Origin of the sequence: Candidatus Defluviibacterium haderslevense (genome assembly GCA_016712225.1) — a bacterium.
GTDB lineage: Bacteria > Bacteroidota > Bacteroidia > Chitinophagales > Saprospiraceae > Vicinibacter > Vicinibacter haderslevensis.
Genome location: JADJRL010000003.1, coordinates 916,371 through 1,031,713, shown reverse-complemented (window position 1 = coordinate 1,031,713; position 115,343 = coordinate 916,371). Strand labels below are relative to the sequence as shown.

The following is a 115,343-nucleotide window of genomic DNA, read 5'->3' as shown; positions in this document are numbered from 1 at the left end:
TATCGCTTCACCATGCGATTTAAAGAATAATCGCAATTCTCTCTCATTAAACGTAGGATTATATTGAAACTCAGCTTCGGTGGGGGTAAATTTTGAATTGGTCATAATTTAGATATTTGCCACTAAACTAAATGAATTTCACGAATAATCCATATAAAAATAATAAACAAATGATTACCAGGGTTTTAAATAATACTGTTCAATTTGTGGTTAGTCTTTATATTTAATTCTTGAACAAAAATACATCTCAACATCTTTAACGACAAAATATACATTGCAACCTTTCATTCCTCTAGTTATTAAAACTCTTATCAATCATTGCACAAATGGTTATACGGTAAAATCAGCACTTTTTGTATAACCATCTGTACTGTGAAAGCAAAAGTGAGATTTGCACATATATAAATTTGTACAAAGTTGACCTGCGGTTAGCTTTTGCACAAATCGCACTTTGTACAAATCTCATGGGACAAACTACTTTTTCAATTTACCAAGTATGCTTAAAATTTTTAGCTTCTCTTCATCTGTACATACATTAAATGCAAAAAACTTTTCTAAACCTTCTTGTTGGTAAAATAAATTTTGAGATGGCTTTTTTACCCATTTGAAAATGACTGGATCATGCTTGGTATCAATATTAACTCCGAGTGACTGATCTGTAAATTTAAAAATAAAACATAAGTAAGCATCATCTGTATTCATCACTTCATTCAAACCGATATGAATTGTACCTCGGGGAGTCAAATGTGTTCTATTTAGGACATTATCTTTTACTAGTCGTATAGTAGTGTTAAAAGTATCTTTACTGACCAACTTGAAATTTTTGTCAAAAGAGTAAGATAAAACTTGTCTTAAAACAGCTGGCCTTATTCCACGATTGATAACCTTGTACTTTAACACCAAACTGTCTTCTTCATTTAAGAAATGATCATATCCAGGGTCTTGTAACTTGTCTATATGAAATCCCAAGTTCAAAATATCAAGTATTGGAGCTTCAGACATTTCAGTATTCCGTACACTTCGCTCAAGTGCATGAGCTTGTTGATTAAGAGCAACTATTTGTTGTCCAGACAATTCTAAAAACCTTGCATTCCTAATGGAGTCTCGTATACTATTTAAGCTATCTCTAACCTCCGATTCAGCAATAGTTTTGAGTGTAGCTTGATTCATAAGACGTGAATTATCGAAAGCAAAAAAGGTTATTAAAAGTATCCCGCCTTGGATCAAAGTATCCCATTTAAATGGGGATTTATCTTGCTTAGGAATTTCTTTTTTAACGGATTCTTTATCTATTTCCATAACTGTTTTTTAGGTATGAAATAAAAATGAATCGGGTGTACATCATAATCTCACCACATGCACCCAATTCAATTTCTTGGATTAAGTAAGATCCTCGATTGGAGCATTTGGAGCATCTCGTTTTACAGCGTTAATGCCATTGTCTCGTGACTGTGCAGTAGTGTACATCTCACTTATACCAAGAGTTTCTCCATTCCTGGCGTGAAGAGTAAAGTAATACTGAACACCTGAAGTGCTACGTCTGTACCGATCATCTATCGGGGAGTTCTCCTTAACTGAAGTAATACAGACTAGACAACCTTGTTTAGTTTTATAGCCTTCACTGCTTCTAAGGATAGGCTCTCCATTAATGGCCCGTAACAGAAAACGGAACTCATTTGCTGAGTCCTTCGAAATTGTAAATTTCGGATTGTTCATAAAAAAATATTTAAAGGATTAAAAATAATATATAACACATATGAAACATTGATATATATAAATTCGTTCTATACCTTCCAATATTTATATTTATATATGTGTAAAGCATTGTATAATAATACTTTACGCAACTGAGATTAACAATTCATTTACATCTTGCTTTTCCTATTTAATTCTCTATAGGGTTGGTATTCATCCAACTGTATTTCTTCTTCGACTTTTATAATAACAAAGCAATCCTAAAATTAAATTTATTGCTAAACTAAAATATAATATGAAGTATTGCTTTTTGGAAATGCAAGGTTGACAGTCTTGTTTATCTAAGCAAGGTTCACACAAAGGCTGATAATGCATACATAAGAGAAACAAGACCAAATCTACAATTAGTAACCATTGGAAGCATTTTAGTTTATTCATTCCAATTCTATTTATTTGGGGTCTATTAATATTGTATTTATTTATAGCAAACTAAAATTTATTACTAAGCCACTTTCTGCCCATATAAATACTGTTGAAATTCAACAAATAATTTACTGATTTCAGACACATTGCCCAAAACCTCTTTCGCATCTTCTAATGATTGATATTTATTGGTCAATAAAATCGGTAGTTTATCTTGGTCCAGTTCTTCTACTCCAGATTCAATGTATTTACTCAATACAAATTCTATAAATTCCTTTTGTTTGTCATTGAGTATGGCGAAAATGGTTGCTTGTGATGCTGCAACTCGTTGTTCTCTGGTTAAAGAGTTGTAGTTACCATTAAAAACATACTCTAGTACGTCAAAAAGGTCGCTTTTTTCCATATTTACTAATTGCTGTACAATCACTAAATCGCTCTTAGGAAACCCAACTTCTTCCAATTTATCCAATAACACTTTTCTTGTCATTGGATTGCTCCATAGTGTTCTTAATTCTTCTTCGCTTTTGAATAGATTGGGTAATACGCCAAATAAATTATTTAAAAACTCCTCTGCTGAAATAGGTTTACCATCAGCACTCCAAAACGATGTTGCAATCATGGATTGAATTTCACGTTCTTTGCCATCACGCAATTTTATCTTAATTCGCTTGCGTTTTTCTTTTTCACCGCCTTCTTCTTCGTTTTGCTTTGGTTCTTTTGGTTTGTATTCACCTTTAGCTTCAATAACTGTGTTTGTTTCAGGCTCTATAGGTTCACCATCCCATTCTGGGTCGGCAAAGTGATGGAAAGCATCTACATAATCATAAATGGTAAAAAACTCCTTTCCATCAAATAAACGAGTTCCACGACCTACTATTTGCTTAAACTCTATCATGGAGTTTACTGGACGCATTAAAACAATATTCCGAATGTTTCTTGCATCAACACCAGTAGATAATTTTTGTGAAGTCGTAAGGATTGTTGGTATCGTTTTTTCGTTGTCTTGAAATTCACGTAAAAACTGTTCTCCTATTTCGCCGTCATTGGCGGTAACACGCACACAATAATTGGGGTCTGTACTTGTTTTGTATTGGTTTACTAAATCACGAACAGCGGCAGCATGATCTTGTGTGGCACAAAAAATGATCGCTTTTTCTTTTTGATTGGCTTCGTTCATATAAATTTGAACTCGTTTTGCTTCTCTTGCCTTTATTTCAATAATGCGGTTAAAATCGCTTTCTGTATAAGTTTTACCTTCTTCAATTTCTCCTTCTATTATTTGGTCATCGCTTGTATAGATATAATCATCCAATGTTGTCTTAATACGTTTTACTTTAAATGGAGTAAGGAAACCATCGTTAATACCTTCTTTTAAAGAATAAATATATACTGGTTCGCCAAAGTATTTGTAGGTATCAACATTATCTTTCCGTTTAGGGGTAGCCGTTAATCCCAACTGAACTGCTGGTGCAAAATAATTCATAATGGCTCTCCAATTACCTTCGTCATTTGCGCCACCTCTATGACACTCATCTATAATGATAAAGTCAAAGTAATCTGGGGGATAAGCGCCAAAGTAAGGAGCTGGTTTGCCATCTTTATCAGTGCCACTCATAAAGGTTTGGAAAATCGTAAAGAAGATACTTCCATTAGTTGGTATGTTTCCTTTTTTCTTTATTTCACTAGGTTTAATACGTATTAACGCATCTTCGGGAAATGCAGAAAATGAATTATAAGCTTGGTCAGCTAGTATGTTTCTATCTGCTAAAAATAAAATGCGTGGTCTACGACTGCCATCGCGTTTTAAATTCCAACGGGTTTGAAATAATTTCCAAGCAATTTGAAAGGCAATAGCCGTTTTTCCAGTTCCTGTTGCTAAGGTTAATAATATTCTATCCTTTTTATTAGCAACAGCTTCTAAAGTTTTTAAAACAGCTATTTCCTGATAGTAACGCAATTGCCAAGTACCACTTTTATCTTCGAAAGGAACAGCTGCAAATTTCTCTCTCCACTGGTTTTGAACGGCAAATGTTTTGTGCCATAATTCATCAGGAGTTAAAAAACTGGCAACCAAACCCTCAGCACCTGTTTTCATACAAATGCTATAAATCTCTTTACCGTTAGTTGAATAGGTAGTTTCTAATTTTAATTTATCGGCATATTGCTTGGCTTGTGCCACACCTTCACCTACACCTAAATCATCACTTTTGGCTTCTATCACTGCCAGTTTAATGCCTTTGTAAACTAATATATAATCAGCAATAATTTTTTTTGACCGCGTACCACCCGTTTGTATTTTACCAGCTGTAATGTTGTATTCACGAAGGATTTTTGAGTCTTCAATAACCCCCCACCCACAAGCTTTTAACATAGGGTCTATGAGTTCTGCTCTGGTTTCTGCTTCATTCATACTAATTATTTTTCTGTTTTTAACTCACCGCTAAAGGCTCTTTGTAAAACTGATTTTTTAAGTTCTTCTAAATCATTTATTTTTTGATTATAGATTGCTTCTAATTTTTTAGTTTCGGTTGAAAATGCATGAACTTTTTGAACTATGTTTCTTTGATCAGAAATATCAGGTAATGGAATCTCAATACTTTTAAGAATTGCTACTGATGCAACATTTTGTATAGCTGCACCACCTGCATATTCTTTTATACTATTTTGAAAACTTTCGCTTTGCATCCATAATTTCAAAAATACATTGGATACCTTTTTTGATGGACTTAATTTTAATAAAGCTTGGTTGATAATACCTTTCTTAATGTTTTCGGGAACAATTGCAATCTTCCCCATTGTTCCTGAACAACTCATAATCAAGTCACCTGAATTAAGTTCAAATCTTTTCATTTCATTGAACTTTTTTTCATCTATGAAATATCTCAAATCATCAAACTGGTCATAAATAGCGTGTTGTTGCTCATATACAGCATAGCCATCAGGTTTGAAAATATTTTTTTTCAAACTACCTCCAAATGGTCCTCTAACAAAACCACAAACGTCACCCAATTTATGTTTAGCCCAATTATTGTCAGGATTCTCAAACACTCCTTGCAAATAACTTTCAAAAAGTTCTTTAGCATTTTTTAGATTTTGTTCGGCATTGGCTTTTGCCTTTAATATGGAGGCAAAGACTTCATCTAATATGGCTACGATGCGTTGTTGCTCGGGAAGCGGCGGAATGGGAATTTCTAATTCATTTAATTGAGTTAATGATAAATTTTGTTGTGCTGCACCACCACGTAGTTTTTCAATTTCAACAGCAATAAGATTTGAGTTAAAATATTTAGCAAGATAATTCACTAAAACATTTGAGTCATTTTTAAGTCTAATGATTGCTAATGCTTGATTAGTGTTTGCAGGAACGATTTCATGCCTAACAATTCCAATTCTTCCCAAGGCCCCTGCAATTGAAAAAAGAATATCATTTACTTTTAGCTGTGACCTTTTTAATGCTTTGTGACATTCTTCATCTATGTATGCAACCTTATTTTGGATTATTTCGCCTGATTCTGTCAGTGATTCAACTTTGATAAAATTTATTCCTTCATCAGTGAATTTATATCCTATGCTTGTTGGTGTTGTTCCCTTAGTAATTAAATCACACAAATCACTCAATTTCTTTTTCTCCCAATTTTTCATATCAATTCCAAAATTGAGTTTAAAATATCGGCACTTTCCTCGTCTAATGCTTTCATTTCTTCTAAAATTTCTTGGGGTTCACGTAAAGTGGATTCTTCTTTTTTGTTGGGGTTTTTGGCACTAAGGTCAAAGGTGTTTTGGTCAATATCTTTTATATTAATGATCCAAGAGTTTTCACTCTCCTTTTTTGTTTTTTGTAATTCAACAAAGTCATTTAAATCCTTTTCGTTTAGTGCATTTGTCTTGCCTAAGTTTCTATCTAAATTTAGTTGGTAAAACCATACCTTTTTGGTAGCACTTCCTTTCTCAAAAAACAAAACCACTGTTTTTACCCCAGCACCAGTAAAAGTACCACCAGGTAAGTCTAATACTGTATGTAGGTTGCAACTTTCTAAGAGTTGTTTACGCAATGCCACTGAAGCATTATCAGTATTGCTTAAAAAAGTATTTTTAATAACTATACCAGCCTTACCACCAGCCTTGAGTATTTTAATAAAATGTTGTAAAAATAAGGAAGCCGTTTCGCCCGTTTTAATAGGGAAGTTTTGTTGTACTTCGGCACGCTCCTTACCTCCAAATGGAGGATTTGCCAATACAATATCGTAACGGTCTTTCTCTTGTATATCGGCTAAGTTTTCGGCAAGAGTATTGGTATGAATTATGTTTGGTGCTTCAATACCGTGAAAAATCATATTCATGGTACCAATAATGTACGCCAATGATTTTTTTTCTTTACCGTAAAAGGTTTTTTTCTGTAAGGTATTTACATCCGATGTAGTTAATTTTTTGCTCTTTTGTAAGTAAGCAAATGCTTCACACAAGAAACCAGCACTGCCCACAGCACCATCATATATTTTATTGCCTATTTGCGGTGCAACTACTTTTACGATGGTTGTAATCAAAGGTCGAGGTGTATAATACTCGCCACCATTGCGCCCTGCATTACCCATATTTTGTATTTTAGATTCATACAAATGGCTCATTTCGTGCTTTTCAGCGTGTGTGCGAAAGCGAAGTTCATCAATACGGTTAATTACCTCACGCAAGTTATATCCGCTTTGAATGCGGTTTTTTAGTTCACTAAATATCTCACCAATCTTATATTCAATAGTGTCTGCACTTTCTGCATCAGTCTTAAACTTTTTGAGGTAAGGGAACAGTTTAATGTTTACAAAATCTGCAAGGTCATCACCAGTTAATGCTTTGTGGTGGTCCAGTATACCCTTTTTATCTTTAGGTGCAGCCCAGACTGTCCACTGGAATTTCTTCTCAATCATGGGGGTATAGGTTTTTCCAGTAAGTTCAGCAGCAGTGGCCTTATCCTTTTCTAAATCATCCAAATACTTCAGAAACAACACCCAAGAGGTTTGCTCTACATAGTCTAGTTCGCTACCACAACCAGCATCTTTATGTAGAATATCGTCAATGTTTTTAAAAGTTTGTTCGAACATGATGTATGTATATTATCTTAAATTGCCAAAGATAATACAGTTAATAAAATTTGTCAAAAAATTCGAAAATCTTGGGTTGACATAAAAATGCTTTTTTGTATAATATGAATAATACAATATTACTAGAACCTGACTGATCACAAATCAAATATTATAAATTGTCAGTATCTTTAAAATTAGAATTAAGGTTTCAACTGTTTCTTTAATTTACTTTTAGCAGCACCCATTTTAATATCATCTTCCTTTATTATTTTGCTTAAAGCCATTTTACCACAATGCCACAGAAATTTATCTATTTCAAAATTGAAAAACTTACCTAAATTAAATTCTGCTTTGAATTTATTAAATAATTGAAAAAATTCGCTATAATCAGCAGGTTTAGCAAATGAAAGATTTAAATTTTTATATTGATTAAAATAACCAACCATAATTATCCACATATAACTATCATAAATTGGCATCTTTCTTTTACTTAGAAAATGAACGTACTTGGAGGCAAATGATAAATTTATTCTGGAATATTCTTCATTTATTGATTCGTTTTTCCAGCTAACAATTGCTATATTGTCGATAAATTTAACAAAATCATTTTCATCATTTTTACTAATATCATTGGGAATTATTTCAACAATTTTAGCGACCACTGGTTTAATATAATTAATAGCTGTTGCATAAATTGTATTTAACGCTGCCACTTTTATTGTTACTTCACAAACACTTTTATTATCTCCCATGAATTCGAAAAGACTTAGTAATTTTTTGTCTATTTCATTTCCTCCTCCTTCACTATGCTCGTATAGTACTTTATTAATAAGTGTTTCAGAAATATCTGGTAATTGAATATGGTTAAAATTTTGCTTCATATTTTTATATTAAATTGAAAATTAGTAATGAATATTAATTGATGAAATTTTTGATTTTAAATATGACCATGTGTCTTTATGTGGTGCAGATAAATTCCAAATTTCATTTACAAAGTTATTAACACAAATATATATTAATCCTTTGAACTAATGAAATTAATATTTTATTCATTGGTTCAATCATAAGTTAATAATATTTAGATTATCAATATAAATTAAATATCGAAATTGATCAATTAATACTAAGCTAATTTATGGGACGCAAGGAGGGATGGCAAAATAAAGCATAGGGCGGGCGGCTAATTAAATCGTTTCTATTAGGCATGCCTCTGTTTCTATATAGTGACTTACCCCTTTCATAACTCGTGGACTAAAATTTTGGTAAATGAAAAAATCACTTTAAAGTAAAATCTATTAGATATATTGTGGGATGTGTAAATATGGATTAAATTCACCTAGCAAAATAATCTTCAAAATACTTATTAGCTTCCCATATCGCAAGTTCAGTAAATCCATCAGCAACCATCAATTTCTGAGCATTATTAATAATTGAATTATATCTAAAAATGGCATTGAACTCTTCAAGTAGCTCCATTTCATCACTTCAATTATTGCATAGGATGAATTCCGTATCTTAGGAATTATTGATTTTTGGATAATCCGATACTTTGGATTGATTGTGGTAAGAAATTTTAACCTCAGCAACTTGTCAAGATTGCTTTGTTGGACTAAATTCTTTCTGATTTTGCATTTTAAACTGGTTTTGATTGTTAAAGAATATTTCTAAACCTAGCTTAAATGAAAGTTAATTCAAAGCCAAGACGGTAAGAATTGACAAAATAAAATTAATAGTATTTGTTAATATCAAATATTAAAACAATAATCATAACAAAAAGTATTTTTGTATTTAATTTTGTTTAATTAATTTTTCAATATAAGAATCCAATCCCATATTTATTTTTATAAAATAAACGCCAGATGTTAAATGGGCAGTTGGGATATTCATTTGAAGATCTCTTGTTGAAGAAAATAATTTCCTTGTATATATACTTCTACCAACAATATCAAATAATTCAATAGAAATAGGTAATTTAGTTTCTTTAGCAGTACATTGAATCTTAATTTCGCTTGTAAATGGGTTTTCCATCACATTACATGAATTTGTACCAATATTTCGTACTATTGGGTTAGATATTGGAGATATTGGACATATTGGGGTATTTGTTGGGCAAGGAATAGTACTTAATTTTTTAACAACTAAATTTGGATACTCAAAAATTAGAATATTATCTTCACCATATGAATCTGTATTATCAAAATGATGTCCACCTACATCAAAGATACAATGAGTAAATTCAAAGCAATCTGTACCAATTCTACAAAAATAACTGCCTATATTTTGCCCTATGATCTTAGTAAAATAACCATTAGGACACTTGTAAATTGCAATACATGGATTCAAAGCATCATCAGAAGTCTGATTTGTCCAATTGTTTTCATCCTTATTCCAAAGAATAAGTCTATTAACTACTTCTTCTTTAGATAGCTGCACTTCAGGATTTGGATTACAACACGGCACCGAGGTGTAATTAGGATATCTCTTTACGAAGGCGTATTGAAAAAAACCACTTTGATCCCATCTACTTGTAAATTCTGGATTTTTACTTACATCGTAAATTTTATGATTTTCGCTATGATTATATTCATTCCATATACAATATTCATAATAAAAACAATTTCCAGGCATGTTTTTATCTGTACCCATTAATTCTCCTTTAACTCTATTCCCATATCTTAATGGAGAATCTTTATTTGGACCACAAGATGTTTCCGCAATACAATTATCACCATCAATAATAGTAAATATTTTATTATATTCAAATTCAGGTGTCCCTCCATCACATTTCACACTGTAGGAGCAATCTCCCAGATTAGTTACTTCCATAGTATTTTTTACTTCATAACTTTCTATAGATATGCAACCATTTCCATCAATAAAAATTAAGTTAAAAGTTTTTGAAATAGGAATGTCTTCATCAATCAATCTTTCAATATGTAAAATTTTTCTATTTAAATCAACTGATTTATTAAGTACATGTTGATCTGACCAATAAACATTTTTTAATCTATAATCGTAAATTTGCAATCCTTGGAGAGGATTGTAACTAAATTTCCTAGTCAAATCAATATCTAGAATAATGCTCTGATTTGATTTGATAGTTTTGCGATTACCGTCAGGTAAATCTTTATAGCATACAGTTGGAACACTCTTATTAATATAATTAACCGATTTCTTACTTTCACTATTATCACAAGGATCATACTTAACACAAATTTTGGAGGTTTCTCCACAAGGACAATGAGCAACTACACAAATGTCCTCTCCCGCATATTCTAATTTAGAAATATCAGATGCATAAATTGTATTACTAGTGGTATAAATTCTATAATAATCATTTACAAACCAAGAATAGGTACAGAGTCCTCCACTATTAATAACATTTGCTTTTATATATGCATCTGGTTTCCAACGTGGCAATTGAAAGTCAACAGTCATTTTTACTGGAAGTCCCGGTTCACCACATGTTTCAATTTTTTGACACAATTGAGTAATTATACATCTTTTTGCATCAAGAATGTCAAAACAATAATCACCAACACCTAAATTACTTATATTTGCTAGTCTATTGAAAAGTCCTAAAGTCGGGCCATAACTATTCCCATTCTTAAATATATTTACATAAAAATTACTTCCAATAAATTTAACATCTTTTAATAATATAATTACTTCACCTTTATTATTATTATTTACATCGTGTTTGATACTATGAAAAATAGGATATTCCCAGTAAGTAAAATTTGTACTAAATGTAGATAAATAAGTTTTAACACTTGTGCAATTTGTTATTAAATCAGTTACCGTTACTGTATTATTTACATTATTATTAACATATCTCATATATATATCTGAACCATCAGAATTCATTCCATCTGACCAAGAATAATTGAAACGTCGATTTTTTGCATCTTTAATTTGGATAGTAATCTTATTTTGAGTAAAACAAAAATATTCCTGTTTTTCCATTTGATAATTCAACACAAAACTCTTTACTTCAAAATCTTTTCTGAATTCACAACCAATTGCATCAGTAATTACAATATAATAAAATCCAGCTTCTAATTTTTGAACTGAACCAAATGGATAAATATCTATTCTTAAATTATTCTTGTACCATTTAAAATCATATGGTTGGATACCACCAGAAGGAATAGCAGTTACTGTAGCCTTTTGTCCATTACACACAAATGGGATCTGTAAAGTTGTTGAAATTGAATTACAATTTTTAATTTCACCTTTTAAAATTGAACGACACTCATCTGCACTATATGCTTCAATTTCGTACATATCAGCTGGTAAAGAATAATGTGTTCTTGTAAAAGGTTGATTGGGACCTAATGCTCCATAAATAACGGTATTAGTTGTCATGCCTTTTATTGTATATTCGTATGGCGAGCAGCCAGAAACTGTAATTGTAATTTGTCCAGTTGTAGGGTCATTATTATTTTTATCAACAAATGTTGCAGTAATGTTTGCTAATCCAAACTGAAAATGAAAAATAAAACAAATAATAATTAGTTTTTTCATGATTTATCTTTTAATAGAAAACAAATATTAGATAAAAATAATAGCCATTATGATTAATCTATAAGCTTATATCGTTGTAATGCAGGAATAACATAGTCAATGCACCATCGATTTGAATCTTCTAATGTTCTAAACGGCCTTCTAGGTGGAATTGCATATCCTATATTTTCAATATATTTGAAATTATAAATGTACATTAATGGGTGGATGTATCGAAAAGCTAAATCATGGTTTCCTGCCAATTCGTAAGTATCAGCACGTCGTATCATTTCAAGTAATAATGATTCTGTACAATGAAAATCAACAGCTACCGAAAAATCCTGATTTAAATTTTCATTATTAATTATCGGCCAATCAATATATTTAAATTCAGCAAGATTCCACAATCGTTGAATTTGTAATGTTGCTTCTTCGTGCATACAAGAAATAGTATCTTGCTTAATATATTCAACATAAATATCAATGATTTGACCTAGTTGAATCATTTGGGATGAGTTAGGCATTATTCCTTGGAATATATATCGATCTCCAATGAGTTGGAATATTTTCCTTAAATGTATTATTGTAGGACTAGAGTTTAAATCTAAATAGCTATTTACAGTGTCGTAAACATCAGAAACATTAATTTGTGTGAGCCAATAGAACAATTCATCATTATTTAATGTATCAAATCTCATTCCATCTTCACCAACCCATACAGGAACTTGACCATTATCTTCCCATAACGTTGTATCTTGATAAGCTAAATATGCTTCTGGGACTTTAAACTTTAATAATTCTGAACTAAGTGAATCACGGACTCTCATGGCAGAATCTAATTTAATAGCCTCCTTCTCGAAAAATATATTTTTACTAATTTCATTTAACAACCTTATACTGTCTTTTTGTTCAATATCCACTAAATCTTGAAATCTTGGACCATCTCTAAAATAATGATTAAAAACAATTAAATTAATGTTAATATTAGTATCAAAAAATTGAATATAAATTGACTCAGAATTAGAAGCCAATGGATATGGCTTATGATCCTGGAAGGAATTTACTAAAGTTGCCATAAAAATATTCGAGTCAACTTGAAAGTTATTCAAATTTTCATTATAGAACAAATTGAATTGGGTTGAATCCAATAAATCATACAATCTTTGATATGAATACCAAATTTGATTTTCATTTATTGCATTTCGAAACAAATTTGCAACAAAATGAGTATCAGTAGATACTTGGTGATAGTTTAGAAGGTCTAAATTTGTATTTTCAGAAATAATACTATCTGGAATAATAGAGTATGGAAGAATTGTAAATTTTTGAAAATAAATATAATTTTGGACATCTGTCAAAAATTTCTGCTCATTACCACTTGCAAAAATTACACTGTTTAAATCGTCAAAAAGGTTCGATCGAAAATTCAAATATGATTTAAATCGCATTTCTAAAAATGAATCCTTGATAAAGAAAATTGACAATAGTATAGAATCCATAATCATTAGTTCTTCTTTTTCATCTATGGTTGAAATCAGTGAGTCCTTATAAAGGCTATCAAGTTTTGCATTAAAATACTCTGAATTACTTTGTTGGCAATTTATATTAATAGAATAAATTAAAAACATTGAAATTAATATTTGCTTCATTTTAATTTTTTTTATTTATTATTATTTCCATTGTTTACTATTGTAAAAACCTTTCCTATCAAATGACCAATCTAAATATTTTGTATCACCTTCCATTTTATCTTTTGCGTTATATTCTGCCGTAAAACCAATTGTTTCCTCATACTTGTAACCCACCGATAATATTTTTTGGTCAGGATTTTTAAATTGCTTAAATAAAAGTTCATGCTTATAATAATCATCATATTTTTTGGAAAATTTATAATCAGGACTACGATTTTTAGTTTCCCAAATATCATTATAATAATCACCAATATTCAGTGTAGTAATATCCAAATCTTCAGTCTGGTTAAATCCATTTGGCCATATTTCTTCATTCATTAATCGAGCGTGTTCAAGTTCATGAGACAGAAAGATATAGAATGCTTCTATACCATATGCATATGCTATGCTTGTCCACATTTTATTCCTTATTTTTGCTTTTTCAGAAGTTATCTGTTTGACAACTATTCTATTTTCCAATGTCGTAACAACTTGACTAATATCTCTTCTTGGGAGTCCAAAATATGCGGGAGGTTCATCGTTACCTTCTTCAAATTTAATGAATTTTACATACTTTGGATAGGGTGTTTTAATACATTGACGCCAATAATATAACCATTGTGGTATGGTTAAAGGATTTCTTGGTGTATTTCCTTCAAATTCTACAATTCTATCATCTTTATGAAAAAACACTCTCGCTTTTTTATTATTATCCATGTACCGCCAATTCTCATATTTATCCCCATTTTTAGAAGAAATTTTCTTAGATGATATATCAGATGATGAAACTCTATATAGATTTCCAATTGGGTCTTTAGCTACAAGTAAAATTTCTCCTGTGTTAGTTCCAAAATAATCATTCAAATCAGGCATTTTTCCATTTGCAGGAAGAAAATTCAAATTATCTAAAATCTTTGAGCTGGATTTGTTATTAGTAAATTCCCAAAGGTCGGACCACGGAAGCCATTCAAATTCTGTAATAATACTTGTGGCTTGGGCTAAGCAATGAACTTTCGAATCATTGGGTTGAGAATTATTTACTACAACATTCCACATAGGCTTATCATTACTGTTCATATTATTAAATTCCTCGATCCATAACCTATATACATTAATATCAACTGTATTACTTATACAATCCCCAAAAATTGCTCTGTTTTTTAATATGTAACTTTTCCCTTTGCCTGGAGTAATTTGTGGAACTTTAAATGGTGTTTTCATTTTAAATTTTCCATATGTGATTGCTACTTTCTCAGATGGAAGAGGAATTGATTGGTCCGGAATAAATTGAGCTTCAATAGAAATTACATCCATCTCCATTGTGGATACTTCATTATAGTCAACACAATTAACTTGCCCTATAATTTTAATTTGACTAAATTCATCCATACATTCAGTCTTACCATCAGATTCCATTATAGAAATTGAAGTAGCGACATAAACTTTTATATACCATGATTTTATGGGACCAGTACTATTACAATCCATCAAATCTACCCTATACCAACTGGTTATATTAGGATGTTCACTAATTTCATATGTTTTTTTGTTATAATCAATAAAAATACCATTTGTATTTTTTTTGTACCAACGATAACATTTACCACTTACCTCTGCTTCAAGCGGTTTTAGTTGAATATCATCATTTTGGCAAATTAACCATCTAGAATAGAGTTTCGTTTCTAAAATCAAATCAGTTAATTGAATTGGATTTGCAGACAATAAATTAATTATGCAAAATAAACAAAGGAAAATTCTTTTTAATTTCACCAGCATTTCAATAGAATTAATATTATTAAATATAAAAATATGTTTGATATAATAGTGCGTTCAAATATAGTCACATTTTAATCAAATGCCATTTTAATATTTTGTACATTTGAAAAATATCAACATTAAATTAATTTATCTATTTTATATGTTTTTAGATCAACCACTTATATATGGTATTTATAATATATGCAAATTAATTAATATAATAAATACTTAAATACTGGTATATTCGTAAAATATTTTATTTTTTAACACTTAATTAGAAGTATATAAAATAATTTAGTCATATCATATTATTAAAATTAAAAATATGTAATTATTTAAATATCAATAATATGATTTAATATTTAACCAATTATTATATTTAAAAATAAATTTTATAGATTAAGCAAGAAGCAATATTATTGTTAATAATTGTTTTCAAAAAAGAAAAATCAATAAAATTTACTACCTTAGTGATTAATTAAATTATATAAATAATATTGGATTAATTTTGAATGTTTATTAATTTGTGTGCCAATTAAACCCAAAAAATGAAAAATAAGAGTATAATATTCGGAATAATTTGTCTTGTTTCTTTTTTCAGCTGCTCTAAGGAACCTCTACCATCGGACATAATTATTCCTGAAAATTCAGTTTCATGTAAAATTGATGGCATTGAATTTAATTCTTCGGGATATTTATTATTATGTGGAGCAGGTTGCATTGGGTTTAGTCTGACCGCTGAATCAATTGTTGATCCAAGAACTTTACAAATTGTGCTTGGGTTTGGTGCAAATGGAAAAGTAAATGTTGGACCGAAGAGTCCTAACCCAGAAATTTTTTTTAGTAGATATTTGCCATTTGGTTTGTCATATTATGATGTAGTTTATGAATCTTTGAAATCGGATAATAATGATCAGAATATTGTTAATATTATTAAGAATGATGGTCGAAATGCAATCGGAATTTTTAATTTAACCCTTTCTGATGGAAATAAAAAAGTAAGAGTAAGTGAAGGTAAATTTAATATTTATTATAGAAATTAAATACTTTTATTGAATTCATTAACTTTCTATTAATTCATGCCATTTACAACTAAAGTATATCCACTATAAGGCCGACTAGGCCTACCATCAATTATTAATTTCAAATATATCTTGTAATTAGGAAGATTAATGAAATCCTGAACATCAAATTCGGGAAACATTTCTTCTGCCGTATGCTTTGCATCTTCGGTTCCAATCCTAAAAGAAATAACTGTCCCGATATTCCCTAGTACAGCTTGTCTAATATCTTCATCAAGTTGATGCAGGTATTGGTGAGCTAGAACCAGCCCTTCCTTAAACTTTCGCAATTCAGATAGCATATTTACTAAAGACAAGGTTGTGAAATTATGAAATTCATCCATGTAAACCATAAACGGAACTCTGTTTTCTTTAACAGCAACACCAATTCCAGCATTCAGGTTTACTTGTTAATTGCTCTGAAAAACCCAGCCGCAAGCATTGAGTTGCTATATTGTCTCTAGCTATTTGTTCGGGGTTTTGATTTATCATTAAATACAAATATGTCATAAAATTGCTTCTTCATGGCGAAACTAATCAGAATCTTTAAAGTTTGTTTATTTGAATATTGACACAATTGAATTATATGGATTGAGGTTATTGCCAACCCATAAACTGGATAATTTAAAGGCTGGTGGCGGTTGTGGCAAAAAAGGTGGCGGGCCAGGCACCTAATATATGCGTATCTATAAGCCATGCCTATGTTCCTAAATGGTGACTTAGCCCTCGAATATCTCGTGGACCAAAATTTTGCAAAGTAAAAAACTTTCTTCCATAATAACCTAACTTTATCCATCAAAATCATACCAAACTTAAACAGCTATTATCACTCTTCGAATAGTTTTAATGGTCTGTGTAGGCAAGTAAACTTATCCCTATGTATAGATCGCGAATTAAATAAAATTTCATCAAGTGTCTTACTAGCTTGAATTTCATCAATAATGATCTCAACTAATCGTTTCATTTCATTTTTAGCCGCTGTTACTGTTTTCCAAGACAACATAAAATCAAAATGTTGTCCATGACGAAACAATCTGCCGGGTAATGGATAATGCTCCCTATCCCCAATTAATATCCCGTAACGTAAGTATGGATGGACATATTTATGTGTCTGCGCTTTTTGACTATAAGTTATGGCATCATGAGTAGACACACCTCCAAGTTTTGTTTCTATAACTACTCTTGGCTTCCATGTCGCCTCATCTAGTTGTTCATAAATTAAGATATCCGTTTCATATCCAATGGATTTTTGATTTGAAGGCTGATTATCCAATCCATAAGTAAGTATTTCATTGGCATAGGAAAGTCGATGCCCATCAACTACATGTATACTAGAATCAGATTTTTTAAGCAGTTTATCAATCTGGGGGATGATTGACTTTACCCATTCTTTTTCTGTCATTTGGTTATATTTTGGTAATTGTTGATTAAAGAAAGTTTTTGCTTTGATAAACCTAATAAAGTGATCCGTGTTACAAAGTATACAAAGTTTTCATATAATTAGACAAGTGACCTCCACATACAACAATTTCCTCATGCTATTTGACGAAGAATTCTTAACTTATTATAGGATGGCAAGATGAATGAAATTTAATGTAATTACTCACCTATAACCACCACAAACTGGACCTATTCCCTTTCTTATTGAAAATGGATCTGTTAAAGTTCTTCCACATACACTGCATTCTCCCGATTCTAAACCATAATTTAGGATGTATGATTTAAAATCAGCAACATTTCTTATAAAAAATGATAAAGTTGGAATGATTTCATTAATATTTTCCTTAGGAATTATATGTCCAGTTCTCGAAATATTAAACACTGCTTGCTTTGTTTTCTTATCAAGAACAGTTATTATTTCGTTTGATATAAAATTCTTAGAATAATCTTCATGAAATTTCAAAATGTACTTTTTTCCCCTAATTAATATCCTAAATACGGGTCGCTTAGTAACTTCATTTCTCCTATCCATTTCAGAAAATAATTGTTTGGCATCAAAAGCTCGAAAAGGCAAGGGTGGCAAAGAAAATATCAATGATATATATTCTTCTTTATATTTTTGCAAAGCCCTCATACTTGAATTATGAGCAAGAATTAAATTTTTGTCTGAAATAATACCTTTAAAGTATTCTCTAGAAATTTTTCGCAAAATTGCCTCTTCAGTTCCAAGACAAATCGAAAAAGCCTCAAAATCAGTAAATTTTGTTTCAATAAATTCACCACCAATTAATCTATTTTCTGGAATCCTGTTTTCAAAATCAATTCCATTGTGAATAATGTCTATTACAAATGCTTCATAAGGATTTTCTAAATCGAACTTATCTTCAATTTCAATTGGAATAATTTCTTCAATTTCAGTTGGCTCAATTTCTTCAACTTCTGACGAGTTGATTTTTTCAAATTTTATTGAGTTATTTTTTTCAATAATAGTTTTATCTTCAATAATAGTATTTTTTAAAGGAATTAATGTTGTTTGGATCGACTGATTTTTTGGTCTACTAGAACTGTTAAATTCTCTTAGAAGTTCAAAGTACATTTCATCAGTGATTTTAGAGGTCGGCCGATTCTCAATTTCAAATCCCTTACTTATAAGATACTCCACTATAGCTGTTAACCCTATATTAAATTCCGTTGCAACTTTAATTAACATTTTATCCATAATAAATTAATCTATTTGTCATAAGAAATAAATAGTTTGCCTAAATAGTTAGACACTTACACTCAAACAATATAACCCTAAAGTTAAGTAAACGAAGCATAATGCATACCTATGCATCAAAGTTAATAAAAATGACAGAAATTTAACTTGATGCGAAGTAAATCGCTTCATTTAACCACTGAACCACCAATTTATTGCAGGTGCAATTAGAATTAGGTGTTTTTAATTAGTTTCCATTGTTACCCATTTTTTATTATGTCTTTAAGTTCGTCAATTGTCAAGGGTGGATTTTGTTTATGCAACATTGAATGGCAGTTAGGGCAAACAGGTCGTAAGTCTTGAATCGGATCTACTTGATATTCTCGTTTGATTGTGGCTACCTGATTCAGATGATGAACATGAATAAATTTGTATCCTAAACTGCCATAAAATTTTTCAAAATTGAAGTCGCAAACTGAACAAGAATAACCGTAATGTTTTAAGCATTCTTTTCTTGCATAAATATTCCGTTCATATCTTGTCTGTGTAACTTGAGTCGCTGAACCTTCAATAAATGTAATTGTAGTGTTAGTTGTTTCCAAAAATGGATTGTAACGAATGTTTTGTGTTCTCAAAAACTCAAACCATTCTTCTTCAAGCTCCTCAACAGTTTCGGGTCTTATTGAAATTCCTGATGATTGAGGTGTCCAAGTTTGTTTGGCTAAATTCCCTTTTTCTAGATGGTCCAAGGTAAGAATAGGCTCTTTGTCGGGATTAAGCAATGTGTCAAATTCAATTAACACTCTTGGAACATCTTTGTCTTCACCGTTCCAATGTTGTGAAAGAAAAGGTTCGGAAACAACTTTACCAGATGCAAAAATTCCTCTAGGTGCAGAACCAACTCTTGCTATAAATGCTCTATCGCCTGGTCTAATACTCTTGTGGCTTCTGCAACTCCACATTAAAGTTACTTTACCTGTATTTTTTAGTTCTTCAATATTTTTCTCAATGTATGGCTCATTGTTCGGGTCTGTCCATTGGCTCCACTTATGAGGATTCCAAACAAAAAGATAAGAATTTTGAATTGAAATTGAATTTATATTTTCTGTCAAACCACATTCTTCCAATGCTTCTTTTAATTCGGGTTTGAGTTGGTAAATGAAAAATGTTCCTTTGTAATAACCTGTAAAAAAGAAGTCCCAAAGTTTTCTAGTTCCGTCTTCACGTTCTGTTTGTTTTATGTTGTATTTTTTCAGGATACGTTTTCCAAGTCCCACAATTCTGCCAATGACTCCATTTTTGTCTGACCAACCTATAACCCTAGCAAGGTCAGTTGCCGATGCTTCTTGCTTGTCAAGTGAATACAAAGTTTGAAAAATAAGTAGATCGTTAGCTTGAAATAGGTCTTTGTCTTGTAGAATTTCTACAAAAATTTCCTTGCTTATATGTGGTGTCATTTTTGTCATTTACACTTATTTCTAACACAAAGGAAAGTTGATGCCGACCACTAAAACCAAGCACTTGGAAAATGGATTCGCAGGCATCAACTTTTCAAGTTGAACGAAGCCGGTACTTGGAACTGGTATATAGGGAAAGGCTTTCATTTATTATTTTCAATTGATTGTTATTTTTAAAGTAATATTCTCTGGAAAGCCTAAAATTAATACTTAGGTAGTTAAATTTTCAATATTTAAATGTAAAAATACTGTTGGTAACTATTTTTTAAGCCATTAGGGGATAAAAGGGATGATTCCGGACAATACATTGACATGAACCGATTGTACAGTATGAGATGAAATGTGGGGATATGGAGCTGATTGTGGTGGAGACTTAAGGCTGCAAGGAGATATAAACTTTAATATGTAATTATAATCTGGTTTAAAATCTTCATTTACAAATTCTAATGAACCACATAGCTCACACTTTAGGGAATCTAATTGAAGCAGGTGTGTAACAATTTCAAATATGGTTCTGATTGTTATACCATTTCGCTTCAATTTTAATGGTATCTGTTTTTGTATTTTGGTACTTGAATTATGAAGACCGTAACATCTTGATTTTTGAAAGTACATGGGAAGTGTATGCTGTAATATTTGATATATAGCTTCCAATGGTTTTAAGTACTTAATTTGTTTTGGTGCAGCTTCTCCTGACTTTTGATTTTTATAGTCATTATAAATTACATTTACTTCACATTTTTCTTTAACATAATGTAATCGATTTGGACTTATTGCTATTCTATTGATATATCTCGCTAAATATTTTTCAATCACTTCGCTATTCATTGTTGGTCTAGTGCTGTGAACTACCCATCTTAATTTTTCAACGGTTTCTATTAATTCTTCGATGGATGTATGATACTTAATTTGTTTTTTATTGATTAATATCTTAAGTTCATCTAGGTAGATTCTTTTATATATTGAACATATTTTTCTATACTTTTCAATTTTATTTTTTTCCTTTGGATATTTCCATTCACCTGCTTTTGTCAGACCGCCAAATGTAACTAATGAATGTACATGTATATGATAATTCATGTCTGATCCGAATGTATGCAACACACTTGTCATACCTGGATTAAATTCTTGTTCGGCCCCTATTTGTTTTATAGTTTTCCAAGCTGCTTTCATGATCAAACTATACATTACCATTTGATTCTGTCGACATAAATTATTTAGTTCGTGTGGCAATGTAAATACACAATGTAGATAAGGAACCTCTAATAAGCTCTTACGAAGTTTATCATTCCATTGTTCCCGTTTTATCGATTGACAAATCATGCATCGTGAATTACCGCAACTTTTATAAATGAAATGTTTATGTTGGCATTTAAGACAGGTATAAACATGTCCACCGAGAGCTGGTGTTTTACATATTCTAATAGATCGGATAAGTTTAATTTGTTCTTTGTATGGATTGCATTTTAGTATATATTCTTCTCCATAATCTCGAAACAATTCACCAATACTATTTATTTTCGATATTGGATTTGCATCGATTCGATCGGATGATTTATGTATCGTTGCCTCTCTACACACAAGCCTATATAACGAATGGTGGTTCGCAAATTTTTATGCCCCATTTGCTCTTGTAGAAAAACCAAATCCGTGCCACTTTCTAAATGATGAGTCGCATAACAATTTCGCAAGGTATGTATAGAACCCTTTTTTGTAATTCGTGCCAGTCTCTTAGCTTGTTGCAAAGTATATTGCAAAGTCCTTGGAGCATATGGAACACCTTTTGTAGCTCCATTAAATAAATAGATCTCTGGTTTTATTTTTTTATAATATTCTCTTAACGTCTGTATAAATTGTGCTGGAACAAGAATAAGTCTGTCCTTTGCACCCTTGCCTCCGTTAATTCTTATCTGGCATCGACTGCCATCAATGTCATCAATTTTAAGAAATACAGCTTCACTTAATCTTGCACCTGTTACATAGATGAATGTTAATAAAATTTGCTGCTTAAAAGTTGTTGCTGATTCAATAATTTTTACTATATCTTCCTTAGAAAATATTGTTGGTAATGGTTTTTCCTTTCTTGGTCTAGGCAACTTCTTTAAACTCCATTCAAGAAACACAACATTTTTATAAAACTTTTGGATTGCCGAATAATCTGAGTTTACAGTCTGCCAACAACATCCAGCGTCAAACCTATGCAATAAATACTTTCTAACTAAATCATCATTCATCACCTCATTTGGAAAGTGCAATTCACAATACCGAAAAAAATAATCTAAAATTGAAACATAAGTTTTAATAGTTCGCGGACTAAAATTTTTAAGAACCATGAAAGATCTGTAATCTTCCAATAACTTGTTCCTTGTTAACTCGAAACTCTCTTTTGAATTCATAAACATCTATTTTTGGAATGAAATAATATTCCAAAAATAAAATACTTTCATTAATGAATTTTAATGTTTAGCTATTTTGTTTTTGTGAAATGATTAGGGTTTGTTCAACGGATTTGGCATACACGCAGTCTTGCCATGTGCCGGTAGCCAAAAGTAAGAAATAGTTTTATCATTGTAAGCCAAGAGTGAAAATAACAGCCTGTTGGCGGCATGATCGCAAGTACAATTTTATGAGCGGTTTTAAAATTGTAAATCATAGTTAAATGTCTTTTGATTTAGATTCGATCTATCATACTTGTAAAAATAATTTTCTATGTCATAGCATCTTCCCTTATGCTCAAAAAATATATATCTAGGATTGTAACTATTTGTAATAAGTTCAATTTTCTCTTTGGATAATATATCTTCATGCATTGCGGTAGGACAAGGGAACTCATAAACAATTATAATAAAATATTCACCATTTAGGTTGGTTTTTATCTTTTCTACATAACTACCAAATTCTACTTCTATATATTTATTTCTAACTAGTTCTAATTTGTTTATGTATGCTTTGCCTCTAATATAGTATTCACCTTTGAATCCTTTGAAAGGTTCAATAATTGCAATGAGTATATAAGTAGCCGCAAAAACTAGTTTCATTCTTTATTTAGTTAATCGATCATAACGGTTTGCAGCTAAAAGAAGTTGGCGATTTCGAAGACGAAAACTGTCTGCCACTGCGGAACTTGATACGATGAACAACGCTTCACTTAACCACTGAACCGCCAATTATTTTAGCTGCTATGGGCTGGGCTTCTTTTTCCACTTCTAATTTGTTTCATATTCAAGTCCTTGGAATTTGTTAATAAATTTATTTATAAGTTTGTGAATATTTCCAATTCCCCAATTTCTTGCAACATAAAATTCTTCACCGTTGTAAATTAGTTCAGGTGGGTCATTGGTTTTATATTTTCTATATTTGATTTCAGTTTCTGTAAAGTCTTCTTTTTTTTTGATTAAAAGAAAACTACAACTTTTATCTTCTTTAAGATAATTGATAGTGTTGTGGTCAATTAAACCTTTTGCATTTAACAAGTTTATTGTCTGAAGTCCTATGTCAGATTTTTTAAAGTTTCGCTTAAATACTTCACCATTAAATTTTATATTATAAGTGCTTCGGTCTTTATCAGAAGATAAACTGTCAAGAGCTTCTCTTATACTATCTCTTGTGTCCTTTTCCTGTTCAGGGTCAGAACTTATTGCATAAAGTGATGCTAAAATTAGTTTTTGATTTTTATCCCAAAAACTTGCCAATAGTTTTCTTTCTTCGTTTCCAAGTGCCATAATTAATTCTTGTTTATGTCCGTCCGCTTCTTCGTCAATAGAAGGTTGGCTTAAAGATTTTAAATATTCAGTTAGTATATTTTGTGTTCGTGTAGAAATGTTTTGATTTAATGCAGGTTCAATCAAGTAGTCAACAATTGATTGGTAGTTAATTTGGATGAACTCTTTACAGTTGCATTCTGGCTCGGTCAATTCTATGAGTTCAAGTGTTGAAATTGGTGACAAGTAAACATAGATTATAATGTTGTCGTCATTTTCTGTTGGGTTAAAGAAATTAAAGTAGCTGTTTGTTTGGTCGTTGTTTTCACTGCTTTCAACTTTATTTTCAATTACTAACTTGATGTTCTTTGTTTTTCCTGTAATTAAAAGTGTCAATTCGATATAAATGTCGAGTCTGCCAACATTTTTAATTGCGTATTCAGACTTAATGAATAGTCTTTCAATTAAGTAATCTTCTGTAACAAATGAATTAAAAAGATCACTGTGTTTAGTTTTTAATTTGTAATTACTGAATTTTAAAATAATGTCTAAAAATTTTTTGATTGGAAATTCACCTAAATTATGACTTTCCAAATTCCCAAGTAACCACGCAAGGAAACCGCTATGACTTATTTCTCGTCTGCTTACTCCCAAAATTTCAGAGAATGATTTTGAATAATAAAAGTTCTCCAACTTTTGAAAGTCAGGATCATTTTTAAATTTTATTATTTCATCTCTTATTTGGTCTATTGTAAAATTGTCTGTCATTGTCGTTGTTGGTTTTTAGCCTTACCCAAAACGTTAAGCACAGTAGATGTAAGACCATTAGGGAGTCGTTTCGTCCAGTGCATTGTTATGCCTCGTTTTTTATTTTTTCATAATATTTTCTTCTGAAGATGGAATGAAACTCTTCTATAAGGGCAATGTGCTCACTGCGATATTTTATTAAAGTCTCGTTATAAACTCTATCAACTTCTTTTTGCTGTTCCAATTCAACTTCTTTATCTGCTAATGGCAAAGTATTAAATGTTGAAAGCCATAACCTCTTTTTCAACAGGTAGTTTTTTGTATGATGAAATGGACCATCTAATAAGGAGAGTATTAATTTATCAATACATGAATAAAGTTCATCATCATCCAAGTACAATTTTAACTTCGTAAGTTTAAATTTTGAAGTAGTAAATAAATTATTCAAGAATGCGACTCTAATTCTTATTTCTTCTCCATCCCACATATTAATTCCTCCTTGAGAAGAGTTTGAAGAGTCCTGTATGAGGCTCACAAAAGAATCATAAACTTCCTTCATCATAATAAGCGTTTCTGTATGAAAGGCTAGTTCCTTTTGAGCTGTTGTGTTAAGATATGATTTTAGTACAGCAATTTCTTTATTAACATCTGTTAATTTTTCAACCACTGTAAGTGCCAATTCAGTATTTAATTCACTTTTATACTTTTCTAATTCTTTTTTAAGGGTTTCCTTGCCCCAATAACTTACATAAGATTTAAGATAGTAATAAAGACAAAACATTAGAATAGTAATAATAATTATAAGCACTAAACCTCCATAACCTGAATACCTTTGAATATCTTCAAGTTTATTGTAAATTTTATCTATCTGATCCATATATTATCATTTAAAATGAGGCATAACATATTAGCATTGTATCCGAAAGTTGGACAAACGAAGCATTATGCCAAGCATCAGAATCAAAGGTAATAAAAATGACAGAAATTTAACTTACTGATTTAAGCACAATTTTCTGATCCAATGTGTTGAACGAAGCCATTTTGATAGCATCTATGGCATTTTGAATTTGCAATGGTTCTGTTTTAGAAGCATTACAGCCTATGTTTCTCGATGGAGATATATTAAATTATAGAACTTGTACTCTCTCTCTTGTTTTGATAGAACTTTAATTAGATCAATTAATTGCTCTTATGTATCTAAATTGTCCCATTCATCTCCAAGGACCCACCTAAGAGCAGATAATTTTCCATTCAACATCCCCCAATCATAATCATCTTTGTAGTAATTTAGCACTGCACTTTTGCCTCCATATTTCTTTTCAACACACTTCATTGCTTTTTTAATTGTCCTCATCATTTCTGGAGACAATTTTTCAGTCAATCCTTCTTTAATATCGGCAAACATTACAATTTTTCTATCGTACCAAATTCTATCAAAAAACTCATCCATCTTTTCTTGTATTTCTAGAAAAGATCTTTGTTCATCAAACAATTCCTCATCGCTTAATTCATCAGAAGTATTGGATTTTTCTAATTTTTTAAGATTCTGTTTCATATTTGTTCTTTATTTAAATTAAAATTATTATTGATTAGTTCGAGTAATTCCTGCCTGAGAAAGTAATACTTATTACTTATGAAATAAACTTTCAATTTTTTCTCCTTAATTAGTTTTGTCAGAGTCGGTAGTGAAACATCCAGAATTTCTGCTGCTTTAATTCTTGTGACGTATTCATTCAGATATGAATATTCTTTTTCTGTTATTTTCTCCATAATCTTTAGAATCCTATCTATAAGCAGATCCATCTCAAACCTGATCTCACAAAGTATTTTATTTTTTAAATTTTCTGGTCCCATTTGATTGCATTGTTCCTTTGTTTATTATATATATTGTTTATTTTGATTAAAAATCATCCAAATTGACAATTATTAATAAATATAAATTATGACTATGTGTTATGCAATGATTTATAGGCATATATATTATAATCTTGCATTAAAAAATAAATATTTAAATCCGCTCTCTAGCCAATATAATGGACATTCATAAAATTAAAAACTTACAAATAAATACCCAGTTCATGAATTTTTAATATTTTGAAAATAATTTCCAAAAAAGACTCATTATCTGAATTCTATAACTTTCTCAACACTACTTATAGAAAAAAGGAGATAATTATGAATACCAAAGTGATGAATTTACAAAGTTTAGCTGAAATGTTGTGCTGTTCAAAATCTACAATTTACAGGTATGTAAAAGAACGCAAAATCACCTATATAAAGCGCGGCAGGATTCTACTATTCAGTGAAAAAGATGTTGAGGAATTCCTCAACAGACACAAAGTAATTGGAAAAGAAGATTAATTGATTCAAACTGTAGACCAAATACGATTAAATTTAGATGACTAGGAATCTGAAGTAAAGCCAGAATCTTGTCCAGAATCAAATATAATTGAATCACTGAATGAGTTTAATTTGATCCAGTTAAATCGACCAATCTAGAACAATATTCCTTTTTAGTCTGAAGTATATTTCAAATAACAGCAGGTAAGAATAATTTACCGTTTGATAGTCCAAAACTACCTTTTGATAGTCAAAATATCACAAATGAAAAAATAATTGAAAATAATTTAGACAAAATTGATTCATATAACTTTCAAATTACTAAGTATAGGTAGTTGAGAGAACTAATGATTCATCTTGCGGTGTATCCAATGGCGGAATCAACAAATAATTACAAATAAGAATGTGCCAAAATCTTAGATATGAGAACTATTAAACCAGACAATGATCATTAATCCCATAAACACTATACAAATTTCAAATTGTAGATCAAGATACTTGCCAATTCCTCTTTCGCTGAGAAATTCCCTTAGTATGATTTACCAAGTTTATCACATAACATTTTAATAACAATAAATAATTTAACAATGAATACAAATTTACAAACATCCATGGATCCTTTTGAATGTGAGGTCAAAATAACTTACATTCTAAGACAGTACCAAAATGAAGGAATCCACAAAATTACTAAAAAATGGGATGAAGGAATCCGAAGTATACTCTTTCAATCACCATCAGGAACTGGTAAAACAGTCTTGTTCTCTGAAATTGCAAGACAATGTTACACCAATGATCGGAAAATATTGATTGTAGTCCACAGAAAGGAATTAGTTGAACAAGCTAAAGATAAATTATTAAACAATGGCGTCGATGCAGGTATTATCATGGCAGGTGTTCTTCCAGATTATACCAAATCTGTCCAAATAGCAAGTATTCAAACACTAATGAATAGAGAGCATCCAGAAGCCGAATTCATTATTATAGATGAAGCACATCACGCAAAAGCAACTACTTATAGAAAACTATGGGATATGTATCCAAATGCAAAATTCTTAGGTGTAACGGCTACTCCTATCAGATTGAATGGAGAAGGTTTTGAAGACATATTTGATGAATTAATAGTTAGTGATTCAATTCAGAAATTTATTTCAGGTGGATATTTAGTTCCAGTTGATCATTATGTGGGTTCAATCCCCGAATTGTCAAAAATAAAACTAAGAGGTGGGGATTATGAAAATTTCCCACTTTCTATACAAATGATGAAAAAGAACATTATGGATGACCTTGTTTCAACCTACAAGGATAAATGCCATGGAAAGTCGGCAATAGTATTTGCTGTAAATATCGAACACAGTAAACAAATTGTAGCTTCATATAAAAGAAATGGGATCTCAGCTGCACACATTGATGCGACAACTTCAACTAAAGAACGAGAACGAATTATATTAGATTTTAAGAATAAAAAAATTCAAGTTGTATGTAATGTTGAAATTATTACCGAAGGCTTTGACTTTCCAGAGTGTGAGGTTGTCCAATTAGCTAGACCAACTAAATCACTATCATTGTACCTACAAATGGTGGGGAGAGTTTTAAGGCCATCAGAGAGTAAATCAAGGGGACTTGTCTTAGATCATGCCAATTTATGGCTGGAACAGGGTCTTTCAATCATTGATAGAAATTGGAGTCTGATAGGTCTTGGAAAGCAAAAGAAAGTAGAAATTGAAATCAAAGTATGTGCAATGAAAGAAAATGGGGATCTAAAAAAGGTATACCTAGATAACCTCCCAGAATTAAAAGGTTTGAAGTTAGTTCCACTTACAGACGAATATCGAAGATTACTTATATTCCAAGGAAAATTATGGTTTGCAATCAGAACAAATTTAAAACTATTGCATGCATATAACTTTTACAAAGATTACTTAAAGGATAATTGCTTGACAATTACATATCGTGAATTTGAGTATATTAAAAAACGACTCAATCAATATAACGGATTAGTAAAAATAGAAAATAGATTCAATGTTGGATTTTGGTTTTATGAAGGCATGAAATTAGGATTTACAAATACGGAGAGGAAAGAACCAATTATTGAACTGTCAGTTGCCAGTAAAAATTTGCATTTTGTCAATTAATGACAAATATTTTGAAAATAATAAATGGATCAATTAGTTTCGTATTTTGGAAATTATTGACTACATAAAATCCCTTAAAACATCAATTTTGTAGTGGGTCAATATTTGTCCGCAGAGCATATTGTCCCACCCAACGAATACTTAGCTGTTAGCGGTAGTCCTTATTTTCTATTAATTTAATCAATTCTTTATAAAAGTACTTTGTAATTAACTTCACACTCCAATCGATTAGTTCTTGTACTGATCTTTTGTTTTTTGATTTTATTCCTCCATCTAACCAATTCTTCCATTTGCTATAATTTAGACCAATTTGTGAAGCGATATACTTTTTTGGATCTGGTTCTCTACTTCTATATATAAATGATTCTGGAAGACCCCAACAAATGAAAATGTTTTCATCATCACGATGTATAGTATTGCTCAGTATTGAATCAAATAGATTATTTGAGATTGATTTTTCGAACAAATTCACATAAAAGGTTTTCGCAACATCTATTGCTGTTCTATTTTTAATGTTCCACAATGTTCCAATATAACTGCTCGCGCCAGTTGATAAAAATCTTTCAGCAATATTCATCCAAGACCAGCAAGTATTGTTGAATACAAACGGAAATGTATGATTGCCTGCAATGTGAGAAATCATAGCTTGATAATTTCCATCATAGCATTTAATAGTCGAGGAATCATCTACTGGATCAATTGGTGTTCTTTTAGCTGTCTTTGAAGGGCCAACTCCATTTAATACATCTGCATATGTTTCATGCGAATAACCCTTCTCTTTCAATTCTGAACTATGCCATTCCAAGCCATTAAACTTTCTCCAAATAAATTTACTTGTGACATTAATTTTATCATTTGCAGTTTCATCACCTTTGATTTTTACACTAACTACTTCGTCATATTCTATTTCATGATAGTCTCCAAACCTGTCTTTTAGAGTATCTTGTACTTTGTATCCTGCGACCTCCCCGCCATGACTACATATATGCAAAATATCAAATGGAAATTCTAAAATGGTATTATCAGTATTATATACGGTTGCTTCTTCTCCAATTAGTGGCTGAACATATAGATTGCTTTTGTTTAGTGTTGAAATAAGAAACTCTGTTTCTTCTTCATCAAATTCTTTTGGTGAGAAAATTACTGCTGAATTGTGGTATTTATTTATCTGATTAATTACGGAATTGAACACAAAATTATCGGGTAAAAATGTTGTGTTTACCATTGTCATTGAAATTATATTATTTAGAATTAATGGATAAGGAACACCATGAGTGAAGAATGTAGCTACGGAATATTTGGTAAAATCAATTTCCTCTACCGATGGGAATATTGAAGCTGATAGAGTATTAAAGAAATTTTGATTTCCTGTTTTTTTCCATTGATAAATCAAATTTTGAATTTCTTTTATTTTGATTGTTGGTTTAGTAACTAATTCTATATCTGATTCTATGTAACTGGCATAATTTATTGCAGTTATTGGAGCACAGCTTTCGTATTTTTCAATTACTATTAATTTTTCGCTTTGATTGGTTAAGTCAATTGATTCCGCTTCTTCATTTATTTCAATATTTGAGTTTGTTAAGATAGCTTTATAAACCCCTTTGATTAATTCATCAGATCTACATTTTAAACTTGTGGTTTTTTGTGACATTGATTGAAGTATAAACTCAATATCAGTTGTATCATCAATGTTGATCACATTGAATTTGTCGAAATAATCTAAGTAAGATTTCTGTGCTTCATTTAGACCTATGAATACAATATTTTCTATCGAATTAAGCATTTGATGTTTATTCGATATTTGGTTCACAAAGGTCAAGGCTCTTTGTTGCGACATAAAATGAACATCCCCTTCTTCTGCAATACTTTCAGTGCCTATAGAAGTTTTTGGGAAAACAAATAGCGGTAAAAATTTTCCTCTGATTATTAATGAGGGAAGACTCAACAATCCAAGTTCTGGTTCTTCAATATTTAGAATACAAAAATAGTTATTGTTGATTTTCATCTTTAATTTTTGGATTGGTACTACGTTCAGAGATTGATGCAGGCAGAGCAAGTGCGATGACTGCCAAGAGCAAAGATCTCAAGCCAAATATACAACATCTTCTGGAATGAAACCTTAATCACTCAGCTTGCATCAATCTCATATTAACAGTCGATATTTTTGCTCTTTATTTTTGCATATGTATTTATTGTATTCAACAAAGAGTAAAAAATCCATTCTAATTGTTCTGGAATTTCCAGTTTTTTTGTATATTCTTTATTATGTCTTACATCAAAATTATTAACTATTTCGAAAAAAGCGTTAATATCTTTCATGCTAAAAATTGTTTCGCACTCCTTTCTTAAAGGTTCAAGTACATAACTCAATGTTTCACAAGCAGAACGCATTTTATCCATTGTTTGAGGCTCTTCTAAAAACATTTGCCTTGCATGATTAATTTTAATATCAATCTCATTATTACCTGTTGATATAGTTTGAACTACAAGTCCAATCATTGGCATTTTGGGCAAGCTCTTTTCAGCTTCCTTAATACCTAATTTTGTTAATCTTACGTCTTTGTAAGTATTGATATTAGAAGCAATCTTAATTTTGGGCTTTGAGCTGATATAATTGTATTCTAATAAATATAAAATAGTTTTATCAAATTCTTTCGCATCTATTGAGTCAGCTAATTTATAATCCTTATTAGAAATAAAATCAAATTCCTTATAATCAACTCCTCCGTTTTTATAAAGATATTTTAAAAAATTTATAGCTTTTTGTACAAAGGATTCCGAGTAATTCATCCCATATTAATTATAAATAGTTTTTTCGAAATAAAATCAGATATAATAATTACAGTTAACGGTCAAACATTGATTCCGCACCGCCAACAACTTGAAGCCAAAAATAAAAAATGTTTTTCAATTGAAAGCCAAATTTAAAGAAATAATGTTAATGGCAGTATGGAGTCAATGCGTTTTTATGCGCCTTTAGTTTTTTATGCATATTAAAATTGAAATAAATTTCAAAATATCTAGTTCAATTTTCCATTCATGTCCATTAAAATCTCCATATAAATATATTTGTGGGTTCATATAATCATATTCTTTTATTGAGTTTGGGTTTAACAAGTCAAAGTTTATATGCTTAGCATGAATAATTTTGTTACACGATTCTCTAAAAGACAAATCTATTGTCCTGCATGAAGCACTCTGGTAGTTAATTGTTAACTTTCCAGTACTAGAATTTGGATTATATTTTCTTCCTTCAAATGTCGAACAATCCAAATCAATTTGATTTCTAATTTGAACAGCAATTTCTATTAAAATTCTTGATACCTCTGACATTTCATATTCTTTTATTAGAAGGGTATTCAAGTCTTCAATAGAATTTGAAGTCTTAGAGGCGTTTATAATTGAAATTAAATGAAATGCTTTTAATTCTAATAGGGAATATGATTCATGTATAGGATACCCAATGATCCACGGATTATTATTAGTTATAAATTCCATTTTTCAAATTTTTGCGCATAACATATTAGCATTGTATCCGAAAGTTGGATAAACGAAGCAATATGCCAAGCATCAGAATCAAAGGTAATAAAAATGAAATAAATTTAACTTACTGATTATTGCCCAATTTTTTGAAACAATGATTTAGCAACAATAGCCCAGTTTAAATTAAAACCCCTTCAATTAGAGTGTGTCCAGTTACTAGACTGGATTTAGCAGATTTATACTGCTCAATGCTGCATGAAGGCTCACGTTTGTAATGCGATAAACATGATCATCACGACTCATTTTGATTAGTAATAACACTTCTTATTTTCTGTTTTAACAAGAGTTCACCCATCGGCGAATGTCGAAAGGCGTTCGGGTTTTTTGATAAAATAGAAAATAATTGATATAATTTTAAGTTAATTAAGTTTAGATTCCATTAATTCAACCACATAGATTTAATTTTAAACAGGACAAACACCTTGTCTAGTATATTTAATTATGTACAGATTCTGAATAATAATAATAATAATAGGAACTGCTCAGAAAAATTATATTTCTGAGCAGTTCTATAAATAGATTGTATAACAATATTTATTTAATAATAATTAACCTTTGAGCTTTTCTTATCGCACCATTTTTGACAAGTGAAACAAAATATAATCCTGATGGGTAATTAGTAATTGTCATATCTAAAAATGAAGAATTCCGATTGCATGCTAATTCTTCAATCAGATTTCCTTTGAAATCTAGAATTCTAAACTTGTATTCTGCTAATTGATCAGTTAAGTAATAATTAATCCTAAAGAAGTCTTTAGCAGGATTTGGAACGACACTTAAAATTTCTACTGATTCATTTAGAATTGAATTGTTTAAAGTAAACAAAGGATCCGTTTTCTCAAATTTGTTTTTGCCGACACTTTTTAAATGTGAAGAATTACAATTTGGTAGACTGTAAGTTGTATCAATGGCTAAAGTTGCATTTGGATAATCAGGAAATCTAATCATGAATCTAGTATTAATAGTAGTGACAGTAGAATCAGCAGAAAAACTACCGCTGCAATCTCCTTCATTACAATAATGCTGAGTGCTTTCATTGTTGAAAATATAAACACTATCCATGAATATACCATATTGATTGTCATCATATGAGGCATCAAACGTATAATTTATAATCCCATTCATTGTGGTACCATCACAATCTATATCCATATTTGTACCATTAGATCCACCACTAGATTTCAGTTGGCTGGACCCATTGCAAACGTCAGGTATATCACATGATGATAGACAATTATTTTGATTAGAACACAAACTGACTCTTAGACAATAACAATTTCTAAGGCTATCATTTGGAACATCAAAATATACATTAAACTTGTTGAAATCTGTTTTTTGAACAAATTTTTGTTCAATTTGCTGTTGACAATCTTCTTTTAACAATACAACTTTTATATAATTGTAAGTTGATCCACAATTAGCTGTATTGTCAATGTAGCCATACGCTTGAATTCTAGTCGTTGACATGGTCTGTGGTGTAGTTACTACTGATAGTAACCCACAAGTATTGTTAAAACATTCTAAGTCATAATGCTCTAATAGTTTTCTGCATTCAGATCCATTTTTACAAAGTCGCACATAAATATCGATGAGGCCAGTACAAGAATCGACATGCATTTTTAATACTCCACCTTCAATCCGAATAATATTTCCTGTTCGCGTTAGTGTTGGTTGAACTACCCATATAAAATTTTTAATGTCCAATGGATTTGGAGTACAAAGATCATAATCTCCACCTACAACTATCTCTCCATTGACTTCATAATAACCCATCATATTAGTACAGTCAAAAGAATCCTTAGTAAAGGCTAAATGAGGGCATGTCATAGTAAATGTATCACAATCAACGGCGGGTAGGCATTCTAATATGGTTAAACATAATAAATCAGATGAATCTATGCATCCATTATAATCTTCAGCAACTAAGTACATTTTTCCTTCGTGTCTTTGTTGCAGTAGAAAACTATCTACTTTACTATCTGTGCCTTGTTTTATAATATTATTGCTATCTGCATGAACATATTTCCATGATTTATAAATTCTATTGTCATCTAACATAGGAATATAAACGTGCCCTTTCTCCAAAACAGTATCACAAACATCATAGCATCCACTTATAAAAGTTCGAAGATCTAATTGTTCTTCTAAAAGGATAGTGTCAGATTCTGTACAACCATTTTCATTGGAATATATTCCAACAAATGCACCACCACTTTTAACATTGATATTTGAGCCTTTACCAATAGTGAATAACTCTGAATCAATAAGATTATACCAATCAATTTGCTTGTCTGTATTCTCTTTTAGAAGATACAAAAATGGTCTGCAAGAGTAAAATGAATCTACTATCTCTGGTTTCTGCACTCCAAATATTTCTAAATTTTGAACTATGCTATCACAAATGGTTTGTGAATTTTTATTTTTTGCTTTGATGGTGAGTTTATAGGTTCCAGATTTATTTGTTAGGTTAATTATAAATTTATAGAGATCATTAGTGCCACTTAATGTGCGAGTTGTGTCAGAGCCATTGGGTAGTAATTTTTCAGTTAATGTATAATCATACAATGAAGTATTGCCAATGAAGGAGAAGCTAGGATTAATATCATTGGCACAGATAGATTGTGGACCTGCAAGTTCTCCTAAAAAAGATTCTGTGAGTTCAATCGATTTTTTTATTTCTATATTACACCCATATGGATCAGTGACAATTATTTGATAGTCGCCACTCTTATTTACATATATATCTTGGATGGTGTCATTGGTATTCCATAAATAGCTAAGAGGTTCTCGACCTGTTAACTTTACAAATGACAAATGCTTCTGTGATGCACAAGGCATGGAATCAACGGTTATTGTTCCTGTTAGATTATTCGCTACAAAAAAGATTGAATCAATAACTGAATTTGAACATCCCCATCTATTCGTTACAAATAATTGAACTTTATATTGTCTTATCCCATTAAAACTTTTTTGAGGTCTACGTATTCTTGAAGTATCAGTATTGTCAAATATCCACAAATAATCTACAATGTCATTCGTAAAATCAGCATCTTCAATATCGAATTCTATCAAGGTATTAACACATAATGTATCTGAGGTTTTTATTGTTGGAGCTAATAGTTCTGCTGGTGGAGTAATCGTAATACATTTAGAACAGACTGTTGCACTATCATATGTAACCTCAAGGCATATGTCCTGTGTGCCTTCGTGAATTGGTAATTCTTCGATTCCATTGGTGCTTATATATTCCACACCATCGATTATGTATTTAAATTGTGTAGGACTCATATTATCTTGATAACTTATTAATGATTTAAGCATAATATGATATCCTGAGTCAGAGCATGTGAAAGTATGGATGAAGTCTATTGTGTAAGGAATATAAACAACTCTAGTATCTGTCTGACGACATATTTTGGTAGTGTCGGATTGATCTCGTGCATTACCTACTAAATCAATGTTCCAATAACCAGCTCCTTTATAATTGTGAGGACGATCAATTAAATGTGGTTTAATAAGTATATCAAACCTTTCATTCGTTTTATCTTGAAACATCCAGTATCCTTTTCTTATTTTGGTGGTAAATTGACCATTTCCTTTTGGTATTTTTACAGTATCATTTATAAATTCATCATATTCTTGTAGAAATTCACCGCTCACATTTCTTTGAGTACAATCGATTGTATCTACTTCAGTAATTTGAACTATGTCTATTGCAGTGCATCCCATTATGGGTGTACAGATAGGTAGTAGCAAGGATGCAGTATCAGAACATATCAATCCATCTATATATAGCTTCACTTTCGATGTCCGGAAGTCATAATTTGTGGGATGAGTTCTGATGAGTGTTTTGGTTGTATCATTGGTTTGTTCTATTTCATTAATGAACCATCGATACTTGAGATTGGGTTGGTTGATTACATTTGCTTCAAAACGTATGACCACATTCGTATCCGTTAAGCAGTTTATAAATCCACCTGTAGCACTGTCGAATGCATGAAAGTGTGGTTGGATAGTAGGTAAAACTTCAATTAATTTTCTTGCAAAATTTCCAATGACACACACCATTGGGTCAATAAGTTTTACACTAATATTGTAATATCCCTTACTTTCAAATCTATATTTTACTACGTTAGTATCCGTTTGTATAGTATCATTTTCATCTCCAAAATCCCAGATGTATTTCATTGCCTTAGCATTCACACTGAATTCTATAAATTGTTCAGCGCAAACGGCACCATTGGATATGCCTAGAGGGTTCTTTTTCTTTACTTTAATGGGATATTCGTAGATATGTAATCCACAACTGCTATCTCTATATTGAAGTATTACAATGGTATCTACTAAAATATTTGGCCAATATATTATTGTGCCTTCCCTGAACGATGCCAATATATTTCCTATAGGGGGAGTAATTAACCATTGGAATTTTTTTCCTTCAGCAAGACCAGATATAGAATAGAGTTCTTCACTATCATCACAAGGAGTTGGATTACCTGAAATAATTGCAACATCTGAATCATAATCACTTACTATAATTGTATCCCAAGGTGAATAACAATCGTTAATTTTGTTTCTTACCATTAAATATTTATTATTCTTACCCGATAAAGTCCATTTAACATTTACTTTGAAAGTATTAGATGATATATTCAAAATGGTTCCACCAATAATATTCCATTCTCTTATACCTATAGTTGTTGGGACATTGTAAGAATAAATAGAATCTAAGCACACTAAAATTGGACCTTTAGGTTTATCAACAAACACAAGGTTTAAAACTTTTATGTTAACAGAAGTCGTGCAGCTATCTCCGTTAGCAAACTTAACGGTAACCTCTAATTTTTTATTTCCAGGGCTCAATGTACTACCGCTTGGGATAGTAACTTGATTGGAATTATAAATATTGGTTTTATAAAAGTTAAATGACCATCTTGCAGAAACGAAGGATTCTCCATGAGAATTGAATTCAAATTGAGGACTGGTTCCTGGACAAATTGTATCACTCTCAAGACTAATGTAGTGAACATAAATAGTATCTTCTATTTCAAAGCTACAATCCGCTAAGGGGTGTTCTACCTTAACTTTAAGAATAAAACTTCCAGTGAATCCATCGCGTTCGATGAATACTCTATTGGAATGTTCACCTTGCTTGATAAATAAATCAGGATTATTAGATGGGCTGATAGACCATGTATAAGAAGCTCCTGGCCACATAGGCACAGAATGAGGACTCACTCCTTTGTTAGTACACATTGATCTATCCCCATTTATTGTAGTAATAGTAGGAAGTATAGGCACTTCTACAATGGTTTCACCATCACATACTTGTGCATTACAACCAGTTGTTTTCAATTTAATCTTACCAAAACCTCCTGTGGGATATGTACCCCATTTAACCCAAAGTTTATTTCCACTAGCTCTGTAATCACTGCTTCCAATTACGGTCCAATGGTAATTACTACAAGAGTCGATGGCTTCATATAATACTTCTTTAATAGAATCTTGACAAACAACTGATGGACAGAAGATATTTACTATAGGTAGATCATTAACTATTACAAAAAAGTTTGTAGTAGCGGAGCATCCCCAGCATGATCTTGCCGTCAATCTTACAGAAAAATTACCTTGTGAATGAAATAAATAATAAAAATCTTCAGGTGTACTCATCTCTAAAGAATAGATATTCACATTATTAGAATCAAAGATTTCCCAAGTATATATATTATCATCTTTGGGAACAGTCTTATTAAGAAATCTTAACTTTTGATCCCTGCAAATATTAATACTGTCATTAGAATTATTAGATGAATCCACTTCAATCTTTGGTATAGGAGGGTCATAAACCCTTATATTAAATTCTTTGGTAAATGAACATCCATTAATTGAATCTTCAGCAATTAATTTTAGAATATGAAGACCTGATGTATTGAATTGGATCAATTCTGTTTGATGTATAATGCTGGATAGCATTGAATTGTCTACATACCATTTATAAATATATCCAGACATTGAATCAGTATAAAAGAAAAGCATATCATTTATGCAATATTCGAAATTCTCTTTTGATTGTTGCTTGCAAATTCTAATTAAAGATGTAAAAACTTCAAATTCATGAGGAGAATGGACCATGATAGTCTTTTCGCAAGTAAAAGTATCCCCAAGGCTTGTAATGAATCTTACTTGGAGTAGGGTACTCCCATCTGAATTCCAAGAAATGAGGACTTTGTTTTTTGATGCAATAGTAATCGTGCCGAGGGTAGGAATTAAGGTCCATGATGAGGACACTAATGTATCCCCAGTCCCAGAATTGTAATTAAGCATATAAATGGTTTCGCCGCCTTTACAAGGAGATGATGGACCTTCTATCATACACTGTGATTGCACAGAATTAGAGAAATAAAATAGAGAAACAAGTAGAAAAATGAACCGAAACATATTAAGGATATTTAATAAGTGAACAATAGTGAGAAGTGACCTGCTTATTAAATAAATCCACTGTATTTAAACAGTTGATTTTGTAAAGCTAAAAAACATTCTCTTTATTCGCTAAAATAATTTAACTTTGGCGATACACTTTCCATACTCAAAGGGTCATATTAATAAATTCAAATGTTTAAATAACTAAATTACAGATCTTTCCGTGAGTTAAATTATGAATTAATGTGAATAAAAAAATTGATAGAATTCTTTTGTTAAAACCGAATACAATAATTGCCGATGGAATAGCTATACTATGGACACTCTTATGCATTATGTATTTATTTGATATTCCAGCTCATTTTTATATTAAACAGAATTCAACAGAGGTTAATCCAGCAGAATCACAAAGACTTTTTATAGATTATGGAAATGATTCTATCCTCGATTCAATTTATCCTATTCCTAATAGTACATTAACAAGAGTATCTGTTGTTGATGATCGAAAGAATAGTGTTAAATCAAATGATAATTATTGTCTTTCTGGTCATGAAGCAGATATATGGTATCTAGGTAGAAACGGAATTAAATGGATTAATGACACCCCTATTGTCTTTACAGGATTCGCAGATAATACTTCAGAAGTTAATGCAAGCATTTGTGATAAGGCTGGTGATTTATTATTATACAGTAATGGAACTTTTATTTTTAATAAGTATCATGAGAAACTAGCGACTATAATTCTTAAAGGAGGAGGAAGTTCTTCAATGTTTCTGATACTTCCTCAACCAGGGAATGATTCTATTTATTATGTTTTTCATCCCCAAGCACAATATGGAATTATTAATGACACAATTTTTAATTTATATTATACTATAATTAATGTGAATGCAAACCTACAACATGGAAAAGTTGTAAGTCTTAGCCAATTATTAATGAAAACGAGCTCAGAGAAAATTACTGGAATTAGACATTGTAATGGCAGAGATTGGTGGGTATTGGGCCTCAGGTCAACAGATGAGGCATTTCATTCATGGGTACTTTCTGATACAGGATTGACAGTCAATAGTCCTGTTATATCCTACTCCGGAAAAGTTAATCATTTGCTCACGTATGATCAAGAAAATATTGGCTGGCTAAAACCAAGTCATGATGGCAGATTATTACTGGAGATTACAACTGGAGGACAATTATATTCAACTGCAGAATTGCATCGCTTTAATAATGCAACAGGAGAAATCTATGATGGTATTACATTAATAGATCAAGAAGATAAATACAATGATTTGTATTCTGCTGAATTCTCACCGAATAATTCTAAAATTTATTATACTGGTCACCGATTGAGAAATGGATATGATCTATACCAAATGGAAGTAAGTATACATGATAGTTCGTTAATTAGAAATAGTATACAAGAAATTGCTGCAACACAAGCGAATATTGGTTCACCAATTCTTGGTAAGGATGGAAAGATCTATATTACTAATTGGGGATCAAAATCCGATTTTCTGCATGTTATTAATAAACCTAATCTTATAGGAAGTGCATGTGATTTTAATTATTTCGCATTTCCATTAGGATCAAAGTCTAGTCTTGGCGCACCTCTCTTTGCTTCAGGATTCCAATTTCCATATAAAGTGTATGTGCAAGGTCCCAATACATTTTGTCAAGATACTACAGTAAGATATATCATTACCGATCCATGCCCACATCCTACAGCACAATGGAGTATAATCGGTGGTGGATCTATAGTGAGACAATCAGGCGATACATTGGACGTATATTATGCTAAAGCTGGTAAGTATAGAATAGCTGCATCGTATCCCACGGACTGTGGGATGAAGACGGATACTGTTAAGGTGGAAGTACAACGATGTAATTGCCTAACACAGCTATCGTGGAGTGTTATCGACACACTTGTTTGCGAGGGAGCTAATGCGCAGTTTAAATTCATTACTAACAGTACAGAAGTATATATAGATAATCAACGAATTACTACAGATAGTTTTGCAATGAATAATCTCCAATCAGATACTTGCTTTAATCTTATGCTATCATATCCTCGATTCTGTGATTCATTGATAAGTATATGTATTAAAGTAGCTCCAATATACAGTAGTACCCAAGAATATACACTATGTCCTAATGATTCTATTATGATAGATAATATCTGGTTGAAGCGGGATACCAGTTTTCAATTAAAGTATGTAAGTCATTTATTGTGTGATTCCATCGTAGACATTAGTATACATCAATATGGTGTTGATACTAACTCACTAAAGCTAGAATATTGTCTGGGAGATACAGCAATTATTTTTAATAGAATAATATTTAGTGATACCAAGCTGGAACAATTATTTCAGTCTACATCGGGATGTTATGATTCATTGCAGGTAGTGAATATTGTGTTCAGTAAGAATGCCAAAGTGAATGATATAATTATTGAACGATGTTATGCTGATTCAGTTATTATATTAGACAAATGGTATCATGAAGATACGATTATTTATGATACCTTAAATTCACATAATAGTTGTGATTCAATCGTAATTTTTAGCATCAGGATTAAGTCAGAAATAACACCTAAACATCTTAATTATAATTTGTGTAATGGTGATACGCTGAATATTACTACTGCAACAGGCTTTGAAAGAATTTCAGAAAGTAGAGATCTAGAAGATCATTGGACCACACCATCAGGATGTGATTCACTAATTATTCATCACATTGAAGTGCTTCCTACTTATACTTCTAGTTTGATAATAAAGAAGTGCACTAATGACAGCATATTTTATAATGATAAGTATTATTTAAAGCCTATCGTATTTACTGAAACGCTCACTTCTGTAAATGGATGCGATTCTATCACTACAATCGAAATATCAGATTATCAAGAGTCTATGACAAGTACAGAGACATGGAATCTATGCTATGGTGATTCTTTCACATTGAATGGGAATTGGTTGAATTCAGATACATCATTAAGTACAATATATCAGAATATTTATGGTTGTGATAGTGTTCATCAAGTCATCGTGAAGTATTTTCCAAAAGTAGCAGAAAATACAATTGAATTCAATATTTGCAAAGGAGATTCAATATTTCTTAATGGATTGTATTATAAGGATTCTACATTGATCAAATCAAATTTGAAAAATGGAAATGGATGTGACTCCATTGTAAATATTATAATTGCTGTATTTCCTGAAAGCAGTCGGAGTAGTGAACAACATTTTATTTGTCCCGGTGATTCAATTCTCATAGACAATAAATATTACAATGACACCATTCAATTAGTAAAAAGAATGCAGGATAGGAATGGTTGTGATTCTATTCATACTATTAGCATTTCTGTATTGAGTGGTCCACAACCTCAAAGCGAAGTATTGCATTTTTGTAAAGGTGACTCTATCTATCTTAATTCCCAATGGTATAAAGTCCCTGAGAACATAATGATCAGGAAGTCGACCACTGGTGCTTGTGATAGTATCTTTAATTATACATTAGTTGTGTATCCAGAGATAAATATTGATTTGATCCCTGAATTAACTATAGAAAAGGGGATGACTTTCGTACTTGATCCAGGTTCAATTTCTGGAGATTTAAAGTACAACTGGCATCCATCTGATGATCTATCCTGTAGCGATTGCAGAAATCCTGTTCTAACTTCTAACTCAAGTATGACTTATTATCTCGAGATTATAGATTCACATGGTTGTATTACAATAGACTCGATTGTCATCAATGTATTTGACCAAAATGAAGACCGCATCTTCTTTCCAAGCATTTTTAGTCCTAACGGTGATAATACAAATGATGTCTGGCAACCGATTCCATCCAACCAAGGTATTAAATTAATGAAACTTGATATCTTTGACCGTTGGGGCCAACGAGTTTATCATTGGACTCATGATATATCACATTCATCCATTCCAGCTTGGAATGGTACAGTGAATGGAAGGGAAATGCTTCCTAGTATTTATGTCTTCCAATTATTCTGGGCAGATCGGAAGGGAGAGCATCAGAAAGTTGGTGAGTTTACTTTATTGCGTTAACTTTCGAATTTCGGCAGGTATTTGTATATTGAATTACAATTTATAAAATCCTGAAAAAACTTGATTCGCAGGTCCCGTTAGATATATATCAGTGGCATGTTGTCCTGTTTGGTGGAGTTCAACTTTTAGCTGCCCACCTTTTGAAATTACGGGTATAAACCCCACCTTTTGGGTGCTGTTATAGCCAGTGGTTTTTGTCCACCGTTTTTGTCCACCTTAGTCAGTATTGAGTTTTAATGTCATTGAGTGTCTTCTATTTGTTACTTATTTTTTATTTTTTTAAGCGTTGGATGATGAAACATTCTTTTCATACCAATTTATTTTTTCAATTAGAGTTTGTAAGGCTGTCAAATAAACCAAAGTTTTCCATTTCTCTTTGAAGAAAGAATATTTTCCGTGAATGATACTGTTCCTGTCCTCTTTAAATTTCTTTGCAAGAAAATCCAAGTAAACATCAATACCAATCAGAACCGTTTTATCATCTTCATTCATTAAGTAGTTTGATTCAACTTTTAACCCGTCAAGATGTTTTAGTCCGACTGCTTTGAATTCTTCCTCTGATAGAGTAGGGTTATCAATATGTTGAGAAAGTATTACATGAAACTCGGATAGTTTTTTCTCAATTCTTTCATTCGCCAATTTGTGATTCTTAAATTTTTCTTCAAAATTAGTTAAAGTTGGGCTATCAGTATGAGCATATTCAGTTACAAACTTCGAGTAAGAAAAAGGAATATCTTTTTTCCACTCACGATTTTTAATCAGCCCTTCAAGAGAACGATTTTTGATGTAAGCAAATGCTTCTGAATCGGAATCAGAAATTTCAGGATTTTGCTTTTTATAAACAAGTAATGCAAATTTTCTGACAAGTCCTTCAATCAATACTATGATTAAAATATTGGAAGGAATAAATTTTTCTTCCTCAATCAGTGGAAGCACTGCGTCCAAAAGAATTAAGTCATCTTTGAAACAAGATTTGGTGAAAAAAGATTTTTTAGTTTCAATAATGCTATTTACTTGATAAGGCAAATACTTTTCAAAAACTGTTTCATCTACTTTCCCTATTCCGTAATCAAGATGTTCACGAATGTTACCATGCTTAAACCAAGTCAAATCATTAAAGTAACTGAGCCGGGGGCTGCATCTATTAATTTCCATCAATATGAATAGATTTGTGCCCTGCCCGAAAGTAATTGCAATATTCCTTGAATGTTTTTCAAATGCTTCCTTGTATTCTTCTTCGGTTGCATTGGGACTTAAAGGAGGTGTTGGTCTTATAGCTTCCAAATATTCTGCAATCTTATCATCGTGTTGGAGTTTGTTTAATTTGTTGATTGTCGCTTTTAGTAATGCAATATTTCTATTTGATAAATCTTTTTCCCATTTCTTCTCTGGAAATTTTTGTCGTTCCAAATAAAAGTCCAAATAAGTATTCGCTAAATTCTTCAACTGTTTTAATTCTTGTAGACGATTTACTTCAACCTGTTGTTCTTCTTTAACTGGTTTGTATCTTTTTATCATGAAAATATTTTTCAAAATCATTTCCCTTCCACCATTTTATATAGTCTTTGTCAAGTTGTACGGTCTTCCTACCATTGGCTATAACGGACTTGGCATTGCCGCTGCACCGCCAAACCATTTGCAGCCAAAAATAAAAAAATAATTTATCATTAACGGAAAAAATTAAAAGTGAATGATTTTTGATGCTTGGCGGTGTAGTGTCTATGCCATGTTATATGCGGTGCTTTTCGATAAGCATTTTTGATGGCACAGATTTTTCAAAATTCTCTAAACTTTTTATTTTAGGAAATCGATGATGATCCTCATAACAATTTTTAAATATTAAGTAATCTGCCATACGCTTATTCAGATAATCTATATAGAATTGTTCATCTGTAAATATTTGAAATATAGCATTATGATCGCATTGTTGATTATAAGTGTAATTGTACATTTCGCAACACTCATCTAATACAGAGAAATCCTTTTGTATGTTTAGGACTCTGTCCTTTATGAAAGTATTTGCAAATTTCTTAATAATTATAAGAAAGGCTTGATAACATGAATAATAACTAAATTTACTAGTAAATCCTTTATTCATTTCTGTAACAGCCATGTTGAAGTTCTTTTCTTTAGATAAACTCTTATAAAAAACAGAATATTGCATATATAGTTCTTCCCAAGTTACCCTTCCGATCGGACTGACAAATCCAAAAAATGGCGATTCATATCTGTCATTATCATAAAATGCGGTAACCAATTCTTTAACTATGTTTATTGAATTACATGCCGAAATGCACAAAACTAGATTGTTACAACAAGAAATATTTATTCTTCTTAAATATGGTTTTAATTCTTCCCATGTGATTGATTCACTACTATTAAGGCTTAGGCCTAATTCCGAATCAAGTCCATGTGCCTCAATATGAATCAATGGATGGAATTTATTCTGAGTGATGCATGAATCAATTTTTATTAACAGGTTAATTAAATCATCTTTTGATTCAATGGATTCATATATTGGGTTTATATCATCAAATTGGGATAGTAAAATGTTTTTATAAAGATCTTCAGCTGTACTTTTATGAATACCATTTAATGATTCAATTAGAATAATTTTATCAATGATAAAAGGTATGTCGAAAGATTGGTTATTCATATTTTATATTTAGTATCGTTCATAAGGATGATGCGATTGATGGCTGCAGCGTGGATAGTCTAGTTGACATTGTCATCGCTTAGTATTTGCTATGTTTCAAGTATAAATAATTCCATTTTTTTTGTTACCTATCTCATTCACCATTTTTAAAAGTTTCTTTTCTTGTACTTTCGATATTTTCAGCGGTATGAAATTGTACTCGGCTTCATTGCCATCATTTGCGGAGTAATAACCTGTATACAACCATATTTCCTTGAAGGGTGACTCTTGGAATCGATTACCTAATTCCTCGAAAGCATTTCTAAAGTCATCTATTTCCATTGTAAATGTTCTATTGTCAATTATGAGAACTGAATTTATTTTGTCTGAATGTTTCTTTTTTTCCTTTTCTATTATCACGTTGTCTATGATTATACTTAGTTTATTTTTAGGATAATCAATTCTCCCCAATGTTAAAGTACTTTTTTCGTAAAATGGATTAGGAACTATAGCGGTTTTCGCAATATTTTGTTTCTCATAATCTTTGATCAAAGAATCTACATTTTGATCAGGAAATAATTTGTTTAGTTTCTTCAGCTCATGAAAAGGAATTTCATTTTTGTTACTTTGTAAACCCAACCTCTCCTCGCTTTTAAGCATTTCAAAATTCCAATGATTATCGGAAATTGAAGTTATTTCAATGTTTAAATTTTCATTTGTACTTAATTCGATTTTATAATCCCAGGGGTCGTCTCTTGATATTATATTAAAACCGATTGGAGAATCTGCAAAGAATTTCGTTCGTCTAGTTATGTAATGAATAAAAATTAGTTGTTCTCGAAGTCTTGGGTCGAAAACATTCAAAAATATTCTTCTCAATATTGTTCCATCTCTTTTAACAATTAGATACTCTTTGTAATTCATTTTTTTTGTCAAATTATGAATTGGGAAGAAAGAACTATTTTCAATTTTAAAATTTTTTACTATTTCACTATTTGGCAAATATTTAGTTGCTACAAAAGTATCCACATTAATAGAAAATATATTTTTAAAATATTTTAATAACCTTTTAATTGATTTTACGAAATTCTGATACATACTTTTTTTTAATTGAGTTTCGCACATAACATTTCGATATACACATGTTTTACATAAAAGTTGCGTTTACTTCCAATAAATAATTGCTTACCACTGGGTTAACAATTCGTTATTTATTCCATTTGAATACGGTAAAAGGAACTTTATCTTCAATTTAACTTAGGCAATATTAAGTCTTCCTCCTATAAAGACTACATCTATACAACCAAAATCTTAATTTCATACAATAGAATTTACCAACATTTTGGTTTGTAAATATATGTAGTTTTAATTAATAACCAATACTTAGTAATTAAATTCCACTAATAATATGTTCTATCTCCTACTTATTTTGAAATCCAGTTATATTAATATTTTCAGATTTATTCTTTTTTTATCAAGATTGGACCGTTTAATTTCCATTTTGATAATATGTATGTTATTGAATTTCAAAATCAAATCTAAACTTGAGTATCGCAATAACATCTATTTAGTCAATAATTCTAGGACTTAATAAAGGTGGGATGCCATATCATTTTAGAGTAAGGGGTGGCGGGTAGTGATATATTATGTATGCATGCCTTACCGATGTTCATCTAAATATGCACTATAGCCATTCACATCACGAAGATCATTTTTCTTGAAAGTGAATTTCATAGGATACAATAGTCTTGGCTGTTATTATTAGTATAAGTCAGTACAATAATTCCTAAAGCGTAATTTAACACAAACCTCCTTATAAATATGATTCTCTATTTTAGCATGAATTATATTAAATATATACAAGTTGAGACGTTAGTATCGGTCTAAAATATATTATTAAGACAATGTTATCTTAAATGTCTTGATCCAATTATCATCTTAGTCTGACTTCAATTATTATAAAAAAAAATTCCATCTGGGCCAATTAAAAGTTTTTGATTAATATATTCTCTATTGTTTAAATAAAATATTTGTACACCTATATATACACCTAATCAAGTAATAATTTATAAATAATTGATTTACAAATATATAATCAAGTCCGCTCTCGACCTCAACTTTCTAAATCCTCTTATTCTTGCGAGTAAGGGGATTTTTAATTTAATCCTATTCTTACTTGCCCAATGAAGGAATAAGTAAATAAATGGGATGCCATTCTATTAAATTATCGATTTGAGTTCTCTATGGAATTAATTCCATTATAAACGAATTTTTGCCTGATAAATATCACGCTTCTAGTTGACTAGTATCATAGATTAATACATTTAATGAAAGTATACTTATAGTATTAATGATCAATTAAAATTACAATCATGAAGCTAACTTTAAAAATTTTAGTCCTGACCTTAATTGTTTTTGGAAACGCAAGTGCTCAGATTTTTTTGTCGAATAACAATGAGCTAAAGAAAAAATTATTAGATCGAATTCACTTAAAGGGAGTTAAGCCCTACGAGAAAATGGCTCAATTGAATCAATTCACACATTATTTGAGGGCTGCGGAATTAAAAATGAGGCTCGATAGTTTTGTGTTTTTTGATTCTACTGCAGCTCAAAACACGTTTAGAAGTATCTATTTTTATGATGCAAAGCAGCGAAACACTGTCTTAAACTTTTATTTGTGGGATAATCTCAACAAAAAATGGATGGGATTTATTCACGCTGTTTTCTATTACAATACAAAAAACCAGATCATAGAAACTCAAAGTGGAGATTGGAATAGTCAAACCAATTCATTCGACATAAACTCAAAAGTATTGAATGAATATAACTCTAAAGGTATATTAGTTAAAGATTCGAGCTATATATTTGATTCAGGAATCTGGAGCTTGGATGAAAAAAGTGAATATACCATAATTAATGACAAGGTAGCAGTTGCTGTTGTATCAGACCATGATGGAATGAGCTGGGTTAATTATAGTAAAAACGTATATCAATATGATGGTTCAGGAAATTTAATTGAAGACCTTAACTTTGATTGGGATGCTAGTTTAGAAACCTGGAATGAAGATGATAAAACCATTTTTATTTACAACTTAAGTAACAAATTAATTGAACAAACTAGGTATTCATGGGATTTTAATGCATCAACTTTCATTAACGATAGTCGGATTCAAACTACCTATGATGCTTTTGGCTTAAAAACTAGCCAATTAGAACTCGATTGGGACCGACAAAATTCTACTTGGTTGAATGTAGAACTCTTTGAAGTCAGTTATTCACAAGCTAAAAATCCAACCAAAATTTTAATTTATTCCTGGAGCAAAACAAAACAAGCTTGGGTCAATATTAATTTATTTCTCAACAATTTTGATGAATCAGTTAAAGGCAGTCAATTAATTCTACCTGTATTGGATATTTTCTATTTATTATTTCAATTCGACGCTTTTTCTAATGGGAGACCACTAGCTGTAGCCTATTATGAACAAAAAAAAGCAACTGGAGAATGGGGATCTCGAAATCTAATTAGTTTTCATTATTCGCAACATGAAGTTAATCGTTTGTCAGATATCAAAAAGAATACATTAAAAATTTATCCTAATCCAATAATTGAGGAGCTTATTTGTGAATCCGAAATCGAGAATGGATATTATACAATAATTTCCATAGAAGGTCTTAAAATTGCAAGTGGAACATATGTAAATGGTGAGATTATTTCTGTATCGAAAATACCTGCAGGTATGTATACTTTACTACTTCAAGATAGCCAAAAGCATACTTATCAAAGATCATTTATAAAATTGTGATAGTATAACGATCCTAAAAACCATCTTTCCCCTTATTTTAACGAGTAAGGGGATTTTTGTTTTTGTACAAGTAAGTTTAATAGCTTATAAATTAAGTTTGGATTTTTGTTTATTTCTTTGTCTGTAATAATAATTGTATTAAACTAAGATTTGAAGATTTTTCAATTCTATTATTTTTTCAATTGAACTTTCAAATTAATGCATTCCACTTTACTGGTATCCTTATAGAATATAGGATTTGGTTTATTATCACCAATAACCTTTAGGGATTCTATTCTCAATTGATGTGTATCATCAAACACCATGGCTGGACGATAATCGGGATCTTTGATACTCAGGTTTATGTTTTTAAATGTTAATCCTTTAACATGTCTTACATAGAATCCCCATGCCGGTAATTCGCCAAACATTGAAAACTCAGGATAGCTCGTTTCAAGTTCAGGAACGTCTTTTATGCGATATAAGGGTATGTTGGCATATGCTTTTAGTCCTCTGCCCGGATAGATGATTTTAATATTTTCTAAAATCACGTTTTCTACATAAACACCTGGATTCCCGGTAATGGATGAAGGGAATACATTATGAAAATAGGGTAATTCCGGACCTCTGATGTTGTATGCCATATCCGGTTTGTTAAACGGTACAGTAACCTTTATATTTCTAATGATGACATTTCGCAAAGGACCTGCAGTCGGGGCACCACGTATTTTTCCAATACGTATAAAAATGGCATTTCCGGTGTTTTTGGCTACTATATTTTCGACGAGTACATTTTCTATAAATCCTCCCTGAGTACATTCGATAGCAATGGCTGATCTATACGTATCATAAACTTTAATATTTTTGATCACTACGTTTCGGGCGCCACTTACTAAAGAGGTTCCAAATTTTACAGCGCACGAACTCGAACGAATGGTGCAATCAGCAATATAAATGTTATCACAAATTTGGGACAAACTAAAATCTTCAGATTTAATACATATACCATCATCAGAGGAGTTGATCTTGCAATTGGTGATCCGAACATGTTGACAATCCACGATATCAATCCCATCATTATTCCAATAAGCATCGCTTTCGACACGAATATTATCAATGATAATGTTATTGCATTTCTCATAAGTTTGAACCCAGCATGCTGCATTTTTTATCAGCACATCCAATACCTTAATATGACTGCAACGATTAAACTCAATGATCTGAGGTCTCAATTCAGCCCAAGATCTTCGTTCTGCCAAATAATAATTGTGACTATCGATTTTTCCGGCATAAAATAGGCTGTCAATATGTAAGGCCAGCTGGTCTCCTCTTCCATCAATAGTTCCTTTTCCGGTTATAGAAATGTTCGTAACACCATCAGCCATGATTAATGCCTTCCATCTGTTGAGTTTTATATAATCCGAAATATTAATGCTCCCCAACAATATGGCTCGTTTTTCGAGATGAAGAGAAATTCCACTTTTTAATATGATGGAACCTGAAACAAATTTACCTGCTGGGATTACGACCACGCCACCACCGTCGGCATAAGCCTGATCTATTGCATTCTGAATAGCTTTAGTATTCAGTGTAACACCATCACCTATTGCACCAAAGGAGGTGATATTATATTTCATTGCATAAGATGAAATAGGAATGGTGAATATCAGAATGAAAGATATAGCGTAATATTTCATAAAATTAAATGATGCTACAAACATAAATGAAATTTACAATATATTTTTATTTTCTGTTCAATCAACAATTTCTATAAATGAATGTAATGGAACAATTAACCTATCGATAAATTATTTCAACATATATGGTTTTTTAAATAACTTTGTCTGATCAAAAATATAAATGGACCCTAAAAGATATAAATTACTAGTATTTATTTTATGCGTTTCCATTATTTCCAGCTGTATCCTATTCTTTTCGAAATCTGGAATTGTAGCCTATTTTCTTCCTGATGCTCGTGCTACAAGCTATTTACATTTTGATGATACCGACACTTGGAATGATGGTTCATTAGGAATAAATACTAAGGCTATTTTATCGTCGCGTTTTAAAAATTTGACGCATCTGAAAACAATGGTTTCAATTCAATACGAACAGGATTATTCGAAGCTCGATAGCAATGCATATCGGCAATCCATTGTTCATTTAAAGTACCCAAACAATGCGGTAACCGTGCAACGCACCATGATTTCCGGTATCAGTCAAAATAAAATATTGGAACTTCGAAATGCTGATTATTTTACACGAAGCTGTTTTGCTTTTTCCAATTCATATATTATTCGACAAAGAAAAGAATTGGAAGTTTCCTATATACTAGCTCGAAGAAAACCAGTGATGTTTGGACCAGGAGATAAATCTTTTTATGACCTAGCGCTAGTATCATGTCAACATATTAATACACCTGAGTTAGCATTTCAGAATGTCAGAGATAGTTCTGAGAAGGGATACATCAATACCTTTAATCATGTTACTGCACAGGCGATTATTACTTCGTTTTTTTCAGAAGATTTGGGAGATTTAATTGGCGATTTGCATGAAAGACAAAATATGCCTGAAATAACTTCCGGTAGATTTACGGAGAAGCAACTTAATGATTCAATAAATAGTCCCGAGGATAATTATGTAGACATCATTAATAATGAGATTGGTCAAAAAATTGGACTTAGACTAAGACATAAATACAAGTTGAACGAGACTACAAAATGCAATGAAGTATTATTAGCTTCTTATTTAAATGATATTCAAAGTTATTACATGTGGGCATTTGAAATGGGGATGGATCCCTATCGTCCTACAGATGATATCATCATTAAATTTTCGAATAAAATCAATACCCTCATGAAAAGTTTGTAATAGTATATTCAATCAGTCCGTCTAAGCATGATTGCTTCATTGAGTCTTGGAAATAATTCGATAGAATGTAGAATCTTTGATGGAAGTACTGTCACAAATAATTTGATAAGCCTCAAGCATAGTTTCTACTCCGGTATTTTTTTCTTCCAGTAGTAGTTCTTTCCAGTTTTTTCGAATGATGGCATCTTTGATTATGGTATTATTCAAATCCAGAAAATACAATTCCGCATGGGTCATTATCGCTTTAGAAAAATTGGCATTCGAGACATTCGTGTACATCAATACGCAATAGTCAAAATCCGATTCATTAAAAAGTGAATTACTTGCTACCGTATGAATCATGGATGCATTGGTGAAATGCGAATGTATTGCAGTTGCATTTGAAAAAAGAGCACTATCTAATTTGGCTTTGTGGAAATCAACTTCATTGGCTTTTACCCAATTCATGGTAGCAGAAATCAAATTAGTACCAACCAAAGTGGCCTTATTCAAATTTACACCCATTAAGTTAGCTCCATTTAAATTAGCATCATTTAGATTGACGCCTTGCAGATTAGCATATTCTAAATTGGCGTATTTTAAATCAATTCCACTGAGGTCTAAACCATGTAAATCCGCATTTCTTAAATCTGCACCATAAAAACTTACGTTTGCTTTTATTTTATTGAAAAAGGTGGAATCCATTTTTGTTTTAAGTATGGCGAGTAATAAAAGTCCTCGTTCTTCACTTAAGCTTACATTTACTTTATTGGCAAAATCCCATACTCTATTTTTTTTGAAGGAAGAACTTAATGACACAATCCGTTCTACCATGTGATTCATAGTTGGGGTATCATGAATGTAATTTTGGTTTGAATCCAAATCGTTGATCAAATCAGATAATAAAGAAATGTTGATGCGTTGTTGTTCTATATTGGTGTTTGATTTTAAATCTTCCAAGGCAGCTTGAGTCTGTTTCAATTCTTCATTTATTTGTCGATTATGGTTATACGAAAATAGGCAAGCACAGATTAAGGCAATTATGATTATAGAAACTAAAAAATTAGAATTAGTCAAACTTTTGATCAATGAACCAGTCAATGAACTATGTTCTGTTTCATCAGTATTTGTGCCCTTATAAATTTTCCAAATTCGAAATAGTGAAATCATAAAACCTATGAGTCCAAGGCACCCGACAACACCAATCCAAAACGCGTCATTCCGATCGATGTAAGGCATTTTCATGTAACCCAATACCCATCCCAGAATCATACATAAGAAAAGTAATAAGATATGAATCAATCTTCGGGTCATTTTTATTTACAATGTAGGACTTAATGTTATGATAAAATTTACCTTTGTGTACATCAGCACAAAAGTAATCGTTTAAGCTTGTAATTTAAAGATCAGTATTTGATTCTTAAAAGCTCCGATGAGGATCTATTTCTAAATAGCTATTTTTACACCATGAATCTCTTGAAATTTTTAGTTCTAATATTATGTTTGCCTTTAATGAGTGTCAATAATATTGCTGATAATCCTAAAGGTAAATCCACGGCTCCGAACAAATTCTACCGGACATCCAAGCCACTTGCCCGATGGTTTTGGTTTGCTACAAAAATTAAACCATCAGATGTTAAGTTTCAACTCGACTGGGCGAAGCGAAATCAGTTTGGTGGGGTAGAAATCGCATGGGTTTATCCATTGTACCGTTACAATCCTATTTATGCTCTGATTTCTAACAGGCAGTATCCCATGGATACCAGTGCACAGGAGTGGTTAAGTCAGGATTGGACAGATATCGTAGCTTATACCAAGCGGTATGCTGATTCCATAGAACTGGCCTGTGATTTCACGTTTGGAAGTGCTTGGCCTTCCGCAGGCCTAGATATTGATAAACAACACGGCACCCAAATCTACGGGGATACATGTTTTAGTCAGATGCTGACCTTTTCCTGGGCCTATCCTCAAAATATGAGGGTAATCAATCACCTCGATTCTAATGCCTTTAAGCTTTTTGCTGATCCATTTCAGACCGCCATGAAGGAGGTATTAAAGGGTTCAAAATCGGCGCTCTTTATGGATTCCTGGGAAATCAAACTCAACAAAACAAATAAAATTTGGACTCCCGGCTTTGATTCAACATTTAAAGTAAGATTCAAGTACGATATTATACCCTACATGAACATGGGTATAGATTCATTTCCTGATGTGCGGTATGATTATATGTTGCATTTGGATGCGTATATTAATGAAGGATTCTATAAGCCTTTTGTAAGCAAGTGTAAGGAAATGGGAGCCTGGTCCAGGGTACAATGTCTTGGTGCACCTACAGATGTGATGAGCTCTTATGCATTGGTTGATATTCCGGAAACGGAAGCTATGCTGAACAATCCCAATTACTCTAAAATAGTGAGCTCTGCGGCTTGTTTGTCATCCAAGGAAATGGTAAGCTGTGAATCGTTTACTTGTATGTATGGTTTTCCGTACACCTACCTGAGAAAAGAGCAAACTGCCGATCTTAAAATGGTAGCTGATGCCTTGTTTGCCAATGGGGTCAATCAGCATATTTACATTGGAATGCCCTATAATCCTGAAGGTGTAGATACGATTGATTTTTTTGCCTCTTGTTATTTTGGTCCCGGAGGAAGTCTGACAGATGAAATACCTGCTTTTAATTCTTATGTTGAAAAAGTCTCCGGTATTTTACAAGAGGGTAAGACTTACAGTGATGTGGCAGTATATATTCCTTATGAAGATGCATTGATGAAAGGCGCCTATCCCCCTGAAAGGCAGCGTGTGTGGGTATGGGGAGAATATGAAATGAGATACATAGATCCTCCGGCAGAAACAGCAGGATATCATCCGCTGTGGATCAACCGACATTTTTTGGAGCAGTCCAAAGTTGTAAATCGTAAGCTGGTCGTCGGTGATGCTTCATTCTCACTGCTGTATGTCGATGTAAAATATATGGATATTCGGGCCCTAAAACGGATTTTACAATTGGCCAAGGATGGTTTAAGGATATGTATAAAACAAACCCCGAGTCAACCCGGTAAATCCAAATCAGGAAGTTATGCAACACTAATCCGACAATTATTAGCATTACCACAGGTCTCAAAACATTTTGATCAGATCATCAATCATCCGCCATTGATTCAGGGAGATAGCTTGCCGGGGTATTGGTGCAGGACGACGAAAGATGGAACTAAATATTTATTTTTAGCACAATGGGGGTCCAAAGATTTACAATATCCTGTGTACTCAGGTCAGTCTCTGATGACTGAATCAAAAACCATGGCATTCAACATATATACCAACAGAAAACTACAAAAAATTAATGTTGAGTTTAAGCCTTATCAGTCAGTTATGTTGAAAATCGCGCCTAACGGAACAATAGATTTTATGGACATAACTTTTATTCCGAAGACACCAATTGTGCGTCCGCGAGAGGTACAAAAAACATATTTTTAGGAGATATATTATTGAATGCTACGAATCAAGGTTTGAATCAATCGATTGCTTAACTTAAATGATCACTATCCTAAAATGAATACATAGAATCTTTAATATTTACATTAAAAATTCACGATATCAGTTAATTATTCCATTTTTTAATTCAGGTTTATTTTTGCATCACCATAGTCTTAGCCATCAAATCACCAATTCTTTGTCTTCTTTTGTTTGTGAAGACAACAATACATCTTGGTAAAAAGGCAAAGTCAGTAACATCAAATAGGTGACGAATAATAATGTTGTGTAATTCAGGACTGTCAACATTCTGGTTTAGTACTTTAATTTTTTGAAATCGTTTTCCAAATGATTGACCAATTTTAACTTATGCAGTTTTTTTAAAAACAGTCCAAGCTGCTTAAACAGTCAGGTATCATAACCCTGAATGCATTCGGAAAATCCCAACCATATTGATGGCCTGAATCAATATCACCGATATTTTTTTAGAATTGAAAATTAAATAATAAATACAATGCTGAGAACAAGATCAAAAATAGATTACGGTGTAATACGAGCGCTGTGAATCGTTTTAGAATTGAAGCTAGGATCATGGGTAATTTAGGGAGAAGTTTGATTATCTAAAGGGATAATTATAATTAAGGTAAAATTCTAATTGCGTTCACATATATTTAAACCAAAATTAAGGATTTATCTTTTTATTCTTAACTCATTGATAAATCAAAGGTAATTCAGGTATAGTTACGAATATTTTATTTACAAAGTTTTATTGCTCTTTTTTCCCAAACCATTTATTAATTTTGAAGTGGATTCTTTGTTTGAGTGTGGGTTTCCTTACTGCATATTTTATTATTGTAACTTCATCTAAATTTTGCTGTAATTCTTGATCTAGCGATAGAAATATTTTAAGCCCTCCATGATCTTTTCTAATCTTAGCATCAGAGACATGCACATCTTTAATATCATTAAGAATGATCTGTTTTGTAAGGTATCCATTATAGGTAACTACTAAAGTATCTGACACAAGTGCTGATGAAATATTAGGAACCAGTATTTGGAAGTTACCGTCAAAATCTGATGTTGATACCATATTGTTATTTTTTAAAATTATCTGTGCTCCAATAATTACGTCATTGTTTTTTTCGTCAAAGATTTGTCCTTTAATAATAATACTTTCAGTTTTATTAGTTGTTTGAGCATTTGTTGGTAATGCCATGAATACTGTTAAGCCTGTTATAGTAGCCATTTTTTTTATTGAATTCGTAAAAGTAGGTAATTCATGTCCCCAATTTTCTAATTGTTTGTGATTATACATTCCGCATACAGCGTTGTTATTTTGGTTTTGAATACGTTCTATTTGCGCCCAGTTCATTTTAGAAAAGTCAACAATTCTTTTATTACATTTTTCACAAATACGTCCACCATTAGTAGGTGTCATTTCTAACCAATTTTGGTCGCAATGATTTGGTTTTAATATTTTTGTCATATGAAGTTAGCATGTTAACGGATTCTGCAAAGTCTTTGTAGTAACTATATTTTCGCAGACAAATATAAAAATTAATAAGTCATTTTGGAAAAAATGAATTAAGAATATTGTGGAAATCTGGTGGGGTATTGTGTAAGTCTCGTTATTTGCTGCTTTTTTTCCAGATTTGCCACCATTTTTTCTTCTTTACAAATACCACTGCTATCAGTCCCAGCATAGATTCTTCCATTCCAATAATTAATGGATTATTTGATATGCATTGGTCATTCACATCTATAGAAATACTTTTTGTAAAATACCCAAGACATCTTAAATTAAAAGTTAGACTATCCGAAAGGAAACTATCGGGGACTACCATAGTAAAATTTCCTTGAATATCTGTAATCGCACTAATATTTGAATTTAAAATAGATATATTCACAGATTGCAATGGTTCTTTTGTCTCTCCATCAATAATTTTACCTTGTATGAGATGTTGTAGACTATCGAGCTTGCTTTTATTTTTAAAAGTTATTTCTAAAGGGTAGTTTTCTCTTTGTATTTTCTGATTTATTACTGTATTAATATTTTGGGCGTTCGTTGGATGAGTAACAAAAGCACTAATAAATAAAATCCCTGAAATAGCTTTTTGGAGAATTGATGAATTGGATTTTAATGAATTAGGTAGTATGGGTCTATTTAATTGATTTTGATTCAATCGACCACAAATATTATTTGAATTACCATTAAGGATTTTTGAAATATCAATATCACTCAGATTTGAAAAATCAATTACGGTTTTCTGACAATGTTGACAGAACCTATTATTATTATCTAATTTCATTGCTTCCCAATCCTGGGAGCAAGGCTTTTCAATATTTAGTTTGTATTCAATATTTTTCATCAAATATTCACTGACGTTTGGCTAAACGCTCTTTTTAATAAAACATGGGAATAGTTTCATATAAACCCAAAGATAATAAATCCATTTCATATTGCGAACTTGAAATAGCCTAATTCTTGGTTTGTAAATATAGGCCACAAATCAAATGTTAATATCTTTTTAAGTAGAAATGTCGTACAGGCATTTTATTAAAAGCCAAAACTAAAAAATTAAGTCCTCTTTATCGGAATAAATAAAAAAAGAATGAATTATAATGCCTAATGTTGTAGATTCTATACTTTGTTAATGGTTGAATTTTTGCTTGTGTGTTAGAAATTTTCTTTTTTTCTAAAGCAATCATGTGTGAGAATTACATGCGGTACCCTGTTCTTAATTTCATTTTTTAAAACGTAGGTATCAGTTGAAGTACTTGGGAAAAGCCAGAACTGTTTTATTTCATAATTATTTGTACGATATATTACTCTATAAGAATATGAAGATAATCCATTGCTAAATCCAAGAAAACAATAAGATAATGCAACAACATTACTTATTGGAATAGTTTCCGCCAGATTATTTTTTTTGTTCATTAAATAGAAGTAGTCTCCATCATATTCAATTTTATTTTGATTATATGTAAGAATAAAAATTGAAATTGAAATAGCAAAGAAAATAATAGCAATAATTAATTGAGTAAACAATTCTCCTTTATTGTTAAAATCCAATATTATTAGTGGTACCAAAAGTGCACCGATTGCAGTCATTCTTAAAGAGATAAAACTTGTAGAAATTTGTACTCTTTTAGATTCCATATTTATTTAACTACTAACGTTTAAATATAAGTGATTCGATGAGTTAGTCAATGTAACCTTTTTATACTATTTTATGCCACATTAATTTAGTTATGCATACATTAATTTCCCCTTAGGTTCTGGAATTTGCCTTCCAGATAATTTAGCCGTTTCAATCCATTCTTCAATGATAATTTGAATATTGGTTAAAGCTTCTTCATATGAGTTTCCATCTGATTTACATCCTGCTAATTCAGGAACTTCCGCTATAAATGAATTATCCGGTTTACTCCAATAGATTATAACTTCATATTTATATTTCATCGTTGTTAGTTATTTTAAATTTATAAATTAAAATTAGTTCACGAACTTGCTTTACTTGATATGGTTTAGCTTTTCCATTAACTTCTTGTAAGTTTAATATTTCAATTACATTATCTTTGTAAAATATATGATGACTTCCTTTTATTCGTTTGCTAAATCCAAACCTAACAAGTAAGTTGCATAATTCATTAAAATTTATATTATGATCCGTTTGACCAGTTAATACTTTTACAACTAGTTTATCGATCTTTCCCATAATGCAAATATAAGACTTTATTTTTGGGGGTCAATTCTTTTTTAATGGAGCAAAACATCTTGCTAAAGGCTCTTTTTTGTAAAACATGAGGATAGTTTCATATAAACCCAAAGATAATAAATTTATCCCAAATTGTGAACTAGAATGAGCCTAGCTCCAGGAGGTCAAATTAAACCACAAATCATTTATTAGAGAACATCTTACAAACGATCTGCAACAGGCCGAAGGACTAAGAGCTTAAAACAAAATTAACTTAAAAGCTGAGGATTCTTGTTTATTTGAAATACGTCTTGATATCTGTTCATATGTATTTTTATCATTCTTTGCTAATTTGTAAAATAGTTGAATGATCTTCCATTATAGCGACAAACACCTTTAGTTGTACCAAACCAAATGTTGCCACTTTTGTCTTCAATAATTCCGAAAATTAAAGGGTTGTCCGTTTTTCTTTGTTCTATGATTTTATTAAATGATTTCCCATTATAATTATATAACGCGAAATTAGCATGGGCAGCTCCTTTATTATGAGCTAACCACAAATTCCCATTCTTGTCATGACACATATACATAACAAAGTAAGGATTAACGGAATACTTCACTGACTTTCCGTCATAGAAACATAATCCATAGCCGCCTATTTCTTTAGCTCCGCTTCCGATCCAAACGTTTCCATTTTTATCCTCAAACAAGGAAGCTACTTGTTTGAACGGCAAATGATTTTTGTCTCTAAATTTTGTAAATGATTGGCCATCATAGATACTGATGCCATTATTTGTTCCAAACCATATTTTTCCTTTTCTGTCTTGCATTATGGAATTAATGTATGGATCACTTAGACCATCTTTAGTTGTAAAATGAGTAAACTTTTGTCCATCATATTGGCTTGCACCATGCTCAGTTCCAAACCAAATGTTCCCATTTTTATCTTCTGCAATACAATTAACAGTATTATCAATCAGGCCATTCTTAGTAGTAAAAAGTGTAAATGAAGTTCCCTGACTGACTGTGTCATTGAGGCGGGCATCATAGCGGTAAATCCCTCCTCTTGCATTGCTAAACCAAATGTTTCCTTTTGAATCTTCAAATAAAGCTATAACATGAAAATGAATAAGACCTTCCTTTAAAGTATAGTTTGTAAATATTTTACCGTCATATTTTATAATACCATGCCAGGTGGCCAGCCATATATTTCCTAACTTATCCTGAATGATATTTCGGACTATGCATTGCGGTCCTTTTGTTGAGAACGTGTCCTTCGTTTCTATAAAGTAAGGGTCAACACCTACATCCAAAAAGGATTTCATCTCTTCAGAACTTTTTGGTAATCCAAGTCCGTTGTCGGTTTCTGATTTTTTTACGCTGCCTTTTGGTAAGTTGGTTTTCACTTGTCCATTGCAAGAAGAACAGAAAATGAACCATATTAACAGGCGTAGGTATGTTTTTATGGAGATCATTTTCATTGGTCAAAACTAATTTTATTTCGTTTCACTTATAACGTAAATTTCGAATTAAATTTGTATTCATTGGTATCACTAAATAACTGTTTAAAAAAACCTATTTATTTTTATTAAGTGTGTATTTTTTCTTAATGCTTCAAAAGATATTTTATGGGTGCGAATATTGAACTGAAATACATCTAATTCTTAATAAATTAAATATAAACCACCGTCCAATTATTAATACCCTTTGTTTTTTGAATTTCCAGATGTTTGGGAGTTCAAAATTCCAATGATCTTGTTTATTCTACAATATTATCGAATTCCACGCTCTTATTAGTATCTTTATAATCCTATATAAACAAATTCATATTTCCTACCCAAGGTTGCTAAATCTTTTGATTTCCACTAAACATACCATCTTTAAAGCAAACTTGATTTTTATTAGTTATAAACAGAACAAGTTCTGCAGTCGAATTTGTGTTAAAAGAAATTTGATTTTCGTCAAAAATAATACATTCTCCTTTTATCAAAGAAAATTCGTTATTAACTATAATTGATCCCTGAAAAACATATAATATTGAAGTTGTATTTTTTAATTCAGACACCGGTATTTTATAAATTTCGTTATTATCAATCTGAATATCGTAAATTTCTGTTTCGCTCGTGAACTGAATTTTTGTCTTTGCATTGTTTGATGCCAAAAACCTCCAAGTATTTATACTGTTCTCATTCTCTAAGTCGTAAAAAATTACTTCAGGAGTATAGTCTTTTGTCTGAGGTCGAATGAAAATTTGTAAACCTTCTAAGTGATCCAGCATATGCTCTTGGTGATAAAATAGTTTACCAGCTTTCATCAGCATTAACTTTTTTCTTGAAATAACCTCCGAGTTTTGTTCTGAATCAGTATGCATTACATGTCCAATTCTGAAATAGGATAAAATCTCATCATTTATGTGAGGGTGCATTTTTATTGTAGTTCCTCCAAGAATACTAGCTTGGTCTATACGTCCAATACTTCCAATACCTGTGTCGGAATGATCTATGGCATTACCTGGAAACAATATTGAAATATGATCATTGCCGTGTTTTTCGGAGTTTGTTACTTTTCTTATCATAGTTCAATTTACTAAAAACTACAAATCCCAAAAATTAGCGTCATAAAGTTTTTGGCCATATTTTTCAGAAATCAACTGAATACGCTCTTTTAAGTCAGTTTGTTTATTTTGATTTGAATGAATGAACTCATTTACTTCAACAAAGAAATCGTCTAATCCTGCTGGAATTACTGTACACAGGAGTGTGGCAGGTTTATCAGAATTGTTTTTAAAATTATGAATAATTCCACCTTTTGGAATGGAGACTGTAGCCCCTTTTTGAGCAGTATAATGTCCAGTTTCTGATCTGAAGTTTAATTCTCCTTCAATGACGTAAAAAATCTCCTCAAAGTTTGGATGAGCATGTGGAACTGGTCCTGCTCCTGCTGGAACAGTCATTTCAATAATAGCATATGCTCCGTTAGTATCTTTTCCTGAAACTATGATACGATAAGCTCCACCGGCAATGTTTAGTTTATGACCTTGATTGTTGTCAATTGTTTTTATATTATTTATCATAATTCAATGTAGAATAATCATAGATTAGTGTGACACTCAGGCCATCAATATCCCCAAAAAGTATCTTTTATTAAAATTTATCTTTTATACTATTTAGAATTCAAAGATACTAAATTGGTCTCAAATGAAGCCCATAATAATTCTATTTCTAAATAAATCAAACATAAAACTAAATCCTGTATTCGTAATGTTTTGCAAAAAGATGTTGACGAGCTTTTGTAACTTCATGTGTCTATACCCAAATAGGGTTTTTAAGATCCAGCTTAGATATATTTGGGTTAGTGGGAGTTTTAATTGGTTGTTGTAATGATATTATCCACTTCAATTCTATATTGAATGCTCCTCAAGTACAATAATAGCAATATCGGAAAACCAATATAATAGCACAGGAGTAATAGGATGGAAATTATAGTTCCAGGACTATAAGGGTCAGCGGTATAAGTCTGGATGAATAGTTGCTGTCCGATATTTTTATCCTTTGAAAATAGTACCATGGATGTAAAGTTAGATCCAAGGTGTAATGCAAATGGAAGGTAAATGGATTTCGATTTATCAAAGGCAAGAGCCCACACATAACCCATTATACCTGTTGTCAAGAAGGTAATAATCATGGCAGATAACTGGCCGAATAAATTCCAGGAAAACCAATGATAAATACCAAATGAAACGGCGGAAATAAGAATAGCCTTAGTCGAGCCAAAGTATTTAATCAGCATATAAAGCAATGCTCCTTGGAAAATCAATGTTTCGAAAGCTACAGACTGAAACACATACCATGTGGCTTCCAAAAAGTTTGCCTTCGTATAATTATTGTTAAGGTTATATGGATTCTTCCCAACATAGGACAAGACCATGAATAAAATGGAATAATAAAGAATTGGAAATAATAACCCAACGCCTATATATTTCAAACGTTGAGAAGAAAGCTCAACACCTATTGCTGTTAAATTTTGCTTCTGAAGAAGTCTCAATAAGATCCAAGAAATAAGTAGTTCAACAAGAATGCCTATCATTTATGTTTAATTATGGTTTAGTGTCAAAAAATTATAACCAACGGTCGGGCATAAATGGCATTGAGAGCTTTTGCTGGCAATCAACATTTTATACATTGTTGTGTGTAGTGTTATTTTCTTTTTCTAGTCTATCAAGTAGTTCTTTTGCTTCTTCAATTAAGTGTTCTTCAAATTTCAATCTTTGTTCATCTCTTGGTAAATTATTGTAATACAATAATTTACTTTCGTCTTTCCAGTCTTGAAGTTCTCGATACCAAGTAAATAACTTTTCAAGTCCAATTTCTTCGCCTAAATATTTAGCTTCTATTTTTAAGATTAATTTCCAATCTTCTTGTTTATAAATTTCATTGTCGATATTAGACATGAATTTGAATACTTGATTTGGATTTGAAATCATCTTGTTCAAATAATGAATCAATAGAATTTTTGCCGCTTCTATTTTATTTGGCTCTGCAAAATTTAATTCTGCCAAAGCTCTTTTATAATATTCTTCGATTTCAAAAGAGTTATCATTTTCATTCATCCCTGCAAGAATAACTAACGACTCGCTTTCTAAATTTTCTTTAAGACCAATTAATCCGATCTCTGGTAATTGGCTATTCGAAATATTTCCTAAAATGTAATTCGATATTTTCTCTTTAAAGTTCAATTTCTCTTTCGCGTTTTTATTTCTTCATTACACTCAACTTTTAAATTGATGCATTTTTTTATAAACAATACATTTATATTCACATCAACCCAAAGATAATTTATCTATTACATTTTGTGAATCGGAGTAAGCTTAAATTCTAATGTGCCAAATAGAAACTACAATTCATATATTATTAACTTCAAGCACTAGCGATGGGCGACCGTTAGAGAGCCTAACCGCTATTACATTGTTATCTCATGTTTTCCCAATTTCACCTTTTGATAGATCTCTATTTGAATGATGAATGGTTAAAATTGCAATTTCATTTTTACTTCGGATTTTAAATATGATCCTATAATTACCTTCAATTACTTCTCTAATAACAGGAATTCCAATTTCGTCAACTATTTTACCAAAGTATTTAGATGTTTTTAATATTTTTGTTTTACTTCGAATTTTTAATACTTGACTTTTTGCATAAAGTTTTGAGTCTAGAGCAATAAATTCATAGATTTGATGAAGCTCCTGTGTGGCAAGTTAAGTCTAAACTATCCGAACAATTTTGCCATTCTTTGGTCTAACTCATCCTCAGTTATAATTTTCCCTTGTTCTAATTCTGTTAATCCTTGATTGATTTTTTCTACAATTAATAAACTTTCTATAAGTTCGTCTATTGTAAATTCGTCAGGCATTTCCTTAATCTGATCGTTTATTATTTCTTTCGTTAGCAAATCTAATAAATTTTAGTGCAATTTATAACAATTTATTTACTTAATGTGGCTTTTTTATTTGAGATAACATCTAAATAAACGCCCCTTTTTATAAAACATGCTTTTATATCTACTTGAACCCAAAGGTAATAGATCTATAGCATTTTGTAAACTGAAATAAGCCTAATTATTATTTGATCTCATGTTAAGCACAATTCATTTGATATTAATAAACCTTGATGAATGACTAGATATTGACTCAGTTCTGCAACTTACCTAAAGTCAAACTCTGGAACTGTCATTCAGAATGAAATCCAGAATGATAAATAATTTTTAATGTAAATGCGGTAGCAATATTTTGGTCTCATCAGTATTCATTTTCAGCTCTGGCAATTTGCCAATAATCCATCTTTCTATATTCAGTCTGTCTTCTTTCTAGTTCACTTTTTCCCAGTTTTTCAATTATTTTCCTTCTTAATGGATGGTTGTATTCCTTTTTATCAAATGAATGCCATAACTCTATTATCTGATAATAATACTTGTTGGGATTTGAAATCAATTCATTAAATGCATTCTCAGTATTTATGGATTTATATTTTCTAAGGATTTGGCAAACATAATTGAAAATTAATGGATGTTTTTGATTCATCTTTGAGTGATAGATCTCTAAAATATCTATCTCAAAATTAACATGAGGAAACTTTTCAACACATGCTAATCCATAGAATAACATACGCGAATCTGGTTTTAAATATTTTTTAATTATTGAAATATCTTGTTCTTTCAAATAACCTGAAAGACCAATTAATGCTGGAATATTTCCGTTCATTGCTTTTTCTCTGACTTTACTATATAAATTTTCTGGTGCATTCAAATTAAGTAGTCTACAATTAATATTTCCTCTGTTGCCTAAATGTTCAACTAGCTCTATTGAAATACTATCGAGATATTCTGGATATGTTTTATAAATGCCATATCCACTCCTTTTATTTTCTGCTATATCAAATATAATATTCCCTACTTCAGTTGGTGGACCAATAATGCATCCAGTATGTTCTTTTTCAATCTTGGTGGTGTCCATAACCAAAACAGGAAAGTATTTTCTATAATCTGCATTCGTCCTCTGTACATAAGTCCAGAATGAATATATTTTTTCAAGGGAATTACCTTTTAGCATTAAATACGATAATTCAGTTGAAGGTACTTTGCCTAATAGACAAAGAATCTCTTGAGATTTTACATCAGTATCGAAATAATTTAATCTTTCTATTTTTGATTTTGCTTCAATATATTCAGCCGAATATTCTTTGCATGCCAGGCCTTGAATTAAAAGTATAAATAGTATTAGAGATATCAATTTCATTTTAATATGATGAGAATATCTTACAAAACGCACTTTTTTTAAAACTTGATTTTTATTCCAAATGAGTCCAAAGATAAAAAATATTTACCAGGTTTGTGGAAAACTATTTTACTATTGACGATCACACTCAAAACATAATTATAATTTGTAACAACCATTTTCAGAGAGCTTATTTTTCAAACTGTAAGTCTTGATAATAACTCAACTGTTCTTTTGTTGAGTGATAACTTGAAATCCCTGTAAACATTCTATACCTATTTGCGACTTTAAGATTCCTTTTCCCATACACAAAAATCAAATATTCAGAATTAAAGCTATTGATAAAGCGTTCTCTATCTATTTCGTTTTCTTGCCACATACCTGCTCCAGACATGCATGGAATTTCCCATTCTATCTTTGCGATAAACTCACCTGTTTTAGATGTTTTTATATTTGTAGTATCTCCGTTATATATTAATTGTAAGGTTTTATTGGGCAATGGTTTGCCTCGGTAATCGCAGGCTGTGCCTGTAAGGTAATAATATCCTCTACTACCTTTACCAATGCAAATTGTTGCAAAAAACATAAAAACTAGACATGTAATTCCTAATTTTAGGATTACTTTTTGATCTCTCATAATATTTAGTTTAATTTATTTTTTCATAAATATCATTATGCTATATTAAGCTAACGTTTTAAATTCAATTTAGTATTTGTTCATCGTTCTAAAAAACAATCCAATTATTAGAAGTCACATATTATCCAAGAGAAATGATGATAGCTCGGCACAAATTATTTCAGGATTACATTTTTCAAAATTCCGTATTATTGCTTGCGAATTACTAATTTATAGAATGCATAAAACAAAAAGCTCAATCATGCAAATAGCCGGAAATATACTCTTGTTTTTAGCCCTGCTTGCTGCCGGGAGTTTGTTTAAAATGACTTTTTTACAAAAAATGCCGGGAGGGGATTATGGCGTCGGCTATTCTTGGGTTTTGCTCATGTTATTGGCTGCCTTTTGGATCAGTATGGCCTTTGTGGCTTGTGTTATTGGTTTAGGCGGTGGTTATAACTGGCTTAGTCTGGGACGATTTGCACATGGTGGAATCCTGGTGTTGTGTTTTTTGGTCATGATCTTAGGAGCGAATTTAGGAATGGAAGCCAGTTTTAGGACGGTTCCTATTCTGGGTTTGGTGAATGGAATATTGACGCCACTGGTCCTGATGATTGCTTCTGCCATATTGTTGAACGATGGTCTAAGAACAACGGTCTCGCCTCAACTCGTAAGATGGGGACTATCCGGGGTCGTTGGTCTCAACAGTCTGATACTCGCCACAATTATTCTGGGCATGGTAGTAACCAAGTTGAACATCCATTTGCCGAGATCAAGCAACGAACTGGACGACTTCCAACTGGGAATTTTGAAGCAGATTGAAGAATGCGATGCGAGCAAGGACATCACTTCGCTTTTTATATTTAGCGGCAACAATCAGCCCAAGCAAATTCGAGAAAAGGCTCTGCTCAAAATCAAAAGTAAGCCCGATTGGCAGGAAGACCTTTTAAAAACTTTTGAAGGTTATGGAGTAGATGAGGCATTCAGATTCATTTTATCTAATGATGTCGACGATAAACCGCGGTTCGCTAAAGGCGTGGAACAGGGCATATTGAGTCAGGCACGATTAATTCGTGAGAGTTTTCGCCGAAGTTCTATTCCCGACCATCTATACGAGGGTCAATTTAGTACAGAAGTAAGACACGCCCTTGAAGCTGCAGATCAATTCCAAGACCAGGGTGTAGATTTTAAACCGGCAGTACAGGAATTAAGGAACGCACTAGAAGAGCCCATAGGATTTGAAAAGCCAGAATTTTCGTGTATAAAGCGACTGGATAAATGGTTGAAAAAACATTGAAAAATAAAATAGTGTAGCGTGCGCCAAACGTTTTTCATAAAACAAGAACTTCGGGACTACTAAATATTATAAACAGTTATTAATGTTTCATTGATTTGCTTCAACAACATTTCAATTAAATCTTCATTCTTATATTCATATACATCATCTATTTCCAAATTTTCAATTCTCGGAATGTCTAAACTTTTGTATTGCTTTTGAATTCTATTTCTTTGGCCATCATCCATTACAAAAATAATATCCGACCAATGAATTAATTTTTCATTGAGTTGAACTACACTCTGCGCGCTAAGACCTGCACTTTTTATATTAAATCTAGCATCATTCTTAAAAATAAATTCGGCAGTTCTGCTGCGTCTTTTATTTCTACCGCATACAACCAAAACATTAGGTTTCATAGACGCATTTTGGAATATTAATATGATACAGGTAGAAGTTGCACAACACCCAGCATTTAGGCAAGCCCATCATGGTTGTAGTATGTTTGTTTAAGTATTGTTTTTTAAATTTCGTTCTATTAATAATTTATCCAAGTCTTTACTTCTTTTATTTTTGGGGTCATTAACCATTCTGTAGATAAAATACAAAGGAATTAATGTAAGCATTCCCCAACTGTTTTTAACAATACTATAAAGTATAATTCCCACTAAAAATCCAATAAACAAAGCATTGGTAATGGAAAATGATTTCATTTTTTTTGCTTCGTCTATTAATTCTTCCTCCGTGAATTCTGTAAAGTCTTTGTTTTTCATTGTTTGATTCGTTTATATTATCTATTTAAAAGTTGTCACAATAGTAGCAGCAAACATCTGGTTAAGCGCATCTTTCAACAAAACATGTCTTTATATCCATATAGACCCAAAGATAATTAATTCGTCTTCAATTGTGAACTGAAAAAAACTTTAATATTTATTTGCCTTTAAAATACATATTACTATCTATTAAACACAACGATTTTTTTAACTACAATGTATCTACAATTTGATGGAATCAAAAAATAAAAATCATTTTACTTATGATGGTCATAATCACAAAAATAAATATAATTTGTTGAGATTTTCTAAGAATTAAATTATGAGTACTTATTTATCAAATTTCAAGTCTTGGCAATAACTCAGCTGTTCTTTTGTTGAGTAATAACTTGAAATATTTGTAAACATTCTATACCTATTTTCGACTTTAAGATTCCTTTTTCCATACACAAAAATCAAATATTCAGAATTAAAGCTATTGATAAAGCGTTCTCTATCTATTTCGTTTTCTTGCCACATACCTGCTCCAGACATACATGGAATTTCCCATTCTATCCTGGCAATAAACTCACTTGTTTTAGATGTTTTAATATTTGTAGTATCTCCGTTATATATTAATTGTAAGGTTTTATTTTGCAATGGTTTGCCTTGATAATCGCAAGCTGTACCCGTAAGGTAATAATATCCTCTATTACCTTTACCAATTCAATTTGTTGCAAAAAACATAAAAAATAGACATGTAATTCCTAATTTTAGGATTACTTTTTGATCTCTCATAATATTTAGCTTACTTTATCTATTTATAAAAAACATAATACTATAATAAGATAACGTTTTAAATTCTATTTAGTATTTGCGCATAGTTCTAAAAAACAAACCAAATATTAGAAGCCACATATTATTCAGGAGAAATGCTAATTGATCGGCACAAATTATTTCAGGATTACTGTTTTTAAAATTCCGTATTATTGCTTGCGAATTACTAATTTATAGAATACATAAAACAAAAAGCTCAATCATGCAAATCGCCGGAAATATACTCTTGTTTTTAGCCCTGCTCGCTGCTGGGAGTTTATTCAAAATGACTTTTTTTGAAAAAATGCCGGGAGGGGATTATGGCGTCGGTTATTCCTGGGTCTTGCTCATGTTCTTGGCTGCCTTTTGGATCTGTATGGCATTGGTGGCTTGTGTTATTGGTGTAGGCGGTGGTTATGCCTGGCTTAGTCTGGGCCGATTTGCACATGGTGGAATCCTGGTGTTGTGTTTTTTGGTCATGATCTTAGGAGCGAATCTTGGAATGAGAGGAAGTTATAAGATGTTTTCTGTTCTGGGTTTAGTGAGTACTGTTTTGACGCCGCTGGTCCTGATGATGGCTTCTGCAGTATTGTTGAACGATGGTCTTAAAGCTACGGTTTCAGCCCAACTCGTTAAGTGGGGCCTGTCTGGAGTGCTTGGCCTCAACAGTCTAATACTCGCCACAATTATTTTGGGTATGGTCGTAACCAAGTTGAACATCAATTGGCGCCAATTAAGCAACAAACTGGACAATTTTGAAATGGGCATTTTAAAGCAGATTGACGAATGTGATGCGAGCAAAGGCATTACTTCCCTGTTTATTTACAGTGGCAACAATCAGCCTAGAGCTATTCGGGAGAAAGCCCTGCTCAAAATCAAAAGTAAACCCGATTGGCAGGAAGATCTCTTAAAGACGCTTGAAGGTGACGGAGCAGATGAGGCTTTCCGGTACATTTTAGACAATGAAGTAGATGATAGAGCCCGGTTCGCTCGAGGTGTAGAAAAAGGTATATGGAGTCAGGCGCGCTTAATTCGTGAGGGCTTACGAAGATGTAATCTCCCCTCGAACCTGTACAAAGGGCAATTCAGCTCAGAAGTGGAACGCGCACTCGAAGCTGCAGATCAATTCCAAGACCTAGGTGTAGATTTTAAACCGGCCGTACAGGAATTACGGAATGCATTAGAGGAGCCCATTGCCTATGATAAGCCAGAATTTTCTTGCATAAAGCAACTGGATAAATGGCTGAAAAAACATTGAAAATGGAGACCCATTTGTAGTGTGCGTCCATTGTTAGACTTGATTCGACTTTGCCAGAATAATATTTGCTTTGTTGGATGAAATGATGTTGTCCGTCGTTTGCAAGAAAGAAACTACATGATGCAACAAACGTATCAAAAGAGGACTGCATCAAAAAATAAATTTCGTTTTAAAATATCCATCTGTTATGGTTTATGTGTCACCACATAAATTAGTAAGTTTAAATTCAAATTGACCTTCTATAATATAGTTAACGGTATCCATTTTATTAAGTATTAATTTATTAATGTTGAGTCTAAAAAGGTGTACTCAAAACAATTCTCATTTTGATTTCTATTGCCTATTCTATTACCGAAGTGAAAAATAAATTAGACCACAGTTAAAAGATAAATTTGTTTTTCATTCGACATGCTGATGCTTTGATCTGCAAGCAGACCTCCCATGGAAGTGTCTGCATTACACCTAAATATATTGCACTAAAGTATAAATCACAATGGCATAAGAATATATGAATATTATTCAGTTTAGATTTCATAACAATTGAATTTTATTAAAGAAGTTAAGTTGATTGTATAGTGTATTTATAACATTAGTCATTTTGATAGATTCAATTTTAAATCTAATATATACTTCATATAATTTGTATGAATAGGATGGATGTAATTTTTAAAAATTAAAAATGGTGACAAAGCCATATTATGACATTTGCCACCATCAGGGTGTAATAATAGATTGTTCTAATAGTTTGTTATTAAAAGGGGTATAATCTATTTCAACTTTTCAACTTTACTTGAATAAATTATTTTTGAATGAGCATTTGTTATTGTATAATAATATAGTCCAGCTATTAGGCTTTTAGTATCAATAATTGAGTTGCCATTCAACTGTTTTTTAAATATCAATTTACCAAAACCATTGAATAGAGACATGGTATATTCACCTTTAGGCATTGTGATATTCATGAAATCATGGATTGGATTTGGGTTAACATGGATATTCTTATTTAACAAAGTGAAATCATTAGCGTCACTCAAAATAGGTAATCTCGTTGGATTCAAAGCCACCTGAGTGAATATTCTGGCGTAATCATAAGTGAATTTGCAGTCAGAGCTTGAAGCTGCATAATTATCATTTTGTGAGCTACTTATATCCTGCATCATGGTTTCTGTTTGTTCACTTTGATCAGTGTGAAATGACTGTATTGCTTGATCTCTTATATCATTAAACGGAAGATTAAATGGACCTCCATTGTATCCACATGTTCCATTGCCACCAATTCCCTGAATAATTCGAGGACAATCAACTCTGAAAGTATTATGATACGGATATGATATTAAGGGTATATCAGAAGTGACACCATTTGTAGATAAGAAATAACTATCTGATGGTGGCAGTCCACCGCCCCAATAATTGTATTCTGCAGAAACTAAATTATAATTTCTAGTATTCAAGTAGATATAGAAATGCATATTGCTAAGACTGGAACTTACAAAATTATTATTACCTACTGGATAAAGACCTGATGCATTTGCAGATAGTGGGCTAATACTAAGTAAAACATCCTCGCCATGGATACTAATTCCATTATCAATAAATGATGAACAACCACATTCTACTAAACCTGAAAGATTAGATCCATAAGGAATGCTAATTCCAAGTTCATTATTTATAAAGGAGCTTTTATATACAAAGTAATTGGATGAATTTCCTCGGACCCCAATTTGATTCTGTGAGAATGCGCTATTTGTAATTACAAAATATTTTACTTGATTAATATTAAAGCCAGTTGCTGAGTTACTCACCATGACTTTATTATTATCAACTCTATATGTTCCTGTAAAAGATGAATAATTTGATTTGTCAATATATACAGAATCTAATCTGGCTTTATATGCACCGATGATTGTCAATGGCCTTGTCACTTCATTGAAAATTGATTTAGTCAATAATAAATTGCCAGTCGACGTTTTTGCAAAATCGAAATCTCCTTGTATGCCTTTGAATAACAATTTGAAATCGGATCTATTTACTGTAATAGTTCCAGACTTATTTCCAGATAAAGCAATAGTTAAATCTGAGTATGAGGGTACAAAATTAACAGTCCCATTAAATACCATCATATTTGTATTGACTAATCCATCATCACCAATTGAGATACTGGATTGTGGTTCATAATCTACTTTTCCTTTACCCAAAATGATTCCCTTGTCATTAATTTTTAATATAGCAGAATGTGCCAACCTTATGGTTCGAATACCTTTAGCAATACCAGTAACAGAAAAAGTTTCATTTTGAATTAATTCGTTTTCACTATTAAATTGTACATATCCATTTCCATCATGAACCCAGGCACCATTATAAATCATTTTACCTCGAGCGCTAATCGTTACATTGCATCTTCCATCGGTAGTCTGGTCTCCATCTTTCATTCTGAGAATAGCATCTTTATCAATAATTATTGTTCCCCATTGATCTACGATGAGTTGACCATTATCAATTAATTCAAGAATACCGCCAGCTTTAATGTGAAGGGTACCACCTTCTTTTACTATTATTTTCGCATTATATCCAGCTATAATTTTGCCACCTGCATCTATTGTGACAATGCCACCCGAATAAACATTCAATCTTGAATCTTCATCAATTATGATTTTACCATTAGAACTAGCGATGAGTCGTGCGCTATCCATTACGTTGAGGTTGGCAGTGTTATTGGCATTTAATTTGTCTCCAATTCTAATTTCACCATTATTGTATACATGAACAATAGTACTGTCATTACAAGCTTTAATAATATTGACATCATAACTTCCTGATATGACATTATTAGGATTCGTCAACTTTTGAGTGAAACCAATTCTACCATAGTGATTAATCCAAAGTTTTCCTTCATGACTAATGATGTCTAGATCTCTATCTATCACATTCCCACAGTAATGTGGTTTATAAATAATTGGATCGGGTCCTGAGTATCCTGCATTACTTCCAAAGTTAAAAGTCTTATCTTTTAGTTCGCTTATATTTCTTAACTCTGTAACATCTTCATTGTATAAGACATCTAGAATGAAAGTAGCATTTTTTGAATTAAAACTTACATGGCCTTGATTGTGTTGATTTGTTTTTGAATAAGCACAGATCGCGACATCATCTTTTGACGAATAACAACGTTCAGTCAGATTCGTTCCACAATCGTTAATGGTTATAAATGGATCTGTACCCATAGGCATATTTAGTCCACTCACAGTTGGGACAAAGCCCCATGCTGATTGACTTGATTTTATTTTAGCTGAAGAATTTCCGAATGTTAATTGATTTAAACCATCAGAAATTCCAAAATCTGTCATGCCACCAGGAGCTATATCATAATTTTTAAACTTACTAGCATCAGCTTTTATTGTCAATCGTTCTCTTGCCCAATACCCTCCAATAATTATTTGAAAGTACTTCTCGATATCATGGTAATAGATTGTTTCTATTCCAGAACTTGGCAAAATGTATCCATCACAAGTATTAACTGTAACTGCGCCAAGAAAATCATCTTTTTGTGATTTAGCAGTTATATGTAAGTAATGTTCGCTGGCTTGGAGTTTCTGTTTTTCACCAATGGAAGAGCCATTACTTATTGGTATATGTTCAAGATTTAATGGTCCCATATTATCTATTGCATCATAGAATGAATCATGCCATTTACTATTTCCACAATTAGTTAAGTACAATTCGTCTATTCCATCTCCATTAGTATCTTCATACAGTGAATCACAACTGTATATATTGTAATATAGCATTTGTTTCGCAGCTCCTGAAAGTAGAACATCTTCGAAAGTTTTTAAAACTGGAACATGTTCATTAATTTTCTTAGGATTAAAAATATTAGGATCCGTATAATTGCCCAAATACTTTACCATACATTGAAGTCCAAGCGGTACATTTGCGCCTTTGAGAGGTGAGTCAAACGTTATTAAAAACTTAGTATCGGGATCGCTATTACTGACCTCCATTGTTCTTAAGGCATGATAACCTACTACACCGCCCATACTAGCACCAATAACAATATTCTTCTCATTGCTCTTGTTTTTTCGCTTCTCTTCATTAACCCAAGTAATAAACTTGCTCACTCGGCTGCTATTCTCTAGAATGTCACCTTCACCTAGCTCAAAGTTGTAATAGATAATATCATAACCCATCTTGGCGAGATTATCCCATGCTGATTTGGAATCTGGGGTTTGCACAATTTGTACAACATTATCTTTATCAAAACGTAGTCTAAATTTCATATCCAACCAATAATTCCTGAATAATTTAGAAGGATTAATTCCTTCAATGAAAATTATAGGTTTCAATAATTTCTTGCAAGGATTACCGAAGAAGATATTAATTGTATCGCGATTGAGAATATGCGTTTCATTTGGTTCATTATCATATCCTGGTGGCATTTGTACACTTAAACCCGAAGTTTGTGGAATATTCTCAATCTGGGTCTTCGCGTAGAATAGATCCCCATTATTTATTTTGCACTTGAATACTAATGTATGCACACCATAATCTGAATAGCTCATATTGATAATCTGATTAGTATCAATTAATGTATAGCCATTGCCATCATCAAAGTCGATCCACATACTATCAGGCACTCCAATATTGCTCATAACTATATCTTCTGGTAGAATGAATTCCAAATCCTTTCCTTCTGTTGTGTATCTCAAGGCAACTAAAGAAAGCATAGTATCTCGTAGATAGGGGCTGTCACTGCGATTTTGCACATCATTGAGCGTAGAGTCTTTAGCATCAAAGTAAATGAGATTCGCAGTTATGGCATCATCACGGAATCTCTGATAATCAATTGCCATTAGACCAAGATAAATTGGACCTGTCACGCTGTGATTTTGCATATACGATAAATAAGTTTCAGGAGGTGGAAAAGGATAATAATTTCCCATAAAACTACTTACGGCTTGGAAGTTGAGTAAACCCCAATGTTCAGATTTAACAGTAGTGCTGTCAGAAGGAAAGTTCCCATCAAGCTTCCTCCAATTGAAAAAATCCATACCTTTGTCATAGAAGACATTGGTAGTAATCAGACTTAGATCTAGAGGTGCCATTATATGATTAATTTGATCACCCAGAGCTGAAGACTTTTCTATGACCAACCCTTCTATCTGTGTATTGCCGCTCAATGAGTAGAACAGACAGAATAATGTGTAAAAAAGTTTTTTCATATATAATAATTTTAATTAGTTACGAGATTATTTATGTGAATTCAAGAGGGGCTTCCTTGCCGAAGCCCTTCTAATTAATATTTCCCATCGAAACGGCCCTCTGTAATAAACAATGTATCATTATGTAAAGTGTCTATTGCTGTAAATTCGAATGTTCCAGAAATTATGTTTTTTAATTTGTTTGCGTAAGTAATTGATAATTTATTCTTTGGTGTATTATCAATCCAATATTGATTGTAATTAATATTAGCAACATCAATAAAATTAGCGACATTAATATTTCGTAATATTTTATAGTCTCCAACCAATTTATTAATTACAATTGATTCAAATTTTAGATTCTCGAATATTTCATTTCCAGGAGTAATCCATAAAGAATTTATTCCGAAATGGCCACTTAATGAATCATAACCCATCCTAAATGAATTATATCCTGACAAATTAAATGGCACTGAACTTACCCACACTTGCCCATTCACCTTACATCCAAGAATATTCTTACCTTCCATTGTAATAGGTGGTAATTCCAATGGCTTATTAGGATCTACTGGATCTGGGCCAAAGTCAACACAGCTTGTGAGTATAAGGATTGATAAAAAGATTAATTTTTTCATTTTGTATTTTTTATAAATGTTAGATTATTTAAGTGTATTCAAGAGGCTTCCTTGCCAAGTTCCTCATTTTAATAAATCAATATCTTCCATCAAATCTTCCGTCAGTTATTTTAATAGTATCAGCATTGATTGTATCTATGACTGTAAATTCAAATGTTCCAGAAATGATCTTTTTTTCTTTATTAATATAATGAATATTAATTTGGTTTAGTAAATTTGATTTTACCCAATATGATTTCCAAATTTTATCTATAAAATCTGGAAATGCAGGATTTCTGTATAATTTATAATTGCCTACTATTAAATTATTAATATAAGATTCAAATCCAAGTCTTTGATGAATTGAATAATCTTGACTCTCCCATAATGAATTTATACCAAAATGTCCTGTGATTGAGTCATAACCCATTTGAAAAGCCACATCTCCAGATAGATTAATTGGCACTTTTGCTACCCAAACCTTACCATTCACCAAACATCCTAAAGTATTTTTCCCTTCTGTTGTTAAGGGTGGAAGTTCAGGAATTTTATTTTGATCTACAGGATCTGAACCCAAGTCAAAATCACAGCTTGATAATAATATGGAGATTAATATTACCGATAAAGTTAATTTTTTCATATTAATTTAGATTTTACTTGTTGTTAATTTAATGTAAAACTACCTATCAATTCTAGCCAAAAAATAAATAATTGCATATTTGTTTAAATAATATGTCCAAATTTTATGTATTTGGCCTTATTTTTTGTAGTTTTATTACAAATTTTTCTGAACATATTTCGTAAATGGATAAATGTAAATAAAAGGAATGGTCACAAGTTAAATTCTTTCATATGAGATTTTATTACTTAATGGGATAGAAGGTATGGGAAATAAAAAATCTAACTCATCTTTTTTATTGTTAAAAAGTGATGCGGTAAGAAATCATTATTACTCTTAAGAACAATTTGATTTTCATTTGACATCCTAGGAATTTTCATCCTGAAATTAAGTCAATTGGATTTTTAGGGTTTCTTGGTGATTTCTATCCTACTTTAAATATACTAAACCAAAAAGGGAAAAATTTGATTGACCCAATATTTTATTTCTTTTATTATACAATACAGCATTGGAAATATTGGATTGGGTGGAAAAGACATAGATCTTAGCTTAACTGTCATCATAACATTTCGAGGATCATAAACAGATCTAGAATCAGTAAGATACTTGCCACGGAAATAAGAAAATGTAAAATACTCTGGAATTCTAACATACTGAAATCTCGGAGATATCTGTTTTTAATCATAATATTTAGGGCCTCTAGGATCCGGGCTTTGAACTGGGAATTTAGTACATCTTGGCTTGAATATAATAAGCTAATACTTAAAAATTAGTCAGTGTAAAAACTTTTTCATAGAAACAGGGCCTACAGTTTCTTATAGTTGTTTATTTATTATTTATTGCCAAAGCTCCTTATTATCAATATTTTCCATCAAAACGAACTTCTGAAATTTTAATTGTATCTTTTTTATAAGTTGAATCAATTGCTACAAATTCGAAAGTACTTGAAATGATTCTTTTGTACTTATCCTGATAATTAATACGGAGATAATTGTTAGAATTAGAATCATGAAGATTGCTGGGAATGAATCACAGTGTGAGACAATATTAGCAAAATCGAAAATTGAATTTGTTTAAACATAAATATAAAATTGAATTTGTGATAAAATCTTGTTTAGATGAATTAATTGGACTCCAATGGAGACCTTTTTTCAATAGGACCTATTTAAAACTTTATATCGAATCTTCCATTTTTGATCATGAGAGAATCAAGATCATCAGTCCTAAATAACTTGGCTGAAAACAGACCTGCGATTATTCTTGATGAAGTGTCAAATTCAGTTATCGCGATAAACCCTTTACTTCTATTCGTGGAGATATAATGACCTTTTGTATGCCAAAAATTTATAGTTGACTGCTTACCGTCTACTACAATAATTTGGCTATCTTGAGGAAATGAAATAAATGAAATTCTGAATTTTTCTTGCAGAATTGATTGGAATGCATTTTCATAATTAGTACATGATCTTTCGGCTTCTATGAATGCATTCTTGCAATCATTACCGGGGTTGAAATAGGGCACATTTGGATTTGAAGATAAACTAAATCCGAATGATCCATATCCTTTACATATCCATATTGTATCATTATAGGTGAAGCCAAATGAATCTACACCTAAAGAAGTGACTTCTGGTAGATCATCGCAGCAATAACACTCTTTAATCGAATCTGGTGGGTCTCCAAAAAAGTCAAAACAGCTGCTGAATAAAAGAATTGAGAATAAGAATAAATTTTTCATTTTATAAATTTTTAATTTAATTGTGAGATTATTTATATGAATTTAATATTGCTTCCTTGCCAAAGTCCATCTTGTTTATATTTACCATCAAATCATTCATCTGTTATGTAAATTATATCTGAATTGAATTCATCAATTACTACGAATTAAAATGTTCCTGAAATAATTCTTTTATTGTTATCATGAAAAGATATCTTAATGAAAGTGTGAAAATTTGAATTTATCCAGTATGGCTTTCTTCCTGGAATATAATTGACATAATCGAATGAGCTATTTACATATTCTATTTTATATAATCCGATAATTGTATCACTTATATATGATTCAAATCCTACTTTTTCATTTTTTTTGGACATACAGTTCAAGTTCTTCATGTAATATTGGAAAAAAATTCCAGTGTTACCAAAGCAAGATTTGGCCGCCCAAATTCTTAATTTTCCCGTTTGTTTATCAAAATGACCAGACAATTTATTAGCTACAGAAGAAATTCCGCTTAAACTGTAGCCTTTTGGTCGCCAAACCAATCCATCCAAAATAAAGCCAATTGATTTAGCTCCAGTATCTGTCTTTATTGGAAGGGTATAACCATATAAACAATCCTCAAAAGGATCGTCATTATGTTCAGTGCACTGAATATAAATAATGAAAAGGATTAGACTTATTGAATGGTGGTTAAGGTGTTTTTTCATGGCTGTTATTGTATTTCGTAATTAACATGATGTAAAATTACTAGCTCATTCTAGCCAAAAAATAAATATTTGCATATTTGTTTAAACAATATCTCCATATTCGTTATGTTTGGGCATCAATTTTGTAGTATAATTACAAATTTTAATAAATATATTGCGTATATGGCTAATTTGCAGCTTAAAGAGTGGACTGTATTTCAAGATAAAATACTCAAAGAGGTTAGGTCTAAAGCTCCTAATCAGAAACTATCAAGCGTTCTGGCTAAGACATTGAGTATCTCAGAAAATGCCGCTTACAAAAAAATTCAGGGTGGTATACAATTTAGTATTCAAGATTTATTGGTTTTAAGTAAAGAATTTCAAATTTCTTTGGATCAATTTATATCACACAAAGCATCGCCAATTCCATTCTATAGTGATGCAATACGTAAGAAGCCCGATCATTATCGGGATTATTTTCTCAATATTCAGAAACACGTTACTGCCATTAGCCAAATCAAAGAACTCAATTATATTTATCAAGCTAATGAGATTCCCATTTTCCATTATTTGTTATTTCCCAGTCTATTGTATTTCAAGATTTATGCATGGAATTATACCAGTTGGAGAATAGGGGATTCATTGAAAGCTTATGAATATTTAGCATTTCAAAGAGACGATGTCATGCAGAAAGCCATTCATGCAAGTATTGAAACGTATTTCACATTTCCAGGTACTGAAATTTGGCATATAAGGATGTTTGATATTACTTTAGATCAATTAAAGTATTTTATACATTTAAGAGTATTTCAAGATAAATCTACCGTGTTACAAATATTGGATGATTTATATGATATGTTGGATCATTTAAATCTAATGGCCTCAAAAGCTATGAAGTTGAAAAGAGGTCAAAAAGTTGATCATTCAGCACATTGTAAAATGTACATTAACGAATTGGTAAGTACCTCCGACATCATTTTTGTAGGTTCACCGGATATGGAGATCGTATTTACCATGTTTGACACACCTAATCTCGTACGAACTTCTGACCAAAGATTTACTGCTTACACCAAAGTCTGGATGGAACACACGATCAGGCATAGCTCATTGATTAGTAATGAGGGTGAACGAGAACGGGTAGAATTATTCCAAACGTATCGGCAGAAATTGGATCAGGGCAGAAGAGAGATTGAAGGATTGCTGGCTTATAAATACAGTTAGCCTAGGGTTCAAATTTTATAGACTTAATAACTGGGGTCACATTGATCATTGTGTTCGTATCTTGATCATTGTAATTTCTTTCTTTTAGCATAATCAAAGTATTTCACTTTGAAATGGACTAGGATGGGCACAAAATTATTATCAGGCCCAAGTATATTCAAATGAATTGAACAGGGTGATTATTTAATATATGCGCAGCGATTAATTGAGTAAACAAATTTATTTAATCCGTGAATCATGTAACTTATAATTCAATGCGTGTAACAACTGAACCATTGTATATATCAAACTTTGTACCCTTAAGAATATTTCATTCAAGAGCAAAATTGTAGCTGTGTGACTTAGGTATCAGATTATCTTCTTTATCAGATCAGCTATAAATCTTAGTTAATGGGAGTTGTAAAATAGATGGAAGTCAATACTATGCCCCAGCACCTGAATGAAGTGATTCATAATACTGCATATTGATTGTTCACATTTGAATTACAAAAAATATTTATACGATGAAGTATACACACATGTTCAAGAATAGTAAGCTGATGGCAACATTTTTCCTAGTTGGCTTGGTATTCCTAATGGCATTTACGGTAAGCAATACTGATGGTGGCTTTGCTGAAATCATGAAGAAAATGAAATCAGAAAAAGGCGGCATAATGAAAAAACAACAAAACGTACTAAGCGAAAGGTACGACTTAAGCAATAACGTGTCTGATCTACAGATGTCTGGAAAAAGAAAGTTTACCCAAAAAGGCATCCGGGTAAAACTTTCTCAAGGCACTACCTGGAGTCAACTTGCAGCCATGCGACCTGAAGAAATTAAAGAAAAAGGATTATGGCCAAAGGGATTTTATCCTTTGCCGCACCCAAATCATCCTGAAGGTGGAATGCTGTTTCCCCAATCTCATATTAATGAAATCAAAAAACAAGAAGGGCGCGATCTGACCAGATTCGACCTTGATTTTGACCTACCAGAACATTTTCTTCCGGAATTTCCTGCACCTATATTCCTTACAACCAGACCTGACTTAGGGGATGTTTCACAAGGACAACTGGTGACCATCAAAAATTATTATGATATATTTGATAGTATACTTAATCCTAAGCAATTGGAAGGATTACGTCTGCTTGTCACCCCATTTCCTCAGCAGCAATTCAATGCTACCAGTGATCGTAGATCGGAGATTGCCAGCCTTGGAGTGACCTGTTTTGATTGTCATACGAATGGGAACTCTAATGGTGCTACACATTTAGTTGGTGATATTCGCCCCCAGGAATTTCGTCATCGCTTAGATGTACCCACTTTAAGAGGCTTAAATATTCAACAGTTATTTGGGTCTCAGCGCGCATTAAAAACCATTGAGGATTTTACGGAATTTGAACAGCGTGCAGCTTATTTTGATGGAGATATTACTTTAGCTGCTAAGAAAGGTATGAATATCTTAGACCGTGGTAGTCAGGTTCATTTTATGAGTGAATTTCAAGCTTTGCTGGATTTTCCTCCGGCACCTAAATTAGATATCTACGGAAGATTGGATCCCGAAAAAGCAACAAAATCTGAACTCAATGGAGAAAAATTATTTTTTGGAACAGCGAAATGTGGCACCTGTCACCAAGCACCATATTATACCGATAATCTAATGCACAATCTGCAAGTAGAGCGCTTCTATAAGCCCCAAATGATTAACGGCATGATGGCTTCAGCTGATGGCCCAATTAAAACCTTCCCTTTAAGAGGAATTAAGGATACGCCACCTTATATGCATGATGGTCGGCTTTTGACACTGGAAGATGTTGTGGAGTTTTTTAATTTGGTACAAGGTATTAAACTAACAACCCTGGAAAAACAAGATTTAGTGGCTTTTATAAAGACATTGTGATCAGAAATTGTCTGGACCACTGATTTAGCTGATTCTATGATTTATTTGATTTATCAAACTTTGAATTTATCAAGCGTTTAAATTCTAAACTTTTAGCTCCAAAATTGATGAGCAAGCCAATTTCTAAATTATAGGCTTCCAAATAGTTTATTGCTTGTGCTAGGTGTACATCTTCTAATTTAGTAACTGCTTTAATTTCAACAGAAATTATACCTTCCACCAAAAAGTCAACTCTTCGAGTTCCTATTTGGTGATTTTTAAAAAAAATGGGCATTTCATGTTCTCTACTAAAAGATAATCCTTGCAAAGTCATCTCTATTTCTAATGCTCGTTGATAAATCACTTCCTGAAACCCGTTACCCAATATTTTATGTACTTCCATCGCACAGCCAATAATCTTGCCCGTTAAATCGCTGTATTTATATTGTTCCTTTGAAATCATAGTAAAATCATTTAATCATTTTAATCTGAGGTTCTGACATTTTCTGGCGCTTTCATTTATAGTGCCTTTGGTTTTATTTTTTTCTAACATTTGCAAAACAATTTTAGATTATCAATGCATGAGGTAACATCAATAGAAAAGGCAAACATTTTTCATAATGTAGTTCTTCATAAAATAGACCAATGCCGGCAAGATTATTATAATAGGATTGAATATTTTTATAGTAATGATATTCGCTCCCTATGTACCATAAGTGCTCTCCTAGCATAGTACTTAAAAACCATTTTTCAAGTAATCGAGCAGTTCTGCCATTACCATCATTGAACGGATGAATTTTTACAAACACCAAATGTAGCAATGAAGCATAATAAAAAATTTCTTCAGTATTGAGTTTGGTCTGCAACAATATATCCAATTCATCCCAAAGCTTTTCAAACTCATTTTTTACAATGGATGCACTTGCAGCTTCGTATTGGATTCGTTTCGTTTGTTGGTCCATAATAATCATATTGCCTGTTCTGACAACACCTCGTTGAGATTCATGCAATAGATGTTTAGTCGCTATGCTGTGCGATTTTAAAAAATTGATTTTCGTAAGTTTATGGTCTCTTGCAAATTCATACGCTTCATACAAATCGTTTGGTTTCTGTGTAAGTATGGGCAAGTATTCTATGTTCAGTGTTTTATGTTTTATATAACTATCTACTTCCATTTCTTCACCTTCAATTTTTAAAGATGACATCACGGAAACTGCTGTAAAAAATTTGAAATTTTCTACGTTCCATTCATGTTCCTTTATTTGCTTTAGCGCATCGTCAAGTTTTGTATCCAACAAGGATAGATAAGTTTTGTAAAATTCTTTTGTAAGCAATTGTGTCATTGTTTAAACGCTTGTGAGGTCTCTAGGTGGTTTATTAGAAATGAATTCATTTACTAAGCTTAATTCATAACAACTTTTGCTTTAGTCATCGGATTCCATAATATATGTGTTTATCTCCATCTTTTTCCAAAGATATTAATTTTTTTTGCCACCAAATCTAAAGCTTTACTTCTCCCTTTCAGTAACAAAGTAACACAATTGTTCTAAGGCCAAACGAGCATCATTAGATGGAAGTGTTGCCAGATCTTTAAGCGCCAAATCCCGATAGGCATTCATGCGTTCTATGGATTGGTTGATACCGTTGTATTGGATGATAAATTGTACTGCTTTTCGGATTACAGTCTCGTCTTCTGAATGGTTGCGAATGCTTTGGATAATCTGGAAGCTTTCAGGGTGCGGAGCGTTCTTAAGGGCAATGATCAGGGGAAGGGTCATCTTCTTTTCTCTGATATCATGAATTTTGGGTTTTCCGGTATTGTGCTCAGATAAATCCATTAAATCGTCTTTGATTTGGTAGGCAATACCAAGGTTAAGACCAAAGCGTTTCATGGTTTGTATATATTCTTCACTTTGACAAGTGCTTATGGCACCGCAGGTACATGAAGCAGATATTAGGGTCGCCGTTTTTTGTTTGATGATGTCAAAATAAATGTCCTCGGTAATATCCAGTCTTCGGGCTTTTTCTAATTGTAACAATTCGCCCTCGCTCATCGCACTGACCGCTTCAGACAGGATCTTTAACATGGCATATTGCTCTTTTTCCAGGGCCACAAGGAGTCCCTTGGATAATAAATAGTCTCCCACGAGGACTGCTATCTTGTTTTTCCATAATGCATTTATGGAAAAGAACCCACGCCTTTGGTCAGATTCATCCACCACATCATCATGCACCAAAGTAGCTGTATGCAGTAATTCCACCATGGTGGCAGCGGTATAGGATTCCTCATTTATGGGTCCAAATACCTTGGCACTCAGCAAAGCGATCAAGGGTCTGAATTGTTTGCCTTTGGTTTTGACGATATAGTAACTGATTTTATCTAGTAGAGAAACTCGGCTGGATATAGCTTTTTTGAAATGGGTATCGAACAACTTAAGTTCGTTTTCTATGGGAGACTTGATTTGATTTAAGCTGGTCTTCATGATCATTTAGGCTTAAAGGTAATGGAACCCTTGAATATATAGAACTGGCCTTTCCGGTACTTTGTTCAGTTTTATTAAAATAGTCTATCTTAGCAGCAAATTAAGCTATCGTGCTCCAGCTTTTTAGGAAAAATCTATTTTTTACCACCTTCTTAATTTTTCCTTATGCAATGGTATTGCATTTGGGTACCTGGCTTGGTCAATTTCAAGAACCGAGCTATGAGTCAGACTGGATATACCATCAATTATTTGGTTCCATAAGCTGGTCAATCCAATCTTCATTTATTGTTTCTTCCCTACTTATCGCGATACAGGCGATCATGATCAATCGCATCGTGATTCATCTGAAATTGAATCCCGAGGGACAATTGTTTGCAGGTATTTTTTTTATTATTTTATGCGGATTTCATCACAGTACTTTAGCCTTATCTCCCATACTGGTAGCTAATTTATTTTTTTGCGGTGCTCTGTATTCTGTTTTTGATATTTACATCCGTAAAAATGTGCCTTTCCATTTATATAATTTTGGATTTATGATCGGTTTGGCCAGTTTGTTTTATGTGCCTTACTACATTTTTATTTTTTTTGGAGTTCTTGCTCTGGTTATTCTTCGAGGCTTTGTATTGCGTGAATTTTTTCAAATTCTTTTTGGATTTTTCAATGTGTATTTTTTAGTATTTGTACTTTTTTATGTGTTGAATCTGAATCAAGTCTTTATGGATACTCAGATTAAGTCTTATTTTAGTCCCTATATGTTTTCGATGGAATTGACATCTAAAGGATGGGTGGCCTTTGGAATCATTTTTATCTTATTTATTATTTGTCTGATACAGTTTAGTTTTTTTCAGATTAAACGAACCATTAATATTCAAAAATATTATGATTTGATTTTTTGGTGTTTGTTTATTAGTTTGTTTTCTCTGTTTTTTCTCAAAGTAGTTTCTGTAAGTCATTTACTGATGTTTATCACACCATTATCCATATTATTGGGCTTGTTGATTACAAAAATTAAAAATTCCCTGTTTGAAGAAACTTTACACCTGATATTTGTTCTAACTGCATTATTTTTGCAATTTCAAAATTGGTAGTCTATGAAATTTGGGGTAATAACCTTTCCAGGGTCAAATTGTGATGATGACATGATTTATGTGCTCCAAGATGTTTTAGGACAAAAAGTAACTAAAATTTGGCATAAAGAAACCTCACTAGCCCATTTTAATCCCAATGATTGTATAGTCATTCCAGGTGGTTTTTCTTTTGGTGATTATTTAAGATGTGGGGCCATTGCCAGATTCTCACCCATTATGAATGAGGTCATCAGATTTGCTCAGAGCGGAGGGTATGTATTCGGCATTTGTAATGGATTTCAAATATTGTGTGAAGCAGGTTTATTGCCGGGTCAATTATTGTTGAACCACAAACAAAAATTTATTTGCCAAAATATTTATGTTAAGCCTTGTAATACCGATACCCCATTTACCTATAATCTGGACTTAAACAAAGCCTATAAAATTCCCATTGCGCACGCTGAGGGAAGATATTTTGCAGATGAAGCTACACTGAAGCAACTTAGGGACAATAACCAAATCATGTTCCAGTATTGTGACCAGAATGGTCAGGTGAATGATGAATCCAACATTAATGGTTCTTATTGGAATATAGCCGGAATTTGTAATGAAACCCGTAACGTCTTTGCCATGATGCCTCATCCGGAACGGGCTTCTGAAGCTGAATTGGGAAATACCGATGGACGACTATTGTTCGAAAGTTTATTGGAGTGGATCAGAGAGCACAGTATGCTGATAGCCTAATCAATTGGTTAAATTAGGGTTAAATAGCTTAGAATGTAGAAGTGTCGGCTTAACTTTACTTTAAATTTAGTTTTAATCAAATCAGGTATGCGAAAATACATGTTTTTATTAGCTGTTTTATTGACTTTTTGCACAGCTAATGCTCAGATTTTAGACCCGGTTCATTGGTCTACAGAGGTCAAGTTAATTTCTAAAAATGAATATGAAATCATTTTTAAAGCAGTTTTAGACGAAGAATGGGCCATATACAGCCAGACATCAAACCCAGAAGGCCCATCACCGACAGAACTTACCTTTACCAAAGGGTCCCATTTCTCACTTATTGGAAAAGTCGAAGAAAGGGGTAAGAAGAAAGAAGCTAAAGAGCCATTGTTTGATGATATCATTGTCGCTAAATATAAGGAACACGTAGATTTTGTCCAAAAAGTAAAAATCCTGGATCCTTCAAAGCCATTAAAAGCATCTGTATATTTTACATCTTGCAATAATTCAACGTGTATTCCTCCTACCTCCAAGGATTTTACCATCCAGGTAGGTGGAAATGCTCAGCCTGAAGCTTCTGTTAACGCAATGCCCATCAGTGTTGGTGCCGTTCAGGATCATGCAGGATTGTTGGATCCGGTAAAAGTTAAGGCCAGTCTGACTAAAGAGGGCGACTCTAAGCTTAAGGTTCAGTTCAAAGCAATAATTGATTCAGGATGGTTTATCTATTCCAATAAAATTGGAGAAGACGGGCCTATACCAACTACGGTGGATTGGGATAAAGGAACCCATTATGGGTTTGATGGAGAGCTTAAGGAATTCAGTGACCATAAAGTCACCGGATTTGACGAGATTTTTGAAATGGAGTTAATCAAGTACAAAGAGCAGGTTATTTTTGAACAAGGGATTGATGTCAAAGACCCTAAAATTCCGATCAAAGGTAGTATGACCTTTCAGACCTGTGATGCGACTAAGTGCCTACCACCTAAAACCTTAGTATTTGAAATCAATGCTCAGAATGGAAGTATTAAAATGGAAGGAGATGAAGGCGGGACTGGTTTCTTGATGCCCGGAGAAGGTGGCGATGGTTTTGATCAGACCATACCAACAGTGGTGAATACATTAAAAAATCCCATTGGACAATGCGGCGAAGAATTGATTAAAGGAACCAATCATTTTTGGACGTTTTTATTTGGATTTTTGGGTGGTTTACTGGCCTTACTTACACCTTGTGTGTTTCCGATGATTCCCCTTACCGTTTCCTATTTTACTAAAGGAAGTAAAGACAAAGCTTCCGGATTAAGAAATGGTTTATTATATGGATTATCGATTATCGTCATTTATGTAGCGATAGGATTAGTGATCACAGCATTATTTGGGGCGACTGCACTCAATGAGCTGTCTACGAATTGGGTCGCAAACGTTTTATTTTTTATCATATTCATTGTTTTTGCCTTTTCGTTTTTCGGATATTTTGAAATTACCTTACCGAGTAGTTGGTCTAATAAAACAGATCATATGGCTGACAAAGGAGGGTTGATTGGTATATTTTTTATGGCATTTACTTTAGCTATAGTTTCATTTTCCTGTACGGGTCCTATCATAGGTTCCGCCATAGTAGAATCGGCAAAAAGCCCAATAGGTCCATCCATAGTTATGTTTGGATTTTCGCTAGCCTTAGCCTTGCCTTTTGGACTATTCGCTGCTTTTCCGGCATGGTTGAATAGTTTGCCAAAATCAGGTTCATGGATGTCCAGTGTAAAAGTTGTACTAGGATTTCTAGAGTTGGCTTTGGCATTTAAATTTTTATCAGTAGCAGATATGACCAAGCATTGGGGTATCTTGGGTTATGAATTATTTATGGGATTGTGGGTGTTGATATTCGCATTGATGACCATTTATCTGTTTGGATGGATTAAATTTCCACATGATAGCCCGATCAAGAAATTATCTCCCGTACGTTGGATGTTTGCATTAAGCGCATTGGCAATTACCATTTATTTATCTACTGGATTTAGATATAGTGATGAATATAAATCGTATCATTCACTGCCATTAATGAGTGGACTAGCACCACCAGCCAATTATAATTATTTTTTAGGGGCACCGACTGTAAATCAGGAAATTAAATCCAAATACATTTCTTTTACCAAATGTGCCAATAATATTGATTGCTTTAAAGATTACTACGAAGCTAAAGCCTATGCCAAGGAAATGGGCAAACCATTATTGGTTGACTTTACCGGATATGGTTGTGTGAACTGTAGAAAGACAGAAGAACATATTTGGGTTAATGACAGAATTAGAAATAAATTGAATAATGATTTTGTTTTAGTTTCGCTATATGTAGATGATCGAAAGCCCTTAGAAAAGGAACTAATATCTGCGGTAACCAAAAGCACCATTCGCAATGTTGGTAACAAATGGGCTGATTTTCAAATCGTAAATTTCAATCAGAATTCGCAACCACTTTATGTGATCATGAGTCCAGACGAAGAAGTTCTTGCCAAGCCAAGAGGTTATAAGGAAGGCGTGGATGCGTATAATCAATTTCTAGAATGTGGTCTTACAGCTTTTAAGAGTAGCCACAATATAGGAAGCAATTAATGTGAATTAAAAAAGGAATAAAAGCTTATTGTCTTTTTTTAAATTCCAGGCGCATATCTTCATTCTTTAGTATGAATCCGGTATCAGATTTCGATTCAATCGTGAATGTGTATTTCGATTTTTTTTGATCATCTAAAACAATAAATTGATGATTTCTGATGTCCCAGGTTTCAATATCTAAAATGAACTTCCCCAGTTTACTATCTGTCGAACTAAAAGTGCCATCTTCATTAAGGGTGACTTTAAAATTTAAATTATTTTTTAAACCAGATAACAGGTCCAAACTTTTCATACTTATATCTCCGGCAAATTCGGTAATGGATTTTGCCAATTCACCAATGTTTGATCCTAAATCTTTTATAGTAGCTTTTAGTGAATCTTCGTTTATAATGTTTTGACCATCTTCTTCTATAGTCAAACTATGCTCTACATTAATCTTATCTTCCAGTTTTAAATCATTGATTTCAGATTTTGCTTGATTAATATGTTCCCTTATGGTGTCTTTGATGTGATCAAAATTTAATATTTCCTCTGATAGATTTACAACAACATCATAATCGCCTGTATAAGGTTTACGATGATGATGAGGTTCCGATGAGCATGAAAAAAATAATATACCCGACAAACAAAACAACACAACGAAGCGCATAGTAAAAATAGTTTTAATAAGGATCATTAGAAATAATAATTAAAAAAAAGAAGAACAGTAAATGGGCTCCCAAAGTTCCATGTTTTACAAGTTAGTATTTTGTAATTCTTATGAAAGCTGAAGCCAAGCTCGAAAATTTTTATAATTTTACACGAGATGACAGAATCCATTAAAAAATCCATTCAGGAATCCGCTTTGAGTTGTATCAACATAGAAGCACAGGTAATTGCCCAATTACATACTTCAGTTAATGATGCATTTATTCAAGCCATATATAGCATTTACCAATCCCCTGGAAGACTGGTCATAACCGGAATCGGAAAAAGCGCTATAATCGGACAAAAAATAGTAGCAACACTTAATTCTACGGGTACGCCGGCACTATTTATGCATGCAGCCGATGCCATTCACGGAGACCTTGGTATGGTTCAATCCAATGATATTGTCTTATGTATTTCCAAAAGTGGAGAAACACCGGAAATAAAATTGTTGGTTCCATTGGTAAAAGGTAGAGGGAGTTTGCTCATAGGAATCTGCGCTCAAGCCCATTCTTTTTTAGCACTGCAGTCTGATTATTTAATTTATACTCCAGTTAGTCAAGAAGCAGAACCTAATAATCTTGCCCCAACTTCTAGCACTACAGCACAATTGGTCATTGGAGACGCTATTGCAGTTGCGCTCATTTCTTTAAGAGGTTTTACTCAAATGGATTTTGCGCACTATCATCCCGGAGGTTCGTTAGGTAAAAAATTGCATCTTAAAGTTGATGATTTATACCGATTGAATGATAAACCAAAAGTTGCATTGAACGCTACATTTCACGATACATTGATAGAAATATCTTCCAAAAGATTAGGAGCAACAGTAGTCATGGGTGAATTGGAAGAAATAGCAGGAATGGTAACGGATGGAGACATTCGACGGGCATTTGAAAAATATTCGGATGTAAGCAAACTTACAGCGGAAACCATAATGAATAAAAATCCTAAAATGATTTCTGCTGAAGCTATGGCCACAGATGCTTTGCAAGTCATGCAAGACAATAAAATTTCTCAATTGGTAGTTCTAGAGAACGATAAATATGTTGGTATAATTCATCTACATGATATTCTAAGAGAGGGAATTATTTAAATTTTGTTTTTTAAAATAAGTGAATTATGTTTTTTCCAATTGGTGATGATCAAGTACAGGGAGGTGCAAAACCATTGTTCTCGTATACATTAATTTTGATAAATGTACTTGTTTTCGGATATGAAATCATGTTGACTCCAGATCAAAGTGAGATGATGGTTACTACTTATGGAGCTATTCCACAAGAAATAATACAAGGCCAGGATATGTATACTTTATTGTCCTGTATGTTTCTTCATGGTGGATGGATGCATTTGATTGGTAATATGCTTTTTCTTTGGGTTTTTGCGGATAATATTGAGGCTGTAGTGGGTACTTTTAATTTTATGATTTTCTATATTATTGGTGGAGTTGCGGCATCTGCAATTCATATTTTTTTTAATCCATATAGTGAGGTCCCAATGGTAGGAGCGAGTGGCGCTATTTCTGCCGTCATGGGAGCTTATTTAATCATGTTTCCTTCATCGAGAATAAAAGTTTTAATCTTAATATTTTTCACTACAACATATGTGCCCGCACTTTTTTTTCTCGGAATATGGATCGTCCAACAATTAGTAGCTGGTGTAGGATCATTAAATCCGACTACAGCTGAATCTGCAGGGGTAGCCTGGTGGGCTCATATAGGTGGATTTATCTTTGGAGTGGTAGCTGGTTTTATCGCTAGAAAACAATATAAAGACCAATATACCTACCAAGAGCACGAATAATGGCCATGTTTATTTATGGCTTGTATTAACATGATGAAACCCGGCTCAATCCAGATTTTTCTTGATGACATCATACCATTCTTTCCAACCTGCTCTTTTCTTCAATATCGTTTCGTTGTATTCATTTAAAGTACTTAATTCGGCATCATCATATTGTCTTAATGTATTTAGAATACCTGGGACTAAATGTTCTGCAGTCACATTATTTTGATCAAAATAATAACTGTGAATCCTTCCTTGATGAATGATTGATATTGCTTCAGCAGGACTGAGATGGGCTTGTGTAGATTTAATTTTTTGTTTACCATCAATTGTTTTTCCCGATCTTAATTCTCTAAATAGAGTAACCAGTTGTTCCATTTGTTTTTCTTTGATATCTGCCAGTGAAATATCAATTGTTTTGGCTATTTGCTGAATTCGATATTGAACGATATTCACTTCTTCTTCAAGTGTTGCTGGAAGTGGTAAAACGATAATATTGAACCTTCTTTTAAGTGCTGAAGACATCTCGTAGACACCCTTATCTTGATCATTGGATGTGGCGATCAAATTAAATCCTTGAACAGCTTGTACCTGAAGATTTAATTCAGAAACAGGCAAGGTCTTTTCAGATAAAATAGTAATTAATGCATCTTGAATTTCAGTAGGTATTCTTGATAATTCTTCTATTCTTACAATTTTTCCTGATTCCATGGCCTTCATGACCGGAGATGGAATTAATCCTTCCTGTGTTGGGCCTTGTTTAATTAAAGAAGCGTAATTCCATCCATACCTTAAAGCATCTTCATTAATGCCGGTTGTTCCTTGAATTAATAAATCAGATGATCCGGATATGGCTGCAGTCAGGTGTTCCGCTAACCATGTTTTTGCAGTTCCCGGAATGCCGGTTAATAATAATGCGCGATCTGATAGTAAGGTGGCGATAGCAATTTCAACTAATTTTTTATCGCCAAAATATTTAGGTGTAATTTTTGTTCCATTAGCTAATGTTGTACCCATGATATAGTTCATTACTGCCCAAGGAGACATTTGCCAATTGGGTGGTTTGACCTGACGATCCAATTCAATAAGCATTTTTATTTCTTCAGCAAATGCAATTTCGGCAAAGGGTCTAATGATGGTTAATGACATATTGGAAAGATATTAATAGAGTCCATAGTTTATAAAATAATATAGATCGGTTTTATTTTATTTCAACAAAACTCCAGGCTTCTGCTTTCTCTTGAAATAATTTTTTTGTTTCAGTCCAGGTTTTTAAAAAAAAACTAGAATTTCTATATTGATTTAGTGATTCTTCGCTGGTCCATTTGCTTAATGTACACATGATTTGTGGATGATGAATATCAGATATAAGTTCTACATGAAGACACCCATCAAATGTTCTTATGACAGGGGCGCTTGAATGGAATAATGCAATAAAATCATTGACGTGTTCAGCTTTAAATTTCATTTTTACAATACGTGTGATCATTCAAAAATAATTTGAAGGTTATCATCTACATGTATATCTAAAGTCGTTGCAGCGTGTGATCCACATAAGGCTAAGGTCATAAATCCGGCATCCGAAAAATAAAGATAAAAACCACCATTAACTGGAAGGACTTCATCTGTAGTAAAATGAGAAATGACATCATGTGTTTTGGTATGAAATGAAAATGATCTTCCTGCAGCAATTTTATTAAAAGGTTCTTTCATAATGTTCATGATCAAATTTCCATAGCGATCTATATAACTTACTTTAGTTTGAATTCTGTCCTTTTGATAAACCGGAGAAACATTTATTTTTCGAACCGGATTTTCCAGTTTATCATATAATGCCATCATATCTTCACCACTGGAGATTTGGAAAACAGCAGCTGCAATTCGCTCGCGGTATTGATAACAATCTTCACTAATTCTGAGTATATATTCAGGAGATTGTTCATCACAAATCATATTCAACAATCCATTGTCGGGCAAAATAAAATAACAGGATTCAAAATAAGCCAACAGAATTCCATTATCTTCTCCTGCATTAAAAACCCAAGCAAGATGAATACTTTCATGAGGAAAAAAAGGATAGCCATTCTTAATCATAAAGGCTGCTTGCACAAGATCAAAAACCGGAATCTCATGGCTCAAATCTACGAATTGAACATTAGGAGCATGTTTTAGAATACACGCTTGTAATGCGCCAGTTCGAAAATCACGAGTTCCAAAATCCGTGGTCAAACTAATTAATTGGGGTTTAGATATCAAAACGAATTAATTATAATTAAATAATGTTGGAAAATTAGGCATTTCCTGAATAAACTTTACATTTGTGTATGAATAGATTTCTAATTAGATTTCTAATGAATTGATTTTTAATATTTTAACCGCTCAATAAAAATTTTCATTTGTCTCAAAGCGAAATTATTTTAACCATTGAGAATATTGACCCAATATCACTTTATGGTGAACGAAATTCAAAACTGAACCTCATTCGTAAAGCCTTTCCCGACATTACCATAACCTCGCGGGGATCACAGTTAAAGATAGTTGGTAAAAAAAGTGATGCTCAGGAGGTAAAACACAAGATAGAATTGATGGTAAAAATTCTTCGGGAGCACCATGAATTATCAGTTCATAATGTGGAGGATTTACTACAGGGAGATAACCCTTTGCAAATCCAAATTTCTCAACACGAGAACAAGCATGTATTGCTTCATGGAAGGGAAGGGAAGGCAATATATGCCAAAACAAAAAACCAACTATTACTCGTTAAAGCAGTTGAAGAAAATGACATTGTTTTTGCAATAGGACCAGCAGGGACAGGAAAAACCTATACTGCTGTGGCTCTTGCGGTGCGAGCACTTAAAAACAAACAAGTCAAGAAAATTATATTGACAAGACCGGCAGTAGAGGCTGGAGAAAGCCTTGGATTTTTGCCCGGAGATTTGAAAGAAAAAATAGATCCATATCTAAGGCCTCTTTATGATGCGCTCGATGATATGATTCCGGCTGAACGATTAAATCAGTTTATTGAAAACCGGGTTATTGAAATTGCTCCCTTGGCATTTATGCGAGGAAGAACATTGGATAATGCCTTTATTATATTGGATGAGGCACAAAACTCCACCACGCTCCAGATGAAAATGTTTTTAACTAGACTGGGTCCATCAGCAAAATGTATTATTACAGGAGATTTGACTCAAATTGATTTGCCCTATAGACAAACATCAGGATTAAAACAAGCCATTAAAATATTGGGACGTGTAACGGGTATTACATCTGTTTTTCTAACCATTGATGATGTCGTAAGACATCGATTGGTAAAGGATATTTTGAAAGCGTATGAAAAAGAGGATAATCGGAATCGGTCTAATGTGGAAGAAGAATAAGTTATGAATACAGCTAAAGTTTTATATTTAGGAGATCTGAGAACACAAGCGATACATCTTAGAAGTGGAGAATGGATAACTACGGATGCACCCATAGATAATCAAGGAAAAGGCGAGTATTTCTCTCCTACGGATTTGGTGGCATCGGCACTTGGATCCTGTATGCTAACTGTCATGGGGATTGCGGCACGAACCCATGGTATTGATATGGATGGAACTTATGCAGACATTCTCAAAGTTATGGCTGATCAACCAAGGCGGATCTCAGAAATCCATGTAGGTATTTTTTTTCCCGATAAGGCTTTTACATCGAAACAAAAATCAATATTAGAGCATGCTGCCCGAACCTGTCCGGTGGGTCGCAGTTTAAGTGAACAATTAAAAGAAATCCTGACGTTTCATTGGCCGGAAAATGAATCTTTATAGACTTGTTTCAAAGTGGACAGAATAAGAATTGTAAAGTCGCCAACTAAGCTTAGTGGTGAAGTTTTGCTTCCTGGTTCAAAGAGTATTTCCAATAGAGTATTGTTGATTAATGCATTGAGTCGATCTCAAATTCCGGTAGAGCATGTCTCTGAAGCTGAGGATACTCAAGATATGATTCGCTGTTTAAACGATGATGGGTACGATATTTATGTGGGTGAAGGTGCTGCGGTGTTGAGATTTGTATTAGCTTATTTTTTTGTTAGTAAAAAGACCAAACATGTTTCGGCTAGTGAAAGTTTGACCCGGAGACCCATCAAACCATTAATAGATGTACTCCAACTATTCGGAGCATCTTTTACTTTTGATCAAGAATTAAATAGTCTTCCATGCGTCATAACGACGCCTACTATTTTAAGGATTAATGAGATAGAAATTGAAGCGCATCAAAGTAGCCAATTTGTATCTGCAATACTTTTGATTGCGCCCTATTTGGAGCATGAATTGAAGATTCGGTTACCACACAAAATGGTTTCAGCATCTTATGTTAATATGACCATTAGCCTAATGAAATTATTTGGAGTAGAAGTTCAATGCGATGAACATACATTTCAAATTAAGCCGTCCAACTATAAGCACATATCATATACGGTAGAGGCTGATTGGAGTTCTGCAGCATTTATTTTTTGTATGGCAGCATTAACAGATGATGTAGATTTATTTATTAAGGGATTAAGAAAATCCGGACTTCAAGCTGATGAAAAAATAGTGGATTATATTCATCAATGGGGCGTTAGATGTCAGTGGACGGAATCAGGATGTCATTTATCCAGACCACAATTGATTCGTCCAAAAAATATAACTATTGATTTTTTAGATCACCCGGATTTATTTCCGGCATTGATGATCTTATGCGCAAAGACACAGGTCAATGCCACTTTTACTAATGTTCAACATTTGCAATTTAAGGAATCCAATCGATTAAAAATATTATGTGAATTTATATGTAGTTATGGATCTAGTGTCAATTATGAAACTACAGAAGAACAACTTGATATTCGTGTGAATAATGGTGGATTTAAATTTACTGAGTTGGATATTTTGGATACCCATAATGATCACAGGTTGGCGATGGCCTATAGTTTATTAGGAGTCAATGGAGATGTGCAAATTAATAATCCTATGGTCGTAAAAAAATCATTTCCAGAATTTTGGAACGTATTAAAAACAATTGGTTTTGAGTTAATGATAAATGGTTAATGATAAATGGTTAATGGTATAACATTTTACAATTGACATTTTACATCTTACAATTGACATTTTACAATTCCAATTAAACACTAATGATTTTTATCTCTACACGCTGATTTAATGCGCGTCCATCTTTTGTGGCGTTGGACGATATGGGCATTCGTTTTCCATAACCTTTAAAAGTAACCCGATCTTCAGAAATACCTTTACTCAGGATATAGTCCCTGACGGCTTTAGCTCTATTCGTAGAAAGTTTGTCGCAATAGTTATTCGTAGGAATATTATTGGTGTGGCCACCAATTTCTATTGTAATTTTTGGATTAGACTTCAAAAAATCATAAACTTCATCCAGAACAGCAAACGAACTGCTATTAATAGTTGCACTGTCAGCCGCAAAAAATAGTTTTTCAATTTTTATGGTTTGTCCTACTTTTACTTTGTTGTGATCCAGTTCTTTTAATATTTTATTGGATTTATTTGGAGTAGGTGTAGCGGTGATTACCGTTTGTTTTTTAGGTGGTGTTTTTAACTCATTGGGTGATGTTGTATTTTGAGTTAGACGTTTGCGTTCCTTCTCTTCAAATTGTTGGTCACGTTTTTTTAGGTAGGCATCGTATTTAGCTTTCTCGGTTGGACAAGGCATAATTGTAATGTGAGAAGCATTATCCAATAGAATATTGCCATTATATGGAAATGGATTAGGTACTTTATAATAGGCTTCTAATTCAAGATACGTAATATTTGATTTAGGCATAAATTCAAAATCAAATCGCTTCCATTCAGTATTTTCAACAATTTCAGATTGATCTAATAATTGTTTTTGATGGCAATATGCTTCCCCACCCCAAATTTGCAATATGGCAGGAGTTGTGAATGCTTGTAATTGGGGATTACCTTTTGTAATAGCACTTAAATATTCCAATGAGCGTGTCATATAAATGGAAAAGGAATAACATTTACCTGCTAATAGCGGCTTGGTTAATTTTTGATTAATTCGTTCATAGGTTTCATTCTGTCTAACCACCATGCCTAAATAGGTATTGCCGTCATACGCTTTTTTTGTGACGCCAAATAAAGGTTCCAATGGAGGCAAGACGGGTTGAATATCCGTAGGTGTTTCTTCTTTAAAACCACAATCTATCCAACCTTCAGGGGGTTTGCAGCATTTTGGTGCTCCCTCAAAAGACCCATTAATAATAGTGATCACGCCATCAGTTTGTTGACTTTGAGCGAGGTTCAAAACCCACATTGATAAGGTGAAAAGAATATAAACTTTGCGCATATATGGTTCAATCGAAATGGTAAACGAAATTGATCGCCCATTTGTTGGTTAATATTGTCTTAATGTATAATTTTTTTTATAAGTTGCTATGATTTGATTTGTAATGACAAAGTTAAGGCTAAGTCTTTGTATTTGAAACCATTAGAATTGAATATTATTATGGAATTGGGGTAAAGGATTTTAATTTTATTTGTCCGTTTTGCAGGGGACAAGAATAATGTCCGATGCCTTATCTAAAAGTATATTACCATTGTAAGGTAAAGTACTGGTAGGATTATAATATGCTTCTAATTGCAGGAATGATATATTTGATTGTGGCTTAAATTCAAAATCAAAGCGTTGCCATTCTGTATTTTCTACAAGTGGGGAAGTAGCTAAAAGTTCCTTTTGATGACATGCAGCATCTCTGCCCCATATTTGTAAAATAGCAGCGGTAGTAAAATCTTTTAATTGCGGAGTACCACTAGATGTATGACTTAAGTATACTTGAGATCGAGTCATGTATATAGAAAAGGAATAACATTTACCATTTAACAGAGGCTCAGTTAGTTTTTGGTTGATTCGTTCGTTGGTTTCATTTTCTCTAACTACCATTCCTAAATAGGTGTTGCCATCATAGGCTTTCTTTGTAACACCAAATAATGGTTCTAAAGGAGGTAAAACAGGTTGAATATCTGTTGGAGTTTCAAATTTAGATCCACAATCGATCCATCCATCTGGAGGTATACAACAATATGGAATTCCTTCAAAAGACCCATTAATAATGGTGATTACGCTATCATTCTGTTGACTTAAAGCGAGGTTCAAAACCCAAAGTGATAAATTGAATAGGATATAAAATTTGCGCATAATTGATTCAATCGAAGAGGTTAGCGAAACTGATTGACCATTTGTTGACTACTATTTTATTAATACTAATTTTTTTCATATTTATTTTTTAGATTTGATTTGTAATGACAAAGTTAAGTCTAAGTCTTTGTATTTGAAACAATTAGGATTAACTATTATTATAGTTTTGGTGAATAGGTTTTTACTTTTCTTTGTCCGTTTTGCAGGGTATTAGGATAATATCTGAAGCATGATCTAATAGTATATTTCCATTATAGGGTACAGTACTTGAGGGATTATAATATGCTTCTAGTTCTATATAATTAACTTCGGATTTTGGACTTAACTCAAAATTAAATCGGATCCATTCGGTATTTTCAATTGGATACGACATACCCAAAAGTTCCTTAGGTTGGCAATAATTATTTCCGCCCCATATTCTAAGAACTGCAGGTGTGGTATAGGGTATTAAAATCTTATAGTTTTCTCTTGTCCCACTATTGTAAATTGGGGAATGGGACAAATAAATTGAAAAATAGTAACAGTTATCTGCTTTTAGAGGTTTAGTGAGTTTCTGATCTATACTTTCATAAGTTCCGTTTTGTCTGATCACCATTCCTATATAAGTATCCCCATGAACAGCTTTCAGTGTAACTCCGAAAAGTGGTTTTTCTGGAGGTAATAAGGGTTGAATATCTGGTGGAGTTTCATCTTCAAATCCGCAAACTATCCATTCTGTTGGAGATTTACAACAACCCGGAACACCTTCAAAAGATCCATTAATAATGTGTATAGTGTCGTTTATGTCTTGTCCTAAAAGAGTATTTAAAACTAAAAACAAAAAAAAATTTGATATAATAAATCGGGTCATTTCAAAGACTTGAATTTAAAATGTTTATTGCGATTTTTTCTTTGACTCATTTTTTTGAAGACTTTAAACCTGTAATATAGACTCCTTTATTTGATGCTTCCATCGCTTATGCGTCCAAAGCCAATCTGGTGGATTGGTTCTGATGATCGTCTCCAATCTAGACATATAGATTTGGGTTATTTCGCCAGGTTTATGTTGACTAGGATCCTCAATCAGTGGACTAAAAGTAAGTTCGTAGTAACCTCTTTTGACCCGCTGGATATCTACAAATACGATGGGTAATTGATGATTGAGCGCATATTTTTCCATGCCATGAACACAAGCAGTATCCTGATTCAAAAAATGTACCCATATCGCATCTTTGATATTGGAAGGATTTTGATCGGACATCATAATAATGAGTTTTCCCTTAGGGATTTCTTCTTTGATTAGCCGGGTCTCAGAAGTAGGAATTAACATTATAGAACCTTTGGATCGGAGTTTATTCAAATAATCATTGATTCTGACATTATTGACTTTCTTATAAATGCCAATACTTTGATTTGGAAAATTATACCCGAATCCAAATATGCCCCATTCCCAATTACCGTAATGCCCTGCAGTCGCAATGACGGATTGTTTTGAAGCTAAAAGCGTTTTTACAAAATCAGTATTGAGAAATAAACTTCGCTTTAATATCTCATCTTTAGTCATACTTAATCCTTTGATGGACTCAAGCATAATGTCAGTTAGATTCAAATAAATACCTTTGATCCATTGTTTTTTAATGTCAGCTGAGACATTTGGAAAGCTGGCATTTAGGTTTTTATGTATGACCGATAATCTATATTTAACGACGTGTTGGAGGATCCACCTCAATCCATCGGAGATGATGTATAACACTGGAAATGGTATCCATCGGAAGAGTTGAATAAATATCAGAAAGAACCAATAGGCGATCATAATCAGATGTAAAAATAAAAACTATGGTCAACTAAAGCTAATTTAATAATTTCATGCTTTAATTCAATCGATGAAGCGAAATTTTAGTCTAATTTTTTTGTGGGTATTGGTAGGTGCTACCACTTTTGGTCAGTATGTACAATTGGTCAATCCGTTTATTGGAACTGGAGGTCATGGACATACGTTTCCGGGCCCAACAACGCCCTTTGGAATGGTACAATTGGGACCCGACACCAGACTGGAAGGATGGGACGGGTGTTCCGGATACCATTATTCCGATAGTATCATTTATGGCTTTAGTCATACCCATTTATCCGGTACGGGAATTCCAGATTATTGTGATGTATTGATCATGCCTTCATCCGGAGATCCGACATTTGTCAATCTTGGAGTTTCAGGAAATGGTTATGCTTCGACTTTTAGCAAATCAAAAGAAAACGCTTCACCAGGATTATATCAAGTTGAATTAAATAAATATCAGATTCAAGCTAAACTTACAACCACTCCTAGAACTGGTTTACATGAATATACTTTTCCAAAAGGTACACATCCGTGGATTATTATAGATTTAAAACATCGCGACAAACTGATTCAAGGAGGATTCACCATAGATAAATCCAATGAAATAAGTGGTTATCGCATCTCGAATTCATGGGCTAAAGAACAACATATCTATTTTAATTTGATTACTTCCATGCCTTTTTATAAAGTACAATATAGTGCAGATTCTATGCAGTTGATTTGTTTTTTTGAAAGGCCCACAGATGGAAAAATTGTACTTCAATGTGCTATTTCTCCTGTTGACATGGAAGGGGCAAAAAAGAATTTAAATGCTGAACATATGCATTTTAATTTTAAGAAAGCGTATGAAGCAAATGTTAAAACATGGGAATCGATGTTGTCAAGAATTCGAATTCAAGATGAGCAACAATTGACGAAGAAAAGAATTTTTTATACGGCTTTATACCATACTTTAATGCACCCAAATATATACCAAGATGTGGATGGAAGATTTCGTGGTATGGATAAAAAAATTCATCAGGGAGATCTAAAAAAACCTAGGTACACCGTATTCTCCTTATGGGACACGTACAGAGCCGCACATCCACTTTATGAACTCATCTATCCTGAATACAATCAGCTTTTTGTTGAAACTTTCTTAGAGCAATTCAAAGAATGTGGTCGTTTACCGGTGTGGGAATTAGCTGGAAATGAAACCTACTGTATGATTGGAAATCATTCCATACCTGTGATCGTAAATGCTTATTTAAATCATCCAAAAAAGTATTCTAAACATTTAATAACAACGGCTATTCAAAAGACTTTAAATCAAAATTTTTCTGGTTTAGAATTTTTTAATAAACAGGGATTTATTTCATCAGAAGAAAGTAGTGAATCCGTTTCTAAAACAATAGAAAATAGTCTTGATTATTATGCTGCAAGTCTGATGAATCCGGTAGACCTTAATTTAAAAAGGGCTGCATATTATTATAAAAATTTGTTTAATCCTGACAATGGCTTTTTTCAGGCAAAATTGAATCAGAAATTTATTACACCATTTGCTCCGAATGAAGTCAATCAACATTATACGGAAGCGAATGCATGGCATTATATGTTTGGAGCACATCATGATATAGAAGGAATAAAACAATTGTTGTCTCATCAACGGATGAATAGTTCAGAAAAAAATACTGCTTCACTTGAAAATAAATTGGATGAATTATTCCGTTCCAGTTCTGAAATGAGCGGAAGAGTACAATCAGATATTACTGGCCTCATCGGACAGTATGCCCATGGTAATGAACCCAGTCATCATGTGGGATATCTTTATAATTATTGTGGGCGATATGATAAAACGCAGGATATCCTCCAACATATTATGGATTCATTTTATTTGGATGCGCCAGATGGATTGTGTGGAAATGAAGATTGTGGACAGATGTCAGCCTGGTATGTTTTTAGTGCTTTGGGATTCTATCCCGTTAATCCAATAAATGGGTCATACGATAAAGGTATTCCTCAATTTGGTTCTGCAAGAATTGTAGTTCCAGGACAAAAAGAAATAAAAGTGAAAGTCAACATAAAGGGTGAAAATGAGCGTTTTAAAGCTATCCAAATAAATGGATCTTCAGTCAAGTCTCCTTTTGACATTAAGCCCGGAGATCAATTGGAATTCTTAACTACTGATCAGATGGATAAAGTAGATCATATTTCGATAATCAGCAAGCAAAATAGTTTCATGATTTTGCCTTACGTACAAAGTGGTGACAGGGTTTTTACTGATAGTACTGTAGTCAGCTTGGCACATATAAATCAAGTGCCTATCGAGTATTGTTTGGGGCACCCCAATGATATTGTCATTAAATATAATCAGCCACTAGTATTTAAGAACAATACAACATTGTTTTTCAGACTTCAACAGGTAGACCACACTAAACCAAATGGAGCATGGTTAAAAGCAGTATTTGATAAAAGGCCTTCAGGATTAAGTATTCATTTGAATACACTGTATGCATCTCAATATAGTGCAGGAGGAGTTAAAGCATTACATGATGGACTTTCAGGGAGTCTGGATTTTAGGGATGGTTTTTGGCAAGGGTATTGGGGCAAAGATCTTCATGTAGATATTGTATTAGATTCCATTAGCCCGGTTCAAGAAATAAATCTGCGATGTCTTCAAGATCAAAATTCCTGGATAGCATTGCCTAAGGAGGTCAAATTTTATTATTCTTTGGACGGCAAGGAATACAAATGGTTGGCTGATGTCCATCATGATATTCCATTAAAAACTGAAGACCCACTTGATTATACATTTAAAGCCTATGATATTCCACGAACTAAGTATCTTCGTTTGGAAGCAATAAATTATGGCCAGCTTCCTTCATGGCACATCGGAGCAGGAGGCGATACATGGATCTTTGCCGATGAAATTCAAGTAAAACTAAAACAATGAAAACCAGACGAAATTTTATACTTAATACCGGTTTAACAACTTTTGGACTTGCAGTTTCAAATCAGTTAAAAAGCATGGCTGCGCTTTTAGAACATTCTAATAAATATAATGGAGCTACTGTAATCGCCACTTGGAATAATCATAAAGCCGCTTTGGCAGCTTGGCAAATATTGGAAGCTCATGGATTAGCCATAGATGCAGTAGAGGCAGGAGCAAGAGTTCCGGAAGCTGATCCTCTAGATACATCGGTTGGTTATGGTGGTTATCCGGACCGTGATGGAAATGTGACCTTAGATGCTTCTATAATGGATCATATGGGAAATGCCGGGGGTGTTATGTTTTTAGAAGGTATTATGCATCCCATTTCCGTAGCAAGAAGGGTTATGGAAAAGACCCCTCATGTATTTTTAGTAGGTGCAGGAGCCAAGGGTTTTGCATTAGCTGAAGGCTTTAAAGAGGAGAATCTATTAACACCAGTGGCCGAAAAAGCTTGGAAGGAGTGGTTGAAGAAATCTGAGTACCAACCCAAAATCAATGTAGAGCGCCATGATACGATTGGTATTTTAGCCCAGGATCATAATAGAGATCTAAGTGGAGCTTGTACGACCTCTGGGTTGGCATTTAAGATGAAAGGGCGCGTGGGAGATTCGCCTATAATTGGTGCTGGCCTATATGTGGATAATCAAGTTGGAGCTGCAACGGCTACAGGTTTGGGTGAAGCGGTAATCAAAAAAGTAGGCTCCTTTTCTATAGTTGAAATGATGAGAAATGGCAAAGGGCCGCAAAAAGCATGTGAAAATGCTATTAAAAGGCTGTTAGATCTGAAGGGTTATAAAGATCTTCAGGTTGGGTATATCGCTATTAACAAACAGGGAGAAATAGGTGGATATAGCCTACAACCGGGATTTCAATATATCGTAGCCAGACAGGGAAAATTAGAGCTTATAGACTCAAATTCTTACTTCAAACCTTAAGATTTCTACCTTCCAAAAGAAATATTACATTTTTTTTATATTTATTTTTTTTATCATATTATAATATAAAGTTATTTGTATTATTATTGTAAATCAGCAATTTAGATATTCTATTTCATTGCTATGTGCATAATTCAAGTCTATATTCCATAAGGCTTTCAACTCATTTTTCAAGTTTTGGCATTGCTTTTGCGATTGTGATGGTATTAAAATAGGAACCAAGACTTTATGAATAGTTTAAATATTGGTGTAGTTGATGATCATTGGTTGTTTCTGAAAGGATTCGTTTTGATTCTGTCTAAACTAAAGACAAGTTATGAATTGAATATCATTTTAGAAAGCACAAATGAGGCTGATGCACTTAAAAAACTAAATTCAGAAACACTGGATCTTATTTTTTTGGATCTCAACTTACAACAAACAGATGGGATTCGATTGATACCAAAACTCAAGGAATTGTTTCCGAAAATCAAAATTATCATCGTCAGTATGTCTACTGATGTGAAGTTGGTTAGAGAAGCTTTCCAGAAAGGTGCCGATGGGTATCTGTCCAAAAATTCTGATTATGAAGATCTCAGTTTGGCTATTGAAGAGGTAATGGAAGGTAAAATATTCTTTGGAAAAGGAATAGAATCTACTTACAGAACGATAGCAGAACAGAATAAACTTTCTTCAGCCCCAGTTGCAATTAATCGGTTTACTGCGAAGTACCATTTAACAAAAAGGGAATTAGAAATTTTGGAAATGATATCTCAAGGTAAATCTTCAAAAGATATCGCATCAGAACTATTTATCAGTAAAGAAACGGTAAATGTTCATCGGAAGAACGTGATGCGAAAACTTGAAGCAAATAGTGCGCTTAGTTTAGTGAAAATAGCCAGAGATTTTAATCTGATCTAAATCACAAAATTAAATTGACACACTTGTATTAAGATCAATGGATCTAATGCATTTTAATGAATTGAAAATAATGATTGTATTTTTTTATATCCTTTAAACCGAAAGTAAAAACAATGAAAAAGGAAACGTTTACTAAACCCTTTAACGTCCGAACTCGCAAACTGAAACCGAGTTTATTTTTTGGACTTTTATTCAGTATTTTAATACTAAGCGCTCCAGCTAGTGCCCAAGTATGTCCATTAGCCTGTGATGACTTTGTACAAGTTTCATTGGACGAAAATTGTTCTGCTACAATTACACCGGAAATGATCCTTGAAGACAAAGGAACAAGTCCAACATGTAATTATACAGTAGTCGTTTTTGGAACCAATGGTTTGCCATTGCCATCTCCGATAGTTGATGGATCGCATATAGGTAAAACTTTACAAGTGGCTGTTTATTCAAACGGCAATTCTTGTTGGGGACATATAATAGTGGAGGATAAATTGCCACCACAAATTATTTGTCCACCTGCTGATACCGTATTCTGTAACAAGCTTCAGGTTAATCTCATTTCACCAATTGTTACTGACAATTGCAGTGGGGTGAATCGTGTAGTTTTATCAGACAATATTGTCATGTTTGACTGTACCAAGAATCCTTTAGATAGTATTATTGGAAAGCGAACAGTGGTATATTATTATGCTGATGCAAGTGGTAATAGATCTGACACATGTGAACAATGTGTTTACTTCGAAAAATTCAAAGAATCAGATATTTTTTGGCCAAGAGACACCATTTATTCATGCAAAGATTTTGATACCATTCCATTATCTAAATATTCTGGTGTTCCATTAGTTGATGGCGATCCTTTATATCCATCATGGGGTGTGTGTAAAATCGCAGTAACCTTTGAAGATCAGCTTATACCTGTTTGTCCAAAAACATTCAAAGTATTGAGAAAATGGACGGTTATAGACTGGTGTGCACCTTCAGGAAGTAATATATTTACACACTTCCAAATTATTAAAGTATTGGATGATCAAGGACCGGAATTAATTTGTCAACCGAATGTAACGGTGAGCACAGATGTATGGTCTTGTACAGGTTCAGTAGTTCTTGTTCCACCAACATATAAAGATTGCTCCAGAGTAACTTTTCAGGTAGGATACAAACCTTTTATTTTAACTATAAATGGTGTTTGTACATTTAATGGTACATCTACAGCTAATATTTTAAAATTACCAAATGGATATTTTTCAATATCAGGATTGCCACTTGGACATACGACAGTAGTCTTTAGAGGAACTGATGAATGTGGTAATATAACGGATTGTTGTATACGTGTAACGGTAGAAGATCAAGTACCGCCAACAGCAGTGTGTGATCAAAAGACTGTAGTGAGTTTAACGGTTGATGGAACAGCTAAAATCGGTGCTTATACTTTTGATGATGGATCGCATGATAATTGTGCCATAGACTATTTTGAAGTAAAAAGAATGGACGATGGAGTACCTTGCGATAGTACTTTTAAAAATACAATCAATTCAAGACAATTTGGTCCATACGCCTATTTCTGTTGTGATGACATAGGAAAAACACTCCTTGTTGCCATGAGAGTTTGGGACGTTGCAGGTAATAGTAATACTTGTATGGTAGAGGTTGTTGTTCAAGATAAGATTGCACCATTTATTTTCTGTCCACCAAATATTACAGTAAGTTGTGAATTTGATTATCCGGATTTATCAGTTTTTGGAACTGTACGTGCTAATGCTGCGGATCGCAAAAAAATCAATATTGTAGATTTACACTATAATCATGACGGACCTAAAGGTGATGCCATTGATGGATATGCTTATGATGGTTGCGGTGTAACTGTTACTGAAACTCCGACTTATGATCTTAAATGCGGAAGAGGAACTATTACCAGAAGATTTGAAGCTCGTGATCCAGGAGGATTGACTAGTTTCTGTATCCAAACGATAACAATAAATGATTTTACACCTAATAATATTACCATTAAGTGGCCTAGAGATACAGTTAATAATACAACATGTATTGCGAAACCATTTTTAACACCTGAGTTAATGGGTAAACCAATTATTAATGGTAAAGATAAATGTTCCAATATATTTGTGAACTCTACTGATCAAGAATTTACATTGGATCCTGATGCATGTTTGAAGATTATTAGAACCTGGACTGTTATAGACTGGTGTGTTTACCAACCGAATAATCCATTAACAGAAGGATATTGGACCTGGAAACAAATCATAAAAGTTTCTAATACAGTTCCACCAGTATTTTCAAGTAATTGTAAAGATATTACAGTTGATATTTTTGGACCTGGATGTCAGGGAAATATTCCTTTAATTGGATTGGCAAAAGATGATTGTACGGATTCCGTTGATTTGGTATGGTATCATGAAATAGATTTATACAATGATGGTAGAAAAGATTCATCATATTATGGATTGGGAGCTAATGCAACTAATGTATATCCTATAGGAAAACATAAAGTAACGTTCAAGGTTAAAGATGCATGTAATAACGAGTCTGTTTGTACTTATTTTCTAACAGTTAGAGATGGTAAAAAACCGACACCATATTGCAACAGTAGTATAACCACTACGGTCATGCCGAGTTCAAAAAGTATAGAGATATGGGCTAAAGATTTTAATATCAATAGTGAAGACAATTGTACTCCAAAAGATAGTTTGAAATACTATTTCAACGTGAATGGATTGTTTGTTAAATCATTGGTTTTTGACTGCAGCAATAAAGGAAAAAACATACTTAGAATCTATGTAGTGGATGAAGCCGGTAATTTTGATTATTGTGAAACAACATTAGAAATTCAAGACCCGAATGGAGTATGTCCTACTGGATTGACGGTTCAAGGAACAATAGTTACTGAAGACAATAGAGGTGTAAATAATGTGTCTGTTTTTCTAGAAAGACAAAACCCATTAGGAAGCAATCTTACGTATACAGATCCAGCAGGTTTATTCAAATTTAATTCTGCTATTGCAGGTATTGATTATACCGTAAGACCAGAAAAAAATACAGGATTCTTAAATGGCGTTTCTACTCAAGATATCTTAATGATTCAACGACATATTTTGGGTCAACAACGATTCGATACACCATACAAATACATTGCAGCTGATGCTAATAATAGTCAAACAATTACAGCAGCTGATATTGTAGAAATTAGAAAATTGATTCTTGGAAAAATAGCAGGTTATACCAATAATCAATCCTGGAGATTTGTTCCGACAAATGTTACATTCCCTAATCCGGTATCTCCATTTCCATTTACTGAGTTGATGAATTATACACACATCGGAAATAATCAAATGCAAACCAACTTTTATGGTATTAAGATTGGAGACGTTAGTTTAAATGCAAATGCATCAAATGGAGTAACTGCTACCGGTACGAGAACGAATGCGTCCATTGAATTTCTAATCCAAGATGCAAAAATTGCTAAAGGAGAGGAAGTTATCATACCAGTTAGAGTATCTGAAGCTATTAACCTTAGTGGATTCCAATGGAGTTTAGAAATGAATCAAGGTAAATTAGCCTTCCAGAATATGAGAGAAGGATCATTAAATATGACCGACGATCACTATGCTATGGTAGATAATCATTTGAGAATGAGTTATATAAATGCTGAAGGTAAGTTTGTCAAAGCAGATGAAGTATTGTTTTATCTCGTATTTGTAGCCAAAGAAGATCTACAATTAAGTCAGGTTATCGGGCTTAGCACTAAAGATTTAGCCGCAGAGTTGTATGATTCTCAAGTAGAAGTATTAGATTTGCGTCTAGAATTCAGATCTGATAAACCTGGTGATCAAGCGACAACTAAGTCCATTTCACACTTATTTCAAAACAAGCCAAATCCATTTTCAAATCAAACTGTTGTAGGTTTTGATATACCTAATAACCAAATCGTTCAATTTAATATCTACGAAATGGATGGAAAGGTTATAAAATCGATTACAAAGAGTTATAATAAGGGATATAATGAAATGGTTATATCCAGATCAGATATAGGAAAAACAGGGGTCTTCTATATTCAAATGAATACGGATGACTTCACGGAGACGAAAAAAATGGTACTTATCAGATGATAAGGATGGAGTAAATGCAATGTTATTTTGCCTGATTGTGTTAAACGCACAATCAGGCTTTTTGGCATGAACATTTAAAATTGTAAAAAAATAATTAGATTTTTTTAATCAAATTGAGTATTAAACATTATAAAAAATAACCATATTTATTGGTCACTTGTACAAAGTCTTCATATCTTTGTCTACATTTAATTAATGAATATTCCCGAAATCAAGTAAATTATGAAAAAGTTAGTTTTATTTTCATTATGTTATTTATCAGTTGCAAGCAGCTTTGCTCAATTGGTGTTTAAATTTGCAAATGCCAATGCCAACAAGGGCGATATCGTCACTGTAAATGTTAGCGTTGATAATTTTTTGAAGGTTTCTGCCACAGAGTATTCTATGTCCTATGATTCAGCTGTGCTAGAATTCGTTGATATTGTCAACAGACATATTGATTATATTGATGCTAACTTTGGAGATCATAAAACCGGTCCTTTTGTATTTAAAAATGGGCAAATAGGATGTTCTTGGAATAGATCAAGCGGGGATTCATTAAATTTACCGAATGGAACGGTCCTTTTTGGTTTGAGATTTAAGCTCATCGGTAAGGAATGCGACTCTTCTTTTGTTAATTTATCCAATACACCGAAGACCATAGACATTATAGAAAATGATGGTAAAAACATACCAACCACATCTATAGCTGGTAAAGTTAAAATTAACGGAGCTTCTTGTACCAGTGCACCAAAGACAGATGTTAGTTTAATTGCATCTGAAGAATGTATACCAAAAAACACAGTAGGTTGTCTAAAAGTAAGCGTGAGAAATTTCGTTAAAATAGACGCCATGCAAGCAACCCTGAAATGGGATAAAAGCATCGCCAGATATAGTGGTGTTCAAGCCATAAATCTTCAAGGACTGGGTACAGGTTCTTTCAGTCTCAGTGCTGATAGTACAGAGTTGGGTTGGATCTGGGAATCTGGTACAGGGTTAGCCGTAACAGTTCCGGATGATCAGGTGATATTTGAAATTTGCTTCACACCCATTGGGACTGTAGGAAGCTTTACAAATGTTAGCTTTGTGGATGTACCGGGCAGACCTATCTCCATAGAAGATGCAAATGGCGTATTGAAGCATGTAGTAGATAATGGAAAAGTAACCGTATGTGAGACCAAAACGACACTTAAATTATATACCAGAGATACAAGCGCCATTGAGAATTCAGAATTCTGTGTACCCATTTATGTAGATGATTTTACCTGTATTGAAAGTTTCCAATATGCTATTAAGTATGACAGCACAAAATTGAGATTTAAACGTATTGACAATATTATTCTCAAAAACGTCCAAACCTCATTGATTATAAAGACTAATGACACGATTAATATTTTATGGGACAACGGTTCTTTTGGACCTCAGACTTTAGGAAAAGGGACATCGATGTTCGATATTTGTTTTGATGTCATCGTTCCTTGTACTTCGACGACTAAACTCAATATTATTCCACTAAACGGTGATCTTGAATTTACCTCTGATTGTGTAGATCCTGAACCACAGATAATCATTGGTGATGGATTAATTACCGTTAAATGCAAACCTGCGGATACACCGATGGCAGTAGTAATATTAGGTAAAACGGATATTAGTTGTTTTGGTGTTTGTAATGGAACAGCCACTGCTAATGTGACCGGAGGCTCCAAGAGTTATAAATACGCATGGATAGATCAGGCGACTAATAATACAGTTTCTACTGTTAAGGATCCAACTAATCTTTGTGCTGGTAAATACCGATTAAAAGTGACAGACATGGTTTCTAATACTATGGTGACCAGTTCAGAAGTAACTATCGTAGATGCAACGCCTATTACAATTCAAGCTACCGTAACGCACGAAACAGATCCTCCAAAAAATAATGGGGTTATCAATATTACACCAAGTGGAGGTATGCCATCTTACACATTTAAGTGGTTCAGGGTAGGAAACAATACAGTATTAATGACGACAGAAGATTTGGGACCAAGAGCTTGTGGTAATTATGCAGTAAGCGTTACTGATAGTAAGGGATGTGTCAATGTGGATACGTTTAGAATTAATTGTCCAGTGAGCAAACTTATAGCAAAAATTGTCAAAATAGATTCTAGTAAGTGTTTTGGTGATTGCTTAGGAAAGTTAAGAGTAGATACTGAAGGAGGAGCTATCCCTTATAAATACAAATGGAGTGTTCCCAATGAGACTTCAATAACCATTGACAGTTTATGCGCCGGAACCTATTCTGTAACAGTAACAGATGCGAATGATTCGGTATCAGTAGCTACGTATATCCTAACTGAACCAACAAAAATAAGTATTTCAGTTACCTCAATTACACCTGATTGTGGTACCGGTAATGGTGGAGCTGCTGTAAGTGTAACCAATGGTACACCATCCTATACCTATGCCTGGAAAAACAGTTCAAACGTCACTGTAAGTACTGCAATTCCACTCGTTAATGTACCTAAAGGAACCTATGTATTATGTGTAACTGACGCCAACAAATGTGTTCAATGCACTGAAATCATTATTCCTATGTGTACGGATACGAGTAAGATAACAGTTAATGTAACTGTTGATAAAAATATAAGCTGCAGCGGTATATGCGATGGAAAATTAATAGCATCTGTAATTGGTGGATCAGCGCCATTCACATACAAATGGTCACATAATGCAAATTTAAATTCGAATATTGCTGATCAATTGTGTTCTGGTATATATACAGTAACAGTAACGGACGCTGGCGGTAAAACAAATACCGGAAGGGCTACCATAACCGCAACGAATGCTATACAAATTACTGTAAAAAGGTTGGCATGTGCTACAGATGGAACAGCTGCTGATGGAAAGTATGAAGCTATAGTTTCGGGAGGAACTAAGCCCTATCAATATGAATGGTGCAATGGAGCTACCACGGCATCAGTTAATGATCTTGTCTCCGGAGCATGTTCCGTTAAAGTGACCGATGCGAATGGTTGTACCGCTAATGAAACATTTACTGTGTGTGATGATGTTGTCCCTCCGGCAGATTGCTTTAGTGGAAGATTGGCGATTTCTCCAAATGGAGATAACTACAATGAGAATTTTGTTATTTCTTGTATTGAAAAATACAATAATACTTTAAACATCTATGATCGCTGGGGTAAATTGGTTTATGCAGCAGTTGATTATCTAAATACCTGGAACGGTGTAAATGCTGCCGGTGAACCACTCAATGAAGGAACTTATATGTGGGTACTTGTTATTAAGGAAGCCGGTAAAAATGATGTTTATTACAAAGGAACAGTGACCATAGTTAGATAATTTTATTCAATAAAAAAAAGTAAGAAAATGAGACTTATAAATAAATACACGCTTTTTGTTGTTCTATGTTACTCTTTTTCAATTGGGTTATCTGGACAAGATTATACTAAATCATTAATTATACCAGCAGTATATAATCATTACCACTTGAATCCATTTGTCATTAATCCTGCACATACTGGATTTGAAAATGTGAACAGATTATTGTTTAATTTTAGAAATCATTGGGCTGGTTTCGATGATTCTCCAAAAGCTATAACCCTTGGAATTAACGGCTCCCCGGTTAAGAATATGGGCCTAGGTGGATTGATTTATTCTGAAAGTTATGGCGCTGCAAGTCGATTTGTTGGACAAGCTAATTATGCTTACCACTTTAGTGCCGGAGAAAATAATAAAATGGGATTGGGATTATCCGGAACATATAACCAATATAAATTGGGCAATGAAGTCATTACAGATCCCTTACATGAAGGACCTGATGTCTTGATCAATGAATCAGTAGAAGGAGAAAAGTTTTTTGGAGCGGATCTGGGATTTTGGGCTGAGTTTGGGAATAAATTCAAATTAGGTATTACCCTTCCTCAAATCGTATTGACCCGATTGGATAATAAAAAATTAGATGGTGATAAGCCTTTTAATTTTATAGGATTTTTTGGGGCTACATGGGATGTTCCTGAATATAGAGTAAGCCTTGAACCATCTATTCTGTTGCGTAAAGTGAGCGATGTTCCTTTTGGAACTGACCTTAATATACTGGCTAAAATGTTGGATGATCGGTTATACGCTGGATTTACTTATAGTTTTGGACCATCAGATAGTAGAGTTTCATTTTTAGGTGGTGTTCGAATAGATCGATTAAGAGTGTATTACTCTTATGATCAAACTTATCAAACATTCCAAACATTTAACAACGGGTCGCATGAATTGAGTTTATCTTTTGATATTATGGGTTCACGCAAGAATACCAATACCAAACCGATGAACCACGTTGAAGAAATGAATCAACAGTAATTAGATTTACTTAATAAATAATTTCCAAAATTAATTTTTTGTAAATCTTAGGAAGAAGGAGTACAAGATCATAGTTGCTCCAAGAATTAAAGCAAGATAGGCTATCCAATCGCCTGTATATGCATAGACAGTCTTTACATCTGAAAAGGTACAATTAGCATAGAATCCGGCTTCTTTACCATATTTAGTTGCATGGCTTACTTGGCCGCGGGCATTGATAAAACAAGAAATACCGGTATTTGCAGATCGGATTACTGGTTTTCTGAATTCAATGGCCCTTAAAGCACCAAAAGCTAAATGCTGTTTGTAACCGGGTGTATCATCCCACCATCCATCGTTAGTCATAATAAAAATCGCCTGGGCTCCAAGGTTAATATACCCCCTAACGAATTGACCATATATGGATTCGTAACAAATGACTGGAGCAATTTTTAATGTGTTGGATTCAAAGACCATTCTTTTTTCTTGAGTAGCCAGACCTGCAGTCGTTCCGCCTAATTGATCAACGAGTGGCTTTAAAAAAGGCAAAATATTTTTATAGGGAAAGATTTCTGCTCCCGGTACCAATTTAGATTTGCGATATAAAGGAATGGGTTCCTCTTTAGCTTTTAATATAATGGCAGCATTTTCAATTTCGTAATATTGTGGTGGATCGCTATCTCTATATGCACGTGAAAATTTT

Annotated in this window: 91 protein-coding genes (2 of these 91 cut by a window edge); 25 read left to right on the top strand and 66 right to left on the bottom strand. The window is 32.6% G+C overall.

Features of this window, described 5'->3' with window-relative positions; translation table 11 throughout:
- The 11 genes from IPK88_04265 to IPK88_04215 form a co-directional block, all read right to left on the bottom strand.
- Window positions 1-105 carry the 5' portion of a hypothetical protein gene (locus IPK88_04265; GenBank protein ID MBK8242618.1) on the bottom strand. 318 nt of this gene lie to the left of the window's left edge, so 105 of the gene's 423 nt are visible here — the first part of the coding sequence; its start codon is at window positions 103-105; its stop codon lies beyond the left edge, outside the window.
- A gap of 369 nt (window positions 106-474) precedes the next feature.
- Window positions 475-1,299 (bottom strand): hypothetical protein, encoded by an 825-nt coding sequence (locus IPK88_04260; protein MBK8242617.1) that lies wholly within the window; start codon window positions 1,297-1,299, stop codon window positions 475-477.
- 81 nt (window positions 1,300-1,380) lie between these two features.
- The gene (locus IPK88_04255; GenBank protein ID MBK8242616.1) at window positions 1,381-1,716 is read right to left on the bottom strand and encodes a YegP family protein; all 336 of its coding nucleotides are present in this window, start codon (window positions 1,714-1,716) and stop codon (window positions 1,381-1,383) included.
- Window positions 1,717-2,197: 481 nt separating this feature from the next.
- Window positions 2,198-4,528 (bottom strand): DEAD/DEAH box helicase family protein, encoded by a 2,331-nt coding sequence (locus IPK88_04250; GenBank protein MBK8242615.1) that lies wholly within the window; start codon window positions 4,526-4,528, stop codon window positions 2,198-2,200.
- A 5-nt stretch (window positions 4,529-4,533) separates the two neighbouring features.
- Window positions 4,534-5,760 (bottom strand): restriction endonuclease subunit S, encoded by a 1,227-nt coding sequence (locus tag IPK88_04245; protein MBK8242614.1) that lies wholly within the window; start codon window positions 5,758-5,760, stop codon window positions 4,534-4,536.
- Entirely contained in the window at window positions 5,757-7,211 is a 1,455-nt protein-coding gene (locus IPK88_04240; GenBank protein ID MBK8242613.1) for an N-6 DNA methylase, read from the bottom strand. The genes IPK88_04245 and IPK88_04240 overlap by 4 nt, the downstream gene beginning before the upstream one ends.
- A gap of 182 nt (window positions 7,212-7,393) precedes the next feature.
- Window positions 7,394-8,074: a hypothetical protein gene (locus IPK88_04235; protein ID MBK8242612.1), complete on the bottom strand. Its 681-nt coding sequence runs from the start codon at window positions 8,072-8,074 to the stop codon at window positions 7,394-7,396.
- Between the two features lie 451 nt (window positions 8,075-8,525).
- Complete coding sequence (locus IPK88_04230; GenBank protein MBK8242611.1) at window positions 8,526-8,669, bottom strand: hypothetical protein; 144 nt, start codon at window positions 8,667-8,669, stop codon at window positions 8,526-8,528.
- Between the two features lie 312 nt (window positions 8,670-8,981).
- Window positions 8,982-11,720 carry a T9SS type A sorting domain-containing protein gene (locus IPK88_04225; GenBank protein ID MBK8242610.1) on the bottom strand — a complete coding sequence of 913 codons (2,739 nt, stop codon included), beginning with the start codon at window positions 11,718-11,720 and terminating at the stop codon, window positions 8,982-8,984.
- A gap of 53 nt (window positions 11,721-11,773) precedes the next feature.
- Complete coding sequence (locus IPK88_04220; protein MBK8242609.1) at window positions 11,774-13,348, bottom strand: hypothetical protein; 1,575 nt, start codon at window positions 13,346-13,348, stop codon at window positions 11,774-11,776.
- Window positions 13,349-13,369: 21 nt separating this feature from the next.
- Window positions 13,370-15,091, bottom strand: a complete 1,722-nt coding sequence (locus IPK88_04215) for a hypothetical protein (protein MBK8242608.1) — start codon at window positions 15,089-15,091, stop codon at window positions 13,370-13,372.
- A 584-nt stretch (window positions 15,092-15,675) separates the two neighbouring features.
- Here IPK88_04215 and IPK88_04210 point away from each other — a divergent pair.
- The gene (locus IPK88_04210; GenBank protein ID MBK8242607.1) at window positions 15,676-16,170 is read left to right on the top strand and encodes a hypothetical protein; all 495 of its coding nucleotides are present in this window, start codon (window positions 15,676-15,678) and stop codon (window positions 16,168-16,170) included.
- Between the two features lie 29 nt (window positions 16,171-16,199).
- Here IPK88_04210 and IPK88_04205 read toward each other — a convergent pair whose 3' ends face one another.
- The 11 genes from IPK88_04205 to IPK88_04155 all read right to left on the bottom strand — a co-directional run bounded on the left by IPK88_04205 (window position 16,200) and on the right by IPK88_04155 (window position 26,585).
- Window positions 16,200-16,505 (bottom strand): hypothetical protein, encoded by a 306-nt coding sequence (locus IPK88_04205; protein MBK8242606.1) that lies wholly within the window; start codon window positions 16,503-16,505, stop codon window positions 16,200-16,202.
- Between the two features lie 509 nt (window positions 16,506-17,014).
- Window positions 17,015-17,590 carry a hypothetical protein gene (locus IPK88_04200; GenBank protein ID MBK8242605.1) on the bottom strand — a complete coding sequence of 192 codons (576 nt, stop codon included), beginning with the start codon at window positions 17,588-17,590 and terminating at the stop codon, window positions 17,015-17,017.
- 201 nt (window positions 17,591-17,791) lie between these two features.
- The gene (locus IPK88_04195) at window positions 17,792-18,847 is read right to left on the bottom strand and encodes a hypothetical protein (protein ID MBK8242604.1); all 1,056 of its coding nucleotides are present in this window, start codon (window positions 18,845-18,847) and stop codon (window positions 17,792-17,794) included.
- Window positions 18,848-19,086: 239 nt separating this feature from the next.
- A complete protein-coding gene (locus tag IPK88_04190) occupies window positions 19,087-20,283 on the bottom strand; it encodes an HNH endonuclease (GenBank protein ID MBK8242603.1) in 1,197 nt (398 codons plus the stop codon).
- A 273-nt stretch (window positions 20,284-20,556) separates the two neighbouring features.
- A complete protein-coding gene (locus IPK88_04185) occupies window positions 20,557-21,864 on the bottom strand; it encodes a transposase (protein ID MBK8242602.1) in 1,308 nt (435 codons plus the stop codon).
- On the bottom strand, window positions 21,798-22,679 hold the full coding sequence (locus tag IPK88_04180) for a tyrosine-type recombinase/integrase (protein ID MBK8242601.1): 882 nt from the start codon (window positions 22,677-22,679) through the stop codon (window positions 21,798-21,800). Before IPK88_04180 ends, IPK88_04185 begins: the two co-directional genes overlap by 67 nt.
- 240 nt (window positions 22,680-22,919) lie before the next feature.
- Window positions 22,920-23,321 (bottom strand): hypothetical protein, encoded by a 402-nt coding sequence (locus tag IPK88_04175; protein ID MBK8242600.1) that lies wholly within the window; start codon window positions 23,319-23,321, stop codon window positions 22,920-22,922.
- 168 nt (window positions 23,322-23,489) lie between these two features.
- Window positions 23,490-24,752 carry a PD-(D/E)XK nuclease family protein gene (locus IPK88_04170; protein MBK8242599.1) on the bottom strand — a complete coding sequence of 421 codons (1,263 nt, stop codon included), beginning with the start codon at window positions 24,750-24,752 and terminating at the stop codon, window positions 23,490-23,492.
- A gap of 85 nt (window positions 24,753-24,837) precedes the next feature.
- Complete coding sequence (locus IPK88_04165) at window positions 24,838-25,608, bottom strand: hypothetical protein (GenBank protein MBK8242598.1); 771 nt, start codon at window positions 25,606-25,608, stop codon at window positions 24,838-24,840.
- Window positions 25,609-25,920: 312 nt separating this feature from the next.
- Complete coding sequence (locus IPK88_04160) at window positions 25,921-26,286, bottom strand: hypothetical protein (protein MBK8242597.1); 366 nt, start codon at window positions 26,284-26,286, stop codon at window positions 25,921-25,923.
- Window positions 26,283-26,585, bottom strand: coding sequence for a helix-turn-helix domain-containing protein (locus IPK88_04155; protein ID MBK8242596.1), 303 nt, complete (start codon window positions 26,583-26,585; stop codon window positions 26,283-26,285). The genes IPK88_04160 and IPK88_04155 overlap by 4 nt, the downstream gene beginning before the upstream one ends.
- A 240-nt stretch (window positions 26,586-26,825) precedes the next feature.
- Between IPK88_04155 and IPK88_04150 the strand changes: the two genes are divergently transcribed.
- Window positions 26,826-27,092, top strand: coding sequence for a helix-turn-helix domain-containing protein (locus tag IPK88_04150; GenBank protein ID MBK8242595.1), 267 nt, complete (start codon window positions 26,826-26,828; stop codon window positions 27,090-27,092).
- Between the two features lie 566 nt (window positions 27,093-27,658).
- A complete protein-coding gene (locus IPK88_04145) occupies window positions 27,659-29,203 on the top strand; it encodes a DEAD/DEAH box helicase (protein ID MBK8242594.1) in 1,545 nt (514 codons plus the stop codon).
- Window positions 29,204-29,351: 148 nt separating this feature from the next.
- Here IPK88_04145 and IPK88_04140 read toward each other — a convergent pair whose 3' ends face one another.
- The 4 genes from IPK88_04140 to IPK88_04125 form a co-directional block, all read right to left on the bottom strand.
- Window positions 29,352-31,211, bottom strand: coding sequence for a hypothetical protein (locus tag IPK88_04140; GenBank protein ID MBK8242593.1), 1,860 nt, complete (start codon window positions 31,209-31,211; stop codon window positions 29,352-29,354).
- 143 nt (window positions 31,212-31,354) lie between these two features.
- The gene (locus tag IPK88_04135) at window positions 31,355-31,996 is read right to left on the bottom strand and encodes a hypothetical protein (GenBank protein MBK8242592.1); all 642 of its coding nucleotides are present in this window, start codon (window positions 31,994-31,996) and stop codon (window positions 31,355-31,357) included.
- A 186-nt stretch (window positions 31,997-32,182) separates the two neighbouring features.
- Window positions 32,183-32,704 carry a hypothetical protein gene (locus tag IPK88_04130; GenBank protein MBK8242591.1) on the bottom strand — a complete coding sequence of 174 codons (522 nt, stop codon included), beginning with the start codon at window positions 32,702-32,704 and terminating at the stop codon, window positions 32,183-32,185.
- A 579-nt stretch (window positions 32,705-33,283) separates the two neighbouring features.
- A complete protein-coding gene (locus tag IPK88_04125) occupies window positions 33,284-39,187 on the bottom strand; it encodes a hypothetical protein (GenBank protein ID MBK8242590.1) in 5,904 nt (1,967 codons plus the stop codon).
- A gap of 227 nt (window positions 39,188-39,414) precedes the next feature.
- Between IPK88_04125 and IPK88_04120 the strand changes: the two genes are divergently transcribed.
- Entirely contained in the window at window positions 39,415-43,227 is a 3,813-nt protein-coding gene (locus IPK88_04120) for a T9SS type B sorting domain-containing protein (protein ID MBK8242589.1), read from the top strand.
- A 279-nt stretch (window positions 43,228-43,506) separates the two neighbouring features.
- On the opposite strand, the gene IPK88_04115 is transcribed toward IPK88_04120, so the two are convergent.
- The 3 genes from IPK88_04115 to IPK88_04105 form a co-directional block, all read right to left on the bottom strand.
- Complete coding sequence (locus tag IPK88_04115) at window positions 43,507-44,745, bottom strand: hypothetical protein (protein ID MBK8242588.1); 1,239 nt, start codon at window positions 44,743-44,745, stop codon at window positions 43,507-43,509.
- A 211-nt stretch (window positions 44,746-44,956) separates the two neighbouring features.
- Entirely contained in the window at window positions 44,957-45,883 is a 927-nt protein-coding gene (locus IPK88_04110) for a hypothetical protein (protein ID MBK8242587.1), read from the bottom strand.
- A gap of 96 nt (window positions 45,884-45,979) precedes the next feature.
- Window positions 45,980-46,798, bottom strand: a complete 819-nt coding sequence (locus IPK88_04105) for a hypothetical protein (protein MBK8242586.1) — start codon at window positions 46,796-46,798, stop codon at window positions 45,980-45,982.
- 1,436 nt (window positions 46,799-48,234) lie between these two features.
- Between IPK88_04105 and IPK88_04100 the strand changes: the two genes are divergently transcribed.
- Window positions 48,235-49,665, top strand: a complete 1,431-nt coding sequence (locus tag IPK88_04100) for a T9SS type A sorting domain-containing protein (protein MBK8242585.1) — start codon at window positions 48,235-48,237, stop codon at window positions 49,663-49,665.
- A gap of 170 nt (window positions 49,666-49,835) precedes the next feature.
- On the opposite strand, the gene IPK88_04095 is transcribed toward IPK88_04100, so the two are convergent.
- Window positions 49,836-51,341 (bottom strand): right-handed parallel beta-helix repeat-containing protein, encoded by a 1,506-nt coding sequence (locus tag IPK88_04095; protein ID MBK8242584.1) that lies wholly within the window; start codon window positions 51,339-51,341, stop codon window positions 49,836-49,838.
- Window positions 51,342-51,504: 163 nt separating this feature from the next.
- On the opposite strand from IPK88_04095, the gene IPK88_04090 reads away from it, so the two are divergent.
- A complete protein-coding gene (locus IPK88_04090; protein MBK8242583.1) occupies window positions 51,505-52,515 on the top strand; it encodes a hypothetical protein in 1,011 nt (336 codons plus the stop codon).
- A 36-nt stretch (window positions 52,516-52,551) separates the two neighbouring features.
- Here IPK88_04090 and IPK88_04085 read toward each other — a convergent pair whose 3' ends face one another.
- Complete coding sequence (locus tag IPK88_04085) at window positions 52,552-53,808, bottom strand: pentapeptide repeat-containing protein (protein MBK8242582.1); 1,257 nt, start codon at window positions 53,806-53,808, stop codon at window positions 52,552-52,554.
- A gap of 153 nt (window positions 53,809-53,961) precedes the next feature.
- On the opposite strand from IPK88_04085, the gene IPK88_04080 reads away from it, so the two are divergent.
- Entirely contained in the window at window positions 53,962-55,968 is a 2,007-nt protein-coding gene (locus IPK88_04080) for a hypothetical protein (protein ID MBK8242581.1), read from the top strand.
- A gap of 151 nt (window positions 55,969-56,119) precedes the next feature.
- Here IPK88_04080 and IPK88_04075 read toward each other — a convergent pair whose 3' ends face one another.
- From IPK88_04075 to IPK88_04005, 15 genes are all read right to left on the bottom strand, one after another.
- The gene (locus tag IPK88_04075) at window positions 56,120-56,326 is read right to left on the bottom strand and encodes an RDD family protein (GenBank protein ID MBK8242580.1); all 207 of its coding nucleotides are present in this window, start codon (window positions 56,324-56,326) and stop codon (window positions 56,120-56,122) included.
- Window positions 56,327-56,731: 405 nt separating this feature from the next.
- Window positions 56,732-57,403 carry a carboxypeptidase-like regulatory domain-containing protein gene (locus IPK88_04070; protein ID MBK8242579.1) on the bottom strand — a complete coding sequence of 224 codons (672 nt, stop codon included), beginning with the start codon at window positions 57,401-57,403 and terminating at the stop codon, window positions 56,732-56,734.
- Between the two features lie 190 nt (window positions 57,404-57,593).
- A complete protein-coding gene (locus tag IPK88_04065) occupies window positions 57,594-58,334 on the bottom strand; it encodes a carboxypeptidase-like regulatory domain-containing protein (GenBank protein MBK8242578.1) in 741 nt (246 codons plus the stop codon).
- 308 nt (window positions 58,335-58,642) lie between these two features.
- Window positions 58,643-59,125, bottom strand: a complete 483-nt coding sequence (locus tag IPK88_04060; protein ID MBK8242577.1) for a hypothetical protein — start codon at window positions 59,123-59,125, stop codon at window positions 58,643-58,645.
- Between the two features lie 90 nt (window positions 59,126-59,215).
- Complete coding sequence (locus IPK88_04055) at window positions 59,216-59,428, bottom strand: type II toxin-antitoxin system HicB family antitoxin (protein ID MBK8242576.1); 213 nt, start codon at window positions 59,426-59,428, stop codon at window positions 59,216-59,218.
- The gene (locus tag IPK88_04050; protein ID MBK8242575.1) at window positions 59,418-59,684 is read right to left on the bottom strand and encodes a type II toxin-antitoxin system HicA family toxin; all 267 of its coding nucleotides are present in this window, start codon (window positions 59,682-59,684) and stop codon (window positions 59,418-59,420) included. Before IPK88_04050 ends, IPK88_04055 begins: the two co-directional genes overlap by 11 nt.
- A gap of 326 nt (window positions 59,685-60,010) precedes the next feature.
- Window positions 60,011-61,069, bottom strand: coding sequence for a histidine kinase (locus tag IPK88_04045; protein ID MBK8242574.1), 1,059 nt, complete (start codon window positions 61,067-61,069; stop codon window positions 60,011-60,013).
- A gap of 440 nt (window positions 61,070-61,509) precedes the next feature.
- Window positions 61,510-62,238: a pirin family protein gene (locus IPK88_04040; GenBank protein ID MBK8242573.1), complete on the bottom strand. Its 729-nt coding sequence runs from the start codon at window positions 62,236-62,238 to the stop codon at window positions 61,510-61,512.
- Window positions 62,239-62,256: 18 nt separating this feature from the next.
- The gene (locus IPK88_04035; GenBank protein ID MBK8242572.1) at window positions 62,257-62,736 is read right to left on the bottom strand and encodes a cupin domain-containing protein; all 480 of its coding nucleotides are present in this window, start codon (window positions 62,734-62,736) and stop codon (window positions 62,257-62,259) included.
- Between the two features lie 290 nt (window positions 62,737-63,026).
- Window positions 63,027-63,749, bottom strand: a complete 723-nt coding sequence (locus IPK88_04030; GenBank protein MBK8242571.1) for a CPBP family intramembrane metalloprotease — start codon at window positions 63,747-63,749, stop codon at window positions 63,027-63,029.
- Between the two features lie 88 nt (window positions 63,750-63,837).
- The gene (locus IPK88_04025) at window positions 63,838-64,398 is read right to left on the bottom strand and encodes a hypothetical protein (protein ID MBK8242570.1); all 561 of its coding nucleotides are present in this window, start codon (window positions 64,396-64,398) and stop codon (window positions 63,838-63,840) included.
- A gap of 237 nt (window positions 64,399-64,635) precedes the next feature.
- Window positions 64,636-64,893: a type II toxin-antitoxin system RelE/ParE family toxin gene (locus tag IPK88_04020; protein MBK8242569.1), complete on the bottom strand. Its 258-nt coding sequence runs from the start codon at window positions 64,891-64,893 to the stop codon at window positions 64,636-64,638.
- Window positions 64,894-64,928: 35 nt separating this feature from the next.
- Window positions 64,929-65,111: a hypothetical protein gene (locus IPK88_04015; protein MBK8242568.1), complete on the bottom strand. Its 183-nt coding sequence runs from the start codon at window positions 65,109-65,111 to the stop codon at window positions 64,929-64,931.
- 346 nt (window positions 65,112-65,457) lie between these two features.
- The gene (locus tag IPK88_04010; protein MBK8242567.1) at window positions 65,458-66,453 is read right to left on the bottom strand and encodes a hypothetical protein; all 996 of its coding nucleotides are present in this window, start codon (window positions 66,451-66,453) and stop codon (window positions 65,458-65,460) included.
- A 169-nt stretch (window positions 66,454-66,622) separates the two neighbouring features.
- The gene (locus IPK88_04005; GenBank protein ID MBK8242566.1) at window positions 66,623-67,069 is read right to left on the bottom strand and encodes a hypothetical protein; all 447 of its coding nucleotides are present in this window, start codon (window positions 67,067-67,069) and stop codon (window positions 66,623-66,625) included.
- A gap of 76 nt (window positions 67,070-67,145) precedes the next feature.
- Here IPK88_04005 and IPK88_04000 point away from each other — a divergent pair, with 76 nt between their 5' ends.
- Window positions 67,146-68,345, top strand: a complete 1,200-nt coding sequence (locus IPK88_04000; protein MBK8242565.1) for a hypothetical protein — start codon at window positions 67,146-67,148, stop codon at window positions 68,343-68,345.
- Between the two features lie 59 nt (window positions 68,346-68,404).
- Here IPK88_04000 and IPK88_03995 read toward each other — a convergent pair whose 3' ends face one another.
- The 3 genes from IPK88_03995 to IPK88_03985 form a co-directional block, all read right to left on the bottom strand.
- The gene (locus tag IPK88_03995; protein MBK8242564.1) at window positions 68,405-68,743 is read right to left on the bottom strand and encodes a protein-tyrosine-phosphatase; all 339 of its coding nucleotides are present in this window, start codon (window positions 68,741-68,743) and stop codon (window positions 68,405-68,407) included.
- A 90-nt stretch (window positions 68,744-68,833) separates the two neighbouring features.
- Complete coding sequence (locus IPK88_03990) at window positions 68,834-69,097, bottom strand: FUSC family protein (GenBank protein MBK8242563.1); 264 nt, start codon at window positions 69,095-69,097, stop codon at window positions 68,834-68,836.
- Between the two features lie 330 nt (window positions 69,098-69,427).
- The gene (locus IPK88_03985; protein MBK8242562.1) at window positions 69,428-69,736 is read right to left on the bottom strand and encodes a hypothetical protein; all 309 of its coding nucleotides are present in this window, start codon (window positions 69,734-69,736) and stop codon (window positions 69,428-69,430) included.
- 379 nt (window positions 69,737-70,115) lie between these two features.
- Between IPK88_03985 and IPK88_03980 the strand changes: the two genes are divergently transcribed.
- Entirely contained in the window at window positions 70,116-71,150 is a 1,035-nt protein-coding gene (locus IPK88_03980) for a hypothetical protein (GenBank protein ID MBK8242561.1), read from the top strand.
- Window positions 71,151-71,917: 767 nt separating this feature from the next.
- On the opposite strand, the gene IPK88_03975 is transcribed toward IPK88_03980, so the two are convergent.
- The 5 genes from IPK88_03975 to IPK88_03955 form a co-directional block, all read right to left on the bottom strand.
- Window positions 71,918-76,366, bottom strand: coding sequence for a T9SS type A sorting domain-containing protein (locus IPK88_03975; protein MBK8242560.1), 4,449 nt, complete (start codon window positions 76,364-76,366; stop codon window positions 71,918-71,920).
- A 74-nt stretch (window positions 76,367-76,440) separates the two neighbouring features.
- Window positions 76,441-76,980: a hypothetical protein gene (locus IPK88_03970; GenBank protein MBK8242559.1), complete on the bottom strand. Its 540-nt coding sequence runs from the start codon at window positions 76,978-76,980 to the stop codon at window positions 76,441-76,443.
- Window positions 76,981-77,056: 76 nt separating this feature from the next.
- The gene (locus tag IPK88_03965; protein ID MBK8242558.1) at window positions 77,057-77,599 is read right to left on the bottom strand and encodes a hypothetical protein; all 543 of its coding nucleotides are present in this window, start codon (window positions 77,597-77,599) and stop codon (window positions 77,057-77,059) included.
- Window positions 77,600-78,743: 1,144 nt separating this feature from the next.
- Window positions 78,744-79,316: a hypothetical protein gene (locus IPK88_03960; protein MBK8242557.1), complete on the bottom strand. Its 573-nt coding sequence runs from the start codon at window positions 79,314-79,316 to the stop codon at window positions 78,744-78,746.
- Between the two features lie 146 nt (window positions 79,317-79,462).
- Entirely contained in the window at window positions 79,463-80,005 is a 543-nt protein-coding gene (locus tag IPK88_03955) for a hypothetical protein (GenBank protein MBK8242556.1), read from the bottom strand.
- Window positions 80,006-80,167: 162 nt separating this feature from the next.
- On the opposite strand from IPK88_03955, the gene IPK88_03950 reads away from it, so the two are divergent.
- The gene (locus IPK88_03950; protein MBK8242555.1) at window positions 80,168-81,205 is read left to right on the top strand and encodes a hypothetical protein; all 1,038 of its coding nucleotides are present in this window, start codon (window positions 80,168-80,170) and stop codon (window positions 81,203-81,205) included.
- A 539-nt stretch (window positions 81,206-81,744) separates the two neighbouring features.
- Window positions 81,745-83,082, top strand: coding sequence for a cytochrome B6 (locus IPK88_03945; GenBank protein ID MBK8242554.1), 1,338 nt, complete (start codon window positions 81,745-81,747; stop codon window positions 83,080-83,082).
- Window positions 83,083-83,116: 34 nt separating this feature from the next.
- Here IPK88_03945 and IPK88_03940 read toward each other — a convergent pair whose 3' ends face one another.
- The 3 genes from IPK88_03940 to IPK88_03930 form a co-directional block, all read right to left on the bottom strand.
- Window positions 83,117-83,524 (bottom strand): GxxExxY protein, encoded by a 408-nt coding sequence (locus IPK88_03940; protein MBK8242553.1) that lies wholly within the window; start codon window positions 83,522-83,524, stop codon window positions 83,117-83,119.
- A 103-nt stretch (window positions 83,525-83,627) separates the two neighbouring features.
- The gene (locus tag IPK88_03935; protein MBK8242552.1) at window positions 83,628-84,404 is read right to left on the bottom strand and encodes a Fic family protein; all 777 of its coding nucleotides are present in this window, start codon (window positions 84,402-84,404) and stop codon (window positions 83,628-83,630) included.
- A 165-nt stretch (window positions 84,405-84,569) separates the two neighbouring features.
- Window positions 84,570-85,544, bottom strand: coding sequence for a polyprenyl synthetase family protein (locus IPK88_03930; GenBank protein MBK8242551.1), 975 nt, complete (start codon window positions 85,542-85,544; stop codon window positions 84,570-84,572).
- Window positions 85,545-85,654: 110 nt separating this feature from the next.
- Between IPK88_03930 and IPK88_03925 the strand changes: the two genes are divergently transcribed.
- The 3 genes from IPK88_03925 (at window position 85,655) to IPK88_03915 (ending at window position 89,944) form a co-directional block, all read left to right on the top strand.
- Entirely contained in the window at window positions 85,655-86,632 is a 978-nt protein-coding gene (locus IPK88_03925; GenBank protein ID MBK8242550.1) for a hypothetical protein, read from the top strand.
- A gap of 3 nt (window positions 86,633-86,635) precedes the next feature.
- Window positions 86,636-87,355 carry a phosphoribosylformylglycinamidine synthase subunit PurQ gene (gene purQ / locus IPK88_03920; GenBank protein MBK8242549.1) on the top strand — a complete coding sequence of 240 codons (720 nt, stop codon included), beginning with the start codon at window positions 86,636-86,638 and terminating at the stop codon, window positions 87,353-87,355.
- 87 nt (window positions 87,356-87,442) lie between these two features.
- A complete protein-coding gene (locus tag IPK88_03915) occupies window positions 87,443-89,944 on the top strand; it encodes a thioredoxin family protein (protein MBK8242548.1) in 2,502 nt (833 codons plus the stop codon).
- Window positions 89,945-89,969: 25 nt separating this feature from the next.
- Here the strand turns inward: IPK88_03915 and IPK88_03910 are convergent, their stop codons facing one another.
- Complete coding sequence (locus IPK88_03910) at window positions 89,970-90,620, bottom strand: hypothetical protein (protein ID MBK8242547.1); 651 nt, start codon at window positions 90,618-90,620, stop codon at window positions 89,970-89,972.
- Between the two features lie 129 nt (window positions 90,621-90,749).
- On the opposite strand from IPK88_03910, the gene IPK88_03905 reads away from it, so the two are divergent.
- Both IPK88_03905 and IPK88_03900 read left to right on the top strand, forming a co-directional pair.
- Window positions 90,750-91,724, top strand: a complete 975-nt coding sequence (locus IPK88_03905; GenBank protein ID MBK8242546.1) for a KpsF/GutQ family sugar-phosphate isomerase — start codon at window positions 90,750-90,752, stop codon at window positions 91,722-91,724.
- A 26-nt stretch (window positions 91,725-91,750) separates the two neighbouring features.
- Window positions 91,751-92,431, top strand: coding sequence for a rhomboid family intramembrane serine protease (locus tag IPK88_03900; GenBank protein MBK8242545.1), 681 nt, complete (start codon window positions 91,751-91,753; stop codon window positions 92,429-92,431).
- A gap of 45 nt (window positions 92,432-92,476) precedes the next feature.
- Here IPK88_03900 and IPK88_03895 read toward each other — a convergent pair whose 3' ends face one another.
- From IPK88_03895 to IPK88_03885, 3 genes are read right to left on the bottom strand one after another with little or no spacing between them, the layout of a single operon-like run.
- Window positions 92,477-93,562: an AAA family ATPase gene (locus tag IPK88_03895; protein ID MBK8242544.1), complete on the bottom strand. Its 1,086-nt coding sequence runs from the start codon at window positions 93,560-93,562 to the stop codon at window positions 92,477-92,479.
- Between the two features lie 52 nt (window positions 93,563-93,614).
- Window positions 93,615-93,902 (bottom strand): antibiotic biosynthesis monooxygenase, encoded by a 288-nt coding sequence (locus IPK88_03890; protein MBK8242543.1) that lies wholly within the window; start codon window positions 93,900-93,902, stop codon window positions 93,615-93,617.
- Window positions 93,899-94,669, bottom strand: coding sequence for an SAM-dependent chlorinase/fluorinase (locus IPK88_03885; GenBank protein MBK8242542.1), 771 nt, complete (start codon window positions 94,667-94,669; stop codon window positions 93,899-93,901). Before IPK88_03885 ends, IPK88_03890 begins: the two co-directional genes overlap by 4 nt.
- Window positions 94,670-94,809: 140 nt before the next feature.
- Here IPK88_03885 and IPK88_03880 point away from each other — a divergent pair, with 140 nt between their 5' ends.
- The 3 genes from IPK88_03880 to IPK88_03870 are packed head-to-tail and all read left to right on the top strand — an operon-like array spanning window position 94,810 to window position 97,476.
- Window positions 94,810-95,793 carry a PhoH family protein gene (locus tag IPK88_03880; GenBank protein MBK8242541.1) on the top strand — a complete coding sequence of 328 codons (984 nt, stop codon included), beginning with the start codon at window positions 94,810-94,812 and terminating at the stop codon, window positions 95,791-95,793.
- A 3-nt stretch (window positions 95,794-95,796) separates the two neighbouring features.
- Window positions 95,797-96,219, top strand: coding sequence for an OsmC family protein (locus IPK88_03875; protein ID MBK8242540.1), 423 nt, complete (start codon window positions 95,797-95,799; stop codon window positions 96,217-96,219).
- A 12-nt stretch (window positions 96,220-96,231) separates the two neighbouring features.
- Entirely contained in the window at window positions 96,232-97,476 is a 1,245-nt protein-coding gene (locus IPK88_03870) for a hypothetical protein (protein ID MBK8242539.1), read from the top strand.
- A 73-nt stretch (window positions 97,477-97,549) separates the two neighbouring features.
- Here the strand turns inward: IPK88_03870 and IPK88_03865 are convergent, their stop codons facing one another.
- The 4 genes from IPK88_03865 to IPK88_03850 form a co-directional block, all read right to left on the bottom strand.
- On the bottom strand, window positions 97,550-98,749 hold the full coding sequence (locus IPK88_03865) for an OmpA family protein (GenBank protein MBK8242538.1): 1,200 nt from the start codon (window positions 98,747-98,749) through the stop codon (window positions 97,550-97,552).
- Between the two features lie 186 nt (window positions 98,750-98,935).
- A complete protein-coding gene (locus IPK88_03860; protein ID MBK8242537.1) occupies window positions 98,936-99,598 on the bottom strand; it encodes a hypothetical protein in 663 nt (220 codons plus the stop codon).
- Between the two features lie 181 nt (window positions 99,599-99,779).
- Complete coding sequence (locus IPK88_03855) at window positions 99,780-100,448, bottom strand: hypothetical protein (GenBank protein ID MBK8242536.1); 669 nt, start codon at window positions 100,446-100,448, stop codon at window positions 99,780-99,782.
- A gap of 63 nt (window positions 100,449-100,511) precedes the next feature.
- A complete protein-coding gene (locus IPK88_03850) occupies window positions 100,512-101,390 on the bottom strand; it encodes a lysophospholipid acyltransferase family protein (protein MBK8242535.1) in 879 nt (292 codons plus the stop codon).
- 70 nt (window positions 101,391-101,460) lie between these two features.
- Here IPK88_03850 and IPK88_03845 point away from each other — a divergent pair, with 70 nt between their 5' ends.
- From IPK88_03845 to IPK88_03820, 6 genes are all read left to right on the top strand, one after another.
- Entirely contained in the window at window positions 101,461-104,343 is a 2,883-nt protein-coding gene (locus tag IPK88_03845; protein ID MBK8242534.1) for a GH92 family glycosyl hydrolase, read from the top strand.
- Window positions 104,340-105,317 carry a N(4)-(beta-N-acetylglucosaminyl)-L-asparaginase gene (locus IPK88_03840; GenBank protein MBK8242533.1) on the top strand — a complete coding sequence of 326 codons (978 nt, stop codon included), beginning with the start codon at window positions 104,340-104,342 and terminating at the stop codon, window positions 105,315-105,317. Before IPK88_03845 ends, IPK88_03840 begins: the two co-directional genes overlap by 4 nt.
- Window positions 105,318-105,545: 228 nt before the next feature.
- On the top strand, window positions 105,546-106,217 hold the full coding sequence (locus IPK88_03835; protein MBK8242532.1) for a response regulator transcription factor: 672 nt from the start codon (window positions 105,546-105,548) through the stop codon (window positions 106,215-106,217).
- Between the two features lie 113 nt (window positions 106,218-106,330).
- Window positions 106,331-110,332 carry a T9SS type A sorting domain-containing protein gene (locus IPK88_03830; GenBank protein MBK8242531.1) on the top strand — a complete coding sequence of 1,334 codons (4,002 nt, stop codon included), beginning with the start codon at window positions 106,331-106,333 and terminating at the stop codon, window positions 110,330-110,332.
- 222 nt (window positions 110,333-110,554) lie between these two features.
- Complete coding sequence (locus IPK88_03825; protein ID MBK8242530.1) at window positions 110,555-113,650, top strand: gliding motility-associated C-terminal domain-containing protein; 3,096 nt, start codon at window positions 110,555-110,557, stop codon at window positions 113,648-113,650.
- A 27-nt stretch (window positions 113,651-113,677) separates the two neighbouring features.
- On the top strand, window positions 113,678-114,661 hold the full coding sequence (locus IPK88_03820; protein ID MBK8242529.1) for a PorP/SprF family type IX secretion system membrane protein: 984 nt from the start codon (window positions 113,678-113,680) through the stop codon (window positions 114,659-114,661).
- 30 nt (window positions 114,662-114,691) lie between these two features.
- Here IPK88_03820 and lnt read toward each other — a convergent pair whose 3' ends face one another.
- Window positions 114,692-115,343, bottom strand: the end of a protein-coding gene (gene lnt / locus IPK88_03815) for an apolipoprotein N-acyltransferase (protein MBK8242528.1). Its footprint extends 1,064 nt past the window's final position; 652 of the gene's 1,716 nt are visible here — the last part of the coding sequence; the start codon falls outside the window, past its right edge; the stop codon is at window positions 114,692-114,694.

Bases quoted from the DNA above. Each gene is read 5' to 3' on its own strand.
- IPK88_03865 (MBK8242538.1), bottom strand. From the start codon at position 98,749: ATGCGCAAAGTTTATATTCTTTTCACCTTATCAATGTGGGTTTTGAAC.
- IPK88_04065 (MBK8242578.1), bottom strand. From the start codon at position 58,334: ATGAAAAATATTGAATACAAACTAAATATTGAAAAGCCTTGCTCCCAG.
- IPK88_03890 (MBK8242543.1), bottom strand. From the start codon at position 93,902: ATGATCACACGTATTGTAAAAATGAAATTTAAAGCTGAACACGTCAAT.
- IPK88_03945 (MBK8242554.1), top strand. From the start codon at position 81,745: ATGGCAACATTTTTCCTAGTTGGCTTGGTATTCCTAATGGCATTTACG.
- IPK88_04085 (MBK8242582.1), bottom strand. From the start codon at position 53,808: ATGACCCGAAGATTGATTCATATCTTATTACTTTTCTTATGTATGATT.
- IPK88_04195 (MBK8242604.1), bottom strand. From the start codon at position 18,847: ATGGATAAAATGTTAATTAAAGTTGCAACGGAATTTAATATAGGGTTA.
- IPK88_04060 (MBK8242577.1), bottom strand. From the start codon at position 59,125: ATGGAATCTAAAAGAGTACAAATTTCTACAAGTTTTATCTCTTTAAGA.
- IPK88_04240 (MBK8242613.1), bottom strand. From the start codon at position 7,211: ATGTTCGAACAAACTTTTAAAAACATTGACGATATTCTACATAAAGAT.
- IPK88_03970 (MBK8242559.1), bottom strand. From the start codon at position 76,980: ATGAAAAAATTAATCTTTTTATCAATCCTTATACTCACAAGCTGTGTT.
- IPK88_03820 (MBK8242529.1), top strand. From the start codon at position 113,678: ATGAGACTTATAAATAAATACACGCTTTTTGTTGTTCTATGTTACTCT.
- IPK88_03905 (MBK8242546.1), top strand. From the start codon at position 90,750: ATGACAGAATCCATTAAAAAATCCATTCAGGAATCCGCTTTGAGTTGT.
- IPK88_04145 (MBK8242594.1), top strand. From the start codon at position 27,659: ATGAATACAAATTTACAAACATCCATGGATCCTTTTGAATGTGAGGTC.
- IPK88_04140 (MBK8242593.1), bottom strand. From the start codon at position 31,211: ATGAAAATCAACAATAACTATTTTTGTATTCTAAATATTGAAGAACCA.
- IPK88_04255 (MBK8242616.1), bottom strand. From the start codon at position 1,716: ATGAACAATCCGAAATTTACAATTTCGAAGGACTCAGCAAATGAGTTC.
- IPK88_04010 (MBK8242567.1), bottom strand. From the start codon at position 66,453: ATGAAATTGATATCTCTAATACTATTTATACTTTTAATTCAAGGCCTG.
- IPK88_04110 (MBK8242587.1), bottom strand. From the start codon at position 45,883: ATGAATAACCAATCTTTCGACATACCTTTTATCATTGATAAAATTATT.
- IPK88_04095 (MBK8242584.1), bottom strand. From the start codon at position 51,341: ATGAAATATTACGCTATATCTTTCATTCTGATATTCACCATTCCTATT.
- IPK88_04070 (MBK8242579.1), bottom strand. From the start codon at position 57,403: ATGACACCTACTAATGGTGGACGTATTTGTGAAAAATGTAATAAAAGA.
- IPK88_04170 (MBK8242599.1), bottom strand. From the start codon at position 24,752: ATGACAGACAATTTTACAATAGACCAAATAAGAGATGAAATAATAAAA.
- IPK88_03825 (MBK8242530.1), top strand. From the start codon at position 110,555: ATGAAAAAGTTAGTTTTATTTTCATTATGTTATTTATCAGTTGCAAGC.
- IPK88_03835 (MBK8242532.1), top strand. From the start codon at position 105,546: ATGAATAGTTTAAATATTGGTGTAGTTGATGATCATTGGTTGTTTCTG.
- IPK88_04090 (MBK8242583.1), top strand. From the start codon at position 51,505: ATGGACCCTAAAAGATATAAATTACTAGTATTTATTTTATGCGTTTCC.
- IPK88_03960 (MBK8242557.1), bottom strand. From the start codon at position 79,316: ATGAAAAATTTATTCTTATTCTCAATTCTTTTATTCAGCAGCTGTTTT.
- IPK88_04080 (MBK8242581.1), top strand. From the start codon at position 53,962: ATGAATCTCTTGAAATTTTTAGTTCTAATATTATGTTTGCCTTTAATG.
- IPK88_04115 (MBK8242588.1), bottom strand. From the start codon at position 44,745: ATGATAAAAAGATACAAACCAGTTAAAGAAGAACAACAGGTTGAAGTA.
- IPK88_03995 (MBK8242564.1), bottom strand. From the start codon at position 68,743: ATGAAACCTAATGTTTTGGTTGTATGCGGTAGAAATAAAAGACGCAGC.
- IPK88_04190 (MBK8242603.1), bottom strand. From the start codon at position 20,283: ATGACACCACATATAAGCAAGGAAATTTTTGTAGAAATTCTACAAGAC.
- IPK88_03915 (MBK8242548.1), top strand. From the start codon at position 87,443: ATGCGAAAATACATGTTTTTATTAGCTGTTTTATTGACTTTTTGCACA.
- IPK88_04245 (MBK8242614.1), bottom strand. From the start codon at position 5,760: ATGAAAAATTGGGAGAAAAAGAAATTGAGTGATTTGTGTGATTTAATT.
- IPK88_04230 (MBK8242611.1), bottom strand. From the start codon at position 8,669: ATGGAGCTACTTGAAGAGTTCAATGCCATTTTTAGATATAATTCAATT.
- IPK88_03935 (MBK8242552.1), bottom strand. From the start codon at position 84,404: ATGACACAATTGCTTACAAAAGAATTTTACAAAACTTATCTATCCTTG.
- IPK88_03845 (MBK8242534.1), top strand. From the start codon at position 101,461: ATGAAGCGAAATTTTAGTCTAATTTTTTTGTGGGTATTGGTAGGTGCT.
- IPK88_04035 (MBK8242572.1), bottom strand. From the start codon at position 62,736: ATGATAAATAATATAAAAACAATTGACAACAATCAAGGTCATAAACTA.
- IPK88_04210 (MBK8242607.1), top strand. From the start codon at position 15,676: ATGAAAAATAAGAGTATAATATTCGGAATAATTTGTCTTGTTTCTTTT.
- IPK88_04250 (MBK8242615.1), bottom strand. From the start codon at position 4,528: ATGAATGAAGCAGAAACCAGAGCAGAACTCATAGACCCTATGTTAAAA.
- IPK88_03900 (MBK8242545.1), top strand. From the start codon at position 91,751: ATGTTTTTTCCAATTGGTGATGATCAAGTACAGGGAGGTGCAAAACCA.
- IPK88_04200 (MBK8242605.1), bottom strand. From the start codon at position 17,590: ATGACAGAAAAAGAATGGGTAAAGTCAATCATCCCCCAGATTGATAAA.
- IPK88_03875 (MBK8242540.1), top strand. From the start codon at position 95,797: ATGAATACAGCTAAAGTTTTATATTTAGGAGATCTGAGAACACAAGCG.
- IPK88_03855 (MBK8242536.1), bottom strand. From the start codon at position 100,448: ATGACCCGATTTATTATATCAAATTTTTTTTTGTTTTTAGTTTTAAAT.
- IPK88_03980 (MBK8242561.1), top strand. From the start codon at position 70,116: ATGCAAATCGCCGGAAATATACTCTTGTTTTTAGCCCTGCTCGCTGCT.
- IPK88_03965 (MBK8242558.1), bottom strand. From the start codon at position 77,599: ATGAAAAAATTAACTTTATCGGTAATATTAATCTCCATATTATTATCA.
- IPK88_04235 (MBK8242612.1), bottom strand. From the start codon at position 8,074: ATGAAGCAAAATTTTAACCATATTCAATTACCAGATATTTCTGAAACA.
- IPK88_04160 (MBK8242597.1), bottom strand. From the start codon at position 26,286: ATGAAACAGAATCTTAAAAAATTAGAAAAATCCAATACTTCTGATGAA.
- IPK88_04130 (MBK8242591.1), bottom strand. From the start codon at position 32,704: ATGGAATTTATAACTAATAATAATCCGTGGATCATTGGGTATCCTATA.
- IPK88_04260 (MBK8242617.1), bottom strand. From the start codon at position 1,299: ATGGAAATAGATAAAGAATCCGTTAAAAAAGAAATTCCTAAGCAAGAT.
- IPK88_03930 (MBK8242551.1), bottom strand. From the start codon at position 85,544: ATGAAGACCAGCTTAAATCAAATCAAGTCTCCCATAGAAAACGAACTT.
- IPK88_03950 (MBK8242555.1), top strand. From the start codon at position 80,168: ATGGCTAATTTGCAGCTTAAAGAGTGGACTGTATTTCAAGATAAAATA.
- IPK88_04055 (MBK8242576.1), bottom strand. From the start codon at position 59,428: ATGAAATATAAATATGAAGTTATAATCTATTGGAGTAAACCGGATAAT.
- IPK88_03860 (MBK8242537.1), bottom strand. From the start codon at position 99,598: ATGCGCAAATTTTATATCCTATTCAATTTATCACTTTGGGTTTTGAAC.
- IPK88_04225 (MBK8242610.1), bottom strand. From the start codon at position 11,720: ATGAAAAAACTAATTATTATTTGTTTTATTTTTCATTTTCAGTTTGGA.
- IPK88_04125 (MBK8242590.1), bottom strand. From the start codon at position 39,187: ATGTTTCGGTTCATTTTTCTACTTGTTTCTCTATTTTATTTCTCTAAT.
- IPK88_04135 (MBK8242592.1), bottom strand. From the start codon at position 31,996: ATGAATTACTCGGAATCCTTTGTACAAAAAGCTATAAATTTTTTAAAA.
- IPK88_03940 (MBK8242553.1), bottom strand. From the start codon at position 83,524: ATGATTTCAAAGGAACAATATAAATACAGCGATTTAACGGGCAAGATT.
- IPK88_04155 (MBK8242596.1), bottom strand. From the start codon at position 26,585: ATGGGACCAGAAAATTTAAAAAATAAAATACTTTGTGAGATCAGGTTT.
- IPK88_03895 (MBK8242544.1), bottom strand. From the start codon at position 93,562: ATGTCATTAACCATCATTAGACCCTTTGCCGAAATTGCATTTGCTGAA.
- IPK88_03990 (MBK8242563.1), bottom strand. From the start codon at position 69,097: ATGAAAAACAAAGACTTTACAGAATTCACGGAGGAAGAATTAATAGAC.
- IPK88_04175 (MBK8242600.1), bottom strand. From the start codon at position 23,321: ATGAAACTAGTTTTTGCGGCTACTTATATACTCATTGCAATTATTGAA.
- IPK88_03975 (MBK8242560.1), bottom strand. From the start codon at position 76,366: ATGAAAAAACTTTTTTACACATTATTCTGTCTGTTCTACTCATTGAGC.
- purQ (MBK8242549.1), top strand. From the start codon at position 86,636: ATGAAATTTGGGGTAATAACCTTTCCAGGGTCAAATTGTGATGATGAC.
- IPK88_04040 (MBK8242573.1), bottom strand. From the start codon at position 62,238: ATGATAAGAAAAGTAACAAACTCCGAAAAACACGGCAATGATCATATT.
- IPK88_03910 (MBK8242547.1), bottom strand. From the start codon at position 90,620: ATGATCCTTATTAAAACTATTTTTACTATGCGCTTCGTTGTGTTGTTT.
- IPK88_03840 (MBK8242533.1), top strand. From the start codon at position 104,340: ATGAAAACCAGACGAAATTTTATACTTAATACCGGTTTAACAACTTTT.
- IPK88_04050 (MBK8242575.1), bottom strand. From the start codon at position 59,684: ATGGGAAAGATCGATAAACTAGTTGTAAAAGTATTAACTGGTCAAACG.
- IPK88_04005 (MBK8242566.1), bottom strand. From the start codon at position 67,069: ATGAGAGATCAAAAAGTAATCCTAAAATTAGGAATTACATGTCTAGTT.
- IPK88_04030 (MBK8242571.1), bottom strand. From the start codon at position 63,749: ATGATAGGCATTCTTGTTGAACTACTTATTTCTTGGATCTTATTGAGA.
- IPK88_04165 (MBK8242598.1), bottom strand. From the start codon at position 25,608: ATGGATCAGATAGATAAAATTTACAATAAACTTGAAGATATTCAAAGG.
- IPK88_04100 (MBK8242585.1), top strand. From the start codon at position 48,235: ATGAAGCTAACTTTAAAAATTTTAGTCCTGACCTTAATTGTTTTTGGA.
- IPK88_03955 (MBK8242556.1), bottom strand. From the start codon at position 80,005: ATGAAAAAACACCTTAACCACCATTCAATAAGTCTAATCCTTTTCATT.
- IPK88_03850 (MBK8242535.1), bottom strand. From the start codon at position 101,390: ATGATCGCCTATTGGTTCTTTCTGATATTTATTCAACTCTTCCGATGG.
- IPK88_03830 (MBK8242531.1), top strand. From the start codon at position 106,331: ATGAAAAAGGAAACGTTTACTAAACCCTTTAACGTCCGAACTCGCAAA.
- IPK88_04180 (MBK8242601.1), bottom strand. From the start codon at position 22,679: ATGAATTCAAAAGAGAGTTTCGAGTTAACAAGGAACAAGTTATTGGAA.
- IPK88_04220 (MBK8242609.1), bottom strand. From the start codon at position 13,348: ATGAAGCAAATATTAATTTCAATGTTTTTAATTTATTCTATTAATATA.